Source organism: Ideonella alba, from assembly GCF_018069875.1.
Taxonomy (GTDB): Bacteria; Pseudomonadota; Gammaproteobacteria; order Burkholderiales; family Burkholderiaceae_C; genus Ideonella; species Ideonella alba.
On sequence record NZ_JAGQDF010000001.1, the window covers coordinates 279,626 to 390,881 of the forward strand.

112 protein-coding genes (2 of these 112 cut by a window edge) are annotated in these 111,256 nt (G+C 70.7%); 58 read left to right on the forward strand and 54 right to left on the reverse strand.

Annotation, left to right across the window (positions count from 1 at the left end; all coding sequences use genetic code 11):
* Both KAK07_RS01320 and KAK07_RS01325 read right to left on the reverse strand, forming a co-directional pair.
* Positions 1-935: the 5' portion of an O-linked N-acetylglucosamine transferase, SPINDLY family protein gene (locus KAK07_RS01320; RefSeq protein WP_210858566.1), read on the reverse strand. 976 nt of this gene lie to the left of the window's left edge; only the first 935 of its 1,911 coding nucleotides appear in the window; it begins with the start codon at positions 933-935; its stop codon lies beyond the left edge, outside the window.
* 67 nt (positions 936-1,002) lie between these two features.
* Positions 1,003-2,001, reverse strand: coding sequence for a glycosyltransferase (locus tag KAK07_RS01325; RefSeq protein ID WP_210858568.1), 999 nt, complete (start codon positions 1,999-2,001; stop codon positions 1,003-1,005).
* A gap of 240 nt (positions 2,002-2,241) precedes the next feature.
* Here KAK07_RS01325 and KAK07_RS01330 point away from each other — a divergent pair, with 240 nt between their 5' ends.
* The 7 genes from KAK07_RS01330 (at position 2,242) to KAK07_RS01360 (ending at position 8,761) form a co-directional block, all read left to right on the forward strand.
* Positions 2,242-3,087 (forward strand): flagellin N-terminal helical domain-containing protein, encoded by an 846-nt coding sequence (locus KAK07_RS01330; RefSeq protein WP_210851977.1) that lies wholly within the window; start codon positions 2,242-2,244, stop codon positions 3,085-3,087.
* Between the two features lie 328 nt (positions 3,088-3,415).
* Positions 3,416-4,258, forward strand: a complete 843-nt coding sequence (locus tag KAK07_RS01335; RefSeq protein WP_210851978.1) for a flagellin domain-containing protein — start codon at positions 3,416-3,418, stop codon at positions 4,256-4,258.
* A gap of 348 nt (positions 4,259-4,606) precedes the next feature.
* The gene (locus KAK07_RS01340) at positions 4,607-5,452 is read left to right on the forward strand and encodes a flagellin N-terminal helical domain-containing protein (RefSeq protein WP_210851979.1); all 846 of its coding nucleotides are present in this window, start codon (positions 4,607-4,609) and stop codon (positions 5,450-5,452) included.
* Positions 5,453-5,577: 125 nt separating this feature from the next.
* Positions 5,578-6,993: a flagellar filament capping protein FliD gene (gene fliD, locus KAK07_RS01345; protein ID WP_210858570.1), complete on the forward strand. Its 1,416-nt coding sequence runs from the start codon at positions 5,578-5,580 to the stop codon at positions 6,991-6,993.
* Positions 6,994-7,193: 200 nt separating this feature from the next.
* Entirely contained in the window at positions 7,194-7,613 is a 420-nt protein-coding gene (gene fliS / locus KAK07_RS01350; RefSeq protein WP_247664196.1) for a flagellar export chaperone FliS, read from the forward strand.
* A 68-nt stretch (positions 7,614-7,681) separates the two neighbouring features.
* Positions 7,682-7,981, forward strand: coding sequence for a flagellar protein FliT (locus KAK07_RS01355; RefSeq protein WP_210851982.1), 300 nt, complete (start codon positions 7,682-7,684; stop codon positions 7,979-7,981).
* An 18-nt stretch (positions 7,982-7,999) separates the two neighbouring features.
* Positions 8,000-8,761, forward strand: coding sequence for a flagellar brake protein (locus KAK07_RS01360; protein ID WP_210851983.1), 762 nt, complete (start codon positions 8,000-8,002; stop codon positions 8,759-8,761).
* A gap of 325 nt (positions 8,762-9,086) precedes the next feature.
* On the opposite strand, the gene fliE is transcribed toward KAK07_RS01360, so the two are convergent.
* The gene (gene fliE / locus KAK07_RS01365) at positions 9,087-9,446 is read right to left on the reverse strand and encodes a flagellar hook-basal body complex protein FliE (protein WP_210851984.1); all 360 of its coding nucleotides are present in this window, start codon (positions 9,444-9,446) and stop codon (positions 9,087-9,089) included.
* A gap of 180 nt (positions 9,447-9,626) precedes the next feature.
* Here fliE and fliF point away from each other — a divergent pair, with 180 nt between their 5' ends.
* The 13 genes from fliF (at position 9,627) to fliR (ending at position 20,656) form a co-directional block, all read left to right on the forward strand.
* Complete coding sequence (fliF, locus tag KAK07_RS01370) at positions 9,627-11,336, forward strand: flagellar basal-body MS-ring/collar protein FliF (protein WP_210858574.1); 1,710 nt, start codon at positions 9,627-9,629, stop codon at positions 11,334-11,336.
* A gap of 18 nt (positions 11,337-11,354) precedes the next feature.
* On the forward strand, positions 11,355-12,356 hold the full coding sequence (gene fliG / locus KAK07_RS01375; RefSeq protein ID WP_210851986.1) for a flagellar motor switch protein FliG: 1,002 nt from the start codon (positions 11,355-11,357) through the stop codon (positions 12,354-12,356).
* Positions 12,343-13,146 (forward strand): FliH/SctL family protein, encoded by an 804-nt coding sequence (locus tag KAK07_RS01380; protein ID WP_210851987.1) that lies wholly within the window; start codon positions 12,343-12,345, stop codon positions 13,144-13,146. Before fliG ends, KAK07_RS01380 begins: the two co-directional genes overlap by 14 nt.
* Positions 13,143-14,543, forward strand: coding sequence for a flagellar protein export ATPase FliI (fliI, locus tag KAK07_RS01385; RefSeq protein WP_210851988.1), 1,401 nt, complete (start codon positions 13,143-13,145; stop codon positions 14,541-14,543). The genes KAK07_RS01380 and fliI overlap by 4 nt, the downstream gene beginning before the upstream one ends.
* A gap of 34 nt (positions 14,544-14,577) precedes the next feature.
* Positions 14,578-15,027: a flagellar export protein FliJ gene (gene fliJ, locus KAK07_RS01390; protein WP_210858576.1), complete on the forward strand. Its 450-nt coding sequence runs from the start codon at positions 14,578-14,580 to the stop codon at positions 15,025-15,027.
* Between the two features lie 25 nt (positions 15,028-15,052).
* A complete protein-coding gene (locus KAK07_RS01395) occupies positions 15,053-16,147 on the forward strand; it encodes a flagellar hook-length control protein FliK (protein WP_210851990.1) in 1,095 nt (364 codons plus the stop codon).
* A gap of 146 nt (positions 16,148-16,293) precedes the next feature.
* Positions 16,294-16,923, forward strand: a complete 630-nt coding sequence (locus tag KAK07_RS01400; RefSeq protein ID WP_210851991.1) for a flagellar basal body-associated FliL family protein — start codon at positions 16,294-16,296, stop codon at positions 16,921-16,923.
* A gap of 107 nt (positions 16,924-17,030) precedes the next feature.
* Positions 17,031-18,035, forward strand: a complete 1,005-nt coding sequence (gene fliM, locus KAK07_RS01405; RefSeq protein ID WP_210851992.1) for a flagellar motor switch protein FliM — start codon at positions 17,031-17,033, stop codon at positions 18,033-18,035.
* Entirely contained in the window at positions 18,025-18,468 is a 444-nt protein-coding gene (gene fliN, locus KAK07_RS01410) for a flagellar motor switch protein FliN (RefSeq protein WP_210851993.1), read from the forward strand. Before fliM ends, fliN begins: the two co-directional genes overlap by 11 nt.
* Positions 18,469-18,482: 14 nt before the next feature.
* The gene (locus KAK07_RS01415; protein WP_210851994.1) at positions 18,483-18,839 is read left to right on the forward strand and encodes a FliO/MopB family protein; all 357 of its coding nucleotides are present in this window, start codon (positions 18,483-18,485) and stop codon (positions 18,837-18,839) included.
* A 2-nt stretch (positions 18,840-18,841) separates the two neighbouring features.
* Entirely contained in the window at positions 18,842-19,588 is a 747-nt protein-coding gene (gene fliP, locus KAK07_RS01420; RefSeq protein ID WP_375140967.1) for a flagellar type III secretion system pore protein FliP, read from the forward strand.
* A gap of 15 nt (positions 19,589-19,603) precedes the next feature.
* Complete coding sequence (gene fliQ, locus KAK07_RS01425; RefSeq protein ID WP_210851995.1) at positions 19,604-19,873, forward strand: flagellar biosynthesis protein FliQ; 270 nt, start codon at positions 19,604-19,606, stop codon at positions 19,871-19,873.
* 21 nt (positions 19,874-19,894) lie between these two features.
* Positions 19,895-20,656: a flagellar biosynthetic protein FliR gene (gene fliR / locus KAK07_RS01430; protein WP_210851996.1), complete on the forward strand. Its 762-nt coding sequence runs from the start codon at positions 19,895-19,897 to the stop codon at positions 20,654-20,656.
* On the opposite strand, the gene KAK07_RS01435 is transcribed toward fliR, so the two are convergent.
* The gene (locus tag KAK07_RS01435; protein ID WP_210851997.1) at positions 20,649-21,806 is read right to left on the reverse strand and encodes a GGDEF domain-containing protein; all 1,158 of its coding nucleotides are present in this window, start codon (positions 21,804-21,806) and stop codon (positions 20,649-20,651) included. The genes fliR and KAK07_RS01435 overlap by 8 nt on opposite strands.
* 149 nt (positions 21,807-21,955) lie before the next feature.
* Between KAK07_RS01435 and KAK07_RS01440 the strand changes: the two genes are divergently transcribed.
* The 9 genes from KAK07_RS01440 to KAK07_RS01480 all read left to right on the forward strand — a co-directional run bounded on the left by KAK07_RS01440 (position 21,956) and on the right by KAK07_RS01480 (position 31,685).
* Complete coding sequence (locus KAK07_RS01440; RefSeq protein ID WP_210851998.1) at positions 21,956-23,083, forward strand: EscU/YscU/HrcU family type III secretion system export apparatus switch protein; 1,128 nt, start codon at positions 21,956-21,958, stop codon at positions 23,081-23,083.
* A 173-nt stretch (positions 23,084-23,256) separates the two neighbouring features.
* Complete coding sequence (locus KAK07_RS01445) at positions 23,257-25,680, forward strand: transporter substrate-binding domain-containing protein (RefSeq protein ID WP_210858578.1); 2,424 nt, start codon at positions 23,257-23,259, stop codon at positions 25,678-25,680.
* Between the two features lie 124 nt (positions 25,681-25,804).
* Positions 25,805-27,112, forward strand: coding sequence for a deaminase domain-containing protein (locus KAK07_RS01450; RefSeq protein WP_247664207.1), 1,308 nt, complete (start codon positions 25,805-25,807; stop codon positions 27,110-27,112).
* 10 nt (positions 27,113-27,122) lie between these two features.
* Entirely contained in the window at positions 27,123-27,497 is a 375-nt protein-coding gene (locus tag KAK07_RS01455) for a hypothetical protein (protein ID WP_210858582.1), read from the forward strand.
* Positions 27,498-27,576: 79 nt separating this feature from the next.
* A complete protein-coding gene (locus tag KAK07_RS01460; RefSeq protein ID WP_210858584.1) occupies positions 27,577-28,839 on the forward strand; it encodes a hypothetical protein in 1,263 nt (420 codons plus the stop codon).
* Complete coding sequence (locus KAK07_RS01465) at positions 28,839-29,135, forward strand: hypothetical protein (RefSeq protein WP_210858587.1); 297 nt, start codon at positions 28,839-28,841, stop codon at positions 29,133-29,135. The genes KAK07_RS01460 and KAK07_RS01465 overlap by 1 nt, the downstream gene beginning before the upstream one ends.
* A 65-nt stretch (positions 29,136-29,200) precedes the next feature.
* The gene (locus tag KAK07_RS01470) at positions 29,201-29,407 is read left to right on the forward strand and encodes a hypothetical protein (protein ID WP_210858589.1); all 207 of its coding nucleotides are present in this window, start codon (positions 29,201-29,203) and stop codon (positions 29,405-29,407) included.
* Positions 29,408-29,754: 347 nt separating this feature from the next.
* The gene (locus KAK07_RS25675; protein ID WP_210858591.1) at positions 29,755-30,780 is read left to right on the forward strand and encodes a tyrosine-type recombinase/integrase; all 1,026 of its coding nucleotides are present in this window, start codon (positions 29,755-29,757) and stop codon (positions 30,778-30,780) included.
* Positions 30,781-30,923: 143 nt separating this feature from the next.
* Positions 30,924-31,685: a hypothetical protein gene (locus KAK07_RS01480; protein ID WP_210858593.1), complete on the forward strand. Its 762-nt coding sequence runs from the start codon at positions 30,924-30,926 to the stop codon at positions 31,683-31,685.
* Between the two features lie 100 nt (positions 31,686-31,785).
* On the opposite strand, the gene KAK07_RS01485 is transcribed toward KAK07_RS01480, so the two are convergent.
* The 4 genes from KAK07_RS01485 to KAK07_RS01500 form a co-directional block, all read right to left on the reverse strand.
* Positions 31,786-32,334 (reverse strand): hypothetical protein, encoded by a 549-nt coding sequence (locus tag KAK07_RS01485; protein ID WP_210858595.1) that lies wholly within the window; start codon positions 32,332-32,334, stop codon positions 31,786-31,788.
* Entirely contained in the window at positions 32,334-33,515 is a 1,182-nt protein-coding gene (locus KAK07_RS01490) for a hypothetical protein (RefSeq protein ID WP_210858596.1), read from the reverse strand. Before KAK07_RS01490 ends, KAK07_RS01485 begins: the two co-directional genes overlap by 1 nt.
* 239 nt (positions 33,516-33,754) lie before the next feature.
* Entirely contained in the window at positions 33,755-34,567 is an 813-nt protein-coding gene (locus tag KAK07_RS01495) for a hypothetical protein (protein WP_210858598.1), read from the reverse strand.
* 26 nt (positions 34,568-34,593) lie between these two features.
* Positions 34,594-34,932: a TA system antitoxin ParD family protein gene (locus KAK07_RS01500; RefSeq protein ID WP_210852010.1), complete on the reverse strand. Its 339-nt coding sequence runs from the start codon at positions 34,930-34,932 to the stop codon at positions 34,594-34,596.
* Between the two features lie 254 nt (positions 34,933-35,186).
* Between KAK07_RS01500 and flhA the strand changes: the two genes are divergently transcribed.
* The 6 genes from flhA to KAK07_RS01530 all read left to right on the forward strand — a co-directional run bounded on the left by flhA (position 35,187) and on the right by KAK07_RS01530 (position 41,600).
* Positions 35,187-37,277, forward strand: coding sequence for a flagellar biosynthesis protein FlhA (gene flhA, locus KAK07_RS01505; protein WP_210858600.1), 2,091 nt, complete (start codon positions 35,187-35,189; stop codon positions 37,275-37,277).
* An 82-nt stretch (positions 37,278-37,359) separates the two neighbouring features.
* Positions 37,360-38,856 carry a flagellar biosynthesis GTPase FlhF gene (gene flhF, locus KAK07_RS01510; RefSeq protein ID WP_210858602.1) on the forward strand — a complete coding sequence of 499 codons (1,497 nt, stop codon included), beginning with the start codon at positions 37,360-37,362 and terminating at the stop codon, positions 38,854-38,856.
* An 11-nt stretch (positions 38,857-38,867) separates the two neighbouring features.
* Entirely contained in the window at positions 38,868-39,671 is an 804-nt protein-coding gene (locus KAK07_RS01515) for a flagellar biosynthesis protein (protein WP_210858604.1), read from the forward strand.
* A gap of 21 nt (positions 39,672-39,692) precedes the next feature.
* The gene (locus KAK07_RS01520; protein ID WP_210852014.1) at positions 39,693-40,406 is read left to right on the forward strand and encodes an RNA polymerase sigma factor FliA; all 714 of its coding nucleotides are present in this window, start codon (positions 39,693-39,695) and stop codon (positions 40,404-40,406) included.
* A gap of 109 nt (positions 40,407-40,515) precedes the next feature.
* The gene (locus KAK07_RS01525) at positions 40,516-41,022 is read left to right on the forward strand and encodes a cupin domain-containing protein (RefSeq protein WP_210858606.1); all 507 of its coding nucleotides are present in this window, start codon (positions 40,516-40,518) and stop codon (positions 41,020-41,022) included.
* The gene (locus tag KAK07_RS01530; RefSeq protein WP_210858608.1) at positions 41,019-41,600 is read left to right on the forward strand and encodes a GNAT family N-acetyltransferase; all 582 of its coding nucleotides are present in this window, start codon (positions 41,019-41,021) and stop codon (positions 41,598-41,600) included. The genes KAK07_RS01525 and KAK07_RS01530 overlap by 4 nt, the downstream gene beginning before the upstream one ends.
* Here KAK07_RS01530 and KAK07_RS01535 read toward each other — a convergent pair.
* The 3 genes from KAK07_RS01535 to flgA form a co-directional block, all read right to left on the reverse strand.
* The gene (locus KAK07_RS01535; protein WP_210858610.1) at positions 41,585-41,989 is read right to left on the reverse strand and encodes a hypothetical protein; all 405 of its coding nucleotides are present in this window, start codon (positions 41,987-41,989) and stop codon (positions 41,585-41,587) included. The genes KAK07_RS01530 and KAK07_RS01535 overlap by 16 nt on opposite strands.
* 92 nt (positions 41,990-42,081) lie before the next feature.
* Complete coding sequence (gene flgM / locus KAK07_RS01540; RefSeq protein ID WP_210852018.1) at positions 42,082-42,381, reverse strand: flagellar biosynthesis anti-sigma factor FlgM; 300 nt, start codon at positions 42,379-42,381, stop codon at positions 42,082-42,084.
* Positions 42,382-42,496: 115 nt separating this feature from the next.
* Positions 42,497-43,222, reverse strand: coding sequence for a flagellar basal body P-ring formation chaperone FlgA (flgA, locus tag KAK07_RS01545; RefSeq protein WP_210852019.1), 726 nt, complete (start codon positions 43,220-43,222; stop codon positions 42,497-42,499).
* 182 nt (positions 43,223-43,404) lie between these two features.
* Between flgA and flgB the strand changes: the two genes are divergently transcribed.
* The 5 genes from flgB (at position 43,405) to flgF (ending at position 47,182) form a co-directional block, all read left to right on the forward strand.
* The gene (flgB, locus tag KAK07_RS01550; RefSeq protein ID WP_210852020.1) at positions 43,405-43,818 is read left to right on the forward strand and encodes a flagellar basal body rod protein FlgB; all 414 of its coding nucleotides are present in this window, start codon (positions 43,405-43,407) and stop codon (positions 43,816-43,818) included.
* A gap of 124 nt (positions 43,819-43,942) precedes the next feature.
* Positions 43,943-44,389: a flagellar basal body rod protein FlgC gene (flgC, locus tag KAK07_RS01555; protein ID WP_210852021.1), complete on the forward strand. Its 447-nt coding sequence runs from the start codon at positions 43,943-43,945 to the stop codon at positions 44,387-44,389.
* An 18-nt stretch (positions 44,390-44,407) separates the two neighbouring features.
* A complete protein-coding gene (locus KAK07_RS01560; protein ID WP_210852022.1) occupies positions 44,408-45,049 on the forward strand; it encodes a flagellar hook assembly protein FlgD in 642 nt (213 codons plus the stop codon).
* 28 nt (positions 45,050-45,077) lie between these two features.
* Positions 45,078-46,334 (forward strand): flagellar hook protein FlgE, encoded by a 1,257-nt coding sequence (gene flgE, locus KAK07_RS01565; protein WP_210852023.1) that lies wholly within the window; start codon positions 45,078-45,080, stop codon positions 46,332-46,334.
* A 116-nt stretch (positions 46,335-46,450) separates the two neighbouring features.
* Positions 46,451-47,182, forward strand: a complete 732-nt coding sequence (gene flgF, locus KAK07_RS01570) for a flagellar basal-body rod protein FlgF (protein ID WP_210852024.1) — start codon at positions 46,451-46,453, stop codon at positions 47,180-47,182.
* Positions 47,183-47,194: 12 nt separating this feature from the next.
* Here the strand turns inward: flgF and KAK07_RS01575 are convergent, their stop codons facing one another.
* A complete protein-coding gene (locus tag KAK07_RS01575; RefSeq protein WP_210858613.1) occupies positions 47,195-48,400 on the reverse strand; it encodes an acetylornithine transaminase in 1,206 nt (401 codons plus the stop codon).
* Between the two features lie 195 nt (positions 48,401-48,595).
* Positions 48,596-49,552, reverse strand: coding sequence for a helix-turn-helix domain-containing protein (locus tag KAK07_RS01580; protein ID WP_210858615.1), 957 nt, complete (start codon positions 49,550-49,552; stop codon positions 48,596-48,598).
* Between the two features lie 102 nt (positions 49,553-49,654).
* Between KAK07_RS01580 and KAK07_RS01585 the strand changes: the two genes are divergently transcribed.
* The 4 genes from KAK07_RS01585 (at position 49,655) to KAK07_RS01600 (ending at position 54,200) form a co-directional block, all read left to right on the forward strand.
* Positions 49,655-50,833, forward strand: coding sequence for a cytochrome P450 (locus tag KAK07_RS01585; protein WP_210858616.1), 1,179 nt, complete (start codon positions 49,655-49,657; stop codon positions 50,831-50,833).
* Positions 50,834-50,864: 31 nt separating this feature from the next.
* Positions 50,865-51,188, forward strand: coding sequence for a 2Fe-2S iron-sulfur cluster-binding protein (locus KAK07_RS01590; protein WP_210852028.1), 324 nt, complete (start codon positions 50,865-50,867; stop codon positions 51,186-51,188).
* Positions 51,185-52,426 (forward strand): NAD(P)/FAD-dependent oxidoreductase, encoded by a 1,242-nt coding sequence (locus KAK07_RS01595; RefSeq protein ID WP_210852029.1) that lies wholly within the window; start codon positions 51,185-51,187, stop codon positions 52,424-52,426. The genes KAK07_RS01590 and KAK07_RS01595 overlap by 4 nt, the downstream gene beginning before the upstream one ends.
* 223 nt (positions 52,427-52,649) lie before the next feature.
* Positions 52,650-54,200 (forward strand): ShlB/FhaC/HecB family hemolysin secretion/activation protein, encoded by a 1,551-nt coding sequence (locus tag KAK07_RS01600; RefSeq protein WP_210852030.1) that lies wholly within the window; start codon positions 52,650-52,652, stop codon positions 54,198-54,200.
* A gap of 31 nt (positions 54,201-54,231) precedes the next feature.
* Here the strand turns inward: KAK07_RS01600 and KAK07_RS01605 are convergent, their stop codons facing one another.
* From KAK07_RS01605 to KAK07_RS01745, 29 genes are all read right to left on the reverse strand, one after another.
* A complete protein-coding gene (locus tag KAK07_RS01605; RefSeq protein WP_210858617.1) occupies positions 54,232-60,711 on the reverse strand; it encodes an autotransporter-associated beta strand repeat-containing protein in 6,480 nt (2,159 codons plus the stop codon).
* Between the two features lie 103 nt (positions 60,712-60,814).
* On the reverse strand, positions 60,815-61,978 hold the full coding sequence (locus KAK07_RS01610; RefSeq protein WP_210858618.1) for an MFS transporter: 1,164 nt from the start codon (positions 61,976-61,978) through the stop codon (positions 60,815-60,817).
* Positions 61,979-61,990: 12 nt separating this feature from the next.
* Positions 61,991-62,713 carry an alpha/beta fold hydrolase gene (locus KAK07_RS01615; protein ID WP_210858619.1) on the reverse strand — a complete coding sequence of 241 codons (723 nt, stop codon included), beginning with the start codon at positions 62,711-62,713 and terminating at the stop codon, positions 61,991-61,993.
* Between the two features lie 55 nt (positions 62,714-62,768).
* Positions 62,769-64,319 carry a methyl-accepting chemotaxis protein gene (locus KAK07_RS01620; protein ID WP_210858620.1) on the reverse strand — a complete coding sequence of 517 codons (1,551 nt, stop codon included), beginning with the start codon at positions 64,317-64,319 and terminating at the stop codon, positions 62,769-62,771.
* 166 nt (positions 64,320-64,485) lie between these two features.
* A complete protein-coding gene (locus KAK07_RS01625; protein WP_210852035.1) occupies positions 64,486-64,845 on the reverse strand; it encodes a CZB domain-containing protein in 360 nt (119 codons plus the stop codon).
* A gap of 64 nt (positions 64,846-64,909) precedes the next feature.
* Positions 64,910-66,223 carry a sensor histidine kinase gene (locus KAK07_RS01630; protein WP_210858622.1) on the reverse strand — a complete coding sequence of 438 codons (1,314 nt, stop codon included), beginning with the start codon at positions 66,221-66,223 and terminating at the stop codon, positions 64,910-64,912.
* A complete protein-coding gene (locus tag KAK07_RS01635; RefSeq protein ID WP_210858623.1) occupies positions 66,220-66,900 on the reverse strand; it encodes a response regulator transcription factor in 681 nt (226 codons plus the stop codon). Before KAK07_RS01635 ends, KAK07_RS01630 begins: the two co-directional genes overlap by 4 nt.
* Positions 66,878-67,165: a hypothetical protein gene (locus tag KAK07_RS01640; RefSeq protein ID WP_310740685.1), complete on the reverse strand. Its 288-nt coding sequence runs from the start codon at positions 67,163-67,165 to the stop codon at positions 66,878-66,880. Before KAK07_RS01640 ends, KAK07_RS01635 begins: the two co-directional genes overlap by 23 nt.
* Positions 67,158-67,622, reverse strand: a complete 465-nt coding sequence (locus KAK07_RS01645; RefSeq protein ID WP_210858625.1) for a Spy/CpxP family protein refolding chaperone — start codon at positions 67,620-67,622, stop codon at positions 67,158-67,160. The genes KAK07_RS01640 and KAK07_RS01645 overlap by 8 nt, the downstream gene beginning before the upstream one ends.
* Before the next feature lie 114 nt (positions 67,623-67,736).
* The gene (locus KAK07_RS01650; protein ID WP_210858626.1) at positions 67,737-68,420 is read right to left on the reverse strand and encodes a hypothetical protein; all 684 of its coding nucleotides are present in this window, start codon (positions 68,418-68,420) and stop codon (positions 67,737-67,739) included.
* A 136-nt stretch (positions 68,421-68,556) separates the two neighbouring features.
* Positions 68,557-71,505, reverse strand: a complete 2,949-nt coding sequence (locus tag KAK07_RS01655) for a serine/threonine-protein kinase (RefSeq protein ID WP_210858627.1) — start codon at positions 71,503-71,505, stop codon at positions 68,557-68,559.
* 39 nt (positions 71,506-71,544) lie between these two features.
* Positions 71,545-72,507, reverse strand: a complete 963-nt coding sequence (locus KAK07_RS01660; protein ID WP_210858628.1) for a Bug family tripartite tricarboxylate transporter substrate binding protein — start codon at positions 72,505-72,507, stop codon at positions 71,545-71,547.
* A 2-nt stretch (positions 72,508-72,509) separates the two neighbouring features.
* On the reverse strand, positions 72,510-73,505 hold the full coding sequence (locus tag KAK07_RS01665) for an aldo/keto reductase (protein WP_210858629.1): 996 nt from the start codon (positions 73,503-73,505) through the stop codon (positions 72,510-72,512).
* Between the two features lie 60 nt (positions 73,506-73,565).
* Positions 73,566-74,519 carry a Gfo/Idh/MocA family oxidoreductase gene (locus tag KAK07_RS01670; RefSeq protein ID WP_210858630.1) on the reverse strand — a complete coding sequence of 318 codons (954 nt, stop codon included), beginning with the start codon at positions 74,517-74,519 and terminating at the stop codon, positions 73,566-73,568.
* A 19-nt stretch (positions 74,520-74,538) separates the two neighbouring features.
* Positions 74,539-75,408: a class III extradiol dioxygenase subunit beta gene (locus KAK07_RS01675; RefSeq protein WP_210858632.1), complete on the reverse strand. Its 870-nt coding sequence runs from the start codon at positions 75,406-75,408 to the stop codon at positions 74,539-74,541.
* A gap of 4 nt (positions 75,409-75,412) precedes the next feature.
* Entirely contained in the window at positions 75,413-75,802 is a 390-nt protein-coding gene (ligA, locus tag KAK07_RS01680) for a protocatechuate 4,5-dioxygenase subunit alpha (RefSeq protein ID WP_210858634.1), read from the reverse strand.
* A gap of 178 nt (positions 75,803-75,980) precedes the next feature.
* Positions 75,981-77,642 carry a tannase/feruloyl esterase family alpha/beta hydrolase gene (locus tag KAK07_RS01685; protein WP_210858637.1) on the reverse strand — a complete coding sequence of 554 codons (1,662 nt, stop codon included), beginning with the start codon at positions 77,640-77,642 and terminating at the stop codon, positions 75,981-75,983.
* Positions 77,643-77,678: 36 nt separating this feature from the next.
* On the reverse strand, positions 77,679-78,611 hold the full coding sequence (locus KAK07_RS01690; protein WP_310740686.1) for an amidohydrolase family protein: 933 nt from the start codon (positions 78,609-78,611) through the stop codon (positions 77,679-77,681).
* On the reverse strand, positions 78,608-79,540 hold the full coding sequence (locus KAK07_RS01695; RefSeq protein ID WP_210858639.1) for an NAD(P)-dependent oxidoreductase: 933 nt from the start codon (positions 79,538-79,540) through the stop codon (positions 78,608-78,610). Before KAK07_RS01695 ends, KAK07_RS01690 begins: the two co-directional genes overlap by 4 nt.
* Positions 79,541-79,549: 9 nt before the next feature.
* On the reverse strand, positions 79,550-80,233 hold the full coding sequence (ligK, locus tag KAK07_RS01700) for a 4-carboxy-4-hydroxy-2-oxoadipate aldolase/oxaloacetate decarboxylase (RefSeq protein ID WP_210858641.1): 684 nt from the start codon (positions 80,231-80,233) through the stop codon (positions 79,550-79,552).
* Between the two features lie 20 nt (positions 80,234-80,253).
* The gene (locus tag KAK07_RS01705; RefSeq protein WP_210859049.1) at positions 80,254-81,282 is read right to left on the reverse strand and encodes an amidohydrolase family protein; all 1,029 of its coding nucleotides are present in this window, start codon (positions 81,280-81,282) and stop codon (positions 80,254-80,256) included.
* Between the two features lie 46 nt (positions 81,283-81,328).
* Positions 81,329-81,988 carry a substrate-binding domain-containing protein gene (locus KAK07_RS01710; protein ID WP_210859050.1) on the reverse strand — a complete coding sequence of 220 codons (660 nt, stop codon included), beginning with the start codon at positions 81,986-81,988 and terminating at the stop codon, positions 81,329-81,331.
* A 98-nt stretch (positions 81,989-82,086) separates the two neighbouring features.
* Complete coding sequence (locus tag KAK07_RS01715; RefSeq protein ID WP_210858643.1) at positions 82,087-83,049, reverse strand: vWA domain-containing protein; 963 nt, start codon at positions 83,047-83,049, stop codon at positions 82,087-82,089.
* Positions 83,046-83,618, reverse strand: a complete 573-nt coding sequence (locus tag KAK07_RS01720; protein WP_210858645.1) for an MxaK protein — start codon at positions 83,616-83,618, stop codon at positions 83,046-83,048. The genes KAK07_RS01715 and KAK07_RS01720 overlap by 4 nt, the downstream gene beginning before the upstream one ends.
* Positions 83,609-84,664 carry a vWA domain-containing protein gene (locus tag KAK07_RS01725; RefSeq protein ID WP_210858647.1) on the reverse strand — a complete coding sequence of 352 codons (1,056 nt, stop codon included), beginning with the start codon at positions 84,662-84,664 and terminating at the stop codon, positions 83,609-83,611. Before KAK07_RS01725 ends, KAK07_RS01720 begins: the two co-directional genes overlap by 10 nt.
* Positions 84,661-85,536, reverse strand: a complete 876-nt coding sequence (locus KAK07_RS01730) for a hypothetical protein (RefSeq protein WP_210858649.1) — start codon at positions 85,534-85,536, stop codon at positions 84,661-84,663. Before KAK07_RS01730 ends, KAK07_RS01725 begins: the two co-directional genes overlap by 4 nt.
* A gap of 16 nt (positions 85,537-85,552) precedes the next feature.
* Positions 85,553-86,410 (reverse strand): DUF58 domain-containing protein, encoded by an 858-nt coding sequence (locus tag KAK07_RS01735; protein WP_210858650.1) that lies wholly within the window; start codon positions 86,408-86,410, stop codon positions 85,553-85,555.
* Positions 86,410-87,432: an AAA family ATPase gene (locus KAK07_RS01740; protein ID WP_210852253.1), complete on the reverse strand. Its 1,023-nt coding sequence runs from the start codon at positions 87,430-87,432 to the stop codon at positions 86,410-86,412. Before KAK07_RS01740 ends, KAK07_RS01735 begins: the two co-directional genes overlap by 1 nt.
* 235 nt (positions 87,433-87,667) lie before the next feature.
* On the reverse strand, positions 87,668-88,216 hold the full coding sequence (locus KAK07_RS01745) for a pyridoxamine 5'-phosphate oxidase family protein (protein WP_210858653.1): 549 nt from the start codon (positions 88,214-88,216) through the stop codon (positions 87,668-87,670).
* A 307-nt stretch (positions 88,217-88,523) separates the two neighbouring features.
* Here KAK07_RS01745 and plsY point away from each other — a divergent pair, with 307 nt between their 5' ends.
* The 3 genes from plsY (at position 88,524) to KAK07_RS25680 (ending at position 89,980) form a co-directional block, all read left to right on the forward strand.
* Complete coding sequence (plsY, locus tag KAK07_RS01750; RefSeq protein ID WP_210858655.1) at positions 88,524-89,216, forward strand: glycerol-3-phosphate 1-O-acyltransferase PlsY; 693 nt, start codon at positions 88,524-88,526, stop codon at positions 89,214-89,216.
* Between the two features lie 2 nt (positions 89,217-89,218).
* A complete protein-coding gene (locus KAK07_RS01755; RefSeq protein WP_210852065.1) occupies positions 89,219-89,563 on the forward strand; it encodes a RidA family protein in 345 nt (114 codons plus the stop codon).
* Between the two features lie 69 nt (positions 89,564-89,632).
* On the forward strand, positions 89,633-89,980 hold the full coding sequence (locus KAK07_RS25680; protein ID WP_210852066.1) for a glutaredoxin family protein: 348 nt from the start codon (positions 89,633-89,635) through the stop codon (positions 89,978-89,980).
* Here the strand turns inward: KAK07_RS25680 and KAK07_RS01765 are convergent, their stop codons facing one another.
* The 4 genes from KAK07_RS01765 to KAK07_RS01780 form a co-directional block, all read right to left on the reverse strand.
* Positions 89,981-90,646, reverse strand: coding sequence for a DUF3592 domain-containing protein (locus tag KAK07_RS01765; protein WP_210858657.1), 666 nt, complete (start codon positions 90,644-90,646; stop codon positions 89,981-89,983).
* A gap of 45 nt (positions 90,647-90,691) precedes the next feature.
* The gene (locus tag KAK07_RS01770) at positions 90,692-91,315 is read right to left on the reverse strand and encodes an L-threonylcarbamoyladenylate synthase (protein WP_210852068.1); all 624 of its coding nucleotides are present in this window, start codon (positions 91,313-91,315) and stop codon (positions 90,692-90,694) included.
* A gap of 33 nt (positions 91,316-91,348) precedes the next feature.
* Positions 91,349-91,504 (reverse strand): hypothetical protein, encoded by a 156-nt coding sequence (locus KAK07_RS01775; RefSeq protein WP_210852069.1) that lies wholly within the window; start codon positions 91,502-91,504, stop codon positions 91,349-91,351.
* Between the two features lie 102 nt (positions 91,505-91,606).
* Entirely contained in the window at positions 91,607-92,494 is an 888-nt protein-coding gene (locus KAK07_RS01780) for a PHP domain-containing protein (protein WP_210858659.1), read from the reverse strand.
* A gap of 104 nt (positions 92,495-92,598) precedes the next feature.
* Between KAK07_RS01780 and KAK07_RS01785 the strand changes: the two genes are divergently transcribed.
* Positions 92,599-93,963: a type I glutamate--ammonia ligase gene (locus KAK07_RS01785; protein WP_210858661.1), complete on the forward strand. Its 1,365-nt coding sequence runs from the start codon at positions 92,599-92,601 to the stop codon at positions 93,961-93,963.
* 530 nt (positions 93,964-94,493) lie between these two features.
* Here the strand turns inward: KAK07_RS01785 and KAK07_RS01790 are convergent.
* On the reverse strand, positions 94,494-95,615 hold the full coding sequence (locus KAK07_RS01790; RefSeq protein WP_210852072.1) for an aromatic ring-hydroxylating oxygenase subunit alpha: 1,122 nt from the start codon (positions 95,613-95,615) through the stop codon (positions 94,494-94,496).
* A gap of 231 nt (positions 95,616-95,846) precedes the next feature.
* Here KAK07_RS01790 and xseB point away from each other — a divergent pair, with 231 nt between their 5' ends.
* From xseB to KAK07_RS01820, 6 genes are all read left to right on the forward strand, one after another.
* Complete coding sequence (gene xseB, locus KAK07_RS01795; protein WP_210852073.1) at positions 95,847-96,089, forward strand: exodeoxyribonuclease VII small subunit; 243 nt, start codon at positions 95,847-95,849, stop codon at positions 96,087-96,089.
* Positions 96,086-96,973 (forward strand): polyprenyl synthetase family protein, encoded by an 888-nt coding sequence (locus KAK07_RS01800; RefSeq protein WP_210852074.1) that lies wholly within the window; start codon positions 96,086-96,088, stop codon positions 96,971-96,973. The genes xseB and KAK07_RS01800 overlap by 4 nt, the downstream gene beginning before the upstream one ends.
* An 8-nt stretch (positions 96,974-96,981) precedes the next feature.
* Positions 96,982-98,907, forward strand: coding sequence for a 1-deoxy-D-xylulose-5-phosphate synthase (gene dxs, locus KAK07_RS01805; RefSeq protein WP_210858663.1), 1,926 nt, complete (start codon positions 96,982-96,984; stop codon positions 98,905-98,907).
* Between the two features lie 90 nt (positions 98,908-98,997).
* The gene (gene folE2 / locus KAK07_RS01810; RefSeq protein WP_210858665.1) at positions 98,998-99,798 is read left to right on the forward strand and encodes a GTP cyclohydrolase FolE2; all 801 of its coding nucleotides are present in this window, start codon (positions 98,998-99,000) and stop codon (positions 99,796-99,798) included.
* A 93-nt stretch (positions 99,799-99,891) separates the two neighbouring features.
* Entirely contained in the window at positions 99,892-100,743 is an 852-nt protein-coding gene (locus tag KAK07_RS01815; protein ID WP_210858667.1) for an intradiol ring-cleavage dioxygenase, read from the forward strand.
* 27 nt (positions 100,744-100,770) lie between these two features.
* Positions 100,771-101,802 (forward strand): NAD(P)H-dependent flavin oxidoreductase, encoded by a 1,032-nt coding sequence (locus KAK07_RS01820; protein WP_210858669.1) that lies wholly within the window; start codon positions 100,771-100,773, stop codon positions 101,800-101,802.
* Here the strand turns inward: KAK07_RS01820 and KAK07_RS01825 are convergent, their stop codons facing one another.
* Positions 101,803-102,984, reverse strand: a complete 1,182-nt coding sequence (locus KAK07_RS01825) for a CaiB/BaiF CoA transferase family protein (RefSeq protein WP_210852079.1) — start codon at positions 102,982-102,984, stop codon at positions 101,803-101,805.
* A complete protein-coding gene (locus tag KAK07_RS01830; RefSeq protein WP_210858671.1) occupies positions 102,981-103,931 on the reverse strand; it encodes a hydroxymethylglutaryl-CoA lyase in 951 nt (316 codons plus the stop codon). Before KAK07_RS01830 ends, KAK07_RS01825 begins: the two co-directional genes overlap by 4 nt.
* Positions 103,932-103,972: 41 nt before the next feature.
* On the opposite strand from KAK07_RS01830, the gene KAK07_RS01835 reads away from it, so the two are divergent.
* Positions 103,973-104,680 (forward strand): IclR family transcriptional regulator, encoded by a 708-nt coding sequence (locus KAK07_RS01835; RefSeq protein WP_210858672.1) that lies wholly within the window; start codon positions 103,973-103,975, stop codon positions 104,678-104,680.
* Here the strand turns inward: KAK07_RS01835 and KAK07_RS01840 are convergent, their stop codons facing one another.
* A complete protein-coding gene (locus KAK07_RS01840) occupies positions 104,681-106,267 on the reverse strand; it encodes a DUF4139 domain-containing protein (protein ID WP_210858674.1) in 1,587 nt (528 codons plus the stop codon). It lies immediately after the preceding gene.
* Positions 106,268-106,343: 76 nt separating this feature from the next.
* On the opposite strand from KAK07_RS01840, the gene KAK07_RS01845 reads away from it, so the two are divergent.
* Complete coding sequence (locus KAK07_RS01845) at positions 106,344-106,916, forward strand: hypothetical protein (protein WP_210852083.1); 573 nt, start codon at positions 106,344-106,346, stop codon at positions 106,914-106,916.
* Positions 106,917-106,934: 18 nt separating this feature from the next.
* Here the strand turns inward: KAK07_RS01845 and KAK07_RS01850 are convergent, their stop codons facing one another.
* The 4 genes from KAK07_RS01850 to panB all read right to left on the reverse strand — a co-directional run bounded on the left by KAK07_RS01850 (position 106,935) and on the right by panB (position 109,704).
* Entirely contained in the window at positions 106,935-107,150 is a 216-nt protein-coding gene (locus KAK07_RS01850) for a (2Fe-2S)-binding protein (RefSeq protein ID WP_210852084.1), read from the reverse strand.
* A gap of 115 nt (positions 107,151-107,265) precedes the next feature.
* Positions 107,266-107,742 (reverse strand): bacterioferritin, encoded by a 477-nt coding sequence (bfr, locus tag KAK07_RS01855; RefSeq protein ID WP_210852085.1) that lies wholly within the window; start codon positions 107,740-107,742, stop codon positions 107,266-107,268.
* A 220-nt stretch (positions 107,743-107,962) separates the two neighbouring features.
* Positions 107,963-108,802: a pantoate--beta-alanine ligase gene (panC, locus tag KAK07_RS01860; protein ID WP_210852086.1), complete on the reverse strand. Its 840-nt coding sequence runs from the start codon at positions 108,800-108,802 to the stop codon at positions 107,963-107,965.
* Between the two features lie 5 nt (positions 108,803-108,807).
* Positions 108,808-109,704, reverse strand: coding sequence for a 3-methyl-2-oxobutanoate hydroxymethyltransferase (gene panB, locus KAK07_RS01865; RefSeq protein WP_375140968.1), 897 nt, complete (start codon positions 109,702-109,704; stop codon positions 108,808-108,810).
* 100 nt (positions 109,705-109,804) lie between these two features.
* Here panB and KAK07_RS01870 point away from each other — a divergent pair, with 100 nt between their 5' ends.
* Positions 109,805-111,169: a TrpB-like pyridoxal phosphate-dependent enzyme gene (locus KAK07_RS01870; RefSeq protein WP_210852088.1), complete on the forward strand. Its 1,365-nt coding sequence runs from the start codon at positions 109,805-109,807 to the stop codon at positions 111,167-111,169.
* Positions 111,170-111,232: 63 nt separating this feature from the next.
* On the forward strand, positions 111,233-111,256 hold the beginning of the coding sequence (locus tag KAK07_RS01875) for an isocitrate/isopropylmalate dehydrogenase family protein (protein WP_210858677.1). 1,017 nt of this gene lie beyond the right edge of the window; 24 of the gene's 1,041 nt are visible here — the first part of the coding sequence; the start codon lies at positions 111,233-111,235; the stop codon falls past the right edge of the window.

Genomic DNA, 111,256 nt, shown 5'->3' on the forward strand with positions numbered 1-111,256 from the left:
TGCTCCAGGGCGGTGCCGTCGCTCTGGCTGTGGGAATACAGCGTGACCTCGAAGCGCTCGCGGTCGCGGCGCTCCAGCACCTCGGCCATCAGCGCGGCGGTGGCGTGCTGGTGGAAGTCACTGGACAGGTAGCCCAGGCGCAGCGGGCCGGGCCGGCGCGGGCCGGGCGGCGGCAGCGGGCGGATGTGCTCGGTCAGGCCGCGGGCGCGCAGGGCCCCCATGCGGCGCTGCTGCGCCGGGGTGGCTTCCACCGCCAGCAGGGCGAAGGGCGAGAGCAGCTGGCCCAGCGCCAGGTCGGCGCCGTCCATGGCCTGCAGCAGGGCCGCGGTGTCGGTGTCCAGCGTGGCCCAGTCGCAGGTCTGGCGCTGTTCGTGCACCAGCAGTGACAGCGCCAGCGCGCGCACCGTGGGGTCGTCCAGCGCGATCGCGGTGCGGAAGCACTGCACGCCTTCGTGGCGCAGGCCCAGGTGCATGAAACTCAGTCCCAGGCGGTAATGCGCCAGCGGGGCGTCGATCTTCAGGGCCAGCGCCTGGAAGAAGGCCTGGACCGCGTCGGCATGGCGGCCGGCCAGCAGCAGCGCGTTGCCATGGGCGTTGTGCCAGTCGTGGTCGCGCGGGCTGTCGGGCGGCAGGGCATCGAAGACCTCGGCCGCCTCGGCTGGGCGGTGCGCCTGCACCAGGGCGTCGGCCAGCAGGCGGCGGGCCAGCGGCTGGGCGGGGTCGGCGGCCACGGCTTCCCGGCCGGCGGCGATTGCGGCGTCCAGCTGGCGCAGACCCAGGCGGGCGCGGGTCAGGTTCATCCACAGCAGCGCATCGGCCGGGGCCAGGCGGGTGCCGCGTTCGAACTCGGCGGCGGCCTGGGACCAGGCCTGGGCGCGCATGGCGGCCAGGCCGGCGCGACGGTGCGCCTCGGCGCGGTGGGCGGAATGCTTCATGCCACCGCACTGTAGGCAGCGCGGACCGGGGTGTGGCCCGGATGAGACGGCCAAAACGGCCGCGTTTTCAGCCCAGCAGCTCGTGCAGCAGGCGCAGGTTGCGCTCCGCCAGGTGGCTGCCGCGGCCGGCCACCGCGCCTTCCAGGTCGGGGCGCTCGCCGATCGCCAGGCAGCGCTGCCAGGCGGCCTCGATCAATGGCACCAGCTCGCCAGAGCGCGCCGGTTCCTGCGCGGCCCAGTCGAGCAGCAGGTCGCCCAGTGCGAAGAAGAAATCAGGCGAATCGGCCCAGCGCGCCAGTTCGGCCTCGGCCAGCTGCATGGCCTGGCCGTGCCGGCCGAGGCATTTCATCGCATGCAGGCGGCGCACCGCCAGGTCATGCCGCCAGGCCTGCTCACCGGGCTGGCGCGCGGCCTGGTCGAAGTCGGCCACCGCCTCGGCCCAGCGGCCGTAGACGTCATGGTCCTTGCCCCGCTGGTACCAGAGGTAGGCATCGTCGGGGTCGGCGGCCAGCGCCTGGTCCAGCAGCCGGGCGTTGCGGCCGGCCTTGCGGGCCAGGGCCTCGCCCTGGTAGCCGTCGTGGCCCAGCTGCAGTGCCAGCCGGCGCACCGGCAGCGCGTGTTGCGGCTGTTCATGCACCCGGCCGGCATAGCGCACCGGGCCGGGCAGCACCCGGCTGATCCAGCTGGGCACGCTGCCGGCGTCGCCGTCCTGCTGGCTGTCCACACGCACCTGGCCCACAAAGTCCGGCCGCTGCCGGCGCAGCGCGGCCAGCACCTCGGCGCCGCTGATCAGCCACTCGTCGGCATCGACCACCAGGTGCCAGTCCGCCGCGGCCAGGTCCAGCGCGGCGTTGCGGGCGGCCGAGAAGTCGTCCACCCAGGCGAAGTGCGCCACACGCGCACCGGCGGCGCGGGCGATGGCGGGGGTGGCGTCGTCGGAGCCGGTGTCCAGCACCAGGCAGTCGTCGACATGCGGGCGCAGGCTGTCGATCGCGCGGCGCAGGCAGCGGGCTTCGTTGCGCGCAATCATCACCAGCGCGATGCGCGCGTGCGTATCGGTCGTCATCCGGCGGACCTTAGGCCTCCAGTGGGGCGGCCGATGCGCCGAAAAGAAGGGCTCGGGGAGGGCAGATCGCCGCCTGGCAGAACTTGAGGCCCGGCGGTCGATTGAAAAAAGATGTGAATCGGCCTCAAGTCCGGCGATCGACCCTCCGAAATGCATCTCACGGCCCCAATCACTGTCCTGCGGGGGCGAATCCAAGGGTCCCAAGGGCCCGTATCTCGAACCCGTTGAAGGAGTCTCATCATGTCTGCAACGATCAACACCAACATCGCTTCGCTCAATGCCCAGCGCAATCTGAATGGCTCGCAAAGCTCGCTGGCCACCTCGATGCAGCGCCTGTCTTCCGGCCTGCGCATCAACTCGGCCAAGGACGACGCCGCCGGCCTGGCGATCGCCGAACGCATGAACGCCCAGGTGCGTGGCATGAACGTGGCCATCCGCAACGCCAACGACGGCATCTCGATGTCGCAGACGGCCGAAGGCGCGCTGTCCAAGGTCGGCGACGCACTGCAGCGCATGCGTGAACTGGCGGTGCAGGCCCGCAACGCCACCAACTCCAGCTCGGACAAGAACTCGCTGGACAAGGAGTTCAAGCAGCTGCAGTCGGAAATCACCCGCGTGCTGGGTGGCACCAGCTTCAACGGCACCAAGATGCTGGGCGCCAACGCCACCGCCATGACCTTCCAGGTCGGCGCCAACACCAGCACCGACGATTCGGTCACGATCACCACCACCGACCTGACGGGCGACACCTCGATCACCGCGGTCACCGGCGGCACGGCGACGATCGACTCGACCGCCACGGCCGGTGCCATCGCCACGGTGATCGACGACCTGGACGCCGCGATCGACACGATCAACGACCAGCGCGCCACCTTCGGTGCCTCGCAGAGCCGCTTCGAAGCGATCATCTCCAGCCTGCAGCAGGGCGTGGAGGCCCAGAGCGCCGCCCGCAGCCGCATCATGGATGCCGACTACGCCCAGGAAACGGCCAACATGAGCCGGGCCCAGATCCTGCAGCAGGCCGGTACCGCGATGGTCGCGCAGGCCAACCAGCTGCCCAGCACCGTCCTGTCGCTGCTTCGATGACGCTGGCCTGGCATCCCTGAACCGGGTGCCAGGCGGCGGGGCAAACGTCCCGGGTTAGCCCCGGCGACCGACGGCTCCCACCAGGAAGGCTCCCGCAAGGGGCCTTCCACAGCTTTTTGTAAAGACACCCTCAAGTTCCGAGAAGACGGCACCGATACCCAGTCCAACGGGATCTGATTCAACAGGTTCCGCGGTCCGGTGAGATGGCCAAGGGTCAGGCAAAGCCGCAAGGCAGCGCCCGATCGGAGGAGCACCTGGCGCTGGGCGTATCGACTGACGCGCCGGTGCTTTACCGGAGACTTCTGGAACCCCTTGTAGGAGTGTCATCATGGCTCAATCCATCAACACCAACGTCGCTTCGCTGAATGCTCAACGCAACCTGAACGGCTCGCAGAGCTCGTTGGCCACCTCGATGCAGCGCCTGTCTTCGGGCATGCGCATCAACTCGGCCAAGGACGACGCGGCCGGCCTGGCGATCGCCGAACGCATGAACGCCCAGGTGCGTGGCATGAACGTGGCCATCCGCAACGCCAACGACGGCATCTCGATGTCGCAGACGGCCGAAGGCGCGCTGTCCAAGGTCGGCGACGCACTGCAGCGCATGCGTGAACTGGCGGTGCAGGCCCGCAACGCCACCAACTCCAGCTCGGACAAGAACTCGCTGGACAAGGAGTTCAAGCAGCTGCAGTCGGAAATCACCCGCGTGCTGGGCGGCACCAGCTTCAACGGCTCGCACATGCTGGGCGGCAACGCCACGGCCATGACCTTCCAGATCGGTGCCAACACCAGCGCCGATGACGTCATCACCGTGACGACCACCGACATGACCGCCGACTCGACGATCTCGGCCGTGACGGGCACCGCCACGATCGACTCGAGCGCCACGGCCGGCGCCATCGCCACCGTGATCGACGACCTGGACGCCGCGATCGACACGATCAACGACCAGCGCGCCGACTTCGGTGCCACGCAGAGCCGCTTCGAGGCCATCATCTCGAACCTGCAGCAAGGCGTGGAATCGCAGAGCGCCGCCCGCAGCCGCATCATGGACGCCGACTACGCGACGGAAACCGCCAACATGAGCCGCGCGCAGATCCTGCAACAGGCCGGCACGGCGATGGTCGCCCAGGCCAACCAGATGCCGCAGCAGGTCCTGCGTCTGCTGCAGTGAACCCGGCCGGGCCTGGCGCCCGGTTCTGATCGTCCCCTCAGCGCCCCGACCGGCACCCGCCGGCCGGGGCGCCCGTGTTTCAGGGGACCGAAGTACCCGTCCAAGTGCCTGCATTTCGCGGCTTTGGCCGGGGGGCAGCCTGTTCAGAATCACTCCAACGCCTCATCCAGCCGGAAGGGGCGTGGTCCGACAAGCACTGCGACGACTGACGCAAGGCACCGAGGGGTGCCGCGGTGGTCCCAACGGTGACGTTGTGCCGGGCTCGTTGGTTCAGGCCATCTCCGGATGGCCGGGGCCGCAAGGCCGGCACTGAGCGCCGGGCGTGGTCGACTTTGAAGAGGTACTCACATGCCACAGACCATCAATACCAATCTCGCTTCGATGAATGCGCAGCGAAACCTGAACATGTCGCAGTCCTCGCTGCAGATCTCGATGCAGCGGCTGTCTTCCGGTCTGCGCGTGAACTCGGCCAAGGACGACGCGGCCGGCCTGGCCATCGCCGAGCGCATGAACGCGCAGGTGCGCGGCATGAACGTGGCGATCCGCAATGCCAACGACGGCATCTCGCTGGCGCAGACCGCCGAAGGCGCGCTGTCCAAGGTGGGCGATGCGCTGCAGCGCATGCGTGAGCTGGCGGTGCAGAGCCGCAACGCCACCAACTCCAGCTCGGACAAGGACTCGCTGAACAAGGAGTTCCTGGAGCTGCAGTCGGAAATCTCCCGCGTGCTGGGCGGCACCACCTTCAACGGCAAGCACATCCTGGGCGCCGATGCGACGATGCTGACCTTCCAGATCGGCGCCAACACGACGACCGACGACGTGATCACCGTGACCACGACCGACATGAAGTCGGCCTCGCAGATCACGCTGGTCACCGGCGCCAGCGCCGCCATCGATGCGGCGGCCACCGCGGGCGACATCGCCACGGTGATCGACAACATCGACGCCGCGCTGGACACGATCAACGACACCCGCGCCACCTTCGGTGCCACGCAGAGCCGCTTCGACGCCATCGTCTCGAACCTGCAGCAGTCGGTGGAGAACCAGGCCGCCGCCCGCAGCCGGATCATGGATGCCGACTATGCGGCGGAAACCGCCAGCATGAGCCGGGCGCAGATCCTGCAACAGGCCGGCACCGCGATGGTGGCGCAGGCGAATGCGCTGCCGCAGCAGGTGCTCAAGCTGCTGGGCTGAAGCCCCTCGCGCCGTGACATGCGCCGCGCAAACGGGCAGGGGCTCGTTGCGCGGCGTTGCACTTGGGGCTCCAGAACAGCCCGACCTCGGCCGATAACCCGACACGAACACCGACAGGATCGACCATGAGCACCATCTCCTCGCTGGGCGTGGGCAGCGGCCTGGATGCCGAGACCATCATCGCCAAGCTGATGTCGATCGAGCATCGCCAGGTCGATCTGCTGCAGACCAAGCAGACCGAGATGAAGTCGCAGCTGTCGACCGTGGGCACGCTCAAGAGCCTGCTGTCGACGATGCAGGACAAAGCCCAGGCGCTGACCTCCACCAGCCTGTGGGGCCAGACCACGGTCAGCAGCAGCGACGCCACGGTCGCCACCGGCACCACCGCCACCGGCACCGCCACCGGCAGCTACCAGGTCACGGTCCAGGCGCTGGCGGCGTCGCAGACGGTCACCTCGACCGCCCTGGCCAGCTCGTCGACCGAGCTCAACGAGGGCAGCCTGACGATCCAGCTGGGCAGCTGGAGCGGCAGCAGCTTCACCGCCAAGACGGGCAGCGCTCCGGTGTCGATCACCATCGGCGCGGGCGACACCAGTCTCAGCGCGATCCGCGACAAGATCAATGCGGCGGGTGCCGGCGTGACGGCGACCATCGTCAATGACTTGAACGGTGCGCGCTTGTCCTTGCGCTCCACCGACAGCGGTGCCGTCAACGGCTTCAAGATCACCGCCGCCGAGACCACTGATGACGGCGACGACGCCACCGGCCTGTCGATGCTGGGCTACGACCCCTCCGTCGGCACGCCACCGATGAGCCTGAACCAGGCCGGCAGCAATGCGCGGGCGCTGATCAACGGCATCCAGGTGGAATCGGCCAGCAACACGCTGAGCAACGTCTCGGACGGCCTGAGCCTGACGCTGAACAAGGTCAGCGCCACGCCGGTGCAGTTGACGGTGGCCACCGACACCTCGGCCATCAAGACCGCGGTCAATGACTTCATCACCGCTTTCAATGCGCTGGCCAGCAACCTGCAGACCAACCTGAAGTACGACAGCGGCACCAAGAAGGCCGGTGCGCTGCAGGGCGACCGCATGGCCGTGAACCTGCAATGGGGTCTGCGCGGCGTGATCAACCAGCCCAGCTCGGCCTCGTCGGTGTTCTCCACGCTGTCGTCGATCGGCATCACGATGCAGCAGGACGGCAAGCTCAAGCTCGCCAGCTCGGACTTCGATGACGCGCTGTCGAACCAGACCGAGCTGAAGAAGATGCTCACCGCCAACACCGGCGTGGCGGGCACCACCGGCTTCATGACCCGCTTCGATGACCTGGCCGCTGCGCTGCTGGACACCGAGGGCTCGGTCACGATGCGCGAGGACGGCCTGCAAAAGGCGATCGATCGCAACCAGAAGCAACAGGACGCGATGGAAGACCGCCTGACGCTCACCGAGAAGCGGCTGCGCGCCCAGTACGAGACGCTGGACACCAAGATGGCCACGCTGAGCACCCTGGCCAGCTACGTCACACGGCAGTTCTCGTCCTGACCCGGCACCGCGACCGGTCGACAGGGGCGCCTCAGGGCGCCCCTGCTGCTTTGGGGCGTCTGTCAAGGGAGCGAAAGCCCGGAAATGGGGCCCACGCGCCGACAGCGGCGGCTTAAGCGCCCCGGAGCCAGGGCCGATAACTGGACAACACCGCCATAGACCGCGCGCCCCGCGGACCCACCACGATGTACCCCGCTGCCATGACCTCTCCCTTCGGCCGCACTGGTGCCCTGGCCCAGGCCTACCGCCGCATCGGCGCCGAAACCAGTGTCGTCGATGCCGATCCGCATCGACTGATCGAGCTGCTGTTCGACGCCTACGTCGACAGCCTGGTGCAGGCGCGCGGCGCGATCCAGGCCGGTCAGACCGAGGCCAAGGGCAAGGCGATCAGCCGCGCCGCCCGCATCGTCGACGAAGGACTCAAGGCGGGCCTGAACCTGGACAAGGGCGGACGCCTGGCGGCCGACCTGCGTGACCTCTACGAATATGTGTCGCTGCGTCTGGTGCTGGCCAATGTGCGCAATGACCTGGCGATCCTGGACGAGTGCAGCCGACTGATCGAGCCGCTGCGCCAGGCCTGGAAGGACATCCGTCCGACCGCCGTCCGTGCCGTGAACTGATGCGCAATTCCTGGCCGGCCAGGGCCGGCGCAGTGGGTGGCCCAAGTGCCGTCCAAGGACCCGAGATCATGAATACCTCCCTGCTCACCTATTACGAGGCCATCGAGAAGGCCAGTGCCGACATGCTGGAGGCCGCCCGCCTGGGCGACTGGGACCAGGTGGTTCAGCTCGAGGGCGCCTGCGCCGTGTTGATCGCCCGCCTCAAGCAGGCCGCGCAGACCGAATCACTGCAGGCCGACGAGGCCCGCACCAAGTCGCGCATCATGCAGCGCATCCTGCTCAACGACGCCGAGATCCGCCACCTGGCCGAGCCCTGGATGGAGGACCTGGACCTGATGATGCGCGGCAAGTCCCGCACCCTGCACTGACGCGCCGGAGGCCAGGCCATGTACGAGGACACCCGACCCGCCGACCTGGGTGATGGCGGCCCCGACGATCCGATGGCGGAGTTCAGGGTCACCTCGCCGCCCGAGGTCCGCAGCCTGCTCAAGGCCCTGATGGACCGCGGCGTCATCGTCAACCTCAACGCCTCGGACGGCAGCGTCTACGGCAGCACGCTGTGGTCGGTCGACGCCGAGCAGCGCCGCATGGCCTTCACCGCCGATCTGGGCTCACCGATGGTGCAGCGCATGGTCGAGGCGGACGAGGTGGCCGCGGTGGCCTACCTGGACAAGGTGAAGCTGCAATTCGAGGTGTCCGGGCGCCTGCTGGTGCATGGCCGCCAGGCCTGTGTGCTGCAGGCCGACTGGCCCCGTGCACTCTACCGATTCCAGCGCCGCAACGCCTACCGCGTGCGCACGATCGAACGCATGGCGCCGCACGTGGAGTTCCGCCATCCGGCGCTGCCCGAGATGACGCTCAGCCTGCGCGTGCTGGACCTGAGTGTCAACGGCTGCGCGCTGTTCCTGCCCGACAACGTGCCGCCGCTGCAGCCCGGCGTGACGATCCATGCAGCGCAGCTGCAGCTCGAGCCTGGCGAGGGCCTGGCCCTGCGGCTGCATGTCCACCACGTGACCGCCATCCAGCCGGATGCCCGCGGCGTGCGCCTGGGCTGCGAATTCGTCGCCCTGCCGGGCGACGGCGACCGGGTGCTGCAGCGCTACATCGATGCCATCCAGAAGCGTCGCCGCATGATGTCGTTGGATTGAGTCCCCCCGGGCGGGCGCGACGCGCGCGACCTGCCCCTTGACGCGTGAGATCAAGCACCAGGGGCATGGCGGCACCCGCGCCGTCCAGCGCCGGGCCGGTCCACGGCCTCGCGGCGCTCGGCCGGTTCGGCAGGCGAGCCGGGGTCCTCAGGACCCCGTCACGTCCGGCCTCACCCAAGCGTCCGGCCGGCGCAGCCCCCTCGGGGGGGCGAGTCCGGACGTATCGTGTCCGGCGGACGCGATGCGCCTGACGAGCGGGTCGGCCGCAAGGCCGGCCGCGGCCTGCAAGGCACGGGCGGTACCCCGCCCGTGGGGGCCAACACCGTTACACCTGCATGTTCATGACGTCGGTGTAGGCCTGGACCATGCGGTTGCGCACCGACAGCACGGCCTGGAAGCCGAGCTGCGACTTTTGCATGGCCACCATGGTCTGCTCCAGGCTGACCGTGGGGTTGTCCAGCTGCAGTTCGCGCTGCAGGCGACCGGTCTCGTTCTGGGCGTCGCTGACCTGGCGCAGCGCCTGGGCCATCGCATTCTGGAAGCCGCCCTTGTCGACCGCGGTGGTGCTGCCCACGGCCGCCGGTGCGCTGACCGCACGGGCGCGGGCCAGCGGCTGGCCGTCCGGGCCCATGCCGGCCTTGGCCAGGGCCTGGTTGAAGTCGAAGGGTTTGAGTTTCAGGTCCATGCGAGCAGCCTCCTCGGCGAGGTGACATGGCTGGCATCGTAGGTCGGGCGGCCGGTCGGTGTAGGGGGGAACTGCCGGGCCTTAGGCGCGCTTCTCGCACCATGGCGGGGCCCTCGGCTGCCCAACAATCGCTGGCAACTGGTCACTAGCCCGCTTGGCGGGCCCGGATTGCCCGACACCATGGACGCCGTCGTCGAATCTCCCACCCCGCTGGTTCCCGCGCAGCCGCCCGGCCTGATGGCCCGGCTGGCCGGCCTGCCCCAGGCGACCAAGATCAAGCTCGGCGTGGGGCTCGCCGGCCTGCTGGCCACCGTGGTGGCCATGGCCCTGTGGGCCAGCCAGGGCGACTGGAAGGTGCTGTACGCCAACCTGCCCGACAAGGAAGCCGGCGCGATCATCGCCCAGCTCTCGCAGATGAAGGTGCCCTACCGGCACACCGAAGGCGGCGCGGCCATCATGGTGCCCGCCGATCGGGTCTACGACCTGAAGATGACGCTGGCCGCCGCCGGCCTGCCCAAGGCCTCGGTGCCCGGCAACGAGCTGCTCGACAACGCCCGCTTCGGACAGACCGACCGCCAGGAGCGCATGAACATGCAGCGCGCGCTGGAAGGCGAACTGGTGCGCACCATCACCCGCCTGGATGGCGTGCAGGAGGCCCGCGTGCACCTGGCCCTGCCCAACCAGAACGGCTTCTTCCGCGAGCAGCAGAAAGCCAGCGCCAGCGTCATGCTGACCCTGCACCCGGGCCGCAGCCTGGACCGGGCGCAGGCCGCAGCCATCGTCCACCTGGTGTCGTCCAGCGTGCCCGAGCTGAACCCCAAGGCGGTCAGCGTGCTCGACCAGACCGGCACACTGCTGTCCGGCCCCGATGAGGCGGCCCGCAACCTCAACGAGCAGGAACTGCAGTACCAGCGTCAGATCGAGACCACCTATCTGAAGCGCGTGCAGGAGATCCTGGAGCCGGTGCTCGGCCGCGACAACATGCGCGCCACCGTCACCGCCGAGATCGACTTCACCCAGACCGAGGCCACCCAGGAGCAGTACCGCCCCAACCAGGGCGACCAGCCGGCGGCGGTGCGCAGCCAGCAGACCCTGGAGTCCACCCAGCCCGGCACGCCGGTGCCCACCGGCGTCCCCGGTGCCGCGACCAACCAGCCGCCGACCCCCGCCACCGCACCGGTGAACGGCGCCTCGGCACCGCTGCAGGCCAACCAGAGTGGCCAGGCCGGTGGCGGCTCGCGCCGCGAGGCGGTCACCAACTACGAGGTCGACAAGACCACCCGCGTGACCCGCGCCCCGGTGGGCAGCGTCAAGCGCCTGAATGCCGCGGTGGTGGTGAACTACCGCCTGCCCACGCCCGACCCCAAGGCCAAGAGCAAGACCGAACCCAAGCCCGAGGCGCTGCCGCAGGAGGAGATCGACAAGATCACCGCCCTGGTGCAGGAAGCGGTGGGTTACAGCAAGGACCGCGGCGACTCGATCAAGGTGATCAGCGCCCCCTTCCGCGCCGACGACACGCCCAAGCCCGACGAGCTGCCGCTGTGGAAGCAGCCCTGGGTGCTGGACCTGCTGCGCGCCGGTGCCGTGCCCGCCGCGCTCGCCATCGTCGCGCTGGGCCTGATCTTCGGCGCGATCCGCCCGGCCATCCAGGCGGCCCGACCGCCGGTGCCCGACGAGGCCCAGGCCACCGAAGCCACCGCCGTGGCGCAGCTCGACGCGGTGGTCGACGACGGCCTGGCGCTGCCCGGCGCGGCCGAAGGGGCGCTGCCGGCGCTGGAGTCGCCGCAGGAAAACGCCAAGCTCGAGGCGGCACGCCGCCTGGCCCGCGAGAACCCGCAGGCCGTGGCCAACATCATGCGCGAGTGGGTCACCGGCGAGGCCGTGGCCTGAATCTGAGAGACCATCACCATGGCCAGCGAAGACGAAAGCATCGAGAACGCAGCGATCCTGCTGATGTCGCTCGGTGAGGAAGAGGCCGCCCAGGTCTTCAAGCACCTGGGCCCCAAGGAAGTGCAGAAGCTGGGCGAGACCATCGCCCGCATGAAGGTCATTCCGCGCGAGCGGGTCGAGCAGGTGCTGGACCGCTTCACCGACGAGGCCGAGAAGCAGCACATGCTGGTGCCCGACACCGACGAGTACGTCAAGAGCGTGCTGCGCAAGGCCCTGGGTGACGACAAGGCCAACCTGCTGATCGACCGCATCATCCAGGGCAGCGACATCACCGGCATCGAGAGCCTGAAGTGGATGGACGCCGCCTCGGTGGCCGAGCTGCTGCGCAACGAACACCCGCAGATCATCGCCGCCATCCTGGTGCACCTGGACCAGGACCAGTCCTCCACCGTGCTCAAGAGCCTGCCCGAGCGGCAGCGCAACGAGGTGCTGATCCGCATCGCCACGCTCGACGGCATCCAGCCCACCGCGCTGAAGGACCTCAACGAGGTGCTCTCCAAGGTGCTGGCCGGCGGCGATCGCCTGAGGAAGGCCTCGCTGGGCGGCGTCAAGGCGGCGGCCGAGATCATCAACCTGATGGGCTCGTCGGTCGAGACCTCGGCGCTGGACTACATCCGCGAGGCCGATGGCGACCTGGCCCAGAAGATCATGGACAACATGTTCACCTTCGAGGACCTGAACAAGCTCGACGACAAGGGCTTCCAGTCGGTGCTCAAGGAAGTGCAGGGCGAGTCCCTGGTCATTGCGCTCAAGGGCGCGACGCCGGAGTTGCGCGAAAAGGTGTTCAAGAACATGTCCAGCCGCGCTGCCGAGACGCTGCGCGAAGACCTGGAAAGCCGTGGCCCGGTGCGGGTCAGCGAGGTCGAGGCCGAGCAGAAGGAAATGCTGAAGATCGTCCGCCGACTCGTCGACGAGGGCCAGATCGTGCTGGCCTCGGGAGGCGCGGATGACTTCCTCTGACCGGCGCGGCCCGCGCCAGGTGCCGCCGCCCCAGGGCAGCACCACCCGGCCGGCTGGCCACTACACCCGCTTCATCCCGCGCGAGGAGCTGTCGGCCTTCTCGAACTGGACCCCGGATGCCTTCGTCGGCCTGGCCGACGAGACCGAGCCGGTGCCCGTCGGCCTGCGCCGGGCGCCCACTGTGCCGGTCGAACCGCCGCCCGCGCCCGAGCCGCCACCCCTGGCCGGCCCCAGCGAAGAAGACTGGCTGCAGCGTGTCCAGGAGGCGCGCCAGCAGGGCTACCAGGACGGCTACCGCGATGGCCTGCAGGCGCTGGACGCCGCCCGGCGCCAGCACCTGCAGCAGGTCACCGCGCAGTTCGCCGGCCTGGCCAGTGCCTTCGAGGACCAGATGATGGCGCTGGAGCAGCGCATGGCCGAGGCCGTCACCGCCACCGCGCTGGCGCTGGCGCGCCAGGTGGTGCGCAGCGAACTCAGCCAACGGCCCGAGCTGGTGCGTCAGGTGGCCCAGGAGGCGATCGGTGCCGTGGTGCTGTCGGCCCGCCACCTGCGCCTGCGGTTGCACCCCGAGGACCTGAGCCTGGTGGCTGCCGATGACGGCGAACTGCTGCGTTCGCGCGAGGTTCAGCTGCAGCCCGACCCGGGCCTGCAGCGTGGCGGCTGCGTGGTCGAGTCCGACCTGGGCCGCGTCGATGCCCGCATCGGTCAGCGCTGGGCGCAGGCCGTGGCGGTGTTCGGCGCCGACCTGCCGCTCGACGGTGACACCGCACCGGGTGGAGACGCGCCATGACCGCGTCCGACCGCGCCCTGCGCTGGGAGCGCTACCTGGCCGACCTGGGCCGCTATGCGGCACTGCGCCAGCCGCTGGAGATGGAAGGCTCGCTGGTGCGCGTCACCGGCCTGGTGCTGGAAGCCACCGGCGTGCGGGCCCCGGTGGGCGCCGTCTGCGCCGTGGGCATGCCGGGCGACACGCCGGTCACCGCCGAGGTCGTGGGCTTCGATGGCGACCGTGCCTACCTGATGCCCACCGGCGAACTGCACGGCCTGGCCAGCGGGGCCCGCGTGGCGCCGCTGCCGGTGCCCCAGCTGCCACCGCGCCTGGGCGCCGAGAACCACCCCTGGCGCCGCACCGAAGACCGCGGTCTGCACCTGCCGATCGGCGACGGCCTGCTGGGCCGCGTCATCGATGCCCATGGCCAGCCGATGGACCGCGCGGGCCCGCTGCAGGAGGTGCAGAACGAACCGATGCTGCGCCGCCCGATCAATGCGATGGACCGTGACCCGGTGCGCACCCCGCTGGACACCGGCGTGCGGGCGATCAATGCGCTGCTCACCGTGGGGCGCGGCCAGCGCCTGGGCCTGTTCGCCGGCACCGGCGTGGGCAAGTCGGTGCTGCTGGGCATGATGGCGCGCTACACCGAGGCCGATGTCATCGTTGTCGGCCTGATCGGCGAGCGCGGCCGCGAAGTCAAGGAGTTCATCGAGGACATCCTGGGCGAGGAGGGCCTGCGCCGCGCCGTGGTGGTGGCCGCGCCCGCCGATGCGCCGCCGCTGGTGCGCATGCAGGGCGCCAGCTACGCCACCGCGATCGCCGAGCACTTCCGCGACAAGGGCCAGCACGTGCTGCTGCTGATGGACTCGCTGACCCGCTACGCGATGGCCCAGCGCGAGATCGCCCTGGCCATCGGCGAGCCCCCCGCCACCAAGGGCTACCCGCCCAGCTGCTTCGCCAAGCTGCCGCAGCTGGTCGAGCGCAGCGGCAACGGCCTGGCCGGCGGCGGCTCGATCACCGCCTTCTACACCGTGCTGACCGAAGGCGACGACCCGCAGGACCCGATCGCCGATGCCGCCCGCGGCATCCTGGACGGCCACATCGTGCTCTCGCGCGAGCTGGCCGAGAGCGGCCACTTTCCGGCGATCGATGTGGAACGCTCGATCTCGCGCGTGATGAACGCGGTGGCCGGTCGGCCGCACCTGGAGGCGGCGCGCCGCGCCCGGCAGTGGCTGGCGAAGTTCAACAAGGCGCGCGACCTGATCCAGCTGGGCGCCTACACGCCGGGCGCCGATCCCGAGCTCGACGCCGCCGTTCGCGTGCATCCGCAGTTGATCGCGCTGCTGCAGCAGGACATGCATGAGCCGGCGCCGCTGGGCACCAGCAGTGCGCAGCTGCAGCAGCTCACCCCCTGACCCCTGACCGAAAGCCCCCCGAACCATGGACCGGATGCAGTTGCTGGCCACCCTGCTCGAGCGCGAGGAGCGCCGCCGCGACGAAGCCCTGGCGCACTGGCGCGGCTGCCAGCAGCGTGCCGAGGCCGCCCGCGGCCAGCACCAGGCGCTGCTGGGCTACCGCGACGAGTACCGCCAGCGCTGGGCCGGCCAGTTCCGCCAGGGCTGCGGCATCGACCTGCTGCGCTGCTACCAGGGCTTCGTCAGCCGCCTGGACCAGGCCATCGAGATGCAGAGCCAGCAGGCCGATCACAGCCAGAACGTGCTGGACGCGGCGCTGCGCGCGCTGCGCCAGCGCGAGACCCGGGTGGCGATGGTGCGCAAGCTGATCGAGCGCCGCCAGGCCGCCGCCCAGCTGGCGCAGTCGCGCCGGGATCAGAAGACCAGCGACGAAGCCGCCCAGCGCATGGGCCGCCGCGGCCCGCGCGCGCTGCAGGCGGCCTGAGCGTTTTTCTTCCAGAGTGCCCCCGATGAGCCAGAGCGTCCACAGCACCCCCAGCCACCCGCGCACGCCGAGCGCCCACGCCGCGCGCGGTCACGCCACGCCAGCGGGCCAGGCCGCCACCGGGACCGCCCCGGCCGGGCTGTTCGCGCTGCTGCTGCGCGGGCAGCAGGACGAGGCGCAGGAGGCCACGCCGACGACCCCGGCCCCCGAGACCGACACCGAGGACGCGTCCGCCGAGCCCCGCGCCGAGACGCCCGAGACTCCGACCGAGCGGCCCCCGCAGCCCCCCGAGGCGCCGACGCCGCCCGCCGCCTGGACGCCTACCGTGCGCGGCGCCCCCGTGGCCGAGCCCGCGCCGCCCGAGGGCAGCGCCACCGACCCGCTGCAGCGCCTGGGCGCGGCCAGCCGCGCCCGTGGCCCCCATGGCGCCGACGGCCTGGAGCGTCAGCGCCCCGTGGCCGACGACGCCGCCAGCACCGACAACCCGACACAGCGCGCCGTCCCGCACGAGGCCGCCGCCGCCCCTGACACCGCCAACGACCCGTCGCTGGCGCGCGCGGTCAGCGAGCCGGTGCCGGAGCCCGCAGCCGCGCCTGCCGCCCCCGGCACGCTGCCCAGCCTGGGCCACGTGGCCGAGACCGCCGCCCCTGCGCCCAGCCCAGCGCCCGCCGACGCCGCCACCACCGCCCGCGCCCACCTGCCGCAGCCGCCCACCAGCCCGGCTTTCGCGCCGGCGCTGGGTCTGCAACTGAGCACCTGGTTGCGCGAGGGGGTGCAGCACGCGGCGCTGGAGCTGAACCCGGCCGAACTGGGCCCGATCGACGTGCGCATCGCGCTGCGCGATGGCCAGGCCCAGGTGGCCCTGACCGCCGACGTGCCCTTCACCCGCCAGGCCCTGGCCGACGCGCTGCCGCAACTGGCCGAGGCGCTGGGCGAGGTGGGCGTGCAGCTGTCGGGCGGCGATGTTTCCGACCAGGCGGGCCGCCGCGCCCGTGAGCAGGCCGCGTCCGGCCCGCGCACGGCCGGCCTGCCCGGCAGCGGCGGCGCCGTTGGCGGCGAGACCGCCACCCCGGCGCCGGCCAGCGCCCGCCGCCGCGGCCTGCTCGACCTCTACGCCTGAGCGCGGCGGCATCGGGCAAGGCGGTTTCCCCCCGCTTTTCCGGCCTTCGCGCCGGCGCCGGCTCCGAATAATCGGTTGGTATCCAGGAAGGTGGCGCGGCCCGTCGGGCCCGGCCTTCCTGTCAGCACCGTCACCGAGGAGCCGCCATGTCTGCCGCCGCTGCCGCCCCAGATGCCGCCGAGGCCGCGCCCAAGAAGGGCAAGAAAAAGCTGATCATCATCATCGCCGCCGTGGCCGTGCTGCTGCTGGGCGGTGGTGGGGCCGCGTTCTACGTGATGAAGAAGAACGCCGCCGCGGCCGAAGAGGCGGCCGCCGAGGGCGAGGACGGCGAACACGGGTCGCACGCCGAGAAGAAGCCCAAGGAAAAGAAGGAGAAGAAGAAGGACGACAAGCACGCCTTGCCGGTCTTCGTGCCTCTGGATCCGTTCACGGTCAACCTGGCCGACCGCGACAGCGACCGCTTTGCCCAGATCGGCATCACGCTGCAGGTCGAGGACGCCCACGCCGGCGACGAGATCAAGGCCTACCTGCCGGCCATCCGCAACAACATCCTGCTGCTGCTGTCACGCAAGTCCGCCCAGGACCTGGCCGGCGCCGAAGGCAAGGAACTGCTGGCCGAGGAAATCCTGCATGTGGCGGTGCAGCCGATGGGCATCGAGCTGCCCCCGCCCGGCGAAGAGGAAGCGCCCGCCAAGGGCAAGAAGAAGAAGCGCTACGACTCGATCGAGGATTCACCGATCAAGCACGTGCAGTTCTCCTCCTTCATCATTCAGTGACATGGTGCCCCCTCGCCTTCGGCTCTGCCCCCCAGGGGGGCGCGGGCTTCGCCTTGGGAGCGGCCCGGCGGCTGCGCCCGTGAGCACCTTTATGAACTGAGCTGACCATGAATCAGCAAATCCTCTCCCAGGACGAAGTCGACGCACTGCTGCAGGGCATCACCGGCGAGAGCCAGAAGCTCGAGCAGGAGGAAGTCCAGACCGGCGGCATCCGCGACTACGACCTGGCCAGCCAGGAGCGCATCGTCCGCGGCCGCATGCCGACGATGGAGATCATCTGCGAGCGCTTCGCCCGCAACATCCGCGTCGGCCTGTTCAACCTGATCCGGCGCAGCCCCGAGGTGTCGATCGGTGGCATCAAGGTGCAGAAGTACAGCGCCTTCCTGCGCGAGATCGTCGTGCCCACCAACTTCAACATCATGCAGGTGCGTCCGCTGCGCGGCTCGGGCCTGGTGGTGTGTGACCCGAGCATCGTCTTCTCGGTGATCGACGCCTTGTTCGGCGGCGCCGGCAAGTTCCACACCCGCATCGAGGGGCGCGACTTCTCGGCCACCGAGCAGCGCGTGATCGAGCGCCTGGTCGAGGTGGTCACGGCCGAATACAAGCGCGCCTGGAAAGGCATCTATCCGCTCGAGCTGGAGTACCAGCGCAGCGAGATGCAGCCGCAGTTCGCCAACATCGCCACGCCCAGCGAGATCGTGGTCGCCACCAGCTTCACGCTGGAGATCGGCGAGACCTCGGGCCAGATCCATTTCTGCATTCCCTACTCGACGCTGGAGCCGATCCGCGACGTGCTGTATTCGTCGATGCAGGGCGACTCCGTCGAGCCGGACCACCGCTGGGTGAACCTGCTCAAGCAGCAGATCCAGAGCGCCGAGGTCGACCTGGTGGTCGAGCTGGGCACCGCACCGGCCACGGTGGAGCAGCTGCTGGCGCTCAAGCCCGGCGACTTCATCGAGCTGGACCTCGAGCCGCTGGCGCAGGCCAAGGTGGACGGCGTGCCGGTGTTCGACTGCCACTACGGCACCTCGGACGGCCACTACGCCGTGAAGATCGAACGTACGTTGACCGGCCCGCAGCAGGGCTGGTTGGGAGAACACCATGTCAGCTGAAGAAGCCAACACCCAGGACGACATGGCCGACGCGTGGGCGGCGGCACTCGCCGAGTCCGGCGCGGGCGGCGGCAACGCCGTGGCCAGCGAGGTGGCGGCCCCGGCCGAGCAGGTCGCGCCTGCGGCCTTCGCCAATTTCTCGCCCGCGGGCGCAGCGGCCGGCGCGCCCAACGACATCAACATGATCCTGGACATCCCGGTCCAGCTGACGGTTGAGCTGGGCCGTACCCGGATCCCGATCAAGAACATCCTGCAGCTGGCGCAGGGCTCGGTGGTCGAGCTCGACGCGCTGGCCGGTGAGCCGATGGACGTGCTGGTCAACGGCTTCCTGATCGCCCAGGGCGAGGTGGTCGTGGTGAACGACAAGTTCGGCATCCGCCTGACCGACATCGTCACCCCCAGCGAGCGCATGCGCCGCCTGAGCAAGCTGTGAACGGTGCTGCCACGATGAACGCCTCTTCCGCCCTGTGGCCGGTGCTGGCCTTCGTGCTGGTGCTGGTGGCGATCCCGCTGGCGCTGTGGCTGATGCGCCGCGCCGGTGTCGGCTCCGCCGGGCCGGGCAACCTGCTGCGCGCTGTGGCCGGCCTGCCGCTGTCGCCCACCCAGAAGGTGGTGGTGGTCGAACTGGGCACCGGCGGCCAGGCGCGCTGGCTGGTGCTGGGTGTGGGCCAGGACCATGTGACGCCGCTGCTGACGCTGGACGCCCCGCCCGGCAGCGCCGCGCTGCTGGGCAGCCCCCAGGGCCCGGCCGTGCAGCAGCTGCTTGACCGCTTCCGCCAGGGTGGCCAGGGGACCGCGCTGTGACCCTGACGCATCTGTCGCGGCGTGCGCTGCCGCTGGCGCTGCTGGCGCTGCCCGTGCTGGGCTGGGCGCAGAGCGGCCCGAACCTGCCCTTGCTGGTGGGGCAGGGCAGCGGTGGCACCAGCTACTCGGTGCCGATGCAGACGCTGCTGTTCTTCACCGCGCTGAGCTTCCTGCCGGCCGTGCTGCTGCTGATGACAGGCTTCACCCGCATCGTCATCGTGCTGTCGCTGCTGCGCCAGGCGCTGGGCACCCAGGCCGCGCCGCCCAACCAGGTGGTCATCGGCCTGAGCCTGTTCCTCACCTTCTTCGTGATGTCGCCGACGATCGACAAGGTCTATGCCGATGCCTGGCAGCCCTACCAGGCCAGCCAGATCGGCTTCGAGGAAGCGCTCAAGCGCGCCGAGGTGCCGATGCGCGGCTTCATGCTCAAGCAGACCCGCCAGTCCGACGTGCAGCTCTTCGCCCGCCTGGCCAAGCTCGACCCGGCGGTCAAAGGCGAGGACGTGCCCTTCAAGGTGCTGGTACCGGCCTTCGTCACCAGCGAACTCAAGAGCGCCTTCCAGATCGGCTTCCTGATCTTCATCCCCTTCCTGGTGATCGACATGGTGGTGGCCAGCGTGCTGATGTCGCTGGGCATGATGATGCTCTCGCCGGTGCTGGTGGCGCTGCCCTTCAAGCTGATGCTCTTCGTGCTGGCCGATGGCTGGAACCTGTTGCTGGGCTCACTCGCCGCCAGTTTTGCCACCTGACCCGCCCCGCTGTCCATGGATGCCTCTCATGTTTTCACGATCGGCCAGCAGGGCCTGATGATCCTGCTGATGGTGTCGGCACCGATGCTGGCGGCGGTGCTGCTGGTCGGGGTGCTGGTCAGCATCTTCCAGGCCGCCACCCAGATCAACGAGGCCACGCTGAGCTTCGTGCCCAAGCTGATCGCCGCGGTGGCGGTGATGGCCGTGGCCGGTCCGTGGATGATGACCACGCTGGTCGACTACCTGCGCTCGATGCTGATGTCGATCGCCACGGCGGCCACCTGATCGCGGCTGCAGTCGCCGGCGATGATCTCCTTCAGCGAAGCCCAGATCCTGGCCTGGATCACGCCGATCCTGTGGCCCTTCGTGCGGGTGCTGGCGCTGCTGCAGGTGCTGCCGGTGATCGGCCAGCGCCTGGTGCCGCTGCGGGTGCGCGTCGGCCTGGCGTTCCTGGTGGCGCTGGCCGCGCAGCCGATGCTGCCGCCGATCGAGCCGGTGCCGCTGGATTCGGCGCTGGCCGTGGGCCTGGTGGCGCAGCAGCTGATGGTGGGCCTGACGCTGGGCTTCGCGGTGCGACTGGTGGTGGCCGCGGTGGAGCTGGCCGGTGAGATCGCCGGTCTGCAGATGGGCCTGAACTTCGCCGGTTTCTTCGACCCGGTCTCGGCCACCCAGGCCACCGCGAGCAGCCGCTTCTTCGGCACGCTGGTGGCCTTCCTGTTCATCGTCATCAACGGTCACCTGGCGGTGATCGAGGCGGTGGTGCGCAGCCTGGAGGTGTTCCCGGTCGGGCCGCAGCCCTTCGCCTTCCTGGCCGCCACCCGGCCTCACGAGTGGGGCGCCGAGGTGTTCCGCATGGGCCTGTGGATGGCGATGCCGCTGATCGCGATGCTGATGCTGGTGAACCTGGTGCTGGGCGTGGTCTCGCGCGTGGCGCCGCAGGTGCACATCTTCTCGCTGGGCTTTCCGGTCACCGTGGCCGTGGGCCTGATCGGCCTGATGGCGATGCTGCCGATGCTCCAGACGCCCTTCGTGGCCACGCTGGAGCGGATGCTGGCGCCGTTCAGGTAGCCGGCTCGACGCGGTCGCGGCCGCCCGACTTCGCCCGGTACAGGCCGGTGTCGGCCTCGGCGATCGCCGCATCGATCGACTGCGGGGGCGACCAGATCGCCCAGCCGATCGACGCCGTTGGCCGCAGCCCCGGCGCCGACGGCAGCCGGGTCGCCGCCACGGCCGCGCGCATCCGTTGCGCCGCCTGCAGCGCGGTCGCGCGGTCGGCCCCGGGCAGCACGGCCAGGAACTCCTCGCCACCCCAGCGCGCCATCAGGTCTTCCTGGCGCAGCGCGGTCAGCATCTGCCGCGCGCACTGGCGCAGCACCTCGTCACCCACGGCGTGGCCGTGGGCGTCGTTGACCAGCTTGAAGTGGTCCAGATCCAGCAGCAGCACCGCGGCGGACTGCGCCTGGCGGGCCAGACGAGCGCCTTCGGCGTCAATGCGCTCCACCATCGCCCGCCGGTTCAGCAAGCCGGTCAGCGGGTCGCGGGTCGCCAGGTTCATCGCGTGCTGCAAGGCGGCCTCAAGCCGGGCATTGGCACGTTGCAGGTCCTCACTGAGACGGCGGCTGAGCAGCTCCGCCGCGACACCCTCGCAGCTCTGCCGGTGCAGCTGGCGACCGTAGATGGTGACCACCGCCAGCAGCACGGCGATGCCGGCGAACAGGGGCCAGGCGGTGGTCCAGGACTCCTGCGCCAGTCGCGCACCGATCGTCAGCCACATCGGCGCGATGAAGACCACCATCGACTGGCCCCAGTAGGCGGCCGTGATCAGCATCAGCACCGTCGCCACCAGGGGCAGCACGACCATCACCAGGTCCCGGCCGTCGAAGGGGAAGTCGGCGACCATCCAGACCGGCAGGCCCCAGCTGACGCCGGCAAAGGACACCCCTGCCAGCAGCCGCAGCGGCAAGCGGCCGGCCTGGTGCAGCGTCTGGACGCGCAGCAGGCGCCTGGCCAGCCAGTGGTTGTGCAGCAGCGAGGCGAAACGCAGCGCCACGAAGGCGGCCAGCAGGGCGGCGGGCGCGCGCGTCCACTGCAGCGCGACGATCAGGCCCACGCCCAGCACGCTGCTGTAGATGGCGGCCAGCTCCCGGTGGGCCGAGCGGCGCAGCAACTCCAGACGGAGCTCGTCCGGGTCCTGGGGTTGGCCGGGGAGGTACTGCATGGCTCGTCGGTGGGGCCGTGGCGGGCCCTGCGACCCATCGCCAGCGCCGACTCTACACCGCCGCATCCCGCAGTGACCGGGGAAGTGCCGGGCGAAAACCGGGCTCCAGTCGGCACCGCCGTCCCGCCGGGCGGGCAGCATCCGCATCCATGTCCGACTCCGCCCAGGACCGCAACCTCCCCGCGTCAGAACGCAAGAAGCGCCGTGCCCGTGAAGACGGCCAGGTGCCGCGTTCGCGCGACCTGGGCCATGTGGCCGCGCTGGGCGGCGGCGGTGCGGTGCTGATGGCGGTGGCGGGCCCGCTGGCCGCCTGGTTGCGCGACCTGCTGGCGGGTGCGCTGCGCTTTGGCGCCAACGACGTGCACAACCCTGCCGCGATGGGCGAACACCTGCAGCGCCTGGGAGGCCAGGCGCTGATGGTGGTGCTGCCACTGGGCGTGCTGGTGGCGCTGGCGGCGATGCTGGCGGCCAAGCTCTCGGGCGGCTGGAACGTCAGCTTCAAGGCGCTGCGCCCCGACTTCTCGCGCTTCAACCCGCTGGCGGGGCTGGGGCGCATGGTGTCGAAGGATCACCTGCTCAATGTCTTGATGTCGATCACGCTGGCGGTGGTGGTGGGGGTGGTGGGCACGCTCTACATCCGGCACCGCTTCTTCGAGCTGGCCGGCCTGCTGGCCGTGCCGCTGCCACAGGCGATCAGCGAGATCGGCGGCGTGCTGGCCGCCTGCCTGGGCCTGATGCTGCTGGCCCTGGCCGGCTGGGCGGCCATGGACGTGCCGCTGCAACGCCACCTGTGGCTGAACCGCCTGAAGATGACGCGCGAGGAAGCCAAGCAGGAAATGAAGGACGCCGAGGGCAACCTGGAGGTCAAGGGCCGGATCAAGGCGCGCATGCGCGAGATCAGCCGCAAGCGCATGCTGGCCGCGGTGCCCGAGGCCGACCTGGTGGTCATGAACCCGACCCACTACGCCGTGGCGCTGAAGTACGACGAGCAGCGCATGGGTGCGCCGCGGGTGGTGGCCAAGGGCGCCGATCTGCTGGCGCTGAAGATCCGCGACCTGGCGCGCGACGCCCAGGTGCCGGTGCTGCAGGCACCGCCTCTGGCGCGGGCGCTCTACGCGCACTGCGAGCTGGACCAGGAGGTGCCGGCCGCGCTGTTCGCCGCGGTGGCCCAGGTGCTGGCCTGGGTCTACCAGCTGCGCCGCAGTCCCGAACTGGCCACGGCGCCGCCGCAGGTGCAGGTGCCGCAGGGCCTGGACCCGCACGAGGCACGCGCCTGATGCCCCACAGGCCCCGGGCTGGTGCGCCGGCGTACCGCCTGCGCCACGGCCTGTCTGGACAAGCGGGCCGGTTGCGCTGATCATGCCGCGGGCGCCATCCGGCGCTGCCAGGTTGGGCCAGGGAGGTTCGGGTGGTACGGTGCGGAAGCCTGCGTGAGCGGTGGCGATGGCTGGTGCTGTGCCTGCTGTGGGTGGTTCAGCCGCTGCTGGCCGCCCCGGCCTCGGCGCCCGCCGCCGCGGTCCTGCCGGCGCCGGCCACCACGCTGGTGCTCAGCGCTGCGGAGCGGCAGTGGCTCGACAGCCACCCCACGCTGCATGTCGGCCTGACCCGCGATTTCCCGCCGTTCTATGTGCGCGAGCCCAACAGCGACCGCGCCCATGGCTTCGTGCTGGAACTGCTTGCCCGCTGGACGCAGCGCCTGGGCGTGTCGACCACACTGCACCATTACGACAGCTTCGACGAGCTGCGTGCCGCGCTGCAGCGCGGCGAGATCGACCTGACGCCCTTCGCCGCGCTGGACCGCGCCCGTGCCGCCGGGCTGCCGGTGGGGGCGCCGGTGATGTCGGTGCCGCTGGTGGTGGCGGCGCGGCGCGACGTGCCCGACATCTCGCCCACGGCCGACTTCGCCGGCCGCCGGGTGGCGATCGAGCTGGGCTCCAGCGTCGACCAGGCGCTGGCCACGCGCTTCCCGCAGCTGCGGCTGGAACGCCACGCCACCGCGCGCGAAGCGCTGCAGGCCGTAGCCACCGGCGGCGCCGACATCTTCATCGGCTTCCAGCAGGCGGCGGTCTACCACATCGAGCATGAACTGCTGGCCAACGTGCAGCTGCGCGCCAACCTGGGGCCGGTGCCGATGGGGCCGGTGCTGGCGCCGGGTCGCGGCGTGCTGGCGGCGCTGCTGGACAAGGCGGCCGCCGAGGGCGGCCAGGCCGAGCGTGATCGCCTGGCGCGGCGCTGGCTGCCCGCGGGCTCGACCCGTCTGCCGCTGCCCGCGGCCAGCGCCCAGCTCAGCGAGCCGGAACAGCGCTGGGTGGCCGACCATGGCCAGCTGCGCGTGGGCTACGACCCCAGCTTCGCCCCGGTCAGCCTGCGTGGCCCGCTGGGCGACTTCACCGGCTTCGGCCCCGACCTGATGCGCCTGCTGGCCGACAAGGCCGGCCTGGCGGTGGCGCAGGAGGTGGGGCTGCCGTTTGCCGAGCTGTACGAGCGTGGCCGCCAGGGCCAGATCGAGGTGCTGGTGGGCATGGCCCGCACCGTCGCCCGGCGCGACGACTACGACTTCGTCGGGCCCTTCCTGAGCACCCCCACCGTGCTGTTCACCCGATCGGGCGAGCAGAGCCAGGTGGTGGACACCGCCGACATCGGCGTGCGCCGGCTGGCCCTGCTGAAGGGCCACTTCCTGCTGCCCGAGCTGCGCCTGCGCCATCCGCGCCTGTCGGTGGTGGAGCTGGATCGGCAAGACCAGGTGTTGTCGGCTGTGGCCGAGGGCGCCGCCGAAGTCGGGCTGGGCAACCTCTATGTGGTCAACGAATTGCTGGAGCGCCGCTTTGCCGGCCGGGTGGCGCTGTCCGGCGTGGTCAGTGGCGGTGACAGCGAGCTCTACCTGGGCGTGCCGCGCGGCCGCCCCGAGCTGACCCGGGTGCTGGCGCGCGCCATGGAATCGGTCAACGACAGCGAGTGGGCCACCTTGCGCGCCCGCTGGCTGGCCCGCGAGGTGCCCACCGGGCCCGACTGGCGCGAGCTGCTGCAGGTGGCCGGTCCGCTGGTGGCGGTGCCGGTGCTGGTGGCGCTGCTGCTGTGGATCGGCCAGCGCCGGCTGCGCCGCGCCCACGAGGCCGAGCAGCTGGCGCGCCGCCAGGCCGAGGACAGCATCGCCGCCCGCGGCCGCTTCCTGGCCTACCTGGCGCACGAGCTGCGCGGGGCACTGGGCGCGGTCAGCTCCGGCGCCCAGCTGCTGCGCACCCAGGACGACCCGGTGCGCCGCGACCGCCTGCTGCAGGCCATTGGCAATTCGGCCAGCAGCCTGCTGCAGCTGCTGGAGACCACGCTGGGTTACGAGCAGTCGCTGCAAGGCCAGCTCAAGCTGCAGCCCACCGCGGTGGCCCTGGGCCCCTGGTGGCGCGAGACGCTGGACCCGGCACGCCTGGCCACGCAGGCCAAGGGCCTGGGCTTCGTCGAGGAGAGCCGCGGCCTGGACGAGGTGTCCGCACACCTGGACGGCGTGCGCCTGCGCCAGGTGGTGCAGAACCTGCTGAACAACGCGCTGAAGTTCACCGCCGAGGGCGAGGTGCGCGCCGGGGCCTGGGTGGTCGACGGCAGCGACCCGCCGCGCCTGCGCATCGAGGTGCAGGACAGCGGCCCCGGCCTGAGCGCCACCGACCGCGAGCAGCTGTTCCAGGCCTACGCCCAGGGCGAGCAAGGCCGCCGCGCCCACCAGGGCGCCGGCCTGGGCCTGGCCATCAGCGCCCAGATCGTGCGCGCCATGGGCGGCGAGATCGCCTGCCTGGCGTCCGAGCGCGGCGCGCATTTCGCGGTCGAGGTGCCGCTGGGCCACGGCGCCGGCTGGGCGGACGCAAGGGACGTTGGTCCCGCGTGATCGGCTGGGTTCGTGTGGGGCCCGTGCTCTGCGCTGTCCCGAGGGGCGCAGTGCGAGGGTGGCGGGTTGGTCCGGGTGGGCTGATGCATTTGGCAATGCACTCGGACAGGGGCTCGTGGACTCGATGTCGGCACCTGACCAGTCCGATGCCGAGACCGCACGGCTGAATCGCTACGAAAAGGCGGCGCTCGAGCAGGAGGCTGCGAACAACAGAACGAGCCTCAACGCGTTCAATCGCGAAAACGACCCGTACTACAGCACCAGCTACGAGAACTGGCCTGACCAGACCGAGGCAGAGACTGCCAGGCTAAATCGATACGAAGCCGCAGCGGTAGACCAAGAGCGGTCCAACAACCGCACTCTGCTCAATCAAGCAAATCGAAAAGCCGATCGGAGCTACTACCATCCGATGCCACAAAGGGCTGCAGCGGTACCCTCAAGGGCAGCGCTTCCCGCCTCAGACAGCGATCTGCTGCATGCATTGGGGGCAATCGCAAAGGCGGACTTCTTGCGGCCGGTAGACCAGCGCTTGCAGCAGGCATATGCCAACGCCACAAGCGGAAAGTCTGGCTTAACTGCTGGTCCAGTCGTGATGGGCAATGCCCAACTGGTCGGGTACACAAGAGCTCACCCCGGCGATGACAACGCGATTCAACGGTGGTGGAACTCTGACCAGACGCAACAGCTGCGACGCACGAACATGTCGGGTGCCCTGCTCTTCGCGGCGGTTGATCAAGTCGGCGACTCGCTTGGCGGACTGACGGGCTACAACCCGGTTAGCAACAGCTACTACCTTCCGAACGAGCAGCAAAGTGCTGCATGGCGAACAGTGGCAGCTGTAGCGTCGTTTGCGCTTCCGGAAGAAGGTGTACTGGCGAATCAGTTGGGAGGCGCTCGCACTATTGGCAATATCGGTAGCGTCGCGGAGGAGGCACCTGCGCTCACCTACTTGAGCAATTCGACAGCTCCCGAAATCCGTGCGCGCCTCGTGGCCGCGTCTGACCAACTTCGTGCAGACCTACCGTGGGGTGGCAACGTCGGTATCGCCGAGGTGAATGTGCCGGCCTATTCGTCGGAGACCACGGTGCTCAAGGCCTATAGCGGAATTGACTCCGAGGTTGGCGAAATGGTCGATTGGCTGGCAAAGCCGCCGGGCGATGCGTCAACCTGGACGTTGCAGCCACGAGTCGCGACTGCGAAGTACCTCGATACTCCGGAAGGCTACCTTCGGAACGCCGATACCGAGTTCAAGATTTTGGAGAACGTGTCCCAGCGGCTCCAGGGCGTTGACAGTCCGGCGGGTACCATCAACCTCTACTCCGAGAAGTTGGTTTGCCCGAGCTGCTCGGACGTGGTTAACCAGTTCCGAACGATGTACCCCAACGTTCAGCTGAACGTCTTCACGAAGCAAACTCTCTTCTACCCTGGCTAAGGAGTCGTCGATGAACGGCAGAGAACCGACATATCGTGAGCTCAGAGACGTGGCGTCCAGAGCATTCCGCGAAGCGACCGAGAAGCGACACCTTACCGACCTTCAGGCTTTCGCATTCGCCTACGAGCACCTTGCAATATTCATTGACGGGGACGATGCGTGGAGGCGCCTTCTGGCACTGACGGCAGCATTCAAGGCTGCTGCTGAGGTCGACCTGAAACTGTTGGATGACAGCCCATTCACCGAGGACGTTCTGATTGTTCTTCGCGGCAGCTATGAGCGAGAAGCGCCTTCGGAGCTGAGCAGACACCAAGGCACATCGGGGGGGGACGATTTGCAAGCCGACATGGAGCTCGTCACTACGAGGTTCCTGCGAAACTTTTGAGCGCCTTATCCGATGAAAGTCCGCCTCGAGCGGACTTTCTACTTTTGGCAATGCGCTCGGCCAGGGGCTCGTCGACAGCATGCATGGCGTCGACTGGAGCAGCGCGCCCGACCAGTCCGATGCTGAAACTGCGAGGCTCAATCGCTACGCAGCCGCCGGCAGTGGCAGTGGTGAGCCTTCGCGCGATTGGTTCGCGGGCTCCAGCTTGCGCCTGGGCGAGTCGGGCCGAGGTCCGCGCTTGGGCACGGGAAGCATCGAGCCGGACCCGACGCCTGACGAGTTGCAGGCTGCCTTCCGGCAGTCGGAGCGCGACTATCGCAGCCGCACAGAACGCAGCGTGGCCGGCAGTGGTTACGTGGCGCGAAACGGCGACAGCATCTCGCGCATCGTGGGCAGCAGCGACCCGCAGGCCATCGGCAACTTCATGCGCGCCAACGGTCTGAGCAGCAGCAATGTCGAGGCCGGCCGGAACTACTTCAGGCCGGATGAGGTGACCGCCTACGGCGACAGTGCTGCGCTGGGCCAAGCGGTTCTGAACAACGACAACGCCCGGTTGGCCGCACTGGCGCAAGAGCGGTTCGCATTCAGCGACGGCCGCGATGCGCGAGACATCCGAGAGAGCTTTGCGTATCAATCGCGGATGTCGCGAGAGCTGGGTGACTTGCAGGCGCAGGCGGCCTATCAGGCCAAGCTTGCCAACGGGCCTAGCGTGTCAGCGTGGGACGGAGTCAAACGGGATGCACCCGGTGCTGTCAGTCCTGCATACAAGGCGGTTACCTCGGCCCTCGGCATGGTTGCCGATGGCCTCGGGACTGTGCAAGGCGTAGCCATCACCCTTACGGGCGCCGCGCTGACTGCGGCCCCGGAACCGACCACGCTGACCAAGTGGGCAGGCGTTCCCTTGGCAGCGTATGGCGCAACCTTCACCGCAAAGAGTGTGGCTGGCTTCGGGCTGAATGCGACAAACCTGGTAACCGCCCTTCGTGGTTCGACATTGGAGGCCGATTACTTGCCGGGGAGTGCGCTGGAAATGGCGGTCAGCCTCAGGGGTGGTTCGCCTGAAGCCCAACGTTTGGCGGTTGCTGGGGATTTGGCCTGGGGACTTGCCACAGGCCGTGTTCTGAATGCTCAGCTCGCAACGGGGTCAAATCCGCGTGTTGCTTCCCTCTTCCAAGAGGTTCCTTACGCTTACACATCGGCAGAGCGCCAGGCAGCACTGCTAGCACCAAACACATGGAACATAGTGACACGCCTTGAGCGACCCGCTGGCTATCCGGACCTTGGCGTCAAGGTATGGGAGAACATCGTGTTGCCATCCATGCCGCCGGAGGAGAAAAAGTGATGCGCGTCGCAGAAAACCTACCATCACATTTAAAGGTCATTGCAGCGCTTCTAACGCTGCTGGGGCTTGCTCTCAATCTAATGCTTGCAATCTCACCGCTCTGGGGGTGGCATCCGTTCCTAGGTTGGTGCGCGTCTATCGTTCTGCTGGCCTTCGTGTGGGAGGAGCGGCGCTCTATTCGCGCTGCACTGAGTGGGCTGGGACGAACGGCGGACCGGGTGTCAGCCTACTGTTTGCTCACCGCGGCCATAGTCGCGATTCTGGTCAACACGGTGATTGCGCTTGCTGCGGCGTAGATGGGCGCCGTGTTCCGGGAAGCTGCTCTGACCTGGTCGCTACAAGAGGCATGCACCCATGCCCGTTGCCTGCTTGGTACCTCTACACCACCGATGCCTCGTCGTTACGCCTGCTGACTGACGACGGCACGCCATCGCCTGAGCTGAGCACCGAGCCTGCGCGCACGCTGGCCGATCTGACCGCGGCCATCCATGCCGCGGCGTGCTGCCTGGGCGAGCACGAGCTGCGGCACCTCGAACAGGCCATCGCGCTGCAGCGCTGGCGCCGCTGAGCCTGCGGCGTGCAGCCGGGTCAAGGCTGGCCGTGAGGCCCACCCTCGAGGGCTTGGCCTTGAAGCTGCATTACGCCGCCCGACGCTCGCCGTGTGCGGCGCCTGGCCGTTGAAGGCCTTGCACCGCTGACGGCAGAGGGCGACGCGCCCCCTTCCCTGTGACGAGCGGGGGATGGGTTGGAGCCGCTGCCGCGAAGTTGCGCCCGCCTGAGCGGGCAGACACGGTCCCGGGGAATCAGTGGCACATTCCCCCGCGCCCTCGCCACGGTGCCCGGCGCGGCGTCGGCGGCGCCGCCTCACCTTGCCGATGCGACAGCCCGATCGCCGGGCATTCCCCGGAGACCACCATGCACGCAAACGACCGCCGTCTGCCCGAAGACGCCCTGCTCGACAGCATCCCTCGCCCCTCGCCCGAGCGATCGGACACCTCTCCCGGCAGCCTGCCCAACACCCTGCAGCGCTACCTGGCCTACCGCGGCATGCGCGGCAGCACCGCCCAGGGCCTGCTGGCCGTGCGCCGCTACGGCGAGGACTTCATCGCCTGGTGCGTCACGCAGCGCGTCCACCAGGTCCGACAGGTCGATGCCCGATTGCTGCAGGCCTACCAGCAGGCCCTGCATGCCTACCGCCAGCGCAATGGCCAGCCCTTGTCGGTCAACGCCCGCCTGGCCAAGCTGGTGCCGGTGCGCGGCTGGCTGCTGTGGCTGCTGCGCGAGGGCGAACTGCCCAGCGATCCGGTGGCGGCGATGGAGCTGCCGCGCGCAGACCGCGTGCTGCCACGCCACTTGCTGGGCCCCAGCGAGATGCAGCGCCTGCTGGCCGAACCCGACACCGGCCGTCCGATCGGCCTGCGTGACCGCGCGATGCTGGAGTTGCTGTACTCCAGCGGCCTGCGCCGCATGGAACTGGCCGGCCTGCAACTGAAGGACCTGGACCTGCCCCGCCGGCTGCTGTGGGTGCGCCTGGGCAAGGGCCGAAAGGACCGTGTGCTGCCAATCACCGCCGTCGCGGTGCATTGGCTGCAGCGCTACCTGCAGGAGGTCCGACCCCGCTTGGTGCGGCCTTCGATCGACCCTGGCCAGGTGTTCCTGGGCGCCTATGGTCGGCCCTTGAGCCTGGCCTGGCTGTCGCAGATCGTCTCGCAGCATCTGCGCCATGCGCTGCCCGGACACGTCGGCAGCTGCCACCTGCTGCGCCACGCCATGGCCACCCAGATGCTGGAGGGCGGCGCCGACATCCGCTACATCCAGGCCATGCTGGGCCATGCACAGCTGGGCAGCACGCAGATCTACACCCATGTGGCGATCGGCCGGCTGCAGGAGGTGCATGCCAGGACGCATCCACGGGCCAGCGCCGAGGACACGCAGAGCTGAGGCGTTGCCAGCCCGGACAAGCGGACTCTGTCCGGCGACTGTCGCCAGCGCGCCGCAGACCACTTGAGCTTGGCCGGTGCGGGGTGGCCACTGCGGCACCGCGCGCCGACAATGCCAACTCCACAACCCACAACATCAGGGACATGTTGAACTCGACCATCCGTCGCGCCATCGGGCGCAGCTTCGCTCTTCTGTCGTTCTCGCTGCTGGCCGCCTGTGGCGGCGGTGGCGGTGGTGGCGGCGACCCCAGCTACGCCGTGGACCTGTCGCCCAAGCCGCTGACGGCCCGCTGGACCGATGCCATGGTGGTGCTCGAGCCGGTCAGCGGGACCGCCGTCTTCGACAAGGCGCCCACCGGCACGGTGTACCCGGTGGTGGTGATGGATGCGCCCAATTTCGTGTCAGAGACCGTGGCCGTGCGGCAGATCTCGGGCACCACCTACGAGGTGGACCTGACGCCCAAGTCCTCGCTGTCGGTGGGCGTGCACACCGGCACCCTCACCCTCAAGCTGTGCAAGGACCCGCAGTGCAATGCGGTGTACGCCCTGACCGGCGGCAGTCTGCCCTATGAGCTGACGGTGTCGGCGGCGATGGCCGTGTCGCTGACGATCAACGGCGTGCCTGTGCCCGATGGACGCGGCGGCCAGTTGACTGCCCGTGAAGACGATGTGCTGACCGTGGACATCAGCAGCGGCGACACGATCGAGCTCAGCTCGCATGCCGAGGTCGACTGGGTGGCCAGCACGAACAACCAGGTCAACAACTCGATCACGGTGCTGTCCTCCACGCCCACCAGTTGGCGCGCCGTGATCTCGGGGCCGCCCAATGCCAAGGACCTGTCGGTGCTGGCGATCCCCAAGGACACCAATCAGCGGTCGGCGCAGTACTCGTTCTTTATTCAGTGAGGGGAACGGCGCTGTAGGCCTCGCCCCTTACTACTTCTGAGTGGTACGGCTGGCGGGGTGCAGGTCACACGGCCTTGGGTGGGTGTGTTCTTAGGAGAGCTTATCTCGCAACATTGCCTGCGATGGTCTTGGCGCTCTCTACCGCGCAGTGAGCAAATTTCCAGTATAGAACTCCCCCGACCGCCCCGTATGACTTGGCTATTGCGCACTCGCGGCTGGTGGCATCTACGTTCGAGCAGCTGTTGCGAGACAGTGATGCTCCCGCCCCATATCTCGCATCAATGACCTTGGCAAGCCGCACCTCCCAATCCGGAATCTCAAAGGCGTCAGCGTACTGCGAGAGCAAAGTCTCAAACGTTTGGATGTCCGCCTGATCGTAGTCCTTTGTGTAGCTGCGGAAGCAACTAACGGCTTGTTGGGAAGCCTTTTCGATTTGAGCGCGAACCTCTCCGCGGTCGGCTGACAGCGGGCCCGACTTTTCATCAGATGACAGATTTCGCTGCCATCTTTCAGTCAAGGTGGCGCGGACAACAGCTGTTAGCTTGGCGTCCTGCGGGGCCTCGTCAGCCAAGCCAACCGAACTAGATAACGCGAGTGTGATCGCGAGGACTTGAGCTCTGGCTTGCACGGTCAAGAGATGGCGATGCATTAACGGCTCCACCCATTTCGCATCTTGGTGATTGTGCCGTTGAACAAGTCTTGAATAGCCAAGCCTGGAATGCCTGCAAGCATTGACGTAAGCCTTGGCAGGCCCTGCGCTGCGTCAACACTGCAGCCAATCGATGCTCCCTGTCCGGCCACATTCAGGCTCTTGCCGATCTCAAGGCGTCCGTCTATCACGTCAACAAACGGCGGGCCGTACTTCTTCGCAGCCTTCTCGAGAACCTTGGCGGCGTCCTTGTTTTCCATCCCATCAAGGACATCGCCCAATGTCTTAGTCTTCGTGTCCGGGAATGCCTCTTTGATCTCGACAGGATTGGCGTAGGTAAGCAAACCGTCACCACTGAATACAGTAGTGAGCACAGCGCTTGAGGCATTACCCAGCGTCATGAGATCAAGGCTCTTTTGTGTCGTGACGGACGTTGCGATGAGCTGGTAAGCATCATCGCCAAGTGGCTTGCGTGACAGCATCCATGCATCATCCGTTTTGAACACCGCGCTGTCGCCCTTGATCTTCACGCCACCGCCTTGGACAAGGTCGGCCTTGAGCTCTAGGTCACCGAAGCCCGGCGTCTTCAGCTTGCCATCAGCGAGGCATTGCAGATCCGCCACTTTGCCCAATGCGGCCACGCTAGACAGCGCTTCTGCACCGGCTTCTCCAAAGAATGGGGCGAGCGGATTCCCTTTCGGCGACGGCGGAATGGGCATCGCATCCGGTCCACCCTGTGGCCTCACCCACGGCTCGTCATAGGTGCCGTCCGGGTTTTTGATTCGAACACCGTCTGGTGTTCTCTCGATGACCCTGCCGTCAGAGCCATACAGCTTTCCATCAGCGCCGCGCCGCAGCGGCTCTTCCTTCGTCCCAACCTCGAGCGCCAAACCGCTAAGCCCCTTGGCGCGCTGAGCCTTGTCTTGGTACGCAAACCACTCTTCATCGCTCGGCGAATCCGAAATCACCGTGGCCTGATCAAGGTTGCGGACGTTTTCTTGGTTGATCGCAGCCCAAACATCGGCCTCATTCGGAGCCTTTGTATCCCACCGAATAGCCGCGTCTTTGCGTGAACTTTCATCGAGGGCATCAACGCGGCCGGTCGCCTGCATCTCATCGACGATGGAGATGCCCAACGCATTGCCAAATGCATCAGCACCATGACGATCGCCGATGCACACGGCATCGGCGTCCGCCCCCTTGACGCCTCCGGCGTGCCATCCAACGAGCCTTGCCGGATCGCCTGGGTGGCGTCACACCCACTGCTGGCGCGCCCAAGCAGTGGGGCGATGCGGTGTCGTAGGCAGCATCGCACGCCGTGAAGCGCATGCTGTCCGTGGCCGTGCGTGCGCGGGCACACCTGCGGCGGCCTGGAGCCTCATCGGCGCCTGTTCGAGGAAGCGGCTGGTCCTTTCCCGGACTACGTCGTGGCGGCGCTACGAGCGGCGATGGCTTTCTCAATGGCGCGCAGCTGCGGCTCGTGCACGGGTGCCGCAGCCCGGATCTCGTCGGTGGGTACGGCGTCAAGGACTTCAATGCCATGCTGACTGAGGATCTGCCGGCCGCCACGACTGAGCGCCAGCCTGTGCACCTGGTGGATCATGGACCCCAGTCGCTCGTTCTCGCTGGGTTGGCGCAGCACGCGGCGGATCGCTTCCCGAGCAACGTCCACCGCCCAGATCGCCTGGGTGACGACGTGCGGGCCTTTGGATTCCAGCAGACCCACAGCGTTCTGCACTCGGGAGTCCAGAACATGCAGAGGGTGCATGACCCGGATGCGATGGCCTGGCGTCCACTCGATCTCGACGCTGTCGCGCCAGACGGCCTGGGTGAACTCGCGAGACTGTCGCAGGCCGCTGACCGTGAACAGCAGGTGCAAGACGTCGATGTTGCGCACCTTGCCCGCCGATCCGGTGCGAATGCGGATTTGTGCCACCAGCGACGTGAGGGCGTCGCTGTCCGGGGTTAGCAGCGATGCTCGCAGGCTGGTGGCAATGTGCTGGGCGCGCTCCAGACTGCCCAGCGCATCGCCGTCGTTGGAGATGGCTGCCGCATTGGGCGCCACGCCATAGCGGTCCATCCAGAAGGCCAGGGCTTGACCGCCGACAAGCACCATGTCGGTGCCCATGTCCTGAAGAAAGGCATTGAGCGTGGCCGCGTCCAGCGGCACTTCGTCATCCGCGAGTATGGGCTCGGTGTCCCGTGCCTGTGGACGCGGCGGCTGCGTGCCCATGGCTGTGCCTGCCCGGGTCCCGCAGGCTAGAGCGCCGAGTTGATCGCCTTGGCTTGCCGTGCGCGGCCGCCCGAGAACCAGCTCATCGACTCCTGTCCGGCCCGGCCCGATTCGATGGCCGCGATGTCGCGCGCCTGCTGGGCACGTTTGGCCGCCCACAGCGTGCTCTCGGGCAAGCTGCCGCTTGACCGTTCGCCCCGCAGCAACTCGACCAGTTCGCCCACCGACAGGCCGCTTTGCTCCAGCGCCGCACCCAGCCGAGCCCAGTGCTCAATCTGCTGCGCAGCCGAGCGCGACAGGATCTCGCCCCGGCGATACGCCTGTTCAAACAGCTCGGAGGAGATGCGGACTGAGTTGCTGCTCATGATGTTGTGGCAGATTACCACAGTCGCGCTGTCGGCGGACCATCATCGTTTCGGCCTGCGGCGGGACTCGCGCCGGCTGGGCAACGCGCAGGCCTGTGTCGATGTCGCCGCTGTCCCTGCAGCGGCAATTTGCCGCATTCGCCGCCAGTCGGCGGGATGACAGCCGGTTTCCTGCCCTTTTTCAGGCTCAAGTCCCGGGTCGGCCTTGGGCACCATGGGGTCCAGCGGGTGAAGTTGTGCCCGAACCGACCGCCATGAACGCCTTCCTGCCCCGACTCCAAGCCCTGCTGGGCGACAACGCCAACCTCATCAAGGCGCTGATGGCGCCGATCTTCATCGTCATGGTTCTGGCGATGATGGTGCTGCCGCTGCCGCCCTTTGCGCTGGATCTGTTCTTCACCTTCAACATCGCGATGTCGCTGATGGTGATGCTGGTGGCGGCGCAGATGATCAAGCCGCTGGACTTTGCGGCCTTCCCCACGGTGCTGCTGGTCACCACGCTGCTGCGCCTGTCGCTGAACGTGGCCTCCAGCCGCGTGGTGCTGATGGAAGGCCACACCGGCACCGGCGCCGCCGGCAAGGTGATCGAGGCCTTCGGCCATTTCCTGATCGGCGGCAACTTCGCCGTCGGCCTGATCGTCTTCGCGATCCTGGTGGTGATCAACTTCATCGTCGTCACCAAGGGCGCCGAGCGCATCGCCGAGGTCGGCGCACGCTTCACCCTGGACGCGATGCCCGGCAAGCAGATGGCGATCGACGCCGACCTGAACGCCGGCCTGATCGACGAGGACACCGCCAAGAAGCGCCGCGCCGAGGTGGGCGAGGAAGCCGACTTCTTCGGCTCCATGGACGGTGCCAGCAAGTTCGTGCGCGGTGACGCGGTGGCCGGCATGCTGATCCTGGCGATCAACATCATCGGTGGCTTCATCATCGGCGTCGCGCAGCACGGCCTGGGTGTGGGCGAGGCGGCCTCGAGCTACATCCTGCTGGCAGTGGGCGACGCGCTGGTGGCGCAGATCCCGGCGCTGCTGATCTCGGTGGCGGCGGCGATGGTGGTCTCGCGCGTGGGCTCGGAACACGACGTGGGCAGCCAGATCCGCGACCAGATGTTCAGCTCGCCGCGCGCGCTGGGCATCACTGCGGCCATCATCGGCCTGCTGGGCCTGATCCCGGGCATGCCCAACCTGGTCTTCCTGCTGATGTCGGGCACGATCGGCTACTACGCCTGGTGGCTGGCCAAGCGCGCCCGTCTGGCGGCCGAGCAACCGGTGGCCAGCAAGGACGACCCCGCGCCACAGGCCAATGCCGAGGCCAGCTGGGACGACCTGCAGCCGGTGGACACGCTGGGCCTGGAGGTGGGCTACCGCCTGATCACGCTGGTCGACAAGGCCCGCGGTGGCGACCTGCTGGCGCGCATCAAGGGCGTGCGCAAGAAGTTCGCGCAGGAGGTGGGCTTCCTGCCGCCGTCGGTGCACATCCGCGACAACCTGGAGCTCAAGCCCAGCGTCTACCGCGTCTCGCTGCGCGGCGCGGTGATCGGCGAGGGTGAGGCCTTCCCCGGCATGCTGCTGGCCATCAACCCCGGCGGCAGCGTGCCCCAGCTGCCCGGCACCAAGACCACCGACCCGGCCTTCGGGCTGCCCGCGGTGTGGGTGGAAGAGCGGCTGCGCGAGCAGGCCCAAATGAGTGGCTATACGGTGGTTGATTGCTCGACCGTCGTGGCCACCCACCTCTCACACTTGATGCAGGTGAATGCCGCCAGGCTGCTGGGTCGCCAGGAGACCCAGGCCCTGGTGGATCACGTGACCAAGCTGGCCCCCAAACTGATCGAAGACGTGGTACCCAAGATGGTTGGCATCGCGACCCTGCAGAAGGTTCTGCAGCTGCTGCTGGACGAAGGTGTGCATGTGCGCGACTACCGCTCGATCATCGAGTGCCTGGCCGAGCATGCCGCCGGCGTGGCCGACCCGTCGGAGCTGGCCCGCCGCATCCGCATCCAGCTGGCGCCGGCCATCGTGCAGCAGATCTATGGCCCGGCCAAGGAGCTGGACGTGATCGCGCTGGACCCCGAACTCGAGCGCCTGGTTGGCCAGGCGCTGAATTCCCCGCACGGCCCCGCGCTCGACCCGGGCGTGGCCGACACCCTGACCCGCCAGGCCGCCGACACCGCGCGCCACCAGGAGGACCTGGGCCACCCGGCCTGCCTGCTGGTGCCCGATGTGCTGCGCGCCCCCCTGGCCCGCCTGCTCAAGCGCGCCGCGCCCCGCCTGAAGGTGCTGGCGCACAGCGAGATCCCCGAGACCCACTCGATCCGCATCGGCTCGATCATCGGAGCAGGCGCATGACCCCTTGTGATTTCACCTGTCCGCGCCGCGCGCGGACCCCCGCCGGAGCAATGGGCTCCCAGCGCAGCCGGCAGGAGGCCGTATGAACGTCAAGCGATTCACCGCCCGCACCTCGCGTGAGGCCTTTGTCCTGGTTCGCCAGGCCTTTGGCGAAGACGCCGTCGTGCTGTCGACCAAGCCCTGCAGCGAGGGTGTCGAGGTCCTGGCCATGGCCCCCGATGCGGTCGACCAGATCGAGCGCGTCAGCGGCGCCGCCGCCCGCAAGCCCGCACCGGCCCGCGATGGCCTGGCCGCCCGCGCCGAACGCCAGACCGCCCAGCGCGGCCTGCCGGGCCAGCGCCTGGTCGAGCGCCAGCCGGGCGCGGCGATCACCCAGAACGAGGTGGACCAGGACGTCGAGCAGCTGCAGATGAGCACGCTGTCGTTCCAGGACTATGTGCGCGAGCGCATGCTGCGCCGCCGCCAGGCCGCGATCGACGGCACCCCGACCGACGAGGCGATGGAGCCGATGCCGGCGCCCGCGCCCGCCCAGCGCGCGCCTAGCGCCTCGATCGCCGCCCGCGCCAGCAGCCCCACCCGCCATGAGACCACCGCACCGATCGTCGTGCCGCAGCTGTCCGAAGCCCTGCCCGAGCGCCGCGACCAGGTGGACATGGTGCATGAGCTGCGCGCGATGAAGGGCCTGATCGAGGAGCGCTTTGGCGCCCTGGCCTTCATGGAGAAGCTGCAGCGTCATCCGCAACAGGCCACGCTGGCCCAAACCCTGCTGGATTGCGGCTGGTCCCCGGGCCTGATCCGCAAGCTGGTCGAGGCGCTGCCGGCGCAGACCGGCGACGCCACCGACTGGGCGGCCCGTGTGCTGGAGCGCAACCTGGCCACCAGCGAGGCCGAGCCGGCGCTGGAGGAGCAGGGCGGCATCTACGCGCTGATCGGCTCCACCGGCGTGGGCAAGACCACCTCGACCGCCAAGCTGGCAGCGGCCTTCGCCACCCGCTACGGCGCGTCCAACCTGGGCCTGATCACGCTGGACGCCTACCGCGTCGGCGCCCAGGAACAGCTGCGCACCTACGGCCGCATCCTCGGCGTGCCGGTGCACACCGCCCATGACCGCGCCTCGCTGGAAGACCTGCTGGAGCTGCTGGCCGGCAAGCGCATGGTGCTGATCGACACCGCTGGCATCGCCCAGCGCGACAGCCGCACCAAGGAACTGCTGGAGATGCTGTCGCACCCCAGCATCCAGCGCCTGCTGGTGGTCGACGCCTCGTCGCAGGGCGAGACCATCGACGAGGTCATCACCGCCTGGCGCGCCGCGCGCTGCAAGGGCGTGGTGCTGTCCAAGATCGACGAGGCCGTCAAGCTGGCGCCGGCGCTGGACGCCGTGATCCGCCACCGCCTGAAGGTGCTGGCCGTGGCCAATGGCCAGCGCGTGCCGGAGGACTGGCACCGCCTGTCCTCGAACGCCCTGGTGCAGCGCGCCATGAAGGCCACCGGCGCCGCCAGCTGGCGCCTGGAGCTGCCCGAGGTGCAACTGGTCTTCGCCACCGCACCGCGCGTGGCACCGACCCCGAGCCCGCTGTGAGGAACCCGGCCATGGGACGCAGCTTGAACGCCGGACGCCTGCACCGCCACGACCAGGCCGCCGGTCTGCGGGCGCTGTTCGGCCCCAGCGAGGCCCGCCTGGTGCCGCTGGTGGCCAACCCGCACCTGCGCAGCCACCCGATCCTGCTCGAGCGCCTGTGCTCGGCACTGTCCGAACACGGCGCGCGCCTGCTGGTGATCGACGCCGCCGACACCTCGCCCGAGCCGCACGAGCTGTGCGAGGTCGACCTGGGCGCCTGCATCGAACGCCTGGGTCCGCGCGTGCATTACCTGGCCGCGCGCGGCCTGCCGCGCCGCCATGTCGACACCCGGGGCTCGGCCCAGGGCTGGCTGGCTGCGGTGGAAGCCGCCGCGGCGCCGGTGGACCTGGTGCTGCTGCACGCCACGGCGCGCGACATGACCCGGCTGATCGGCGCCCGCGACGCCCGGCCGGTGCTGATGTGCGGCGTCGACCACGCCAGCCTGACCGACGCCTATGCCTCGATCAAGCTGCTCGCGCAGCGCCTGGCGCTGCGCAGCTTCGACCTGCTGGTCAGCGAGGACGGCCGCCCGCAGCGCGCTGCCGCCGCCGCGGCCCGCCTGGCCGACACCGCCGATGTCTTCCTCGGCGCGGTGCAGCGTTCCTACGCCGCCGTCGATTGCCGCCAGCCCGCCCAGGCCGCCTTGCCGCAGGCCCTGCGCCAGCTGGCCCACGACCAACGCACGCGTGCCCCGCACGCGACCGACCCGGCCCCGGGGCCGCTGGTCCAGGCCGCCCTGTCGGGCGCCGACCAGCCCCCCCGGATCCCTTTCTGACAAGCGCCCACGGAGAGCGTCATGTACACCGCCAACGGCCGACTCGATACCAACACCCTGCTCAAGCAGCACAGCGGCCTGGTGCGCCGCCTGGCCCACCAGATGATCGCCAAGCTGCCCGCCAACGTCGAGATCGACGACCTGATCCAGGTCGGCATGATCGGTCTGCACGACGCGCTGGGCCGCTTCGACGCCGGCCAGGGCGTGCAGTTCGAGACCTTCGCCACCCAGCGCATCCGCGGCGCCATGCTCGACGAGCTGCGCGGCAGCGACTGGATGAGCCGCGGCAACCGCAAGCAGCAGCGCGACATCGAGGCCGCCGTCCACCGCCTGGAGCAGAAGCTGGGCCGGGCGCCGCAGGAAAGCGAGATCGCCGCCGAGATGGGCATCACGCTGGGCCAGTACCAGGACATCCTGACCAAGGTGCGCGGCACGCAGCTGGTCTATCTCGAGGACATGAGCGGCGACGAGGGCGGCGACGAGTTCCTGGACCGCCACGTGGCCAACGAGGACGCCAACCCGCTGGCCATGCTGCAGGACCACCGCATGCGCGAGGCCCTGGTCGAGGCGATCAAGCACCTGCCCGAGCGCGAGCAGTACGTGATGAGCATGTACTACGAGCACGACATGAACCTCAAGGAAATCGCCGCCGTGCTGGGCGTGACCGAGTCGCGCGTGTGCCAGCTCCACAGCCAGTCGATCGCGCGCCTGCGGGTGAAGCTGCGCGAGTGGTGAACGCTGGCCGGCCAGGCCGACCACCGCAGGCGATGAACAGGGGCGCCCACCGGCGCCCCTCTTGCTTTTTGGTGGCACCATCGCCGCGTTGCCACCGCGGAGACTTCGCATGCACCCCCTGGCCAATCTGGACGAGGTCGAGTTCGACGACATCGAGGACAACGGCCTGTACACCTCGCGCCGCGCCTGCTTCAGCGCCTCCATCGGCGCGCGCCAGCTCGGCTACAACCTGACCCTGCTGCCGCCGGGCAAGGCGCAGTGTCCCTTCCACAACCACCATGGCGAGGAAGAGATGTTCCTGATCCTGGAGGGCACCGGCGAGCTGCGCTTTGGCCAGCAGCGCCTGCCGCTGCGGCCCATGGACGTGGTGGCCTGTCCCACCGGCGGACCGGAGGTGGCGCACCAGATCATCAACACCGGCTCGGTGCCGATGCGCTACCTGGCCGTGTCCAACCGGGTGCCGCTGGAGCTGTGCGAGTACCCCGACTCGGGCAAGCTGCTGGTGGCCTCGGACGGACCGCAGGGCGAGCGCCGGCTGCGCAAGGTGATGCGTGCCGAGCTGACGGTGGACTACTACGACCGCAAGCGCACCGACGCGCCCGGCGGCACCCCGTGAGCGACCCGGACTTCCCGACCCTGCACACCGAGCGCCTGGTGCTGCGCGAGATCCTGCTGGCCGACGCGCCGGCCCTGCTGGCGGTGCATGGCGATGCGCAGGCGATGCGCTGGTTCGGCAGCGAGCCGCTGGCCGACCTGGCCGCGGCCGAGGGCCTGGTGGCGCTGTTCGCCGGCTGGCGCCGCCAGCCCAACCCCGGCACCCGCTGGGGACTGGCGCGGCGCAGTGAGCCCCATCGCCTGCTGGGCAGCTGCGGGCTGTTCGGCTGGAATCGCCAGTGGCGCAAGTGCACGCTGGGCTACGAACTGCACCCCTCGGCGCGCGGCCAGGGGCTGATGGACGAGGCGCTGCGCGCGGTGCTGGACTGGGGATTTGCGCAGATGCAGCTCAACCGCATCGAGGCCCAGGTGCACCCGGACAATGCCGCCTCACGCCGATCGCTGCAGCGCCTGGGTTTCCAGGCCGAGGGCCTGATGCGCGAAGCCGGCCACTGGCATGGTGCCTACCACGACCTGATCGGCGTGGGATTGCTGGCGCGCGACTGGCGCGCCGCAGGGGCGGCTCAGGCCTCGGCGTAGCCGCTGGAGCCGCGGCGGGCGGCCTGGCCGCTGGCGCCGTACAGGTCGATCGGCTGCGGCGGGGTGGGCAGCAGCACGTCAATCGCCCGGTCCAGGGCCGAGCTGGCCCGGTGAACGGCCTCGCGCTGGGCGGCGACACGGCCGCCGGCCATCGCCAGGCGGCGGCGCAGCGGCAGCGGCACGCCCTGCGGGCTGGCCTGGTGGCCAAAACGCTCCACCGCGCGTTGCAGGGCGCGGTGCAGGGCATTGGCGGCGGTCTCGGTGGCGGCGGGGTCGTGCGCCTGCAGCGCCTGGCCCAGGGCGGCCAGTTCCAGTTCCACCGCGCCCAGCGCGGTCTCGAGTTCGCCCAGGTTGCGAACGGCGTCGTGTTCCGAAGGGGTGCTCAGCATGGCGTGATCCAGCCTCCGCCGGCCCGGGCCGACGGATCAATGAAACCTGGGAAGTCAGGGCGCCGCGAGGTCGCCCGGATCGCAGCGACCGCTCAGTGGTCGCTGTAGCGCTTGAGCAGGTCCTGCGCGTTGGCGATCAGCTTGTCGGCGATCTTCTCGGGGTTGACCTGGAACTTGCCGTCGCGGATGGCCTGCGCGATGCGCTCGACCTTGGCGGCGTCGAAGCTCGGGTCCGCGCCGGCCTGGGCGATGGCGCTGCCGGTGGCCGACAGGCTCACCTGCGCGCTGTCGGTGGCCTCGGTGGCGTCCGACTTGTCGCTCTTGGCGCCCCGGGTGCGCGTGTCCGCCAGCGGGTTGGTGGCGCTCTTGGGGTCAAAGGATCCGATCTTCATGGTGTGCTCCAGTGGGTTCCTGGCCTGGCCGAAAACCCGAATGTCTTGCATCGGTTGTCGGAGCCCGCTGCCGGAACTTTAGGACTTTTGGCAGCGGCGGGGAATCGAGAAAAGCTCACAGCATCACCTCCAGTTCCCGATCGGCGACCGGCCGGCCCTGGACCAGGCGGCCGCTGTCGGTGCGCACGCGGGCGGTCTGGCCCTCGATGCCGGGGGTGATGGCCTGGCCTTCGCTGGCGATGCGCCAGCCGGGACCGACGGCGACGATGCGCACGTTGTCGCCGGCGGCGAACCACTGGCGGGCCTTCAGGTCGCTGGCACGCACTGGGCTGCCGGCGGCCAGCGGCCGGGCCAGCACGCGGCCCACCAGCGCCTCCGGGCGCAGCAGCGGCATGCTGCTGCCGCTGGCCAGGTCGACCTCGGCCTCGGTCAGCTGGGGCGCCGCCAGCGTCTGGCCGGCCGAACCGGCCGAGGACAGCACCAGGGCGCGGATGAAGACATGCACCGTCACGGGCAGGGTGACATTCCAGCGCTTTTCGCCTTCGACGCAGCGCATGCCCACGCGGGTGCGGCCCCAGGCCGGCAGGCCGGGGGGCAGGTAGGACTCGATGCGGCGGCAGGGCGCCAGCTTCAGACGCGGGTCGAGCGTGCCGACTTCCACCTCCACCCGGGCCGTGGGCGAGGTCGCCTGGCGGGCGGAATCGCGCGCCAGCTGGTCAATGCGTTGCAGCAGGTCGCCGGCTTCTGAGGTGGCCTGGGCCCAGGCCGGCGCCGCCGCGCACAGCGCGGCGACCAACCCACCGGCAAGGCGGGATCGGGCGGTCGGGGCGGGCTGGGGCATGGCGGGGGCAGGGTCGGTGGATGGAACGTGATCTTGAGACTTGTTGTCGGCGCCCACCGGCCTGAAATGAAGGGCGCCGGGCGGGCTGTTTGCGCCTTTGCCGTGCTTCAGTGCTGCCCACAATCGGCCGACGGGCTGTCCTGCCGCCATCGCGACGGGGCCCGCCCCCGAAGGACACGCCGATGCTCAACCGCCTGACCAACACGCTGGACTTCCAGAGCCAGGCGCTCACGCTGCGCGCCGAGCGCCAGCGCCTGATCTCCAGCAACATCGCCAACGCCGACACGCCGGGCTATGTGGCCCGCGACATGGATTTCGCCAGCGCGCTGCGCCAGGCCACCGGGCAGACGGCCGTGCCGGGACAGATGACCGCCACCCGGGCCGGCCACATCCAGCCCGCGGCGGGTGCGTTGGCGCCGTCGGGCCTGCGCTATGCCACCGCGGCGCAGACCAACCTGGACCGCAACAGCGTCGACATGGACCGCGAGCGCGCCAGCTTCGCCGAGAACTCGGTCAAGTACGAGGCCACGCTGCGCTTTCTGAATGGCCAGATCCGCTCGCTCGGCGACGCGATGAAGAGCCCTTCCCAGGGTTGATGAGGGGCTGACATGACAACGCCTGTTGAGCAACGCACCAGCGGCCCGAGCGCCGGGCCGCTCCCAAGCCGGGCCGCATCCCCTTGGGGGATCGGCTGGCGTACCCGCCAGACGAGGGGCTGACATGAGCATGTTCAAGGTCTTCGATATTTCGGGCTCGGCGGTCAGTGCGCAGAGCCAGCGGCTCAACGTGGTGGCCTCCAACCTGGCCAACGTCGACACCGTGGCTGGCCCCGACGGCTCGGCCTACAAGGCGCGCCAGGTGGTCTTCCAGACCGTGATGATGGACGCCCAGGGCCGCGCCGCCAGCGGCGAGATGGGCGACCCCACCGGTGCCAGCGCCGGTGTCAAGGTCTCCACCGTGTCCGAGGACAACACCCCCGGCCGCAAGGTGCGCGACCCCAGCCACCCGGCGGCCGACGCCGACGGCTATGTCACCTACAGCAACGTCAACGCGGTGGAGGAGATGGTCAACATGATCTCGGCCTCGCGTTCGTACCAGAACAACATCGAGGTCATGAACACCGCCAAGAGCCTGCTGCTGAAGACGCTGCAGATGGGCCAGGGCTGAACCGCAGGGACTTGACGCATGAGCACCACCGTCTCCTCCACGACCCAGGCCTCGAGCACGCTGAGCAGCCAGGTCACCAGTGCCACCGAGCAATCCGACCGCTTCCTCAAGCTGCTGGTGGCGCAGATGAAGAACCAGGATCCGCTGAACCCGCTGGACAACGCCCAGCTGACCACCCAGATGGCGCAGATCAGCACCGTCTCGGGCCTGGAGAAGCTCAACACCACCACCGCCTCGCTGGGCGGCCTGTTCACGCAGATGCAGGCCATGCAGGGCGCGTCGCTGGTGGGCCACGACGTGGCGGTCGAGGGCAACGCGCTGCGCGTGCAGGGCGAGCAGGCCGATGGCGGCTTCGAGCTGGCCGCGGCCGCCGACACCGTCAAGGTCGAGATCCAGGGCGCCGGTGGCCTGACCATCGACACCATCGAGCTCAAGGGCCAGGCCGCTGGCCGCCACACCTTCGACTGGACCGTGCCCGAGAGCGCCAAGGGCCAGGCACTGACCTTCAAGGTCACCGCCACCTCGGGTGACAACAAGGTCAGCTCGATGACGCTGCAGCACGAGCGCATCAGCGCCGTGTCCACCTTCAACAACACGCTGGCCCTCGAGTTGGCCAACGGCGACCGGGTGGCGTACGACGCCGTCTGGGCCTTCCTCTGACCTCCCTCTTCCGCACCAGGAGCATCCCATGAGCTTCCAGCAAGGCCTGTCCGGTCTGAATGTCTCGTCGAAGAACCTCGACGTCATCGGCAACAACATCGCCAACGCCAACACCTACGGCTCCAAGGGCTCGCGCGCCGAGTTCGCCGATGTCTACGCGGCGGCGCTGGGTGGCACCGGCATCTCGCAGGTGGGCATCGGTGTGCGCCTGGCCACGGTGGCGCAGCAGTTCACCCAGGGCAACATCACCACCACCGACAACTCGATGGACCTGGCGATCAACGGCGGCGGCTTCTTCCAGCTGACCGACGGCCGCAACCCGGTCACCTATTCGCGCAACGGCCAGTTCAAGGTGGACTCCGAAGGCTTCATCGTCAACAACGGCGGTCTGAAGCTGCTGGGCTATGCGGCCGATGCCGGCGGCACGATCCAGCCCGGCCAGGCCGTGCCGCTGCAGCTGCCCACTGGCGGCATCGAGCCGCATGCCTCGACCGAGATCTCGATGGAGTTCAACCTCGACTCGCGCCTGGCCACCACCGACACCGGCAGCACGCCGCGCGTCGACTTCTCGAACGCCAAGACCTACAACAACGCCACCTCGGTGACGGTCTACGACGCCAAGGGCCAGCCGGTCGCGCTGACCTACTACTTCCAGAAGGCCGCCGACGACCAGTGGAACGTCTACATCACCGCCAATGGCGCCTCGATCGGCGGCACCGCCGATGATCCGCAGCCGGTGCAGACCATGACCTTCACCGCCGATGGCGCCACGCCGACGCCCGACTCGATCACGCTGGACGTGCCGGCCTCGACCAACTCGCAGGGCGCGATCACGCTGCCGATCCCGGGCATCGCGATCGACATCTCGGGCGCCACCCAGTACGGCTCCTCGTTCTCGGTGACCAACCTGGCGCAGGACGGCTACTCGGCCGGATCGCTCTCCAGCATCGCCTTCGACGCCAGCGGCGTGATCACCGCGCGCTACTCCAACGGCCAGTCCAAGTCGGCTGGCCAGCTGGAGCTGGCCACCTTCCGCAACAACCAGGGCCTGCAGCCGGTGGGCGGCAACGGCTGGCAGCGCACCTACGCCTCGGGCGATCCGGTGGTGGGCACGCCGGCCCAGGGCAACATGGGCGCGATCCAGGCCGGTGCGCTGGAAGAGTCGAACGTGGACCTGACCGGCGAGCTGGTCAACATGATCACCGCCCAGCGCAACTACCAGGCCAATGCGCAGACCATCAAGACCATGGACCAGGTGATGCAGACCCTGGTCAACCTCCGCTGATGTCGGCCCCCAAGACGTCTGCGACGTCGCCCCCCCAAGGGGGAGCGTCCGGCTTGGGGCGGCCCGGCGCCGGACGGCCTTCGGCCCGCCGCTTCAGGCCGCACTAGGAGTACCCGATGGACCGCATGATCTACCTGTCGATGGCCGGCGCCAAGGCGGCGATGAACCGCCAGGAGGTGCTGTCGCACAACCTGGCCAACGTCAACACCACCGGCTTTCGCGAGGAAATGGCGGCGATGCGTGCCGTGCCGGTGCGCGGCGACGGCGCCTCCACCCGCGTCTACTCGTTGGAGACCACGGTGGGCTACAAGCCCGACGCCGGCCCGGTCACGCAAACCAACCGCAACCTGGACGTGGCGATGAAGGGCAACGCCTGGATGGCGGTGCAGTCGCTCGAAGGCACCGAGGCCTACACCCGCGCCGGTGCGCTGGAGGTCAACGCCGAGGGCCTGCTGGTCACGGTGGGCGGCCTGCAGGTCAATGGCGATGCCGGACCGATCAACATCCCGGCCAATGCCAGCGTGACGATCGCGCCGGATGGCACGGTCAGCGCGCTGGCCCCGGGCCAGCCGCCGCAGGCGGTGGGCCGCATCAAGATGGTCACGCCCGAGCAGGCGCTGACGCGTGGCAACGACGGCCTGTTCCGCACCCGGGACAACAACGACCTGGACGCCGACCCCAACGCCCGCCTGCAGGACGGGGCGCTGGAGGGCTCGAACGTCAGCCCTGTGGAGACGATGGTGGCGATGATCACCGCCGCCCGGCAGTTCGAGCAGCAGATGAAGATGATCACCACCTCCGAGCGCCAGGAACAGACGGCCTCGAAGCTGCTGTCGCCCAACGGCTGAGCGCGGCGGCGCTCAGTGCAGCGCCACCGCGTCCGCCGCCAGCACCTGGCCGAGGATCGCCAGGCCCTGGTCGATCTCCTGCGCCGTGCTGTTCAGCCGCGGCATGAAGCGCAGGCAGTGCGGCCGTGCCGCGTTCACCAGCAGGCCCGCCTCGCGCGCGGCCTGCACCAGCGCCGGCGCCCGGTCCTGGCCCAGCTCCAGCGCCCACAGCAGTCCGGCGCCACGCACCTCGCCCAGACCGCTGCGCGCCGACAGCGCCTGCAGACCCTGCTGCAGCTGCGCGCCGCGCTCGCGCACGTTGGCCAGGAAAGCGGGCTGCGCAATCACCTCCAGCACCGCCAGGCTGGCGGCCGCCATCAGCGGGTTGCCGCTGTAGGTGCCGCCCTGGTCGCCCGGCTCGAAGACCGCGGCGTGCTCGGCCGCCAGCACCGCCGAGATCGGCACGCCGCCGCCCAGGCCCTTGCCCAGCGTGACGATGTCCGGGCGCACACCCACCTGCTGGAAGGCGAACAGCTCGCCCAGCCGGCCGCAGCCGGTCTGCACCTCGTCGAAGATCAGCAGCAGGTCGCGCTCGTCGCACAGCGCCCGCAGCTGCTGCAGGAAGGCGGGCGTGGCCGGGCGCACGCCGGCCTCGCCCTGCACCGGCTCGAGCATCACGGCCACCGTGTCGGCGTCGACCAGTGCCTCCACCGAGGCCAGGTCGTTGAGCCGCGCCTTGGCGAAGCCCGGCATCTGCGGCGGGAACAGCTGGTCCCAGCCGGGCTTGCCGCTGGCCGCCATGGTCGCCAGATTGCGGCCATGGAAGCCGTTCTCGAAGCTGATGATCTTCCAGGCCCCGGCCCGTCGGGCTCGTGATGCGCGCCGTCCCCACTTGCGCGCCAGCTTGATCGCCCCCTCGTTGGCCTCCGCCCCGGTGCTGCCGAACCAGGCCTGGTGCAGGCCGCTGAGCGCACACAGGCGCTGCGCCAGCTGCAGCGAAGGCAGGTTGTGCAGCGCCGGGCTGGGCGTCAGCAGCGTGGTGGCCTGGGCCTGCAGCGCCGCCGACAGCACCGGCGGGCAGTGCCCCAGCGCATTGACCGCCCAGCCCTGCAGCCAGTCCAGGTAGCGCCGGCCGGCGGCGTCCCACAGCCAGGCGCCCTCGCCGCGCACGAAGATGTCGGCGGGGCGCTCGGTGATGGGCATCAGGTGGCAGGGCGAGGGGTGGACCTGGGGGTGCATGGGCGGTTCCTTTCAGCGAAGGGCAGGGACAAAGAAAAAGGCCACGGGGGGAACCGTGGCCTTTGGGGGGGAAAGCGGGGTGGGGGTGTCAGGTCCTCATCACGCGTTTCTCACCGGCAGGGCACGGCGCGAGCGATCGGGCTCGTGCAGCTCGTGCAGCGGTGAGGGCGCGGAAGGCGAAGGACATGCGGACCATCATACGGCATGCGCATCGGCGGCGCGCTGCTGCTCGGCGCGGGCGCGGTAGTCGCGCGGCGACAGGCCGGTCTGGCGCTTGAAGAAGCGGCAGAAATAGGCCGGGTCCTCGAAGCCCAGTTCGAAGGCCAGCCGGGACACCGGCGCCGCCACATGCACCAGGCGGCGCGTGGCCTCGCGCGCCAGGCGCTGGTGCAGCAGGGCCTGGGCGTTCAGCCCGGTCTCGGCACGCACCAGGCGGTTCAGGCGTTCGGTGGACAGGCCCAGGCGCTCGGCGTAGCGGGTGACCGGCCAGTGGTCCTTGAAATGGGCCTCCATCAGCACCACCCAGCGGGTGTAAAGCTCGGGCTGGGCGGCCGCGCCACGGCGTTGGGCCTGGGCCACCTCGCGCCGCGCCAGCTCGGCCGCGCGCCACAGCAGCGCGCGCGCCAGCCAGATCGGCACCTGGCCGGCGGTGGCGCCGGCATCGTCGGCGCGCAGCTCGGCATGCAGGGTGGCGAACAGCGCCTGCAGGCGCGCCACCTCGGGCGCATCGGCATCCAGCGCCAGGCCACGGGGCGCGGCGAACAGCGTGGTCAGCGCCTCGCCCACGGCAGCGTCGCCCTCGGCCAGCAGGGCGGCGTTGACGGTCAGCACATGGCCCTGGGTGCCCGGCATGAAGCGGAACGCATGGGCCACGCCCGGCGGGATGGCCAGGAGCAGCGGCGCAGCGGCATGGACGCGAGATTCGTCCAACATCGCCTCCACCCGGCCCTGCGCCACCCACAGCACCTGGTGCAAACCCTGATGGGTGTGGGCGTCGATCTCCCAGTCGTACAGGCGGCTGCGCGAGTCGATCGATTCAATGTGCAGCAGCGGCGCTGCGGGGCCGCCGGCCTCGCCGTACAGGGCAAAGGCGGGCAGCGCCGCGCGGGCGCGGGTGGCACCGCGGCGGGCGGGGGCAGGGCGGCCGGGCATGTCAGCCAGGATACGTCAAAAGTGCAAGTCTTGTCGGGCCTTTGTCCATCCAGTGCGGGGCGGGTCTTGCCCAGAATCACGCTCCAGAAGGAGACACCTGCGATGAGCTTCCACTTCGATCCCTACAGCCCCGCGGTCGACGCCGATCCGTTCCCCGACTACAAGACCCTGCGCGACGAGCACCCCTGCTTCTGGAGCGAGGAGGCGCAGATGTGGATCCTCTCGCGCTACGCCGACATCGTCAGCGCCGGCCAGGACTGGCAGACGTATTCGTCGGCGAGCGGCAACCTGATGACCGAGCTGCCGGGCCGCGCCGGTGCCACGCTGGGCAGCTCGGATCCCCCCAAGCACGACCGCCTGCGCGGCCTGATCCAGCACGCCTTCATGAAGCGCAACCTGCTGGCGCTGGAGGAGCCGATCCGCGCGGTGGCGCAGGAGGTCTTCGGCCAGTTGAAGGGCGTGGGCCGCTTCGACTTCAAGGACGTGTCCTCGCAGTTCACCGTCAAGGTGCTGATGGCCGCGCTGGGTCTGCCGATGGGCGACGAGGCCCTGGTGCCCGAGCAGGAGGTGCGCGAGAACGCGGTGCTGATGGTGCAGAGCGACGCCCGCACCCGCGCCAAGGGCCCCGAGCACATCGCCGCCTACAACTGGATGCAGGACTACGCCGGCAAGGTCATCGCGATGCGCCGCGCCGAACCGCGCAACGACCTGATCAGCCACTTCGCGCTGGCCGAGGTCGACGGCGACCGCCTGGACGACCGCGAGGTGCTGCTGACCACCACCACGCTGATCATGGCCGGCGTGGAAAGCCTGGGCGGCTTCATGATGATGTTCGCCTACAACCTGGCCACCTTCGACGCCGCTCGCCGCGCGGTGGTGGCCGACCCGGCCCTGCTGCCCGACGCGATCGAGGAGAGCCTGCGCTTCAACACCTCGGCCCAGCGCTTCCGCCGCCGGCTGATGAAGGATGTGACCCTGCATGGTCAGACCATGCGCGAGGGCGACTTCGTCTGCCTGGCCTACGGCAGCGGCAACCGCGACGAACGCCAATACCCCAACCCGGATGTCTACGACATCACCCGCAAGCCGCGCGGCCACCTGGGCTTCGGCGGCGGCGTGCACGCCTGCCTGGGCACGGCCATCGCGCGGCTGGCGGTGAAGATCGCCTTCGAGGAATTCCACCGGGTGGTGCCCGACTACCGCCGCGTGGCCGACCAGCTGCCCTGGATGCCTTCCTCGACCTTCCGCAGCCCGCTGGTCCTGATGCTGCAGGCCCAGTAAGCTTGCTGGTGTCGCCTTTCACGATCCTCCCATGCCCCAGATCACCTACCTCGAAGCCAACGGCACCGCCACCACCGTCGATGTCCCCGAAGGCTGGAGCCTGATGCAGGCCGCCACCGCCAACGGCATCGACGGCATCCTGGGCGAATGCGGCGGCTCCTGCGCCTGCGCCACCTGCCACTGCTATGTGGACGATCTGCTGGCCAGCGTGCTGCCCGCGCCCAGCGCGGGCGAGCTCGACATGCTGGCCAATGTGGCCGCCGAGCGCCGGCCCAACAGTCGCCTGTCCTGCCAGATCAAGGCCAGCGCCGCGATGAACGGCGGCACGCTGACGCTGCCCGAGTGCCAGGAATGATCGAGTCCGACGGCGCGGTGCTGATCGTCGGCGCCGGCCAGGCCGGCACGATGACCGCCGAGGCGCTGCGAAGCAGCGGCTTCGCCGGCCCGATCACGCTGCTGGGCGACGAGCCGCATGGCCCCTACCACCGCCCGCCGCTGTCCAAGGCCTGGCTGGCCGGCGAGGTGGGCGATGCGCAGCTGATGCTGCGTGCACCCGAGATGCTGGCGCGCAAGACCATCACGCTGCGCACCGGCGTGCGCGTGGCCGCGATCGACCGCGAGGCGCGGCAGCTGCAGCTGGTAGATGGCGAGCGGCTGCCCTATGCCGGCCTGGTGCTGGCCACCGGCGCCACGCCGCGCCGGCTGCCGCTGGCGGGCGGCGACGCGTCCAACGTGCTGCCGCTGCGCAGCAAGGACGATGCCTCGGCGATCGCCGCGCTGCTGGCCCGCTGCGCCGGGCAGGACCTGCCGCTGGTGGTGATCGGCGGTGGCTTCATCGGCCTGGAAGTGGCGGCCACCGCGCGCAAGAAGGGCCTGGCGGTCACCGTGCTGGAAGCCGCGCCGCGGCTGCTGGGGCGGGTGCTGTCGCCCGAGCTGTCGGCCTGGTATGCGGCGCTGCACCGCAGCCACGGCGTGCAACTGGTGCTGGACGCCCGCATCGAGCGACTGGACACCGCCGACGGTCTGGCCTGCGCGGTGGTGATGGCCGATGGCACGCGCCACGCGTGTGGCGGCGTGGTGCTGGGCGTGGGCGTGTCGGCCAACGACGGCCTGGCCGCGGCGGCCGGCCTGGCCTGCGATCGCGGCATTGTGGTGGACGCCTGCGGCCGCACGGCCGATCCCCGCATCGTGGCGGCCGGCGACTGCACCGCGCGCCGGCTGGACGACGGCAGCCTGCTGCGCCTGGAATCGGTGCAGAACGCCACCGAGCAGGCCAAGTCGGCCGCGGCCGCCTTGCTGGGGCAGGACCGGCCGTTCACGGCCACTCCCTGGTTCTGGTCCGACCAGTACGACCGCAAGCTGCAGATGGCCGGTCTGTCGGCCGGCGCCGATGCCTGGGCGGTGCGTGGCGACATGGCCGGCGGCGGCAGCTTTTCGGTCTACCACTACCGCGCCGGGCGGCTGATCGCGGTGGACTCGGTCAATGCCGCCAAGGACCATCTGCAGGCGCGCAAGCTGCTGGACGCGGGCGTGACGCCCACGCCTGCGCAGGCGGCGGACACGGCGTTCGACCTGGGCAGCCTGCTGGCCTGAGCCCCGCGGCAACGCCGGGTGTCCCTGGGCACCCCAAGGCGTCCGCCGCGTCGTATGCTTGCGGCCGATGCGCACCGCACGTCCCACGCGATCCGCCGCCACGGCTTTGCTGGCCTGCTTGCCGGCACTGACCCTGGCCCAGTCCCTGCCTTCCCAGTTGCCGCCCGTGGCGCCGCGCCAGGGGCCTGAACCCCCGAGTGGGCCACTGCAACTTCCCGCCCCGGTGCCTCAGGCGCTGCCGGCGCAGGCCGACCAGCTGAGTTTTCGCCCCGGCCCGCTGCGGGTGGAGGGCGAGCTGGCCCAGCTGGTGCCCGAGCGCGAGGCCCTGGCCGCCCGCTGGCTGACGCCGGTCACCCGCGTGTCGGCGCTGTTTGCGCTGGCGCAGTCGCTGGAAGAGGCCTACAGCCGCGCCGGCTATGTGCTGGCCCGGGTCAGCGTGCCCGCCCAGTCGCTGCGTGACGGCGAGCCGGTGCGCCTGGTCGTGACCGACGGCCGCATCGAGGCGGTCGATGTCGACGAGGTGCCGCAGGGCCTGCGCCAGCCGGTGCAGGCCCTGCTGCAGCCGCTGGTCAACCAGCCCTGGCTGACCCTGTCGCGGATCGAGCAGGCGCTGGCGCTGGCCGACGAGCTGCCCGGGCTGCGCCTGCGCAGCGCGCTGGCGGCCGGATCAGCGCCCGGCACCACCCGGCTGTTGCTCAGCGGCGTGCACGCCCGCACCGAACTGCTGACCAGTGTGGACAACCGCCTGTCGGAGTCGCTGGGCCGCTGGCAGTGGAGCGCCCGGCTGGGCCTGAACAGCTGGGCGGGCCTGGGCGAGCAGGCCTGGGCCGCGCTGCGCCTGGGGCGCACCCGGGCCGGACAGTCGCACCCTGACCTGCAGGCCGCCAGCCTGGGCCTGAACGGGCCGCCGACGGCCGACGGCCAGCGCTGGCGCCTGGAATGGACCGACTCGCGGCTGCAGGGGCAGGTCTCGCCGGGGGCGCTGGAGAGCGTGGGCCGGATGCGCCGCTGGAGTCTGGGCGGCGATGTGGCGCGCTCTGCGCCGGGTGACTTGCCATGGCGGCTGGGCCTGAGCCTGGACAGCGTGACCCAGCGCAGCACGGCGCGCCTGTTTGGCGTGGACCTGAGCCTGGACGAGTACACGGCCGCGCGCTGGGACCTGGACGCCTGGGGTGCGCTGCCATTCGGGGCGCGCTGGCAGGTGCATGGCCAGCCGTCGCTGGGCCTGGGCGGCCGTGATCGCGGCGATGCGCGCCGCAGCGGTGTGCCCTTGTCGCGTCAGGGGGCGGGCCCCGACTTCATCAAGCTGCAGGCCCAGGTCGATCTGGGCGGGCCGCTGGGCAGCGAGCGCTGGCGCTGGCGGCTGATGGGCGCCGCCCAGTCCTCGCTCGGCCAGCCGCTGCTGCAGCCCGAGCAGCTGTCGCTGGACGGCGAGCAGGGGGTGGCCGGTCTGCCGCCGGGCAGCCTGGCGGTGGACCAGGGGGGCGTGTTGCGCGCCGAACTGGGCTGGCAGGGCGGCGTCTCCTGGGCGGACCTGGTGTGGCGCCTGCAGCCCTACCTGCATGCGGCGCGCGGCCAGGGGCGGTACATGCAGCCCACGGCCCTGGAAGCCGCACGACGGCACGGCAGTTCGGCCGGCCTGGGCGTGCAGCTCGATGGTCTGGGCGGCGCGCCGCTGGCGCTGCAGGCCGAGTGGACGCCCTGGGCGCGTGCCACCGCGGTCACCGATGACCAGCGCCAGCGCTGGTCGGTCCGGCTGTCCGGTCGGTTCTGAGCGCGCCAGGGCCGGGCCCGGTGGAGACGGCTCAGTGGGCCGCGCCGCCGCCCAGGGTGCAGCCGCCGGCGCGGCGCTCGCCCGCGCGTGACCAGGCGTCGCAGCCGCCGCCCGCCAGCGCCGGGCTGATCGTGGTCGACGCCGGGTCGGCCTGGACCTCCAGCACCGTGGCCGGTGTCACCAGCCGGTAGTCCTGCAGCGGGATCCCCGACACGCCCACGGCACTGAGCGCATAGCGGCCCGCCGCGCTGGCCGGACCAGCGCCGGGCGACTGCCAGTCGATCGAGGCGATCTGGTCGAAGCTGGCCAGGCCGCTGACCACCGGCTGGATCTGCGCCGGGTCCAGGGCGGTGCCGCGCGGCTTCAGCACCGGGGCGGCGCTGATCGTCAGCGTGCGCGGCGTCACTTGCAGCGCACTGCCCTCGAACTGCAGCGAGTAGTTTGCCGAGGCGGTGAGGCTGCCCTGTTCGATCGCATAGGTGCCGACATGGCTGCGCAGATCGGCGGTCGTCGTCAGGCTGCCGGTGAGCGCGTCGCCACCGACCAGACCCAGCCCGCCAATGCTGTAGCCCAGGGTCGGGTTGGCCTCACCGTAGGTGCGGCTCTGCGCCGCGGCGCTGACGATGATCGTGCGCGGCGTCACCGCCAGCTGGCTGCCGCTGAAGCTCAGCGCGTAGTTGGGCGAGGCCGCCAGCGAGCCCTGGGTGATCGCATAGCTGCCCACGTCCGAGCCGCTGGTGGCCGCGGTGGCCAAGGCGCCGGTGAGGCCATCGCCGTTGACCAGGCCCAGGCCACCGACGGTGTAGCCCAGCGCCGGGTTGGCGTTGCCGTAGATGCGGCTCGCCGACTGGGCGCTGATGGTGATCGGACGCGGGGTGACGGCCAGCGTGCCCGGCACGTAGACGAAGCCATAGCCCTGGGCACTGGCCAGCGAGCCGGCGCTGGCGGTGATCGTGTAGTCGCCCACGCCGGACAGGGCGCTGGCCGAGGTGCCCAGCGCGGCACTGCCGCTGTAGGCCGCGGCCGCGCTGTCGCCATTGACCAGCCCGGTGAGGCTGGCCGACAGCAGGGGATTGGCGTCGCCATAGACCCGCGAGGCGTCCTGGGCGGTGACGGTCAGGATCGGCTGGCGGCTGTAGACAAGCTGAGAGCCGCTCTGGGTGATGGTGCCCGGCCCGTGGCTGGCATAGCTGCGGTGGTACAGATGCCCGGCGCTGAGGCCGCCCACGGTGTCGGCCTCCCAGTCGTTGGAGTAGACCAGGAAGCGCCCGCCCGCGCCGGTGGTGATGGCGCTGGCGCCGGCCTGGTTGATGAAGCGGCCGCCCGCCGACAGCACCACCGCGTCGCCGCTGGCATCCGAATGCAGGGCCTGGGTCAGCGTCAGGTCGGCATGGCCGCCGGAGGTGCTCACGGTGATCGGGCCGGTGCTGGTGATCGCGCCCACCGCCAGGCTGGCCGCGTTGTTCAGGCTGAGCGTGCCCACCGTGCCGCTGGTGCCCAGTTGGTGGATGGCATTGCTGCCGCTGAGGTGGACGCTGCCCGCGCCGCTGACTTGCAGCGTGCTGGCGCTCAGCGTGCCCGCACCGCTGAGCGTGGCGCCCGCGGCCACCGCCACCGTGGCCGTGGCGCCGCTGCGGTCCCAGCTGCCGCTGAGCGCCAGCGTGCCGCCATCCACCGTGGTGGCGCCGCTGTAGCTGTGGGCGCCGCTGAGCGTGAGCGTGCCGCTGCCGGTCTTGGTCAGCGCCACGCTGCCGGCCCCGTCCTGGATCACGCCGGAGAAGGTGGTGGACGCGCCACCGTCGCCTGCCGTCAGTGTGGCGGCGCTGGCGCCGCTGTTGGTGACCGTGCCGCTTCCGGCGAGCGAGGCGATGCTCGGCGCCTGGCCGTTCAGGTCCAGCGTGCCGTCCACCGTCACCGCGCTGCTCGAGGCCAGTGCGCCGGCATGACCCAGCTTCAGCGTGCCGGCACTCACTGTCGTCGCGCCGGTGAAGCTGTTGGCGCTCTGCAGCAGCAGCGTGCCGCCGCCCAGCAGCCGCAGCGATGCGCCACCGCCGTTGGTCACGTGATCGATCGAGCCGCTGACCGTCAGCGTGGCCCCGGGCGACACCACCACATCCACGCCAGAGCCGCTGTTCAGCGCCATATTGACCGCCGACGCAGTCGAGCTGGCGGTCACGGTCACCGCCTTGTCGAAGGTGTAGCTGCCGTAGGTGGTGAAGGTGCTGTTGGTCGGCCCGCTGGCCAGCGTGCCGCCGTTGAAGGTGATGCCGTTGGTCAGGTGGATCGTGGTGCCCGGGTTGTAGAGCGTGCCGCCCGGGTTCAGCGTGACCACGGTGGTGGCCGTGCTGTCGCCCAGGTAACCCAGGAAGCTGTTGTCGCCGCCGGCCAGCGTCACGTAGCCGCCGATGTTCACCGCCGAGGCATAGCCCAGGCCGGCCTTGGCCAGGTTGGCGGCGCCGCTGATCACGGTCGGCCCGTTCAGGTTGTAGATCCCCGTGAAGCTGGGTGTGCCCGACAAGGTCAGCGTGCCGGCGCCGCTGTGGGTCAGCGTGCCGGCGCCGCTGATCGACGACAGCGTCTGCGCTGCGCTGGAGGCGTACTCGAAGAGAGCGCCGCTGGCCACCGACAGGCTGCTGTAGCTGCCAGCGCCCAACTGGCCTGAGCCGGTGAGCCGCAGGGTGCCCTGCGTGACGGTGGTGGCGCCGGTGAAGCTGTTGGCGCTTTGCAGCAGCAGCGTGCCGCCGCCCAGCAGCCGCAGTGATGCGCCACCGCCGTAGGTGACGTGGTCGATCGAGCCGCTGACCGTCAGCGTGACCCCAGGCGACACCACCACATCCACCGTGGAGCCGGCGTTCAAGGCCATGTTGACCGCCGACGCGGTCGAGTTGGCGGTCACGGTCACCGCCTTGTCGAAGGTGTAGCTGCCGTAGGTGGTGAAGGTGCTGTTGGTCGGCCCGCTGGCCAGCGTGCCGCCGTTGAAGGTGATGCCGTTGGTCAGGTGGATGGTGGCACCCGGGTTGTAGAGCGTGCCGCCGGCATTCAGCGTGACCACCGTGGTGGCCGAGGCGTCGCTCTGGTAGCCCAGGAAGCTGTTGTTGCCGCCTGCCAGTGTGACGTAGCCACCGATGTTGACCGCCGACGCATAGCCCAGGCCGGCCTTGGCCAGGTTCGAAGCGCCGCTGATCACGGTCGGCCCGTTCAGGTTGTAGACGCCGGTGAAGCTGGGCGTGCCCGACAAAGTCAGCGTGCCGGCGCCGCTGTGGGTCAGCGTGCCGGCGCCGCTGATCGACGACAGCGTCTGCGCTGCGCTGGAGGCGAACTCGAAGAGGCTGCCGCTGGCCACCGACAGGCCGCTGTAACTGCCGGAGCCCAAACGGCCCGAGCCAGTGAGCCGCAGCGTGCCCTGCGTGACGGTGGTAGCCCCGCTGTAGCTGCTGGCGCCCGACAGCGACAACGTGCCGCTGCCGGCCTGAGTCAGCGTGCCGCTGCCACTGATCGCGCCCGCCACACTCAGCGCGTCCGAGCGGTTGAAGACCAGCGCACCGCTGTTGGCCACCGCGCCGCTGCCCAGCGTGCCCGCGGTGCCGCCCTGGCCCACCTGCAGCGTGCCGGCGTTGATCGTGGTGGTGCCGGCATAGGTGTTGGTGCCGGTCAGCGTGAGTGTGCCGGCGCCCGACTTGCTCAGGGTGCCACTGCCACCGATGTCGGCCCCCACCGTCAGCGCGTCGGAGCGGTTGAACACCAGCGCCGCGTCATTGCTGACGCTGCCCGTGCCCAGCGTGCCGGTCGTGCCCCCTGAACCGACCTGCAGCGTGCCGGCATTGAGGGTGGTGGTACCCGTGTAGCTGTTGCTGCCGGTCAGCGTGATGGTGTTGCTGTTGTTCTTGACGAGGCTGCCGGTGCCGCTGATCGCGTTGGACACGGTCAATGAGACCGTGCGGTTGAAGGCCAGCACGCTGTTGTTGAGCACATTGCCGCTGCCCAGCTTGCCGAAGGAGCCGCCGTCGCCGAACTGCAGGGTGCCGGCACTGATCGTGGTCAGACCGGTGAAGGTGTTGGTGCCCGACAGCGCCAGCGTGCCGCTGCCGGTCTTGGCCAGCGCGAAGGCGGCGCTGCCATCCTGCATCACGCCGGAGAAGGTGGTGCTGCCGTTGTTGCCGCCCATCGTCAGCGTGGCTGCCGCCGCGCCATTGTTGGTGAGCGTGCCCGAGCCGCTCAGCGAGCCCATGCTGTTGTCGTAGCCCGCCAGATCCACCACCACGCCGGACGAGGTGGTGAACGCCGAGGCGGCGCTGAAGGCGCCGGTCGAGCCGGCCGTCACGGTGCCCGAGGTCACCGCGGTGGCGCCCTGGTAGCTGTTGCTGCCGCTCAGGCGGACCTGGCCATTGGTCGAGGTGCCGTAGCCGTCCACCGTCAGGCCATTGCCCTGGATGGTCAGCGCACCGGCGCCGGACAGGTTGCCGGACAGGGTCAGCGTCTTGCCGGCCCAGCCCGCCGTGCCCACCTTCAGCGTGGCGCCCGAGGCGATGCTGACCGCCCCTGACAGCACGGTCAGACCGTCGTCGCTGGCGATCGTGCCGTTGGCGGTGACCTGGATCGGGTTGGCGTAGGTGAATGTGGACCCGGTCGACCCGGGGTTGAACGCCAGGTGGCCGCCGGCCAGGGTGATCGTGCCCGAGCCCAGCGTGCCCGTCCCGCTGCCCAGCACGAGCGTGCCGGCGCTGAGCGTGCTGCTGCCGCTGTAGGTGTTGGCGCCGGTGAGCTTCAGCAGACCTGAACCGGCCTTGGTCAGGCTGCCGGTGCCCGAGATCACGCCGGAATAGGTGCTGCTGGCCGCGGCGTTGTTCTGGTTGAAGCTCAGCGTTCCGCTGTTGGCCAGCGCGCCCGTGCCCGTGATGCCCGCGCTGCCGGCGGCCTGCAGGGTCAGGCCACTGCCCGCCCCCGTGTTGGTGATGGCGGCGTTGACCGCCACGCCGGCGGCGGCGTCCAGCGTCAGCGTGGTGTTGGCGCTCCAGTTCAGCGCGCTGGCCACGGTGATCTGGCCGCTTTGCGTGCCGCCGCTGCCGGTGCTGACGGTGACGTTGGCGGTGGCCAGCGCGTTCTGCAGCGTGGTGGTGTTGATGACCGTGTCATTGGCCGAGGCGCTGAAGCCCGCGCCGCTGTCGGCGGCCGAGGAAATGGTGACGTCGTAGGGGTCCAGCAGCAGCGTGCCGGTGCGGCCACTGCGGGCATCGTCGGCGGCGCGCAGGTCGGTCTGGCCGACGTAGCGCAGTTGCGTGCGGCCGGAGACCTCGGCGTCGCCGCCGTGGCCGGTGGCACCTGCGCCGCGCGCGCTGATGCGGCCGGCGAAGTCGGTGCGGCCGTCCGCCCAGACCACCACCTCGCCGCCGTTGCCCTGGGTGCGCGCATCGGCGTTCAGGGTGGTGGCGGTATCCACCGTGGTGTTCTGCGCCCGTGGCAGCGTGCCCCCGCCCTGGCGCTCGCCGCCCACCCGGATGCGGCCGCCGCCGTGGGCGCCCGACGCGTCGAGCGTGGCGCCCTGCAGCGCGATCTCGCGCCCGGTGACGGTGATCTGGCCACCCTGCTGGCTGGGGCCGCTGGCATCCAGGCGACCGCCCACCCAGACCGTGCCGTCGCCGCCGCCCAGCTCGATCGCGCCGGCGCGGCCCGAGACCGTGCGCGCCTCGACCACGCCGCTGAGGTTCACCGCCTGTCGTGCGGCCTCGCGCGCCGCGGCCGCCTGCATCTGGACCAGGCCGCCGTCGGCGCTGATCTGTCCGCTGTGCTCGATCAGCGCGGCGCCCAGCGCCGAGCGGCTGGGCACCGCCACCTGCAGGAAGCCATTGCCGCCCAGGTCCAGCGTGAGGTGCTCGCCCGCGCCCAGGCCGACGCGGCCCATCGGCACCTGGATCTGGCCGCTGTTGCTGACACGCCCGCCCAGCAAGGCCGCGAAGCCGCCGGGGGCGACCTGGATCTGGCCCGCCTGGGTCACCGTGGCCGAGTCGCCCAGGCCGCGGAAGACCAGCCGGTTGGCCAGGAAATCGGTGTCGCTGATGTCCAGTGTCGACAGCACCAGGCCAGTGGCCTGCAGCCGGCCGCCCGGGCCGACACTGATCCCGTTGGGGTTGACCAGGAAGACCTGGCCATCGGCCTGCAGCCGGCCCGCCAGCGTGCTGGGGGTGTCGCCGGTGACCCGGTTGAGCAGCGCGGCGCCCGCGCCGGGCTGGACGATGCGCAGTTGCTGATCGGCGCCGATGTCGAACTGCAACCAGTTGACGATCGCGCGGTCGCTGGTCTGCTGAAGGGTCAGCGTGCCGGCCTGTGCCGTGCCCACCTGCACCTGGCCCGCCACGACCCGGGCCCCGGTGGGCAGCGGCGCCGCCTGCGCGGGCTGCAGCGCGCCGGCCAGCAGCCAGGCGGCGGCCCAGGCCGTCGGCCGCAGTCGCGGGGTGGTGCCTGCCGAGCCGTGGCTGGCTCGGGCAGCAGGAGCAGGGCGGTGGTGGTGGCGCATGGCGTCATCCGTCGGGGCAGGGACCCTCGGGTCTTCGGCATGTGCGCAGGCGGCTTGAGGGCAGCCGGTGCGCGCGCCGGCCGCATCCTCCGCAAAGGGTGGCTTACGGGCTCACCCCGCGCCCCGGGTGGGTGCGCGCAATCAGCAGCGCCGCCAGCGCCCACAGACCGGCGGGCAGCCAGGGCAGCCAGGCCTGTACCGTGGGTTGCTGCGGCCATTGCGCGGCGACCGCGGCGATGCGCAGCAAGGCGGCCAACGCCAGCAGGGCCGACAGGGCGGCGCTGCTGAGCCCCTCCCGCCCGCTGCGGCCGACCTGCACGGCCGCCGTCCAGGCGCTGACCAGCACCGCGCCCCAGGCCGCACCACTGAGGGCCTGACCGATGGCCAGCAGCGGCAAGCCGGTGGCCAGCGCCGCCAGCGCCGACCCCAGCGCGGCCAGCGCGGCGCCGGCGGCCAGCACAGGCACCGCCCCGACGCGCCGCGTGGCCTCGCCAGCCGGCCACAGCGCCAGCCCCACGGCCACCCAGAACAAGGACAGCCAGGCCGGCAGCTCGGCCGCTGCGGCGAAGCGCAGGTACTGGGGTGCGGCGTTGAGCTGTGCGTGGCCCTGGAAGCCCAGGCCCAGCGCCACCGCCGCCAGCAGGAACCACGCCAGCGGCCGGCTCCACCGGGCCGCTTCAGCGGGGTGGGTGGGGACCGGCGGCGGCCACTGGCGCTCCACCCGCAGCAGCGCCGCGGTGGCCGCCAGCAGCGCCAGGCTGGCGAGCACGAAGGGCAGACGCGCATCGCTGCCGCGCAGCTGCACCGTCAGCCATGGGCCCAGCGCCCCGGCCAGCGCCAGCCCCAGCGTCCACCAGGCCACCCAGCGCGGCAGCGTGGGCCTGGCCGCACGCCGGCCCAGCAGCGCCGCCACCGGGGCACGCAGCGCCGCCGAGCTGATCGCCCACACCACGGTGGCGGCCAGCATCCACGGCGCCGCGCCCGCGCCGGCCAGGACAGGCAGGGCCAGGAAGGCCACGGTCGACACCGCCGTGGCCGCCAGCAGCGCCGGCCCCAGACGACGCAGCGCGGCGGCGCTGCGGTCGGCCGCCACCCCGGCCGCCAGATCGGCCAGCACGAACACCGCCTGGTCGGCCATCAGCAGCCAGGGCAGCCAGCTCGGCGCCAGCCCGGCCTGGGTGAGCAAGGCCGGCAGAAAGACGACGTAGACGGTCCAGCTCAGCGCGAGGCTGAACTGCAGCGCGGCCAGGGTGAGACCGGTGGACATCCGCCGCCCGGATCAGAGCCTGGCCAGCCAGTCGGCCAGCGCCGCATTCACCGTCTCGGGCGCCTCCATCGGCGCCATGTGACCGCAGTGCGGCACATCGATGCGGGTGACCGGGCCGGCCACCATCGTGGCCATCTCGTCGTGGCGGGCAGGGGGACTCCAGCCGTCCTGTTCGCCGGTCAGCAGCAGTGTGGGCACGGTGACGCTGCGCAGCGTGGCGCTGGCATCGGGACGGTTCAGCAGGGCCTGGATCTGGGCGGCCTGGTGGGCGGGCGTGCGGCGCGCCAGCATGGCCACCACGGCCTCGGCCAGCGGGGTGCCCAGGCGGTCGGGGTGGACCATGCCCTGCACCCAGTCGCGGGCCATCGCGGTCATGCCCTGGCTGCGGGCGATCTCCAGCAGGCGCAGGCGGCCGGCGCGCTCGGCGGCACCGGCCTCGCCGGTCGGCAGCGGGTGCCAGGCGGTGTCCATCAGGGCCAGGCCGCGCACGCGTTGGGGGGCCTGGCGCCACAGCTGCATCGCCACGCGGCCGCCCATCGAATGGCCGACCACGGCCAGCGGCCCCAGCCCGGCGGCGTCGGCCTGCTGCAGCGCCAGCGTGGCCATGGCGTCGAGGTCATCGCTCAGGCCGTACTCGACCACGAGGTGGGCGTGCGGCCCGGCGGCGGTCTGGGCGGCCCAGACCTCGGCGTCACACAGCAGGCCGGGCAGGAAGAGCAGGGCAGGAGGCGGCATCGCAGGGTTTAGCAGGCGCGGCGCGGCGCCGCGGGCCCACTGTAGCCCCAACGTATCAGGCCGGCGCGTCGGACAGGCGGAAGACCTGGATCGCCTCGACCAGCTGGACCGCCTGCTGGCGCAGGCTGTCGGCGGCGGCGGCGCTCTGCTCGACCAGGGCGGCGTTCTGCTGGGTGGCGTCGTCCAGGCGCTGCACCGAATCGCCGACCTGGGTCACCCCGTGGGCCTGTTCGGCGCTGGCGCTGCTGATCTCGGCAACCACCTGCCCGACCCGCTGGATCGAGGCCACCACCGCCTGCATCGCGGCCGCGGCCTGCGAGGCTTGGGCGGTGCCGGTGGCCACCTGCTCCACCGAGGCGCCGATCAGGCCCTTGATCTCGCGCGCCGCCTCGGCGCTGCGCTGCGCCAGGCTGCGCACCTCGCCCGCGACGACGGCAAAGCCGCGGCCCTGCTCGCCGGCGCGAGCGGCTTCCACGGCCGCGTTGAGGGCCAGGATGTTGGTCTGGAAGGCGATGCCGTCGATGGTGCCGATGATGTCGGCGATGCGCCGGCTGCCGCCGTCGATGTCGCGCATCGTGCTGACCAGCTGGTGCACGCTGGCACCGCCCTGGTCGGCCACCTCGGTGGCTTCGCGTGCCAGTTGGTGGGCCAGGCGGGCGTTGTCGGCGTTCTGGCGGACGGTGCCGCCCAGCTGGGCCATGGTCGATGCCGTCTGCTGCAGGGCTCCGGCCTGTTGCTCGGTGCGGCTGGACAGGTCCTGGTTGCCCTGGGCGATCTCGGTGCTGGCGCTGGCCACCTGACCGGCGCCGGCGCGCACCCGCATCACCGTGGTCTGCAGCATCGCCACCATCCGGCCCAGCGCCTGGGCCAGGCTGCCGTCGCGGCTGTCGCGGGCCAGGGCCAGGCCGTTGAGTTCGCCCGCGGCGATGCGCTGCGCGATGGCGGCGGCCACGCGCGGCTCCATGCCCAGCTCGGCCACGATGCTGCGGCCCACCGCCCAGGCCAGCGTGCCCACCAGCAGCATGCCCACGGCGGCCACGCCCAGCAGGATCAGGCGCAGGTCCCGGGCCCGGCTGTCGAAGGCCTGGTCGTCCTGGGCCGCTGCCTCCAGCATGCTGGTGGCGGCCTGGTTCAGCGCCTCGTCAAAACGCGTCACCTGCTCATCGACCCGTCCGTCGATCTCGGCGATCTCTTCGGGTGCCGCATGGCGGCGGATGGCAGGCAGGTAGTCGCGCTCAAAGATCGTGCGGATGGCCTGCGCGGCGTCGCTGCCGGTGGCCACCGCGCGGCGTTCCTCGTCGGTGTGGACAACCTGGGCGGCCTGCCTGAGGTCGGCGGCGGTGCGCTCGTTGAGCTGCTTCCACTCGTCGGCGTGCTGATCGAATTCGCGGTTGATGTAGGCATCGGCCACGATCCGGTAGAGGTCGGCACCGCGGCCGCTGAGCTCTTGCAGCAGCGCCGCATCGCGCGAGCGGGTGTAGCCGCCGTCCTGCATCTGGTGCAGCGAGTGCAGCGACAGCCAGGTGATCCCGGCCAGCGCCGCCATGGCCAGCGCGGCGACGCCGGCCAGCAACTGCAGGCGCCTTGAGACAGTCCAGTGCGTCATCGTCGTCCTCATCGCGAAACGGCGCCCGTGCGTCTGGCCGGGTGGCCGAGGCGCATGCGTGCCCAGTGGTCATCCTGCGCGCAGCGACTGGCTTGCGAAGACGCAAACAAGGGGTCGATCTCCCGGCATCTGCCGGGTCATGGCCGACGCGGTGCCGGCCCGGGGCTCAGACCGTGGAGCCCACTTCCTTCTTCAGACCCAGGATGGCCGAGCCGACCGCGCTGGTGGCGTTGGCATAGGGCGTGCCGGCACCCAGCATGCCTTCGGCCTTGCTGTACAGGCCCTGGTTGATCGCGGCGGCGACGGCGCCGGCCTCGCGGTGGAAGCTGGCATGCTTGGTGACGACATCGCGGTAGGCCGGCAGCTGGCTCCAGCGGGTCTTGGCCTCGCCATGCAGCCACTGGCCCAGCGGGCAGCAGTTGTCGGCGCTGACGGTGCGCACGTCCAGCTGATCCTTCTTCGCGATGGCCATGCGCAGCTTGACTTTCCACTCGGCATGCGCCTGGGCGGCCTGGTTCAGATCCATGGGTGTCCTCGTTGTGATTCAGCGGCGCTCATCGTCCGCCGGGACGCCCTGTTGAGCCGCGGCCTCAGCCGAGTGTGAACTCTGCCTCGGCCCGCAGGCCCGGGTGGGCCTGGGACAGGCGCAGCTGGCCGCCGTGGGCCTCGGCCACCAGCCGGCACAGCGTCAGGCCCAGGCCGACGCCGCCGGCGGCGCGGGTGCGGGCGCTGTCGGGCCGGTAGAAGGGCTCGGACAGGCGCTGCAGGTGGGCGTCGTCCACCCCCGGCCCGTGGTCGCGCACCGTGATCCGCAGCCTGTCGCCCTGTCGCCACAGGTGCAGCTCGGGGGGCTGCGCCGCGTCGCTGGCGTGGCGCAGCGCGTTGTCCAGCAGGTTGCGCAACAGCAGCCGCAGGCGCGCGGGGTCGACCGCTGCTGCTGAGAGGTCGCCCTGGGCGTCGATCCTCACCTGCGCTGCCGCCGCGTGCCGCGACGACAGCTCCTGCAGCACGCCCTGGGCGAGCGCCGTCAGGTCGGTGGGCTCGCGCTGCAGTGCGGCGTGGCGGCTGGCCAGGCGCTCGCTCTCCAGCAGGTCGGTGATCAGGCCGGCCATCTCCTGCAGGTCGCGCAGCAGCGCGGCGCGCTGGGCGCCGGCCTCGCCGTCCTCGGGCAGCAACTCGGCGTTCAGGCGCGCGCGGGTCAGCGGGCTGCGCAACTCGTGGCTGATCGCCAGCAGCAGGGCGCGCTTGGCCTCGAGCATGCGGTGGATGTCCTGGCCCATGGTGTTGATCGTCTGCGCCAGCGTGACCAGCTCGTCGGGCGCATGGGCGTGGCGCACCGGGATCGGCTGGCTGAAGTCACCGCTGCCGAAGCGGCGCGCACCGGCGCCGATGTCGTCCAGCGGCCGCAGCAGCCGGCGCAGCACCCACCAGGCCAGCAGCACCGCGCCCAGCAGCGCCAGCAGCAGGCCACCGAAGAAGCGCGGCCGGCGCTCGATGCTGCCGGTGTCCAGGCCGAAGCGCAGCACATGGCCATCGGCGGTGGTGGCGCTGAGCGCCGGGCTGCCGCCTTCGCGCACCGCCGGGGCACCGGGGTGGGAGCTCCAGTGCAGGCGGGGGCCGTCGATGCGCAGCGTCAGCGGCAGCCGGGCCACCAGGGCCTGGGCGCGCGCCAGGTCGGGCGTGTCGGTGCCGCCGGTGACGTCGCGCGCCAGGTGCTCGACATAGTCGTTGAGCAGCGGCCGCGCCGCCTCGCGCCAGCCCACCGCGAAGGCGCGCTGGGCACCAAAGGCGAACATGCCGGCCACCGCGGTGCCCAGCAGCAGGAAGACCACCACGATGCGCCACTTCAGCGAGTGCGCCAGGTGGCGCTGCGCGCGCCGGTGCCAGTGCGAGCCGGTCGTCATGCGGCCACCCTGGGCAGGGCCAGTGCGTAGCCGGCGTTGCGCAGCGTCTTGATCGCGTCCAGCGGCTCGAGCTTGCGGCGCAGCCGGCTGATGACGATGTCCACCGCGCGGGTGTAGAGGTCGGCCTCATGGCCGCGCAGCGCGTTGAGGATGTCGTCGCGGCTGAACACCCGGCCGGGCTCGCGGGCCAGCAGCAGCAGCAACTCGTACTCGCTGCCGGTCAGCTCGACCAGCTCGCCCTGGCGCTGCACGGCGCGGCGGGCGGTGTCGATCACCAGGCCGTCGAAGCGCAGCGTCGGCTCGGCAGCCGGTCTGGCTACGCGCCGGCGCAGCACGGTCTGCACCCGGGCCACCAGCTCGCGCGGCTCGAAGGGCTTGGGCAGGTAGTCGTCGGCGCCCAGCTCCAGGCCGACCACCCGGTCCATCACGTCGCCACGGGCGGTGAGCATGATGATCGGCAGGTCCGAGTCCTGGCGGATCGTGCGGCACAGCGCGAAGCCGTCCATTTCGGGCAGCATCACATCCAGGATGGCGGCGTCGAAGCCGCCGGCCCGCAGCCGCGCCAGGCCGGCGCTGGGGCGAACGGCCTGCTCCAGATCCAGCTCGTAGCGGCGGAAGTAGGCGGCCAGCGGCGGGCCCAGCTGCTCGTCGTCGTCAATCAGCAGGATGCGGGGCATGGGCCATTCTATGAACGCGGTGGCGCACGATCAGCCGGCGCAGCCGCTGCCGCGCCGGCGCGGCCAGCGCATCGAAGCGCTCGCCGGCCGACAGCAGCGCGGCAGCGTCCAGCCCCGGCCGCGTGGCGGCCAGGTCCAGCGCCGCCGCGCGGTCGAAGCGCGGGCCCCACAGCAGGTCCAGCCAGTCGACGTGCGGGTCGGCGCTGCCAGCCAGCAGCGCCAGCGCCGGTTCGGCCTTCAGCCGAGGGGCCAGACGCTCAGCCACGGCCCCACCAGCCACCGTGGCGGCGCTCGCTCATGAACTGGCGCACCTGGGCCTGCTGCGCGGGGGTCAGGCTGTCGTAGAAGTCGCCCAGCGCGGCGATCACCTTGGGGCTGCCGGCCTGCACGGCCTGGGTCTTCTGCTCGAGCAGCGCCTGCGCCTTCGCGCGATCGAACTGGGGGCCGGCGATCAGCGACTGCAGCTCGGCCTTGGGCTCGGCACTGCCGCGCATCGCCTGGCGCTGGGCGATCAGTTCATCGGCCAGCACGCCCAGCTTGGCCTTCTGGGCCTCGGTCAGGTCGAGCTTGCCGGCGATGCGCTCGACCGCCTTGCCGCGCATCGCGGTGATCTGCTCGTCGCTCATCGGGCCGTGCGGGCGGTGGCCGCAGGCGGCCAATCCACCCAGCGTGACCACGCCAATGAAGGCGCCGATGACGGTGCGCTTGATCCAGGGTTTCATCTCAGGGCTCCAATCGAAGGGGTTGTCGATGGAGCCCATGGTGCCGACGCCCACCCCGCGGCGGGTGTCGCCGCGGTCGCGGTGTTTGTCGGTTTGTTTCAGGCCGCGTGCCGGTCAGGGCACGTAGGGGTTGTAGACCTTGATCGCCGGCGACAGCTCGCCATCCTGGTCTTCCAGGTAGACCTTGCCGTCCTTCAGGATCTGGTTGGCCGCGAAGACCAGCGTCACCGGCTTGCTGAGCTGCCCCGGCACCACGCAGTTCTCCAGCGCGAAGCGGATGGTGCGGCCCTTGCCGGCGGCGCGTGCGACGGTGGTGCTCTTCACCTGGCCCTTGGGGCTGCCATCGGTGCGGTACGCCCCATACAGCGGCGCCGTCTTGGGGTAGATGAAGTTGCTGACGACGATCGCGCAGACGGCGGTGCCGTTGGCGGAGGGTGCCAGCACCTCGACCTGGTAGGTGCAGCTGCAGACCTCTGCCGACGTGGCGCTGTCGAACACCCGGTGGCGCAGGCGCGCCGCGATGGTGCCCGAGGTGGTGGACCAGGCCACCGTCTTGTTGACGCCGACACCGGCCATGCCGTCGAGGTCGGTGTTGGTCGCGGCGCTGGTGGCCGGCGTGAGCTGGGTGGTGCCCGGGGCCAGCTGGGTGAAGCTCAGCACCTGCATCGGCGAGCCGCCAAGGGTGGCGCTGTCCGGGCAGTTGGTGCCGGGGCCGCGGGCCAGGCTGGCGGCGGGCATGCCACCCACCGTGGCGATGGCCAGCACCGCCAGCAAGCGAAGGGATGTGTGGGCAAACATGGTGATACCTCCTGGGGGGCTGGCGCGGTGGCAGCAGTGGGGTCGCGCCTGTGTACCTGTGGAAACGGCTTGCGACGGCGAAACCGGACATCGATGCCGATGTTGGCCCGCGGCGAGGGTGCGGGCAACTGACGGCCTAGGGGTTCGCCAAGCCCTGGCGGCGCGCCTCGTCCAGCGCGCGCCGCAGGTGCCCGGCCAGTCCGGGGTTGGCGGCCCAGGTGGCTTCGGCGATCTGCAGCTGGCGGCGCGCCTCGGGGCCCGGGCCCAGGCACTGGGCCAGGCGGGCACGGGCATCGATCAGGGCGGGGTGCTCTGGCGTGTCGGTGGCCAGCAGCGCGATCGCCTGCTCGAACAGCGGCCGACCCTCGTCAGTGCGGGTCTGGGCGCAGCGCAGTCGGGCCTTCAGCAGCGTCAGCTCGTACAGACGCAGCCGGTACTGCTCCGCCCGCGGGGTGGCGGCGGCGATGGCATGCTGCGACTCGATCACCGTGGCGGCCTCGTCGGCGCGGCCGGTCTCCAGCAGCAGCGCCGCCCAGGCCAGCTGGGCCCGGTGCTTGGGCGATCCGAAGACGGCTTCCCGGCTGTCCTGGCTGGCCAGGGCGCGCTGGACGCGTTCCTGCGCCTGGGTCAGCCGACCCTGGGCCAGGTCGATGTTGCCCAGGCGCAGCAGCCGGTCGGCCACGGCGGGGTGCCGCTCGCCCAAGCGTTGGACCGTGCGCTTGAGGTTGGTTTCCAGCACCGTGCGGGCCTGCTCATACTGGCCCTGGTCGGACAGCAGCGCGGCCCAGGACTGGTCGAGCGTGGCGTCGTTGGCGGTGCGCTCCTCGCCCAGCTGTTGGCGCAATCGGAGCGCGGCCGACAGCTCCTGCTCGGCCTGTGCGTGATGGCCGTCGATCAGCAGCACGTTGCCCAAGGCCACGCGGGCGTCGAACTGGTCGATCAAGGGCAGCTCGGCGTCCTTGGCCAGCATCCGGCGCACGGCGTCCTCAAGCAGTCCCAGGCCATCCCCGTTCAGACCGATGTAGGCGCTCAGCCGGCCCAGGTCGCGCTGGATGCGCAGGCTCATCAGGTGGTCCTGACCCAGGGTCTGGCGGCTGGTGGCCAGGGCGGCCCGGAATTCCTGCTCGGCCTCGACATGGTGCCGCATGACCCACAGGTTGCGCCCCAGCCGGTAGCGCAGTGCGGCCAGCCGCACCGAGCGCTCACCCAGCAGCTGGCGCCGGATGTCCATGCTCTCCCGCATCAAGGCCAGTGCCGGGTCCGGCCGGTTGCGCGCCAGCTCGATGTTGCCCAGCAGCTCCAGGGCCTGGGCCAGCTCGGCGCTGGCCGGGGCCACCTGCCGCAGCTGCGCGACCACGGGTTCGGCCAGCGCCATCGCCTGGTCCAGGTGGCGCGCATCGAAGTCCATCTGGCCCAGGTCGGATTGCACGCCCAGGCACACCGGGGTGCGTGGTGTGGCCTGGCACAGCTGGGCAGCCTGGGCCAGCGTGGCACGTGCGGACGGGGCGTCGTCGCTCCAGTACTGGCTTTGCGCCAGGCCGCGCAGCGCTTCGGCCATCACCTGCGGGGGGGCTCGCCCGTCGCGCAGCGCCTGCACCCGCTCGCTGCGCACCCGCAGTGCGCTGTCGGTGAGCTCCAGGTCGTTGAGCAACTGCCCCACCAGCTTCTGCAGCTCGTCGCGCACCTCGGGGTGATCAGCCAGGCCACTGCCCAGCGTGCGGGCGCTGTGCTCCAGCAGGTCCTGCACGCTCTGGCCGCGCTTGCGCAGCGCGTCGGCCTGGTCGACGTCATTCGTCTCGAACAGCGACACCAGGTAGTCCTTGATGCCGTTGGCCTTGGCGGCCTCCAGCCGGGCCTGTTCGCGCTGCCACAGGGCCACGCCCAGGGCCACCGCCAGTGCGGCCACGGCGGCCGTGCCCAGGCCCACGCCCAGGCGGTTGCGCAGCACGAACTTGCGCACGCGGTAGGCCAGGCGGTCGGGCTGGGCGCTGACCGGGCGCTGGCGCAGCCAGCGCTGCAGGTCATCGGCGAACTGGTCGACCGTTCGGTAGCGCTCGTCGGGGTCGGTCTTCAGCGCCTTGAGCAGCACGGTGTCGAGGTCGCCGCGCAGCTGGGTCGCCCAGGGCGTGGTGGCCGCGGCGCTGGGCCGCTGCAGCCGGCCCTCGACGATGGCCTGCTCCAGCGCCAGGCGGGTCTCGCGCTGCAGCGCATAGGGCCGCTGACCGGTGAGCAGCTCGAAGGCCACCACGCCCAGCGCATAGACATCGCTGGCGGTGCCGATCGGCTGGCCCTGCACCTGCTCGGGCGAGGCGTACCAGGGCGTCATCACACGGCCCAGCTGCTGGGTCAGCGCCAGGCCCTCGGCGGCTTCGTCGTCGAGCAGCTTGCCGATGCCGAAATCCAGCAGCCGCACCTCGCCCTCGGGCGTGACCAGGATGTTGCCGGGCTTGAGGTCACGGTGCACCACCAGGCGCGCATGCGCATGCGCCACCGCGCCCGCCACCTGCAGCAGCAGGCCGATGCGCTCACGCAAGCCCAGGCTGCGGGCGGTCACGTACTCATCGATCGGCTGGCCTTCGACAAAGGCCAGCGCCAGCCAGGGCTGACCTTCGGGGGTGACGCCGGCATCCAGGATGGGGGCGATGTGCGGATGGTCCAGCCGCGCCAGGATGTCGCGCTCGCGCGCCATGCGCTCGGCCAGACCCGCCTGGCGCCAGGCGCCGCGCGGCAGCTTCAGCGCAGCGGGGCGCTTGAGCAGACCATCAACGCGCTCGGCCAGCCAGACCGTGCCCATGCCGCCTTCACCCAGCAGACGCGAGGGACGCCAGGGGCCGATGTCGCCGGGCAGCTCCGGGGCGGCCGCGGTGTCCGTGGCGGCGATGGGCGGCAGGGTCTGGAAGGACGTGCCGCTGTCGGCGTCGGCCTCGGCCAGCAGGCGCTCCAGGCGCTCACGCAGCGGCTGCTGGGCGGCGGGCAACGCCGCCAGCCAGGCGGCGCGCTCGGCGCCTGGCAGGTCCAGCCCCTCGTCGAGCAGGCGGCGCAACTCGGCAAAGGCGGCGGGGTCGAGGTCGGACAGTCCGCTCATACAGCCCGGCGATGGTAAGCCGCCGGGCCGCGCGGTGGCTCACTCCGCCTCGATCTTCGCGGCGCGTACGACGCCGCCCCAGTGGCGGATTTCGGCGGCGAGCAAGGCCTGCAATTCGGCCGGTGTGCCGCCGCGCGGCGTCACGCCCTGGGCCAGCAGCGTGCGCTGCACCGCGGGCTGGGCCAGCGCGGCCAGCGCCGCCTGGCGCAGGCGCTCGATGGTGGCGGCCGGTGTGCCCCGGGCCACGGCCAGCGCGTTCCAGCTGTCCACCTCGTACTCGGCGACGCCTTGCTCGCGCACCGTGGGCACCTCGGGCAACGCGGCAAAGCGCCGCGCGCCGGTGACGGCCAGCAGGCGCAGGCTGCCGGCCTGCACCTGGGGCAGCAGGGGGCTGAGCACCTCGACACCCAGGTCGATCTCGCCGGCGCGCAGGGCCTGCAGTACCGCAGGCGAGCCCTTGTAGGGCACGACCACCGCGTCCAGGCCGCTGCGCGACTTGAACAGCTCGGCCGCCAGGTGCTGGGTGCTGCCCACGGCGATCGTGCCGATCGTCAGCTTGCCGGGGTTCGCTCGGCCGAAGGCGAGCAGCTCCTGCAAGGACCTGAAGCGCGATTCGGCCGCCACCGCCAGCCCCAGCTCGAAAAAGCCCAGCGTGGTCACCGGCGCCAGGTCCTGCTGCACATCGAAGGGCAGCTTCTTCACCAGGTGCACGCTGACCGCGGTGGCGTTGCTCATCAGCAGCAGCGTCTGGCCGTCGGCCGGACGCTGCAGCACGGCCTGGGTGGCGACGATGCCGCCAGCGCCGGGCCGGTTGTCCACCACCACCGGCTGACCCAGCGTGGCGGCCATTGCCTGGCCCACGGTGCGGGCGGTGAGGTCGGCCACGCCGCCAGGGGCGAAGGGCACGATGACGGTGATGGGCTTGCCGGGGACCCCTTCGGCGCACGCGTCGCCAGCCAGAGGCAGTGCCGTGGCCGCCAGCAGCCAGTCACGTCGGCGCATGGTCAGAACTCTTCCGTGTCGATCTCGGCCTGGGTGGCGCTGTTGTAGCGGGTGCCCTGCACCGTGCGCTGGTTGATCGCGCCGTCGAGCAGCGCCATCTCGTCGGCCGACAGCGCCAGATCGGCCGCTGCGAGGTTGTCCTCCAGGTGCGCCACCGAGGTGGTGCCGGGGATCGGGATGATGTGCTCGCCGCGGTGCAGCAGCCAGGCCAGCGCCAGTTGCGCCACCGTTACGCCGCGCCCATCGGCCAGGGCTTGCACCGGGGTCAGCAGTGCCCGATTGGCAGCGTAGTTGCCCGGCGTGAAGCGCGGCATCGAGCGCCGGATGTCCTTGGCATCGAAGCCGCTGACATCGCTGAGCGTGCCCAGGAAACCACGCGCCACCGGGCTGAAGGCGACGAAGGCCACGCCCAGCTCGCGGCAGGTGTCCAGCACCGCGATCTCGGGGTTGCGGGTCCACAGCGAATACTCGGTCTGCAGCGCGGTGATCGGGTGCACCGCATGGGCGCGGCGCAGCGTGGCGGCGGACACTTCGGACAGGCCCAGCGTGCGGACCTTGCCTTCGGCCACCAGGCGGCTCATCTCGCCCATCGACTCTTCGATCGGCACCTGCTTGTCCCAGCGGTGCAGGTAGTACAGGTCGATCACGTCGGTGCCCAGGCGGCGCAGGCTGTCCTCGCAGTTGCGGCGGATGGCCTCGGGGCGGCCATCGATCACGCGCTTGACGCCGTCCGGGAACTGCACGCCGGCCATGCCGCCCTTGGAGCACAGCGTGATCTTCGAGCGATGGGGTTTGAGGACCGGCCCGACCAGTTCCTCGTTCGCGCCAAAGCCATACAGCGCGGCGGTGTCGAACAGCGTGCAGCCCAGGTCCAGCGCGCGCGCCAGCAGTTCGCGGCCGGCTTCGGCCGAGGGTGGCTGGCCATAGGCATGGCTGAGGTTCATGCAGCCCAGGCCGATGGCCGAGACGGTGAAGGGGCCGAGGGGACGTTGTTGCATGGTGTGGAGCAGCGAAAGACAAACGGCGCCCGGGTGGGCGCCGCACAGCTTAGCGGGAGATCAGCTCAGTTGCTGTTCGAGCTGGTGCAGCACCTGGTAGCAGGCCAGCACGCCGGCCACGCTGCTGTTGGGCTGGCGGCCTTCGCGGATCGCGGCGAAGAACTCGCGGTCTTGCAGCTCGATGCCGTTCATCGACACGTCCACCTGGGAGACATCGATCTTCTCGTCCTTGCCGTTGAACAGGTCGTCGTAGCGGGCGATGTAGGTGGCGGTGTCGCCGATGTAGCGGAAGAAGGTGCCCAGCGGGCCGTCGTTGTTGAAGGACAGGCTCAGCGTGCAGATGGCGCCGTTGGCGGCCTTGAGCTGGATGCTCATGTCCATCGCGATGCCCAGCGTGGGATGGATCGGGCCCTGGATGGCGTTGGCCTTCACGATGGGGCTGCCGCACTGGTAGGCGAACAGGTCCACGGTGTGGGCGGCGTGGTGCCACAGCAGGTGGTCGGTCCAGCTGCGCGGCTGGCCCAGCGCGTTCATGTTGGTGCGGCGGAAGAAATAGGTCTGCACATCCATCTGCTGGATGTTGAATTCGCCGGCAGCGATCTTCCGGTGCACGTACTGGTGGCTGGGGTTGAAGCGGCGGGTGTGGCCGCACATGGCGACCAGGCCGCTGGCCTCGGCCACGCGCACCACCTCTTCGCCCTCGGCCAGCACGTCACACAGCGGGATCTCGACCTGCACGTGCTTGCCGGCCTTCAGGCAGGCCAGGGTCTGGCTGGCGTGCATCTGCGTGGGCGTGCACAGGATGACGGCGTCCAGCTCGGGCAGGGCCAGGCTCTCGTCCAGCTCGGTGGTGACGTGGGCAATGCCGTACTTCTGCGCCACCTCGCGGGTCTTGTCCAGGTCGCGGCTGATCAGCGAGACCACCTCGACGCCGTCGATGTTCCTGATGCCGTCCAGGTGCTTGATGCCGAAGGCACCGGCGCCGGCCAGCGCCACCTTGATCGTCTTGCTCATGTTGTCCGTCCTTCGAGAGTCAGCGGTTGTTCTGCAGGATCAGGTGCCCGACCGCGGTGTTGCTGGCGGGCACATGGTAGAAGCGGTGCTTTACGGTGGGGGCGGGGCCGCCGGCCAGGTCGGCCATCGCGCCGCGGGCGATCAGCCACATGACCAGCTCGATGCCTTCGCTGCCGGCCTCGCGCACGTAGTCGATGTGTGGGGTCTCGGAGCAGGCCTTGGGGTCCTGGATCAATTGGTCCAGCCAGGCGTTGTCCCAGACCCGGTTGATCAGGCCGGCACGCGGGCCCTGCAACTGGTGGCTCATGCCACCGGTGCCCCAAATCTGCACCTTCAGCGGCTCGTCATAGCTTTCGATCGCCCTTCGGATGGCCTGGCCCAGCTGGAAGCAGCGCCGGCCCGAGGGCACCGGGTACTGCACCACGTTCACCGCGAAGGGGATGACCGGGCAGGGCCAGGCGCCATGCACCGGGTCGCGCTGGCCGAACATCAGGCTCAGCGGCACGGTCAGGCCATGGTCGACGTCCATCTTGTTGACGATGGTGAGGTCGAAGTCGTCCTGGATCACGCTTTGCGCGATGTGCGCGGCGAGTTCCGGATGGCCCTTGACCACCGGCACCGGGCGCGGGCCCCAGCCCTCGTCGGCGGGCTTGAACTCGGCGGCACAGCCGATCGCGAAGGTGGGGATCAGCTCCAGGCTGAAGGCGGTGGCGTGGTCGTTGTAGACCAGGAAGATGACGTCGGGCTTGTCGGCTTCCATCCATTGCTTCGAGTACTCGTAGCCCTTGAACACGGGCTGCCAGTAGGGCTCGGCACTCTTGCCCAGATCCAGGGCGGCGCCGATGGCCGGCACGTGCGAGGTGTAGACGCTGGCGGAGAGGTGGGCCATGGTGTTACTTCTTCTCGTGGGTGTAGCGGTTGCCATCGGGGCTGCGGCCGCCGGCCAGCATCATCGCGGCGTACTCTTCCTGGGTCATGCCGGTCATGCTGGCGGCCATGTACTGGAAGCTCTTGCCGTCGGTGGCGCCGATCTTGGCCAGGAAATAGATGTTGCCGCCGGCAGCGATGCAGCGGTTCAGGTCGCGCGTCAACACGCCTTGCTTCTGCTCCTCGGTCATCGGCCACTGGTCCAGGTAGGCGCGCTCGTCGGCCTTGAAGCGCTCGCGGTTCTCGGCCTTCATCAGGCTCATGCAGAACTGGTTGAGCCAGTAGCCCTTGCGCGACTGGTCGGCGTCGAAAATGGTCGTGCCGGGCACGTCATGGTAGGGTTTGTCGAGGGCCATCGGGGACTCCTTCGGGTCAGAGGCTGAGCGTTTTTCGATCGTGCCCGACAGGCGCCTACAAACGCCGCCGATTGAGGCGCAAAGCACAGCCATAGCTCGGGCTATGGCGAGCATTTGCAACGACGAGCGGGGGCGTTTTCAGGTGCAGGGCGGGCATGAGTGAAAGACTCTCAGCCTCTCAGGGCGCCACGCAGCGGAAGCTGCTGGCAGATTCAGCCGGGCCGCCGCTGTAGCGGGCGACCTGCGGGTGCGGGCACAGCAGCCGGCTGCGGTCCTGGGACCAGTCGGCCGGCAGCTCCTTGTTGGCCGGGTTGACGCGCGCCAGCAGCGCCTGCGGCGCGCGGCCCTGCTCGACCCAGTCGACCAGCGCGCCCAGGGCGTCGAACTGGTCGGTGGCCGGGCCGCCGCTGCAGTGGGCCATGCCGGGCACGCCGTAGAAGCGCACCGTGTCGCCGCCGCCATTGGCCACCAGCTTGTCCACCCAGCGCCGGGTGTCGTTGACCGAGAAGACCGCGTCGCTGTTCCCGTGGTAGACCAGCAGCTTGCCGCCATGGGCACGGAAGCTGCTCAGCTGCGGGTTGTCGACATCGGGCGGCGTCATGAAGGCCATCGCCGATTCATGGAAGGCGCCGCTGGTGGCGCGGATCTTCGGCGCGTCGCGGTCGAAGTCGAAGCGCGTCAGGAAGGCCAGCAGCTCGGCCGGCGTGCCGGCGGTGGCGGTGGGGGGCGTGGTGAAGATGTAGCTCAGCGAGCCGGCGCCCATGGTGGCGATCAGCGGCAGCTTGTCCCAGGGCGGGATCTGGCTTTCCAGCTTCCAGAAGCGCCAGTTGCCGGCGCCCAGGCCGGCGTCCCAGGACCAGTCGCTGTAGAGCATCTCGCCGGCACTGCTGCGCGGCCCGGCCAGCGAGCGCTTCAGGGCGCGCACCTGCGGCTCGCTGAGGCAGTCGGCGGTCTTGGCACCCGGGCACTGCAGCGCGGCGATGTCCACCTTCGGCTGGCAGGCGGCGAGGTCGCCGACGATGCCGTCGGCCAGGCCATCGAGCGCATCGCAGCGGGCCAGCACATGGCGGGCCACGAGCTGCATGTCGGCCGGGCTGAAGGCCTGGCGGATGTCGGCGTTGGCCAGCTGCCAGCTCTGCACGTCCCAGGCGTGCTGCACGGCCGCCTTGGGCAGGTTGAAGCCCGGCGCGCCGGCCAGGATGCCGTCGTAGCGCTCGCCGTAGCGGCTGGCGGCCACCAGGCCGTGGCGGCCGCCGTTGGAGCAGCCGATCATGTAGTTGCGTTCAGGAGCACGGCCATAGCGCTGGCGCATCAGCGCCTGCGCCACGGTGAACATGGTGTCATTGGCGCTGTAGCCGTAGTCGCGCCGCGCCTGCGGGTCCTGCCCGAAGACATTGCCCTTGGCCAGGCCGGCGGCGGCATTGGCCGGGGCGTCCTCGCTGTGGCCCGAGTCGGAACTGATGACCGCAAAGCCGCGCTGCAGCGCGTTCGTGGGCAGCACCGGCAGCGCGCCCAGCGCCGGCACGATCTTGCCGTCGTTGCCGCCATTGACCTGGTGCACGAAGCGCCGGTTCCAGTCCACCGGCAGGCGCATCTCGAAGCCGATCGCGTAGGGCCGGCCGTCCAGGCCGGTGCGCTCGTTGGCCAGGCCCTGCACCTGGCAGTGCGCCGGCGTGCCCTTGTCGTCGGCCGGCACCTCCTTGGCGCTGGTCAGCCGCACGGTCTTCAGGGCACTGAGCGCCGCGGGCAGGTCGGCGCAGGCCACTGGCATGGGCGCGACGGTGGCGCAGCTCGACAGCGCGGCGGCGCTGGCCAGCAGGGCAGGGGTCAGCAGGCGCATGGGCGGTCTCCAATGTGGTTCTTCGGCAGCGGTTGGTCAGGCTTCTTCAGGCCAGTACAGCCGCATCGGGTTGTCCACCAGCAGCTTGCGTTGCAGCTCGGGCGTGGGCGCGATGTGCGGGATGAAGTCGACCAGCAGGCCGTCATCGGGCATGTGGTCCTTCAGGTTGGGGTGGGGCCAGTCGGTGCCCCACAGCACGCGGTCGGGGAACTCCTCGACCACCCGGCGGGCGAAGGGCACCACGTCCCGGTAGGCGGCCTGCTCGCCATCCAGCGCCTTCGGGCCGGTGACCGACAGGCGCTCCGGGCAGCTGACCTTGCTCCACACGTTGGGGTGTTCGCGCATGAACTTCAGGAAGAGCGCGAACTCCGGGCCGTCGATGGGCTTGCTCACATCGGGGCGGCCCATGTGGTCGACCACCACGGTGGTGGGCAGCGCGGTGAAGAAGTCCCACAGCTCGGGCAGGTCCACCGCCTCGAAGTAGATCACCACGTGCCAGCCCAGCTTCGCAATGCGGCCGGCAATCTCCATCAGCTCATCCTTGGGCGTGAAGTCCACCAGGCGCTTGACGAAGTTGAAGCGCACGCCCCGCACGCCGGCCTCATGCAGGGCCTGCAGCTCGGCATCGCTGATGCTGCGCCGCACGGTGGCCACGCCGCGCGCCTTGCCGTCGCTGGAGAGGCAGGCGTCGACCATCGCGCGGTTGTCGGCGCCGTGGCAGGTGGCCTGCACCACCACGTTGCGGGCGAAGCCCAGGTGGTCGCGCAGCGCGTAGAGCTGCTGCTTGCTGGCGTCGCAAGGCGTGTACTTGCGCTCGGGGGCGTAGGGGAATTCGGCGCCGGGGCCGAAGACGTGGCAATGCGCGTCGACCGCGCCGGCCGGCAACTGGAAGCGGGGCTTGGACGGGCCGGTGTACCAGTCCATCCAGCCGGCGGTCTTGGTGAAGTCACCGCTCGTGGGTTTGCTCATGTCTTGTCCTTGTGAAGGTGGTGCAGCAGGCGGTCGGACTCGGTGCGCCAATCCGCGCTGCGGACGAACTCCGGGGTGGCGCGCGGGCCGAACAGGCCGGTGTCGGCCAGGTCGGCCATCCAGGCCTGGCGCTCGGCGGTGCCGGCGGCACTGAAGGGCTCCAGGCCGGCCTCGCGCACGGTGGCCGCTACCTCGCGCACTTCCTCGGCGCGGCGGCGGCCATGCTCGATCACACGCTGGAAGAAGTAGGCGGCCTGCTTCTCCCAGTCGATGCCGGGGAAGGTCTCGTGCAGGCTGGCGATCACCGCGTCCTCCACACCAAAGTGGCGGGCGGTGGTGAAGCTCTCGATCACCATGGCCTCGAGGCCCTTGATCATCACGCTGCGGCACATCTTGGTGGCGCTGGCCACGCCCAGCCGGTCGCTGTGGGCGCGCGCGCCGTCGAAGCCGAGTGCCTGCAGCAGCGGTGCCAGCAGGGCGGCGTAGGCACCGCCCAGCAGCAGGGGCACGCGGCTGCGGTAGGGCGGCACGCTGGTCATCACCGCGCCCTCGACATAGCGGCCGCCGGCGGCGTCGACCCGGTCGGCCGCGCGCTGCTTGGCGCCGGGCGAGGCCGAGTTCAGGTCCAGCACGAAGGCACCCGGCCGCAGCGCCGGTGCGCAGGCGGCCGCCACCGGCACGGCCTGGCTGGCGGTGACGGCGCTGATCACCAGATCGGCATCGCGCGCCAGGTCGGCGTGGTCGTCGGCCAGGGCCACGCCGTGGTCCAGCGCGTGGGCACGCAGCGCGGGCGCGGTGTCGGCCCGCAGCAGTTTCAGGTCGAAGCTGCTGACGGTGATGCCGCGCGCACGCAGGTCTTCCGCCAGGATGCGGCCGACCTCGCCGTAGCCGACGATGCCGACATGCCAGTGCGCGGGATCAGCGTGCATCGCAGCCGCTCAATCGATGTACTTCAGGCCGGCCTTGGCCAGCGGCTCGCGCATCTGGTACATGTCCAGGCCCAGCACGCCCGAGGCCAGCTTGTCGCGCTTCTCGCCCTCGAAGCTCTCGCGCTTGGCGGCGGCAGCCAGCGTGTCCAGCGCACGGGCGGCGGGCACGCAGACCACGCCGTCGTCATCCGCCACGATCACGTCACCCGGGGTGACCCAGGCGCCGGCGCAGACGATGGGGATGTTGACCGAGCCCAGCGTGGCCTTGATCGTGCCCTTGGACGAGACATAGCGGCTCCACACCGGAAAGCCCATCTCGCGCAGCACCTTGGTGTCGCGCACGCCGGCCTCGATGATCAGCGCGCGCGCACCGCGGGCCATGAAGCTGGTGGCCAGCAGGTCGCCGAAGTAGCCATCGCTGCACTCGGCGGTGACGGTGGCCACGACGATGTCGCCCGGCTGGATCTGCTCCGCCGCGACATGCATCATCCAGTTGTCGCCGGGCTGCAGCAGCACGGTGATGGCCGTGCCCGAGACCTGCACGTCCTGCTGGATCGGGCGCATGTAGGGCTTCATCAGACCGACGCGGCCCATGGCTTCGTGCACGGTGGCCGAGCCCAGCGCGGCCAGGCCGTCGGCGGCTTCGCGCGGGGCGCGGGTGATGGTGCGGTGGCAGACGCCGAGTTGGTACATGGTGGGGTGCTCCTGGGAGGTCAGAGGCCGCGGGCCTTCAGGCGGGTGTCGAGGCGGCTGAACACGCGGCGGGCGTTGCCCTCGAAGACCTGGTAGCGCTGCTCGTCCGTCAGGTTGGCGGTGGCGTTGACGTAGCGCTTGGTGTCGTCGTAGTAGTGGCCGGTGCGCGGGTCGATGCCGCGCACGGCGCCGATCATTTCGCTGGCGAACAGGATGTTCTTGACCGGGATCACCTCGGTCAGCAGGTTGATGCCGGGCTGGTGGTAGACACAGGTGTCGAAGAAGATGTTGTTCAGCAGGTGCTCTTCCAGGATCGGCTTCTTCAGCTCCTGGGCCAGGCCGCGGAAGCGCCCCCAGTGGTAGGGCACCGCGCCGCCGCCGTGCGGGATCAGGAACTTCAGCGTCGGGAAGTCCTTGAACAGGTCGCTGGTCAGGCACTGCATGAAGGCCGTGGTGTCGGCGTTCAGGTAGTGCGAGCCGGTGGTGTGGAAGCAGGCGTTGCAGCTGGTGCTGACGTGGATCATCGCCGGGATGTCGTACTCGACCATCTTTTCGTAGATGGGGTACCAGTGGCGGTCGGACAGCGGCGGGCTGGTCCAGTGGCCACCCGACGGATCAGGGTTCAGGTTGATGCCCACATTGCCGTACTGCTCCACGCACTTGACCAGTTCGGGAATGCAGGTGGCCGGGTCCACGCCCGGGCTCTGCGGCAGCATCGCGGCGGGCACGAAGTGCTCGGGGAACAGCTGGCTGACGCGGTAGCACAGCTCGTTGCAGATCGCGGCCCAGGTGCTGGAGGTCTCGAAGTCGCCGATGTGGTGCGCCATGAAGCTGGCGCGCGGGCTGAAGATGGTGAGGTCGGAGCCACGCTCCTTCATCAGCTTGAGCTGGTTGGTCTCGATGGTCTCGCGGATCTGGTCGTCGCTGATCCGCAGGTCGGCGGCCGAGGGCTTCTGCGACGGGTCCTTCAGCGCGGCGATCTGCAGGTCGCGCCAGGCGCCCAGCGCGGCCGGGGCGGTGGTGTAGTGGCCGTGGACGTCGATGATCAGCGGCTGGGCAAGGCTCATGGGTGGGTTCCTGTGGATCGCAAGAGGGTCAGGCGGGCGTCATGCCCTGGCGCTGCTTGGCATCGGCGGCCACCGGCGAGGCCATGAAGGCCAGCAGGTTGCGCACCGTGGCGGGCTGGGTGCAGGTGGCGCAGACGGCGCCGGAGAACACGGTGTCAATCTGGATGGCGTCGGGCAGCGGGCCGGCGATGGTGATGCCGGGGACATGAATCAGTTCGGACAACTGCTGAAAGCCCAGCGCCACCTGGCCCGAGGCCACCAGCGTGCCCACCGGCACGCCGGGCGGCGGGGTCACGATGCGGGCACGGATCTCGTCCATCACGCCCCAGCGCTCGAACAGCGCGGCCAGGGCCACGCCGCTGGGGCCGGTGGAATAGCTCAGCGAGGGTGCGGCCAGCACGGCGGCGCGCACCGCAGCCTCGCTGGACAGGTCCGGCAGCGGCGCGCCGCTGCGCACCGCGACGGCCACGCCCGAATGCACCAGGTCGACCCGGCTGCCGGCCAGCGCGTGGCCGCTGGCGATCAGGCGATCGATCGCGTCGGCGGCCAGCACCACCAGGTCGAAGGCCTCGCCGGCAGCCACCCGGCGGGCGGCGTCCACGCCGCCGACCGATTCGATCTGCACCGGCGCACCGCCGCGCGCTTGCCAGGCCTGCAGCAGCTCGGCCAGCAGCAGCCGGGTGGCCATCGATGAGATGCCTTGGATCACGGTGGCAGACTCCGCCGAGGTTGTGAAGTGGGCGGATTCTGGTCAGGCCCAGTCATGCCGGCTAGGCAACGCCGGCTCTATCTGATATTTCTGAACGGCATGGCGAGTCGAAGGGGTCGGCGCCAGGCCGGCACCAGCAGAACCAGCCACAGCCCGGCGGCCAGCAGGGTGGCCGGGCCGCGCAGCGACACCGGACCGGGCACGGCGTGCGCCAGCGCCGGGTCGAGCAGGGCCTCGCGCAGGCCCCGGGCGTCGCGCAGGCGCAGGTAGGACAGCCCGGTCTGCCGGGCCAGGGCCTGCAGGTGGTGCTCGCGCAGGCTGCTCAGATGTTCACGGCCCGGTGTGGCGTCGGGCATCGCCGGGACCACCTCGTTGGCGGCAGCGGGGTCGTTCGGGTTGTGCACGCGGCCGGCGGTCTGCAGCACATCGGCGGCGCCCCAGGTGCCGATCGGCCGGCCCTGCGGGTCATGGCGCGGGATCGGCACCGGACTGTCGCCACCCACGCCCACCACCACGCCGGCCACCGCGCCGCTGGCGCCGTTCCAGGGCGGCGGTGCACGCGGGTCCAGGGGTGGCGATTCGTGGCCGTCGGTGATGAAGACCAGCGCCGGCGGGCGGGGCAGCGCGGCCAGGGTCTGCAGCGCGCCGTACAGGCCCTTGGCCAGTTCGCTGTTGCCGCTCCAGGCCATGGCCGAGTCGATCGAGGCCAGCGTGCCGCGCAGCTCGGTGAAGTGCTCGCAGACCTCGACCGGCGCCAGCAGCACCAGGCTGCGGTACTCGGTGAACACGCCCAGGCCCACGCGGCTGCCGCAGGGCAGTTGCTGCAGCGTCTCCAGCAGCAGCGCGCGGCTGCGCGCCAGGCGGCTGTGGGGCTGCGGGTCGTCGCCCACCGGCATGTCCTCGGCGTCCATGCTCTGGGTGATGTCCAGCACCACCAGCGCGTCCAGCTGCGCCTGCTCGCCAGGCCAGGTCGGGTTCCACCAGGCCAGGGCCAGCAGCAGCGCGATCGCGCCCAGCAGGGCCACGCGGCGGCGGATCATGGCAGGCCCTGGCTGATCGCGCGCATCGTGGTGGCGGCGCGCTCGCCGCGGGCCGGGCCGGCGGTCGACAGGTCGGGCGCGTCCTCCTCGGGGTTCAGGCGCAGGGCCCGCTCCAGGTTGTAGCGGGCAGCGTCATCGCCCGGATCGCGGCGCAGCAGTTCGCGGTAGCCCTCCTTGGCCAGCTCGACCATCGGGTAGGCGGCATCGGCCTGCCCACCGTCGCGCAGCGCCACGGCCTGGCGCATCAGCGCGTTGGCGCCGTTGAAACGGGCGGCCGGACCCAGCAGCGGGTCGTCCTGCAGCGCGCGGTACAGGCCCAGCGCCGGGTCCAGCTGGCCATCGGCCGCCAGGCGTTGCGCGCGGGCGAAGCGCTGCGCCGGCGCGGCGCCGGCGGGCACGGCCGAGGCGGCCGAGGCGACCACTGGCGCGGCCAGCTCGGCCTGCACGACCTGGCGCAGCGCCTGCCGCTGGCGGGCCTGCCAGGCGGCCTGGGCCAGCAGCGCCGCGGCCAGCAGCAGCAGCGCCCAGGGGGCGAGACGCCGGGTGCGCGTACGAGGGGTCAGGCCCATGCCGGCAGCTCCTTGCGCGCCGCCCAGCCCAGCGCCAGCGCGCAGGCCAGGGCCAGCCCCAGGCAGGCGCCGGTCAGGTCGCGGCGGGGCACGGTGTCGGTGGTGGTGATCGGCAGGTTCTCCAGGCGCTCGACGTCGGCGATCGCCTGCTGCAGCGCCTCGGGCGAGCCCGCCTCGTAGGCCTTGTAGGGCGTTTTCAGCGAGCGGAAGAAGCGGTGCAGGAAGACCTCGGGCACGGTGTTGGCCGCCTCGGCGTCGCTGCCGGGCTCGACCTCCAGACCGGGACTTTGCGGTGCCCGCAGGTAGATCCAGACCAGGCGCACGCGGTGACGCGCCAGCGCCTGGGCGATGGCGTCGCGGGTCTCGACCTCCAGGTGGTCCCCACCGTCCGACACCAGCATCAGCACCCGCGAGCCGGTGTAGGCGCGCTGCTCGAACAGCGACAGCCCGCCCAGCACGGCCGCGCCGATGTCGGTGTTGCCGATGCCGCGGCCGATCGCACCGGCCTCGATCGCCGCCTGGATCGCCGCCGGTTTCTCGGTGAATCCCAGGACCTTCAGCGGCCGGCTGCTGAAGACCATCATCGCGAAGCGGTCCTGCGGGCGCCGGGCCGCGAAGGCCGACAGTTCGCGCCGCGCCAACTGGGCCTTGGTCAGCCGCTCCTCGGCCGAGTGGCGCGCAGTGACCCCGTAGGTGGGGGTGTAGCCGGCCATCGGCCCGGTGCTGCCCATCGGTGACTGGTCCATGCTGCGGCTGCGGTCGAGCAGCAGCACGATCTCGGCGCCGCGGCCCTCGCGCTGCACCTCGTAGGCCGGGCGGTAGGGCTGGGCCAGGGCCAGCAGCATCGCGGCCAGTCCCAGGCTGGATGCGGCGCGCAGCGCCAGCGCCAATGCGCGCGAGGCGGCATCGGCCGGCCACAGCGCCAGGTGGGCAAAGCGCAGCGGGCGCAGCACCGCGGCGCCGGGCACGCCCCAGGGCAGCAGCGCCAGCGGCAGCGCCCACAGCCAGCCGGGGTGGACGAAGCCCAGCCAGTCGAGTGCGCTCATGCCCTGGCCTCCGCCTGCGCCAGCTGGCGCAGCAGGGTGCGCAGGCGCGCGGCCAGGGCCGTGTCGTCGGCGGCGGCGGCCGGTGCGAAGAAGTGCGCGGCTGAGGCCTCCAGCAGCGCGTGCAACTCGGCCGCCAGTGGCGCGAAGGCCGGACGGCTGGCCAGCCAGGCGGCCAGGTCCTCGGTCTGCACGGCGTGGCCGGCGTCCTCGTCGATCGCGCGGTGCAGGTGGCGCAGCTGGGCGTCCAGGCTGCCGTGGCTGCTGCGCAGCGCGCGCCAGGCGCGGGCAAAGGGCCGCTGGCGGCGCCACCACAGCGGACGGCCCAGGTGACGCCAGCCCAGCCAGGACAGCGCCAGCAACGCCAGCAGAGCGCCAAGCTGGGCCTGCTGGCGGATCGGGGCGATGGGTGGGGCGGGCAGTGGTCGGTCCGGCTGCAGCGGGCCCAGGCCGGTGCGCTCGGGGGGCTGCGGCGGCGTCAGCGGGCTCACCACCAGCGGCCAGGCCTCGGCGCGCAGCACTGTCTCGCGGCGCGTGCCACCGGCGGGCAGCGTGACGCGCAGCGTGAGCGTCGGCAACTCGATCACCGCCGGCTGCTCGGGCGAACGCATCACCTGGTAGCGCAGGCGCAGGGTCTGCTCGGGCGCGTCGGCCGCGCCGCTGTGCTGCAACTCGCGCAGCTCCAGCGCGCCCTGGGTGCCGGGCACCGGCAGGCTGGACGCTTCCAGCCGCGCGCCCGGCGGCAGGCGCAGGTGCAGCTGGCGCTCGACCACATCGCCCAGCCGATGACCGTAGGCGACGGGTTCGGTGGTGACCAGCGTGGGCGCCTCGACCGCCGCCCAGGCCGCGGCGCCGTGCAGAGCCAGGCCCAGCAACAGGGCGACCTGCCGCTCAGGCCTGGAAATGCACCGCGAACGCATCGGGGTCGAAGCCATCGATCTGGAACACCGGCTGGCGCTGCCAGTGGCGCAGCCGCTCGGTCAGCGCCTGGCGGGCCTGGGCCAGGCGGTCGGCGTGGCGCTGGCGCAGCGCCGGCCGCACCCACACCAGGTGGGCGCCGTGGCCTTCGGCATCCTGGAGCCAGGCCAGGCCGTCGCGCGCCGGCAGCTCGAAGTCGCGGCGCTGCCACAGCACCACCGGCACCACGTCATGGGGTGCGAGCGCGTCCATCACCGCGTGCAAGGCATCGGGTGGCCAGTGGAAGTCGGAGGCCAGGAAGACCAGGCAGCGCTGGCGCGGCAGCTCGGCCACCGCGGCCAGCAGGCCGTCGATGCCAGCGGCGCGCGGGCCGCTGCGCTGGTGGGATTGCAGCGCCTGTGCCAGCACCGGGCCGCTGCCGCGCTGGCGCGTGGGCGGCCAGGGCCCCAGGCGGTGCAGCACGCGGTCGGCGCCCAGGCAACCGAAGGCATCGCCCAGGCGCTGGGCCGACCAGGCCAGGCTGTCGGCCAGCGCGGCCAGCGCCTGCACCCGTGGCGGCGGCGTGTCGTCGTCCATCGAGGCCGACAGGTCGGCCAGCAGCACCACCGTGACGGCGCGCCGCTCGGCCAGCGTGCGCACCCACCACTGGCCCAGCGGGTCGCGCAGGCTGGCGTGGATGTCCAGGCGGCGCGGATCGCCGCCATCGACCAGGCGGCGGTGGCCGCGAAAGGCCAGGCCGGCATCGCCCTGGCGGCTGCGGTGGGCGCCGGGGCGGTGACCGCCGGCGTCCCAGCGCAGGCGGTAGGGGATCTCGCGCGGCCCGTCCGTCATCAGGGGGCCCCGACGCGCGCCAGCAGCTGCTCGATCAGGGGCGGCAGCAGCGCCTCGCGGCGCAACTCGTAGGCTGGCTGCAGGCACAGGCGGTGGGCGATGCAGGGGCCGAAGACCGCGCGCACGTCGACCGGGCGCAGGTGGTCGCGGCCGTCGAGCCAGGCGTTGACGCGCGCGGCGCGCAGTAGCAGGCTCATGCCGCGCGGGCTGGCGCCGGCCAGCACCAGGGCCGCGCTGTCCACGCCGGGCAGCTCCACCCCCACGCGCTGGGGGGCGGCGGTGGCCTCCCACAGCCGCAGCGCGTAGTCCTGCAGCGCCTCGGAGGCGTGCACGGCGCGCTGGATCGCCTGAGACAGCACTGGCAGCGCGGCGATCGGCGCGATGCCTTCGGGCACCTCGGCAACCAGGCTGTCGGTGTCGTGAAAGCGCGGGTCGAAGGCCAGGGCGCGCCGCAGCGCCAGGTCGGTGGGCGCGTCTACCGCGATCTCCATCATGAAGCGGTCGCGCGCGGCGCTGGCGATCTCGAAGGTCTCCTCGCGCTCCAACCGGTTGCGGTCGGCGAAGACCTGCAGCAGCGGCAGCTGCACCTCGCGGTTGAAGGCCTGCACGCTGCGCTCGGCCATGGCGCGCAGCAGCAGCGCATGCACCTGCGGGCGGGCGCGGTTGATCTCGTTGAAGAAGAAGATCGCCAGCGAGGTGCCCTCGCGGGTCAGCGGGCCGGGCTCGATGGCCGGCCGGCCGGATTCGTCGACATAGGCGTGGTACAGCAGGTCATTGGGCATCAGGTCGACGCTGCCCTCGATGCGCGCGAAGCCGCCGCCCAGGCCGCGCGCCACCGCGCGCAGCAAGGTGGTCTTGCCCACGCCCACATCGCCCTGCAGCAGCACATGGCCGCGGGCGAAGACCGCGGTCACCAGCTGGCGCACTGCGGTGGCCTGGCCCACCACGACCGCGTTGACCTGGTCTTCCAGTTGGCGGGCGCGAGCCCGGCCGTCGGCAAGTGCGCCGTCCTCGTTGGCCATGGGGTCCTTCGTCTGCTGGCGATGGCGCAGGGGTTGCAAGTCATGCGCCATGCCGGTGCGCTGCGGAAACGGCCGCCCGCCGGCACAGTGTGTCACCGCGACGGGGCAACCCGGCGCCGAGGCCGGCTCAGGGTTTGCCTGGGGCCCCTCTCAAGGCAACGCCGGGCCGCCCCAAGTGTCCTGGTTTCCCGCGGGGGCGGGCTGGGCGCAGCCCGGCCCTGGGGGGCTCAGCGGGTCAAGGCGCCAGCCAGCTGGCCGTGCCGGGCCCGGGGCCGAAGCGCGCGCGGCGCTGGCCGTTGGTGTTCAGGTCGAGCCAGTCGATCGTCTGCACGCGGGCGCAGATGACCCCGAAGTGCTCGCGGTCGCCGCGCTCAGCGGACGGGCGCTCCAGCGGGCTGCCCGGCGGCACCGGGCTGAGGTAGTCGAACACGGCGGGCGTCATCTTCAACCGGGTCCAGTGCGACAGCACGGCCAGGCCGCTGTCAAGCACCTCCAGGTGCACACCCAGGCGCAGCTGCCAGCCCAGCTCGGCCGACCACATCACCGGCACGCCCTGGGGCTGGCGGGCGATCTGCGCCACCTTGGGAGAACGGGTGTCGGTGAAGAAGCACAGCTCGCGCTCGGCCGGATCGACCTGGCGCAGCACCACGCTGCGCGCATCGGGCAGGCCCTCCGGCGTGACCGTGGCCAGGGTGCACAGGCGCCAGGGGTGGCCGCGCTGCGGTGCGCGGACCAGCTCCTGCCACAGGCGCTCCTCGATCGAGTGCAGCGTGTCGTCTCCCATCCCGCGATCTTGCCTGCAGCCGGGTGGCCAGCCCAGCGGGCATCCCCGCAGCCGTCTTGACCGCGATCAGACTGTCAACGTTTGCAGGCGCCCAGATGTGTCAATGTGTGTGGTCATGCGGCTGGAGCGCCTGCTCCGAGGCGGGCCGGTGGCAGGTGCGACCGGCCCGGATGGACCCGCTGCGGGCGTCCAGCGCCAGTCACCACCACCCGGCCGGGCGGGCACGTCGGGTCAAGCCACGGGCAGGGTGCCTGGTCGGGGGGCTTACACTCCACGCCCGGTTCATCCGGCCCCGCGCCCCCTGCCCATGTCCTTGTTGTCCACCCTGGCGGCCACGCTCGTGGCCTACCTGATCGGCTCGCTGTCGTTCGCGGTCATCGTCAGCCGCACGATGGGCCTGGCTGACCCGCGCAGCTACGGCTCGGGCAATCCCGGCGCCACCAATGTGCTGCGTTCGGGCAGCAAAAAGGCGGCGATCCTGACGCTGCTGCTGGATGCGCTCAAGGGGGTGGTGCCGGTGCTGCTGGCGCAGTGGCTGGCGCCGCGCTTCGGCTGGGGCGAGGGCACGCTGGGCCTGGTCGGCCTGGCCGCCTTCCTGGGCCACCTGTGGCCGGTGTTCTTCCGCTTCCAGGGCGGCAAGGGCGTGGCCACCGCGGTGGGGGTGCTGCTGGCTCTGGTGCCGGTGACCGGCCTGGCCTGCATGGGGCTGTGGCTGGCGGTGGCCTACTTCACGCGCTATTCCTCGCTGGCCTCCATCCTGGCTGCCGTGGCCGCGCCGGTGATCCAGCTGCTGGCCTTCGGCGTGTCGCCGATGGTCGGGGCGATTGCCGTGATGAGCGCGCTGCTGGTGTGGCGCCACGCCGCCAACATCCGCAAGCTGCTGGCGGGCACCGAATCGAAGATCGGCCAGAAGGCCGCTGCCGCCGCTGCGCCGGCGCACGAACCCCATCCCTCCCATCACACGCGCCACACGCGCAAGACTTCCCAAGGAAAGCACTGATCATGATCCAGCGATTCGACGTCGGCCCCCGCATGTCCGAGATGGCCGTCCACAACGGCACCGTGTACCTCGCCGGCCAGGTGGCCGCCGATGGCAGCCAGGACATCCAGGGCCAGACGCGCCAGGTGCTGGACGCGATCGACGCCCTGCTGGCCCGTGCCGGCAGCGACAAGACCAAGATCCTGCGCGCGCAGATCTTCCTGGCCGACCTGGCCGATTTCGCGGCGATGAACAGCGTCTGGGAAGCCTGGGTCGTGGCCGGCCACACGCCGCCGCGCGCCACCGTGCAGGCGGCGCTGGCCAAGCCCGAGTGGAAGATCGAGATCGTCGTCACCGCCGCGGTCTGACGTGCCTGCGGGCTTGCCACGCCGGTCCTGGCTCGAGGCGCGCGCGCTCCCGGGCAGCGCGTCGTGGCGGTGAGCCGTCGAGACCAGCTCGCCCTGGGCCTGATCGCCGGGCTGGCCCTGGTCGGCTGGCCGGCCTTCCAGGCCTGGCGTGACGGCCAGGTGGGTGAGGAGATCGCCCGGCTGGCGAAGCCGGGCGACATCCTGATGGTCTCCAGCGAGACCTGCCTTTTCTGCACCGCCGCGCGGCGCTGGATGACGGCGCAACAGGTGCCCTTCGACGAGTGCCTGGTCGAGCGTGACGGCGCCTGCATGGCCCGCTTCCAGGCCCAGGGCGCGCCGGGCACCCCGCTGCTGTTCGTACGTGGCCAGCCGCAGCTGGGTTTCAGCCCCGAGCGGGTGCGCGACGCGCTGCGCTGATCAGCCGGCGTGCACCCGGCCGTGCCGGCTGCCCAGGATCAGCACGAAGGCGCCGCCCCAGAACACCAGGGCGAAAGCCAGCCCCGGCAGGCCCGGCTCCTGCAGGAACCAGAAGCCGGCCATCGGCGCCGTGATGCCGATCCACAGGCCGGCGAAGCCCCAGACGCCGCGCTGGCGTGTCCAGTCGTCACCGCGCCAGGCTGGTCCCAATGCCCGGTAGGCCATCCCGGCCAGCGACAGCAGCACCAGGGCGATCACGCCGCGCCAGAGCAGCGGCTTGATCCGGAGCTGGCGGTCCAGCACCGCGCGGTGAGGCGCCCGCGGATCGGCCCAGCCCGGCAGCGTGAAACCGTCCTGTTGCGCGCGCTGCAGGCGTTGCGTCCAGTCGGCATGCCAGTGGTCAAAGCCATCGTAGGCCAGTGGTGCCACGCCGATGCGATCGGCCACGTAGGAGCGCCCATCGACGCTGTAGCGGTAGGTGGCCAGCGGCAGTGGCGGGTCGTCCGGGTCCGGCATCGCCTGCTCGATCACCGTGACCTCCACCGGGATCCAGTGGCGGGTCTGCCAGGCCGTCCACAGCGTGCTCACCACGGGCCTCAGGCCCAAGGCCACGCCGACCACGCACATCGCCAGGGCCCAGGCAGCGAACAGGGCCGCGGTGAACACGCGACGCTCCGGGGTGTCCGGCGCCAGGGGCTGCATCCCGCCCGTCTACAGCCCCAGCAGCGCCGGGTCACCCCGCCCGCGGCGCAGCAGCTCGGGCTCGTCGCCGGTCAGGTCGACGATGGTGGTGGACTCGAAGGGGCAGGCGCCTGCATCCACCACCGCCTGCAACTGCTTCTCGAAGCGGTCGCGGATCTCGTGCGGATCGTTCAGCGCTTCGGTCTCGCCGGGTGGAATCAGCGTGGTGGCCAGCAGCGGCTGGCCCAGCTCCTCCAGCAGCGCCTGCAGCACGCGGTGCTCGGGCACGCGCAGGCCGATGGTGCGGCGCGAGGGGTGCGACAGCCGCCGCGGCACCTCCTTGGTGGCTTCCAGGATGAAGGTGAACGGCCCCGGCGTGCCCAGCTTGAGCAGGCGGAACTGGCGGTTGTCGACGCGCGCGTAACTGGCCAGCTCCGACAGGTCGCGGCACAGCAGCGTCAGGTGGTGCTTGTCGTCGACCTGGCGGATCTTGCGCAGGCGCTCGGCAGCGGTCTTGTCGTCCAGGTGGCAGACCAGCGCGTAGCTGGAGTCGGTGGGCACCGCGGCCACGCCGCCGGCATGCAGGATCTGCGCCGCCTGCTTGAGCAGGCGGACCTGGGGGTTGTCGGGATGAACCTCGAAATACTGGGCCATGGTGGCCCGATTGTCGCGCCTGCCGCGGGTGGGTCAGGTCATGTGCTGGGCGTGCAGCGCCGGGGGCTCGCCGGGATGTCGCTCGAGCGCCACCGGCAGGCTGATGAAGGCGGTGAAAACCACCGGCACCAGGGCCAGGGCGACAGTTCCCAGCCAGCGCTGGATGAAGAGGCGAAGTTCGGGGTGCATGGTCAGGCTCCTTGCGGGCACCGTGCCCGTGAACGCCATGGTGCGGCGCCGGCATGAAGGCTGGCTGAGCAGCGGCTGAAGACCGGCTGAAGGCGCCAGGGGTCAGGCCAGTTCGGCGGCCGGGCGCAGGTGCTGCAGCCGGTCGGCCCAGCGGGTCCAGACCGCGGTGCAGCGGGCAGGCAGGTCGGGCAGCTCGCCCGGCGCCACCCGGCTTTCGCCCGGGGCATGGAAGTCCGACCCGCGCGAGGCCAGCAGGCCGAATTCCTCCGCGGTGGCGGCGTAGCGGGTGGCCTCGTCGGGAAAGTGCGCGCCGCAGGTGACTTCGACACCCACGCCGCCGTGGCCGACGAACTCATGGAACAGCGCCCACTCCTCGGTGGGCGAGAAGCGGTAGCGCGCCGGATGCGCCAGCACCGGCAGGCCGCCGGCATCGCGGATCCATTGCATCGCTTCGCCCAGCGCCGCCCAGTGGTGCGGCACGAAGCCGGGCAGGCCTTCCTTCAGGTATCGCTGGAAAACCTCGTGGACGCTGGCGCAGTGGCCGTGCTCCACCAGGAAGCGGGCGAAATGGGTGCGCGAGACCAGATCCGGGTTGCCGGCATAGCGCCGGGCGCCCTCGTAGGCGCCGTGAATGCCCACGCGGGCCAGGCTCTCGCCCATCTCGCGGGCCCGCTGTTCGCGGCCGGCGCGCAGCCGCGCCAGGCCCGCATTCAGCCCCGGGTGGTCGGGGTCCACGTCCAGGCCCAGCACATGGACGGTTTCGCCCAGGAAGCTGATCGAGACCTCGACACCGCAGACATAGGCCAGGCCCAGCGCCTCGGCGGCCGCCCGGGCGGCATGCTGGCCGGCCAGCTCGTCGTGGTCGGTGAGCGACCACAGCTGCACGCCACCGGCATGGGCCAGGCGGGCCAGTTCATCGGGGGGCAGGCTGCCGTCGGAATGCACCGAGTGGCAGTGCAGATCGGCGTTCAGCAGGTGCACAGCCGCCATTCTAGGAACCCGGCCGTGCCGACAAGCGGCCGGGGACATCGGCCTTCCCGGCGCTGTTCCGGCGACCGCCTATCATCCGGGCCCCCGCCACCCCGGCCCGACCGATGTCTCCGATCCTGCCCCTGCCACTGCCCGACGCCGACACCCTGCGCGATGCGCTGGATGTCTACCCCGACACCCGACGCGTGGAATGCGCCACCGGCGACTTCAGCTCGGTGGCGCGCGGCAAGCATGTGGCGCGCGCTGATTTCGAGGGCCAGGTGGGCTGCAAGCTGCCTTCGGTGGTGCTGGGCCTGACGCTCACCGGCGGCGAGCCAGCCGACGTCATCGGCCCGGTGCTGCCGGCCAGCTATGCCGATGTGCACCTGGTGCCTGACCTGTCGACGCTGGCGCCGCGCCCCGGCCGGCCGGGCGAGCTGTGCGTGGTGTGCGAGCCCAGCGGCGCGCTGCGCCCGGACCTGGATGCCTCGGCGCTGTCACCACGCGCAGCGCTGCGTGCGGCGCTGGTGCGGCTGAAGGCGGCGGGCCTGCGCGCCACCGTGGCGCCCGAGCTGGAGTTCTTCCTGCTGGAGCGCGGCGCCGCGGGTGAGCTGCTGGCCGCCCGCGCCCATCCCGATGCGCCGGCCCGCGAGCGCGCCTGCGAGGCCTATTCGCTGGAACGCGCCGGCCACTTCGATGGCTTCTTCGACGCGCTCTACGAGGCCTGCGCCACGCAGCGCATCCCGGTCAGCGGCCATGCGCACGAGTCGGCGCTGTCGCAGTACGAGGTCAATTTCCTGCCCGGCGAGCCGCTGGCCCAGGCCGATGCGGTGTGGCGATTCAAGCGCCTGGCGCGCGAGCTGGCCGCGCGGCGCGGCTTCCTGGCCAGCTTCGCGGCCAAGCCCTTCCTGGACCAGCCAGGCACCGGCATGCACTGGCACCTGAGCCTGCAGCACACCGACGGCCGCGCCTGGCCGCACGCCTTCAGCCCGCCGGGCGGCGAGCCGGTGCTGCCGCACTTCATCGCCGGCCTGCAGGCCGGGGCTGCAGCCGCCATGGCCTTCTGCGCCCCCTTCGACATGTCCTATGACCGCATCCGCCTGAGCGACGCGGCCCCCTCGCACGCCAGCTGGGGCGAGGACAGCCGCTCACTGGCCTTCCGCATCCCGGCCTCCAGCCCGGCGGCCCGCCGCGTCGAGAACCGCCTGCCCGGCGGCGATGCCAACCCCTACCTGATCCTGGCCTCGATGATCGGCCTGGGCCTGGACGGCCTGCAGGCCGCTCGCCTGCCGGGCGAGGGCCAGGCGCTGCCGACATCGCTGTCCGCGGCACTGGACGCGCTGCAATCCAGCAGCCCGCTGCGGGCGCAGCTGGGCGCGCCGCTGGTGGACGCGTATGTCGGCATCAAGCGCCACGAAAGTGCCGAACGCCAGCGCCACGCGGATCCTCGGCAGCAATGGGACCTATGGCATCTGGTGGAATTGGCTTAACGACAGAAATCGTCCGTTGCAGTCCATCCAAGTGGTGGCCTGCAGCGGTGGTGACGCAGCCAAGGCCCGAGCGGCCAGGGTCTGTCGTCGCAGACGGTGGCGGTCGGCTGCGCCGACTTCCCTGTGGTGCTCGGACTGCAGGGCGGCCCACAAACTCGCTCCACTCGCCTGCGGCTCGTTTGGCTCAAACAGTGTGGGCCAGTCAGGGGGCATGCCCTGCAGTCCTGCGCTCCTCGGCGCCCCCGACAGCGCCGCCAGCCCCTGGCTGCTCGTTCCTTGTCTGGGGCAGCCGTTGCGGGACCGCTCACTTGGGCAGTCTCAAGACGACGACCAGCGAGGTGGGGGAAAGGGGTCGAACGAAGTCAAGGAGGAGGCCGAAGGCCGGGGGACATGAGAGAGACCCCTTTCTCCCACCTTGCCGCCGTAACCTTGGCGGGCAGTGACTTCCCAGGTCAGCTCGCTGCCGTTTTCGACCGAGCGAAGCTGCGGCAGATCGTCCGCAGCTTCGTGGCGCCAGGACTGTGTAGGCCTTACCAGGACGAACGGCCCATGCCCATGACCCTGCGGTACCACTCGTGGAAGTGCTTCATGCCGGTTTCCATCGGGGCCTGGTAGGGGCCGACCTCGTCGTCGCCGCGCTCGAACAGGGCCTTGCGGCCGGCGTCCATGCGCTCGCCGATCTCGTCGTCCTCCAGGCAGGTCTCCATGTAGGCGGCGCGCTGCGCCTGGCAGAACTCGGGCTCGAAGGCGGCGATTTCCTCGGGGTAGTAGAACTCCACCACGTTGAGGGTGCGGTCCACACTGACCGGGTACAGCGTGGAGACCGTCAGCACCTTCGGGTACCACTCGATCATGATGTTCGGGTAGTAGGTCAGCCAGATCGCGCCCTGGTCGGGCAACTGGCCCTCGTGCACGCGCAGCACCTCGTCGCGCCAGCGGGTGTAGGCCGGCGAGCCGGCCTGGCGCAGGCGGTCGTGCAGGCCGACGGTCTGCACCGAGTGGTGGCTGCCGAACTCCCAGCGCAGGTCGCTGCAGGTGACGAACTGACCCAGACCGGGGTGGAAGGGGCCGACGTGGTAGTCCTCGAGGTAGACCTCGATGAAGGTCTTCCAGTTGTAACGGCACTCGTGCATCTCGACGTGGTCGAGCACGTAACCCGAGAAATCCAGCGCGGCACGCGGGCCCAGGCCGGCCAGGTCAGCGGCGATGTCGCGGCCGTTGTCCTCGAAGACCATGCCGTTCCAGGTGCGCACCTTGTAGTTGTTCAGGTGCAGGCAGGGGTCGTGGTCGAAGTGCGGCGCGCCGATCAGCTGGCCGTGCAGGTCGTAGGTCCAGCGGTGCAGCGGGCATACCACGCTGTTGCGGGTGTTGCCGCGTCCCTTGAGCATGATGGCCTGGCGGTGGCGGCAGACGTTGGACACCAGCTCCACGCCCTTGGGCGTGCGCACCAGCATCCGGCCTTCGCCTTCCTGCGGCAGGGCGTAGTAGTCGCCCACATTCGGCACCGCCAGCTCATGGCTGAGGTACCGAGGACCGTGCTGAAAGATCAGCGCTTGTTCGCGGCGGAACAGGTCCTCATCAAAATAGGTGAAAACAGAGAGTTGAGAGCGCGTGCGCTCCAGAGCTTCCAGCGTGATGCTCAGGTCCGACATGATCCCCAGGATCTCCAAAAAACATGTCTGCGAACCCCCCGCCCGGTGGCCCCGCGGGCGGGATTGTCGAAGGTGATTGAAAGGGTGAAAGCCGCCGGCACTGCCCGCGGGGGCGCCGATTCTACCCGCGGGGTGTGAACCGGTCTGCAGGGTCTGTTGCGCTGCAGCGCCGTGTCAGCGCCGTGTGGCGTCCGCCCAACTACAATCGCGGTTTGCACTGCTCTTGACTCCATGCCGCGTTCCAGCCCCAAGGCCGACCCGGGACAGCCCGCCAGCTACGAGGAAGCCCTGGCCGAACTCGACGGACTGATCGCGGCCATGGAAGGTGGACAGCTGCCACTGGACCGGCTGCTGGGCAGCTACCAGCGTGCCGCGGTGCTGCTGGAGTTCTGCCGCGGCCGCCTGGACGCTGTGGAACAGCAGGTCAAGGTCCTGGAGGACGGGCAGCTCAAGCCCTGGACGAACAACACATGAAGATCGACGACTGCGAGGCCTGGGCTCGCCACCAGCTGGCGGAGGTCGAGGCTGCCCTGGAGGGCCTGGTGCCGGCCACGGCGCCGGCCGGCCTGGGCCTGGCCATGCGCTACGCCGTGCTGGATGGCGGCAAGCGCCTGCGCCCGCTGCTGGTGCTGGCGGCGGCCGAGGCTGTCCAGGGCGAGGCCCTGGCCGCGATGCGCTCGGCGGTGGCGGTGGAGCTGATCCACGCCTACTCGCTGGTCCACGACGACATGCCCTGCATGGACGACGACGCCCTGCGTCGCGGCAAGCCCACCACGCACGTGGCCTACGGCGAGGCCCAGGCCATGCTGGCGGGCGATGCGATGCAGGCGCTGGCCTTCGAAGTCCTCACGCCGGACGAGGGCATCGAGCCCGCGCTGCAGGCCCGCCTGGTGCGGCTGCTGGCGCGCGCGTCGGGCTCGGCCGGCATGGCCGGCGGTCAGGCGATCGACCTGGCCAGCGTCGGCAAGCCGCTGGACGAATCGCAGCTGCGCGACATGCACCGCCGCAAGACCGGCGCCCTGCTGCAGGCCAGCGTGCTGATGGGTGCCGCCTGCGGCCAGACCAGCGCCGACGCCTGGGAGGCGCTGGCCGAGTACGGCGACGCGATCGGCCTGGCCTTCCAGGTGGTCGACGACATCCTCGACTGCACCCAGGACTCCGAGGTGCTGGGCAAGACCGCTGGCAAGGACCAGGACGCCAACAAGCCGACCTATGTGTCAACGCTGGGCCTGGAGCAGGCCCAGGCCTACGCCATCGCCCTGCGTGACCAGGCCCAGGCCGCGCTGCGCCGCGCCGGGCTGCCGGCACCGGCCCGCCTGGCCTGGCTGGCCGACCGCCTGGTCGAGCGCAACAACTGAACCGCACCATGCCCCAACCGCCTGTTCCCGCCGCGCTGCTGGCCAGCATCGACAGTCCGGCCGACCTGCGCCGGCTTGGCCGTTCGCAGCTGGGCACGCTGGCCGACGAACTCCGCCAGTTCGTGCTCGACAGCGTCAGCCGCACCGGCGGCCACCTGTCGTCCAACCTGGGCACGGTGGAGCTGTCGATCGCGCTGCACTACGTCTACAGCACGCCGCACGACCGCATCGTCTGGGACGTGGGGCACCAGAGCTACCCGCACAAGATCCTCACCGGCCGCCGTGAGGCCATGGCCACGCTCAAGCAGCTGGGCGGCATCAGCGGCTTCCCGCGCCGGGTGGAGAGCGAGTACGACACCTTCGGCACCGGCCACTCGTCGACCAGCATCTCGGCCGCGCTGGGCATGGCCCATGCGGCCCGGCTGAAGGGCGAGCAGCGCCGCTGCGTGGCGGTGATCGGCGACGGCGCGCTGACTGGCGGCATGGCCTTCGAGGCCCTGAACCACGGCGGTTTCGCCGGTGGCGCCGGCCTGCCCGACGTGCTGGTCATCCTGAACGACAACGACATGTCGATCTCGCCGCCGGTGGGGGCGCTCAACCGCTACCTGGCGCGCCTGATGAGCGGCAAGTTCTACGCCGCTGCCCGTGAGGGCGCCAAGAGCGTGCTCAAGCACACGCCGCTGTACGAATTCGCCAAGCGCTTCGAGGAGCACACCAAGGGCATGGTCGTGCCGGGCACGATCTTCGAGGAGTTCGGCTTCAACTACGTGGGGCCGATCGACGGCCACGACCTCGATTCGCTGATCCCCACGCTCGAGAACCTGCGCGACGCCAAGGGCCCGCAGTTCCTGCACATCGTCACCAAGAAGGGCTGCGGCTACGAGCTGGCCGAGGCCGACCCGATCAACTACCACGGCCCGGGCAAGTTCGACCCCAAGATCGGCCTGCAAAAGCCCGCCACGCCGCCCAAGCCCACCTTCACCCAGGTCTTCGGCCAGTGGCTGTGCGACATGGCGGCGGCCGACACGCGCCTGGTGGGCATCACCCCGGCGATGCGCGAGGGCTCGGGCATGGTCGAGTTCGAGCGGCGCTTCCCCACCCGCTACCACGATGTGGGCATCGCCGAGCAGCACGCGGTCACCTTTGCCGCCGGCCTGGCCTGCGAGGGCCTGAAGCCGGTGGTGGCGATCTACTCCACCTTCCTGCAGCGCGGCTATGACCAGCTGATCCACGACGTGGCGCTGCAGAAGCTGCCGGTGGTCTTCGCGCTGGACCGCGCCGGCCTGGTGGGGGCCGACGGCGCCACCCACGCCGGGGCCTATGACATCGCCTACCTGCGCTGCGTGCCGAACATGAGCGTGCTGACGCCGGCCGACGAACGCGAATGCCGCCGCGCGCTGACCACCGCCTTCCACCAGGACCACCCGGTGGCGGTGCGCTACCCGCGCGGCAGCGGCGCCGGCGTGGCGATCGAGCCGCAACTCGATCAGCTGCCCTGGGGCCGGGGCGAGTTGCGCCGCGAAGGGCGCCGCATCGCCATCCTGGCGTTTGGCACGCTGCTCTACCCGGCGCTGGAAGCGGCCGACAAGCTGGACGCCAGCGTGGCCAACATGCGCTTCGTCAAGCCGCTGGACCGCGAACTGGTGCTGCAGCTGGCGCGCAGCCACGATGCCCTCGTCACGGTCGAGGAAGGCTGTGTGGCTGGCGGCGCCGGTGCAGCGTTGCTGGAAGCGCTGGCCGCCGAGGGCCTGGCCGTGCCGGTGCTGAACCTGGGCCTGCCCGACGAATTCATCGAACACGGCGATCCGGCCAAGCTGCTGTCGCTGTGCGGCCTGGATGCTGCCGGCATCGAGCGGGCCATCGTGCAGCGCTTTGGCGCCACTCCGCTGGCGCTGGTCAAGCCGGCTGAAACCGAGCGCACGGCCGCGGCCTGACGCATTTTTTTCGAACGCGGCGATCAACCCTTTCAACCGCAACGGGGCCGCTGAAGTGGCATGCTGCATGCCTGCCGACCCCGACTGTCCATGAATCAGCTGACCGACGCCCTGCACATCCCCGACACCCAGAGTGAGCGCGACGAGCGCCATCTGGCGATCCAGCGCGTGGGCGTGAAGGATGTGCGCTACCCGCTGAGCCTGCGCGTGGCGGGCCAGGTGCAGCAGACCGCGGCGCTGTGGAACCTCGATGTGGCCCTGCCTGCCGAGCAGAAGGGCACGCACATGTCGCGCTTCGTGGCCTGGCTGGAGGAACAGCAGGCGCCGCTGGACGCTGCCACGCTGAAGCTGCAGCTCGATGCCATGCTCGACAAGCTGCACGCGCAGGAAGGCCGGGTCGAAGCGCGCTTCTCCTTCTTCCTGCGCAAGCGTGCGCCGGTGTCCGGTGTGCAGAGCCTGCTGGATTACGCCGGCGCCTGGGTGGCCGAGCGCCGCGGCGGCCACACGGCGATCTGGGCCGAGGTGGGCGTGCCGGTCAAGAGCCTGTGCCCGTGCTCCAAGGAGATCTCCGACTACGGCGCGCACAACCAGCGCTCGCTGGTCACGATCCGGGTCGAACTGCTGGACCCGCAGGCTCGGCCCATCGAGTGGCATCAGCTGGTGCGCTTCGCCGAGGAGTCGGCGTCGTCCGAGATCTGGCCGATGCTCAAGCGCGCCGACGAGAAGTGGATCACCGAGCGGGCCTACGAGAACCCGAAGTTCGTCGAGGACCTGGTGCGCGACGTGGCCTTGCGACTGAATGCCGACGACCGCATCGGCCGCTACCGGGTGGACGTCGAGAACTTCGAGTCCATCCACAACCACTCGGCCTGGGCGCGCATCGAGCGCTGAGCCGCGGCTTTGCAGGGCGGAAGCCCTGCGCAACAGGCGCGAAACCTGGCGCGCGCAGCATGAGGTCACCCACACCTCATCCCCTGCCGCACCATGCCCACACCGTTTGACCACCTCCTGTCCAGCCAGGCTGCGCGCCGCCGCGCGCTGGGCCTCATCGCCTCGGCCGGCGTGATGCCTCTGTCGCTGCTGGGGTGCGGCGGCGGGGACAGCAGCAGCAGCAGCGTCGCTGAAGACACCAGCACGAGCGGGAGCACGAGTGGCAGCACCGACACCGGTTCGACCACCGGCACCTGCAGCACGATTCCCAGCGAGACCGCCGGCCCCTACCCGGGCGATGGCACCAACAGCAACAGCAGCGGCGTGGCCAACGCGCTGCTGCTCAGCGGCATCGTGCGCAGCGACATCCGCACCAGCGTGGACACCGCCAGCGGCACCGCCGAGGGTGTGCCGCTGACGGTCACGCTGACGCTGGTCGACAGCGGCAACAGCTGCGCCGTGCTGGCCGGCTACGCGGTCTACCTGTGGCACGCCACGCGCGATGGTGAGTATTCGATGTACTCCAGCGCGGTGGTGGGCGAGAACTACCTGCGCGGTGTGCAGGTCAGCGATGCCAACGGCCAGGTCAGCTTCACCACCATCTTCCCCGGCTGCTACAGCGGGCGCTGGCCGCACATCCACTTCGAGGTCTACCCCAGCCTGGCCTCGGCCACCAGCGGCGCCAACGATGTGAAGACCTCGCAGCTGGCGCTGCCGGCCTCGGCCTGCGCCCAGGTCTATGCCAATGCCAGCGGCTATGCCAGCAGCGCCACCAACTTCGGCAACATCTCGCTGGCCAGCGACAACGTGTTCGGCAACGACAGCGGCGTGTTGCAACTGGCCACGGTGACCGGCAGCGTCAGCGCCGGCTTCGCGGCCACGCTGCAGGTGGGCGTCGCCGTCTGAGTGCGGGGGCATGGCAGGATGCGGGGCATGACGCCGCTGCATCCGCTCGCCCGACTGCCCCTGATCCAGGCCCCGATGGCGGGCTCGCAAGGCCTGCGCCTGGCCCGTGCCGTGGCCGCCACCGGGGCCGTGGGCAGCCTGCCGGCCGGCATGCTCGATGCCGCCGCCCTGGCGCGCGCGCTGGGCGAGTGGGCCGCTGATGGCACGGGGGTGCTCAACGTCAACTTCTTCTGCCACCGGCCGCCGCCGGACGATCCACCGCGCATCGCGCGCTGGCATGCCCGGCTGGCGCCCTACACGGCCGAGGCCGGCCTGCCGGCGCCCCAGGGGGTGCCGCGGCCGACGCGCCACCCTTTCGACACCGCGATGGCCGAGGCCCTGGCCGCCGCGCCGCCGCCGATCGTCAGCTTCCACTTCGGCCTGCCCGAGGCGGCCCTGCTGGCGCGCGTGCGCGCGCTGGGCTGCCGGGTCTGGAGCAGCGCCACCACCGTGGACGAGGCGCGTTGGCTGCTGGACCAGGGGGTCGATGCGCTGATCCTGCAGGGCCTGGAGGCCGGCGGCCACCGCGGCCACTTCCTGCGCGAGGACCTGGACCTGAGCGCCCAGGCGGGTTGGCGTGATCTGCTCGCTGCGGTGCGGCCGCTCGCCGGTGCGACGCCATTGATCGCTGCCGGCGGCATCGCCGACGCGGCCACGGTGCGCGAGGCGCTGAGCGCCGGTGCCGCCGCCGTGCAGGTGGGCACGGCCTTTCTGCGCTGCCCCGAGGCGGACACCGGCGCGGTCCACCGCGCCGCGCTGGCGGCCGGTGGCGAGACGGCGCTGACCAACCTCTTCTCCGGCCGCCCGGCGCGCGGGCTGGTGAACCGCCTGATGCGCGAGGCCGGCCCGATCAGCGCCGACGCGCCGGCCTTTCCGCTGGCCAGTGCCGACCTGGCGCCGCTGCGGGCCTGGGCCGAGGGCCAGGGCCGAGGCGACTTCTCGCCCTTGTGGGCCGGCACCGCGCACGCGCTGGCGCGAGAAGAGCCGGCGGCCGCCGTGGTGGCGCGCCTGCTGGCCTGATCAGCCCAGCACGCCGGCGGCGCGCAGATCGGCGATTTCGCCGTCGCGGTAACCCAGCTGGCGCAGCAGTGTGTCACCGTGTTCGCCGATGCCCGGCGGGTTCGAACGCAGCGGCGGGCGCTGGCCGTCCAGCGTGATCGGCAGCAGCGGTGTCAGGGTCTGGCGGCCATCGGGCAGCGTCACCGGCACCAGGCCGCCGCTGGCCAGCAGGTGCGGGTCCTGCATCAGCTGCTCGGGCCGGCTGATCGGCGCAAAGGGCAGGCCCTCGCGCTCGAAGACCGCCGCCAGCGCCGACGCCCGCCAGCCCGCCAGCGCCTCGCGCAGCGCCGGCATCAGCCAGTCGCGTGACTGCACGCGGCCGTTGTTGGTGGCCAGTCGCGGGTCGTCGGCCCAGTCGGCAAAGCCGAAGGCGGTGCAGAAGCTGCGCCACTGGCCGTCGCTGACCACGGCCAGGAAGATCTGCTCGCCGTCCTTGACGGTGAACACGTCGTAGATGCCCCAGGCGCTGATGCGCTGCGGCATCGGCCGCGGTGCCTGGCCGGTCACCGCGTACTGCATCATGTGCTGGGCCACCAGCAGGATGTTGTTCTCGAACAGCGCGCTTTGCACCTGCTGGCCGCGGCCGGTGGTCTCGCGCGCCTTGAGTGCGGCCATCGCGCCCAGCGCGCCGAACAGGCCACCCATGATGTCGTTGACGCTGCTGCCGGCGCGCAGCGGCTGGCCCTCGGGGCCGGTCATGTAGGCCAGGCCGCCCATCATCTGCACCACCTCGTCCAGCGCGGTGCGGTGCTCGTAGGGGCCGGGCAGGAAGCCCTTATGGGTCACATAGACCAGGCGCGGGTTCAGCGCCGACAGCGCCGCCCAGCCCAGGCCCAGCTTGTCCATGGTGCCGCTGCGGAAGTTCTCGCTGAAGACATCGGCGGTGGCCACCAGTTTCAGCACCACCTCCAGACCGCGCGGGTCCTTCACATCCAGCGCCAGGCTCTTCTTGTTGCGGTTGAAGACCGGGAAGAAGCCGGCACCCGAGCCCAGGAGGCGGCGCGTGGCATCGCCCTCCAGCGGCTCGACCTTGATGACCTCGGCACCCAGGTCGGCCAGCACCAGGCCGCAGGTCGGGCCCATGACCATGTGGGTGAACTCGACGACGCGGGTGTCGGCGTAGGGCAGGGTGGGGGCGCTCATGCGGGGATCCGGGTGGCTGGGACGAAGCCCCGCGGCACGCCGGCCTCGGCCAGCATGCCGTACAGCGGCTCACCGGGCAGGCCGGCGGCCAGGGGCGCCCGGGCGGCAATCAGGCGGTCCAGGTCGATGCCGGTGGCCACGCCCATGGCCTCGAACAGGAAGACCAGGTCCTCGGTCACCACATTGCCGCTGGCGCCGGGGGCATACGGGCAGCCGCCCAGGCCGGCCAGCGAGGCATCGAAGGTTCGCACGCCCACGTCCCAGGCCGCCAGCGCATTGGCCAGGCCCAGGCCGCGGGTGTTGTGCAGGTGGGCGGCGCCGGCCTTGTCGCCGATCGCCGCGCGCAGCCGGGTGAAGAGGCGCCGCACCTGGGCCGGGTGGGCCATGCCGGTGGTGTCGGACAGGCCGACCTCGTCCACGCCCGCTTCGGCCAGGGCCTCGGCCAGCGCGATCACCTCGTCCTCGGGCACGGCGCCCTGCAGCGTGCAGCCGAAGGCGGTGGACAGGCCCACCTCCACCGCCAACTGCGGCGCCTGCTCGGCCCGCCAGGCCAGCACCGCGCGCACCTCGTCCAGCATCTGCTGCGGCGTGCGGCGCACATTGGCCAGCGAGTGGGCTGCGCTGGCCGAAACCGGCAGCGTGATCTTGTGCACCCCGGCGGCGGCCGCCGCCTGTGCACCCTGCAGGTTGGGCACCAACGCCATCACCGTCAGGCCCGGGTGGCGCAGCGCATGGCGCACCACCGCGGCAGTGTCGGCCAGCTGCGGCAGCAGCTTGGGCGAGACGAAGGAGCCGACCTCGATCTCGCGCAGGCCGGCGGCGGCCAGCGCGTCGATCCAGGCGCACTTGGCGGCCAGCGGCATGGTGGCGCGCACGCTTTGCAGGCCGTCGCGCGGGCCGACCTCACTGATCAGCACCGTGGGCGCTGCGCTTGACGAAGCCTTCATGGATTCTGTCTAATAGAACAACGTTCTAACAATTATCGCGCATGCCCCGCTCCGCTGCCCAGCCCTCCATCACCGACCTGGATCCCGCCCCCGGCGGCGTGGCCGCGGTCGACCGCGCACTGGGCCTGCTGCGCACCTTCGAGGACGGCTCGCCCCGGCTGGGCCTGGCCGAGCTGTCGCGTCGCAGCGGCCTGTACAAAAGCACGGTGCTGCGCCTGCTGGCCTCGCTGCTGCACGCCGGCTTCCTGGTGCGCGAGGGGGAGGCCTACGCCCCCGGTCCCACGCTGATGCGCCTGGGTGCCCAGGCCCAGCCCGAGGACGCGCTGGCCGCTGCCGTGCCACCGGCGCTGCGCGCGCTGGTGGCGGCCACGCGCGAGAGCGCGGCCTTCCATGTGCGCCGCGGCGAACACCGGCTGTGCCTGTACCGCGAGGACTCGCCGCAACTGCTGCGCGACCACATCCGCGCCGGCGACCTGCTGCCGCTGGACCGCGGTGCCGGCGGCCGGGTCCTGATGGCCTTCGCGGGCGCGCGCGGCCGGGTCTATGACGCGATCCGCCGCGACGGCGTGGTGGTGATGTCGGGCGACCGCGTGCCCGACCTGACCGGCGTCTCGGCGCCGGTGTTCGGCGCCGGCGGGCGGCTGCTGGGCGCGCTCACGCTGACGCTGCCCACCACCCGCCACCAGCCCGGCTTCGTGGGCGCGGTGAAGGACGCGGCGCAGGCGCTCAGCGCCCGCCTGGGCGGCTGATCAGCGGCGCTCGGCCAGCGCCTGCTCCTTGGGCCAGCTGATCTGGTAGTCGGCCTGCAGGGTCCAGCGCTCGCCGGCGGCCAGGCGGCGCTGCCAGGCGACGACGCCGGCCTCGTCCAGCCAGGCCTGGGTGGCGGGTGCGGGATCGAAGCGCTTGTCCACCTGCACCCGCTCGTCGGTGCTGACGGGGCTGGACTCCAGCACGCGCAGCTCGATCGGCGTGGCGTGGCGGTTCTCCAGTTCGTAGCGGCGCGTCACGCGGCGCTCGCTGCGCTGGCCGATGAAGCCGCTGCTGGCCTGCTGGTTGGGCGGCTGCAGCACCTGCACGCGCAGCTTGTCATCGCGGCCAAAGGGCAGCGACAGCGTGGCCCGCTGACCCAGGCGCAGCGTGCTGCTGCCTACCGCCTGGCCGTCGCGCAGCAGCTGCAACGGGCCGTCGGGCCAGGCGCCGGCCGGTCGGGGCAGCTCGGCCAGCAGCCAGGCGCTGGCGTCCTGAGCCGGCACGGCCTGCACCAGCAGCGTGGCGGTGAAGCGCTGGCGGCCCAGGCTCAGCGCTACCCGTTCGGCGCCGCTGCCGATGTCTACCTTGCCCGGCAGATTGAATGCCGTGGCGAACTCGCCTTCCTGCATCTGCACCGCGAAGTCGAGACCGTCCGGCGGGGGCGCTGCCGGTGCAGCGTCCATGGCCATCGGGGCCGCCTTCAGGCTGGCCCCCTGCGGACCGTTCCGGGGCGGCAAGGGCTCGCGCAGCGCCAGCGTCCAGGGGCGCGGCTGCGGGCCGGCGGTCGCGCCGCGCGGCGAGCCGGTGGACAGCGTCAGTGCCACGCCGCGCCAGTCCTCACCGCTGCGCTGCAGCACCTGAGCCAGGCGCTCGATCTCGAGCTGGCCCGCGGTGGTGTCGAGCTGGGCGCGGTAAGCCGGTGCCCAGGTCGGTCCGGCCACCTGGTAGCGCAGGCGCAGCGTGGCCTCGGCGCTGGCCGCCACGGCGATGCGCAGCTGGCGCACCTCGCCGCCCTGCTGCAGCAGGCGGTCGCGTTCGGCCTTCAGCGGCGAGAGCTCACGGCGCAGTGCTTCGCGCTCGCGCTCGATCCGGTGCTGCTCGTTCAGTGCAGTCTGGCCTGCCTTCTGCATCGCGGCCAGCTGGGCGGCGAGGTTGCCCGCGGGCGCCGGCACGCGCGGGGCGCTGGCGGCATCGGCAGGCGCCAGCGCGCGCAGGTAGCCCAGGGCCAGCGCGTGGCCCTCGTGTTCGGCATCCAGCGCGGCGAGCTTGTCTTCCAGCGCTCGCACGCGGGCATCCAGCGGCGTGGCCTGGCATTCGGGCGCCTGCTCGCGCGGCCGGTTCAGCGCGGTGACTGCGCCGGTGCGCAGCGCGGCATCGGGCTCCAGCCGCAGCGAGCCCATGTCGAACTGCGCGCTCAGGCAGTCCAGCACCAGCTCACGGCTGCCGGGCGCCACACGCGCCACGCGCTCGACCTCGGCCAGGCCGGGGTAGACAGTGACGCGCTCGATCGGAGCGGTCTGTGCGCCCGCTTGTGGGGCCCACAGCGTCAAGACGGTCGCGGCCCAGCGGCCCCATGGCAGATGCATGCTCTGTCTCCCTGATCTCGGCCTGCGCCGGAGTCGTCACATGGTAGCCTGAGCGCTTGCACTGCTTCGACATCCCATGAACCTGTTCCGTCGACCGTCGCTTCCCCTGTTGGCCTTGTTCTGGTCGAGCGTGCTGGGCAGCGCCGCCGTGCATGCCTATGAGCCGCCTGCGGGCGCGCCGACCGCCCAGATACGCCTGACCGCGGCCCGGGCGTTCAACACCAACATGATCATCGGCCACGCCCCGGAGTGCCGGCCCACCAAGGTCTATCGCTTCGCACTCCTGGGTGTCGCCAACTTGTTCGGCGGCCACCCGACCCTGGACATGCCGCTGAAGCCGGCGGTGCCGCCGGCGCAGATCTACGAGGCGACGGTCGAGGCGGATCGCACGCTGGTTGTGCTGGCCACGGCCAGCAGCTCACTGCTGCCCGTGGCCGGGCTGCTGGACAAATGCAAGGTCGAGACGCATTTCCATGCCCGGGCCGGCGGCCGCTACGAAGCGAACTACACCATCGAGAACAACGACCGGTGCACGCTTCAGATCAGCGAACTGCTGCCCGATTCTGAGGGCGGCTGGCGTCGCGCGGAGGTGGCCACCCTGCCCAAGCCGCCGGCGGCCTGCGACGCTGCCCCTGAGCCGCCGCGCTGAGGGCTGTCGTCGCAGTCGTCAGGCAGCAGCCGACGGCATCGCGGCCTGGCGAAGCCCCTGCATCGGCCCGGCCACGGCCTCCTCGAACACTTCACGTGCGCAGTCGTGGCAGCAGCCGCAGCAGGAGGCGGCGCGCGTCAGGTCCTTGAGCTGTTCAAAGTCGCGCACGCCCTGCACCTGCACCGCGTGGCGGATGTCGCGGTCGCTGACGCGGTGGCACAGGCAGACGATCATGGCGGGCTCGGGCAGGCAGGTGGTGGACAGGACTGAAGCATATACAAAATGCGAATCAGTCGCAATAGCATTAGCCCAACCAGGGGTGATCACCCCGGCGCCGCCCGATCCCGCGTCAGGACGACTCGCCCATCTGGGACTGCAGCCAGTTGGGCTCGCCCACCTGGGCGACCAGGCCGATCTGGGTTTCGAGGTCGTCGATGTGCTCCTCGGTGTCGTCGAGGATCTCCAGCAGGATGTCGCGTGAGACATAGTCGCGCACCGATTCGCAGTGGGCGATCGCCTCCTTCAGCAGCGGGTGCGAGGCCTGTTCCAGCCGCAGGTCGCAGTGCAGCACCTCGATGGCGTTCTCGCCGATGTAGAGCTTGCCCAGGTCCTGCAGGTTGGGCAGGCCCTCCAGCATCAGCACGCGCTCGACCAGCTTGTCGGCGTGCTTCATCTCCTCGATCGACTCTTCGTACTCGTGCTTGGCTCGCTTGCTCAGCCCCCAGTTCTTCAGCATCCGGGCGTGCAGGAAGTACTGGTTGATCGCGGTGAGTTCACACTTCAGCTGGGCATTGAGGTACTCGATGACCTTGGCGTCGCCTTTCATTGCGGGCTCCTGAAGAGGGTGGGGACTGACCGATTGTGGGGTGGCCCGAGCGCGGCCGACATCGCCCCGCGAGAAAAGACCCGCACTGAGGCTGGTAGCGCGAATCGCTCGCGTTGAGCCCAGCCAGCGCCGGTGTTCGATCACCCGGCGCGGGACGAGGCGGCGCCTCGCGCACCGCCACACCGTGCTGCGCGGGAGCGCCTGCCTGCCAGGGCGGCGCTCAGCACTCCAGGTTGTCGATCAGCCGGGTGCTGCCCAGGCGCGCCGCGCCCAGCGCCACCATCGGGATGCGGTTCAGGCGCTCCTCGTCGGTGGGCGGCAGCAGGTCGGCGCGGCGGCGCAGCGTGAGGTAGTCGGGCGCCCAGCCGCGGCCGCGCAGGGCGGCGGCGGCGTCGGCTTCGAGCGCCGCCAGCGCGCGCCTGGGGTCATGGGCTCCGGCGGCCAACTGCTGCAGCACATGCGACAGCTCCACCGCCTCATGGCGTTCGGTCGTGCCCAGGTAGCCATTGCGCGACGACAGCGCCAGGCCGTCGTCGGCGCGCACCGTGGGTGCGCCGATGATCTCGATCGGCATCGCGAACTGGCGCACCATGCCGCGGATCACCATCAGCTGCTGGTAGTCCTTCTGGCCGAACACCGCCAGCGCCGGCTGCACGCACTGGAAGAGCTTCATCACCACCGTGCACACGCCGGTGAAGAAGCCAGGGCGGAACTCGCCTTCCAGGATGTCGGCCAGCGCCGGCGGCGGCGCCACCTTGTAGGCCTGGGGCTCGGGGTAGAGCTCGCGCTCGGAGGGCGCGAAGACGATGTCGCAGCCTTCGGGCGCGAGCAGTTCGCAGTCGCGCTCCAGCGTGCGGGGGTACTGGTCGAAGTCCTCGTGCGGCAGGAACTGCAGCCGGTTGACGAAGATGCTGGCCACCACCGGGCCGCCATGACGCCGGGCCTCGCGCACCAGCGACAGGTGACCCGCGTGCAGGTTGCCCATCGTGGGCACGAAGGCGGTGCGCCGCTGCCCCGCCAGGGTCTCACGCAGTTCGGCCAGGGTGTGGATGACGCGCATGGGGATCAGAAGCCGTGGATCGATTCGTCGGGGAAGCGCAGCGCCTTGACGTCGTCGACGTAGGTGCGTACCGCGTCGCGGATGCCCAGGCCCACCTCGCTGCCGGGCACATGGGTGAAGTCGCGCACGAAGCGCGGCCGCTTGCCAGGCGTGATGCCCAGCAGGTCGTGCAGCACCAGCACCTGGCCGCTGGTGCTGGCGCCGGCGCCGATGCCGATCGTCAGCAGGCCCGGGTTGTCCTCGGTGATCTGGCGGCCCACGCTGGAGGGCACCAGCTCCAGCACCAGCATCGCGGCGCCAGCCTCGGCCATGGCCTTGGCGTCGGCGCGCAGCACGGCGGCGCCGGCGTCGTCGCGGCCCTGCACCCGGAAGCCGCCCAGCGCATGCACGCGCTGCGGCGTCAGGCCCAGGTGGGCGCAGACCGGGATGCCGCGCTCGGTGAGGAAGCGCACGGTGTCGACCAGCACGCCGCCGCCCTCGAGCTTGACCATCTGCGCGCCGGCGCGCATCAGCTTCACCGCCGAATCGAAGGCCTGCTCGGGCGAGCGTTCATAGGCGCCAAAGGGCAGGTCGGCCACCAGCCAGGCGCTGCGCTTGCCGCGCGCCACGCAGCGGGTGTGGTACTCCATGTCGACCAGGGCCACCGGCACGGTGCTGGTGTCGCCCTGGATCACGTTGCCCAGTGAATCGCCGACCAGCAGCACCTCGACGCCGGCGTCTTCCAGCACGCGCGCGAAGGTGGCGTCGTAGCAGGTCAGCATCGTGATCTTCTCGCCACGCGCGGCCATGTCGCGCAGCCGCGGCAGGCTCATCGCTTGACGCGCCGCAGGGGCGCTGGATTCGGCAGGGTGAACACTCATCGTCAGTTCCCTCGGGTCAGGGCAGGATGTTCGGGCAGGCAGCGCGTGCTGCGCCGCAGCACGGCGCGCATTCTGCCCTTAATGACGACCGGACCCAACCGGAGCACCCAATCCCTGCACAACGAACGAGGAGCATGCAGCTGTGAGTGACACCATCAAGTACCTGCTGAGCGAAGAGCAGATGCCCAAGGACTGGTACAACCTGGCGGCCGATCTGCCGGTACCGCTGCCCGCGGTGCTGCACCCCGGCACGCTGCAGCCGGTGGGCCCGGATGACCTGGCGCCACTGTTCCCGATGGCGCTGATCGGCCAGGAGGTGTCCACCGAGCGCTACATCGAGATCCCCGAGCCGGTGCGCCAGGTCTTCCGCCAGTGGCGGCCCAGCCCGCTGCACCGCGCGCGCCGACTGGAAGAGGCGCTGGGCACGCCGGCGAAGATCTACTACAAGTACGAGGGCGTCAGCCCGGCCGGCTCGCACAAGCCCAACACCGCGATTCCGCAGGCCTGGTACAACCAGCAGGCCGGCATCCGCAAGCTGACCACCGAAACCGGGGCCGGCCAGTGGGGCACCTCGCTGTCCTTCGCCGGCGCGCTGTTCGGCATCGAGGTGCAGGTCTTCCAGGTGCGCGTGTCGTACAACCAGAAGCCCTACCGCCGTGCGGTGATGGAGACCTACGGCGCCACCTGCGTGGCCTCGCCGTCCGAGCTCACGCAGTCGGGTCGCGCCATCCTGGCCCAGCGCCCCGACCACCCGGGCAGCCTGGGCATCGCCATCTCCGAGGCGGTGGAGCTGGCCGCGCAGCGTGACGACACCAAGTACGCGCTGGGCTCGGTGCTCAACCACGTGCTGCTGCACCAGACCATCATCGGCCAGGAGGCGATCGCCCAGCTGGCCATGGCCGGCGACGACCCCGACGTGGTGGTGGGCTGCACCGGCGGCGGCAGCAACTTCGCCGGCATCGCCTTCCCCTTCATCGGCCTGCAGCTGCGCGGCGGTCGCCGGCGCCGCATCGTCGCGGTCGAGCCCGCCGCCTGCCCCAGCCTGACGCGCGGCAAGTACGCCTACGACTTCGGCGACACCGCTCACCTGACGCCGCTGACCAAGATGCACACGCTGGGCAGCACCTTTACGCCGCCGGGCTTCCACGCGGGCGGGTTGCGCTACCACGGCATGGCGCCGATGGTCTCGCACTGCAAGGAGCTGGGCCTGATCGAGGCGGTGGCCTACCACCAGAAGGCCTGCTTCGAGGCTGGCGTGACCTTCGCCCGTGCCGAGGGCATCGTGCCGGCGCCCGAGGCCAACCACGCGGTCAAGGGCGCCATCGAGGAGGCGCTGCGCTGCAAGCGCGAGGGCAAGTCCGAGGTGATCCTGTTCAACCTGTGCGGCCACGGCCACTTCGACATGGCGGCCTACTCCGACTACTTCAGCGGCAAGCTGGTCGACCAGGACTACGACGAGGCCGAACTGGCCATGGCGCTGTCCGGCCTGCCCAGCGTGCCGGCCTGACAGCCAGGTGACAACGCGGGGGGTTATCCTCGGCGCATTCCCTGCACTGAGAGGCCCCCTGCGATGTCCGATCCCACCGCCCGCATC

Coding starts and splice junctions, on each gene's coding strand:
- KAK07_RS01590 (WP_210852028.1), top strand. CDS start 50,865: ATGCCCCAGATCACCTACCTCGAAGCCAACGGCACCGCCACCACCGTC.
- KAK07_RS01625 (WP_210852035.1), bottom strand. CDS start 64,845: ATGGATCTGAACCAGGCCGCCCAGGCGCATGCCGAGTGGAAAGTCAAG.
- KAK07_RS01485 (WP_210858595.1), bottom strand. CDS start 32,334: ATGCATCGCCATCTCTTGACCGTGCAAGCCAGAGCTCAAGTCCTCGCG.
- flgE (WP_210852023.1), top strand. CDS start 45,078: ATGAGCTTCCAGCAAGGCCTGTCCGGTCTGAATGTCTCGTCGAAGAAC.
- KAK07_RS01620 (WP_210858620.1), bottom strand. CDS start 64,319: ATGACGCACTGGACTGTCTCAAGGCGCCTGCAGTTGCTGGCCGGCGTC.
- KAK07_RS01520 (WP_210852014.1), top strand. CDS start 39,693: ATGTACACCGCCAACGGCCGACTCGATACCAACACCCTGCTCAAGCAG.
- KAK07_RS01845 (WP_210852083.1), top strand. CDS start 106,344: ATGAACCTGTTCCGTCGACCGTCGCTTCCCCTGTTGGCCTTGTTCTGG.
- KAK07_RS01745 (WP_210858653.1), bottom strand. CDS start 88,216: ATGGGAGACGACACGCTGCACTCGATCGAGGAGCGCCTGTGGCAGGAG.
- bfr (WP_210852085.1), bottom strand. CDS start 107,742: ATGAAAGGCGACGCCAAGGTCATCGAGTACCTCAATGCCCAGCTGAAG.
- KAK07_RS01500 (WP_210852010.1), bottom strand. CDS start 34,932: ATGAGCAGCAACTCAGTCCGCATCTCCTCCGAGCTGTTTGAACAGGCG.
- flgF (WP_210852024.1), top strand. CDS start 46,451: ATGGACCGCATGATCTACCTGTCGATGGCCGGCGCCAAGGCGGCGATG.
- KAK07_RS01720 (WP_210858645.1), bottom strand. CDS start 83,618: ATGGGCCTGACCCCTCGTACGCGCACCCGGCGTCTCGCCCCCTGGGCG.
- KAK07_RS01525 (WP_210858606.1), top strand. CDS start 40,516: ATGCACCCCCTGGCCAATCTGGACGAGGTCGAGTTCGACGACATCGAG.
- KAK07_RS01785 (WP_210858661.1), top strand. CDS start 92,599: ATGTCTCCGATCCTGCCCCTGCCACTGCCCGACGCCGACACCCTGCGC.
- KAK07_RS01395 (WP_210851990.1), top strand. CDS start 15,053: ATGAGCCAGAGCGTCCACAGCACCCCCAGCCACCCGCGCACGCCGAGC.
- KAK07_RS01615 (WP_210858619.1), bottom strand. CDS start 62,713: ATGCCGCCTCCTGCCCTGCTCTTCCTGCCCGGCCTGCTGTGTGACGCC.
- KAK07_RS01415 (WP_210851994.1), top strand. CDS start 18,483: ATGAACGCCTCTTCCGCCCTGTGGCCGGTGCTGGCCTTCGTGCTGGTG.
- KAK07_RS01650 (WP_210858626.1), bottom strand. CDS start 68,420: ATGTTTGCCCACACATCCCTTCGCTTGCTGGCGGTGCTGGCCATCGCC.
- KAK07_RS01840 (WP_210858674.1), bottom strand. CDS start 106,267: ATGCATCTGCCATGGGGCCGCTGGGCCGCGACCGTCTTGACGCTGTGG.
- KAK07_RS01665 (WP_210858629.1), bottom strand. CDS start 73,505: ATGCAACAACGTCCCCTCGGCCCCTTCACCGTCTCGGCCATCGGCCTG.
- KAK07_RS01790 (WP_210852072.1), bottom strand. CDS start 95,615: ATGTCGGACCTGAGCATCACGCTGGAAGCTCTGGAGCGCACGCGCTCT.
- fliE (WP_210851984.1), bottom strand. CDS start 9,446: ATGGACCTGAAACTCAAACCCTTCGACTTCAACCAGGCCCTGGCCAAG.
- KAK07_RS01635 (WP_210858623.1), bottom strand. CDS start 66,900: ATGCCCCGCATCCTGCTGATTGACGACGACGAGCAGCTGGGCCCGCCG.
- fliF (WP_210858574.1), top strand. CDS start 9,627: ATGGACGCCGTCGTCGAATCTCCCACCCCGCTGGTTCCCGCGCAGCCG.
- flgA (WP_210852019.1), bottom strand. CDS start 43,222: ATGCCCCAGCCCGCCCCGACCGCCCGATCCCGCCTTGCCGGTGGGTTG.
- ligK (WP_210858641.1), bottom strand. CDS start 80,233: ATGTACCAACTCGGCGTCTGCCACCGCACCATCACCCGCGCCCCGCGC.
- KAK07_RS01515 (WP_210858604.1), top strand. CDS start 38,868: ATGGGACGCAGCTTGAACGCCGGACGCCTGCACCGCCACGACCAGGCC.
- KAK07_RS01330 (WP_210851977.1), top strand. CDS start 2,242: ATGTCTGCAACGATCAACACCAACATCGCTTCGCTCAATGCCCAGCGC.
- fliR (WP_210851996.1), top strand. CDS start 19,895: ATGATCTCCTTCAGCGAAGCCCAGATCCTGGCCTGGATCACGCCGATC.
- KAK07_RS01455 (WP_210858582.1), top strand. CDS start 27,123: ATGAACGGCAGAGAACCGACATATCGTGAGCTCAGAGACGTGGCGTCC.
- KAK07_RS01690 (WP_310740686.1), bottom strand. CDS start 78,611: ATGAGCAAACCCACGAGCGGTGACTTCACCAAGACCGCCGGCTGGATG.
- fliI (WP_210851988.1), top strand. CDS start 13,143: ATGACCGCGTCCGACCGCGCCCTGCGCTGGGAGCGCTACCTGGCCGAC.
- KAK07_RS01725 (WP_210858647.1), bottom strand. CDS start 84,664: ATGAGCGCACTCGACTGGCTGGGCTTCGTCCACCCCGGCTGGCTGTGG.
- KAK07_RS01440 (WP_210851998.1), top strand. CDS start 21,956: ATGTCCGACTCCGCCCAGGACCGCAACCTCCCCGCGTCAGAACGCAAG.
- KAK07_RS01735 (WP_210858650.1), bottom strand. CDS start 86,410: ATGACGGACGGGCCGCGCGAGATCCCCTACCGCCTGCGCTGGGACGCC.
- ligA (WP_210858634.1), bottom strand. CDS start 75,802: ATGGCCCTCGACAAACCCTACCATGACGTGCCCGGCACGACCATTTTC.
- KAK07_RS01670 (WP_210858630.1), bottom strand. CDS start 74,519: ATGAGCAAGACGATCAAGGTGGCGCTGGCCGGCGCCGGTGCCTTCGGC.
- KAK07_RS01755 (WP_210852065.1), top strand. CDS start 89,219: ATGATCCAGCGATTCGACGTCGGCCCCCGCATGTCCGAGATGGCCGTC.
- KAK07_RS01775 (WP_210852069.1), bottom strand. CDS start 91,504: ATGCACCCCGAACTTCGCCTCTTCATCCAGCGCTGGCTGGGAACTGTC.
- KAK07_RS01710 (WP_210859050.1), bottom strand. CDS start 81,988: ATGGCCACCCGGCTGCTGCTGGCCGAGCTGCTGCAGGCCTGGCAAGCG.
- fliM (WP_210851992.1), top strand. CDS start 17,031: ATGAATCAGCAAATCCTCTCCCAGGACGAAGTCGACGCACTGCTGCAG.
- KAK07_RS01465 (WP_210858587.1), top strand. CDS start 28,839: ATGCGCGTCGCAGAAAACCTACCATCACATTTAAAGGTCATTGCAGCG.
- xseB (WP_210852073.1), top strand. CDS start 95,847: ATGCCGCGTTCCAGCCCCAAGGCCGACCCGGGACAGCCCGCCAGCTAC.
- KAK07_RS01610 (WP_210858618.1), bottom strand. CDS start 61,978: ATGTCCACCGGTCTCACCCTGGCCGCGCTGCAGTTCAGCCTCGCGCTG.
- KAK07_RS01380 (WP_210851987.1), top strand. CDS start 12,343: ATGACTTCCTCTGACCGGCGCGGCCCGCGCCAGGTGCCGCCGCCCCAG.
- fliS (WP_247664196.1), top strand. CDS start 7,194: ATGACCTCTCCCTTCGGCCGCACTGGTGCCCTGGCCCAGGCCTACCGC.
- KAK07_RS01660 (WP_210858628.1), bottom strand. CDS start 72,507: ATGCGCCGACGTGACTGGCTGCTGGCGGCCACGGCACTGCCTCTGGCT.
- fliJ (WP_210858576.1), top strand. CDS start 14,578: ATGCAGTTGCTGGCCACCCTGCTCGAGCGCGAGGAGCGCCGCCGCGAC.
- KAK07_RS01835 (WP_210858672.1), top strand. CDS start 103,973: ATGCCCCGCTCCGCTGCCCAGCCCTCCATCACCGACCTGGATCCCGCC.
- KAK07_RS01435 (WP_210851997.1), bottom strand. CDS start 21,806: ATGCAGTACCTCCCCGGCCAACCCCAGGACCCGGACGAGCTCCGTCTG.
- fliN (WP_210851993.1), top strand. CDS start 18,025: ATGTCAGCTGAAGAAGCCAACACCCAGGACGACATGGCCGACGCGTGG.
- KAK07_RS01645 (WP_210858625.1), bottom strand. CDS start 67,622: ATGAAACCCTGGATCAAGCGCACCGTCATCGGCGCCTTCATTGGCGTG.
- KAK07_RS01740 (WP_210852253.1), bottom strand. CDS start 87,432: ATGGCCAACGAGGACGGCGCACTTGCCGACGGCCGGGCTCGCGCCCGC.
- flhA (WP_210858600.1), top strand. CDS start 35,187: ATGAACGCCTTCCTGCCCCGACTCCAAGCCCTGCTGGGCGACAACGCC.
- fliD (WP_210858570.1), top strand. CDS start 5,578: ATGAGCACCATCTCCTCGCTGGGCGTGGGCAGCGGCCTGGATGCCGAG.
- KAK07_RS01575 (WP_210858613.1), bottom strand. CDS start 48,400: ATGCACCCCCAGGTCCACCCCTCGCCCTGCCACCTGATGCCCATCACC.
- KAK07_RS01450 (WP_247664207.1), top strand. CDS start 25,805: ATGTCGGCACCTGACCAGTCCGATGCCGAGACCGCACGGCTGAATCGC.
- KAK07_RS01830 (WP_210858671.1), bottom strand. CDS start 103,931: ATGAAGGCTTCGTCAAGCGCAGCGCCCACGGTGCTGATCAGTGAGGTC.
- KAK07_RS01655 (WP_210858627.1), bottom strand. CDS start 71,505: ATGAGCGGACTGTCCGACCTCGACCCCGCCGCCTTTGCCGAGTTGCGC.
- KAK07_RS01825 (WP_210852079.1), bottom strand. CDS start 102,984: ATGAGCGCCCCCACCCTGCCCTACGCCGACACCCGCGTCGTCGAGTTC.
- flhF (WP_210858602.1), top strand. CDS start 37,360: ATGAACGTCAAGCGATTCACCGCCCGCACCTCGCGTGAGGCCTTTGTC.
- KAK07_RS01495 (WP_210858598.1), bottom strand. CDS start 34,567: ATGGGCACGCAGCCGCCGCGTCCACAGGCACGGGACACCGAGCCCATA.
- KAK07_RS01360 (WP_210851983.1), top strand. CDS start 8,000: ATGTACGAGGACACCCGACCCGCCGACCTGGGTGATGGCGGCCCCGAC.
- KAK07_RS01335 (WP_210851978.1), top strand. CDS start 3,416: ATGGCTCAATCCATCAACACCAACGTCGCTTCGCTGAATGCTCAACGC.
- KAK07_RS01815 (WP_210858667.1), top strand. CDS start 99,892: ATGCCCACACCGTTTGACCACCTCCTGTCCAGCCAGGCTGCGCGCCGC.
- KAK07_RS01460 (WP_210858584.1), top strand. CDS start 27,577: ATGCATGGCGTCGACTGGAGCAGCGCGCCCGACCAGTCCGATGCTGAA.
- flgC (WP_210852021.1), top strand. CDS start 43,943: ATGAGCATGTTCAAGGTCTTCGATATTTCGGGCTCGGCGGTCAGTGCG.
- KAK07_RS25675 (WP_210858591.1), top strand. CDS start 29,755: ATGCACGCAAACGACCGCCGTCTGCCCGAAGACGCCCTGCTCGACAGC.
- KAK07_RS01715 (WP_210858643.1), bottom strand. CDS start 83,049: ATGATCCGCCGCCGCGTGGCCCTGCTGGGCGCGATCGCGCTGCTGCTG.
- flgM (WP_210852018.1), bottom strand. CDS start 42,381: ATGAAGATCGGATCCTTTGACCCCAAGAGCGCCACCAACCCGCTGGCG.
- KAK07_RS01800 (WP_210852074.1), top strand. CDS start 96,086: ATGAAGATCGACGACTGCGAGGCCTGGGCTCGCCACCAGCTGGCGGAG.
- fliQ (WP_210851995.1), top strand. CDS start 19,604: ATGGATGCCTCTCATGTTTTCACGATCGGCCAGCAGGGCCTGATGATC.
- KAK07_RS01355 (WP_210851982.1), top strand. CDS start 7,682: ATGAATACCTCCCTGCTCACCTATTACGAGGCCATCGAGAAGGCCAGT.
- KAK07_RS01585 (WP_210858616.1), top strand. CDS start 49,655: ATGAGCTTCCACTTCGATCCCTACAGCCCCGCGGTCGACGCCGATCCG.
- KAK07_RS01560 (WP_210852022.1), top strand. CDS start 44,408: ATGAGCACCACCGTCTCCTCCACGACCCAGGCCTCGAGCACGCTGAGC.
- panC (WP_210852086.1), bottom strand. CDS start 108,802: ATGCGCGTCATCCACACCCTGGCCGAACTGCGTGAGACCCTGGCGGGG.
- KAK07_RS01695 (WP_210858639.1), bottom strand. CDS start 79,540: ATGCACGCTGATCCCGCGCACTGGCATGTCGGCATCGTCGGCTACGGC.
- KAK07_RS01340 (WP_210851979.1), top strand. CDS start 4,607: ATGCCACAGACCATCAATACCAATCTCGCTTCGATGAATGCGCAGCGA.
- KAK07_RS01605 (WP_210858617.1), bottom strand. CDS start 60,711: ATGCGCCACCACCACCGCCCTGCTCCTGCTGCCCGAGCCAGCCACGGC.
- KAK07_RS01400 (WP_210851991.1), top strand. CDS start 16,294: ATGTCTGCCGCCGCTGCCGCCCCAGATGCCGCCGAGGCCGCGCCCAAG.
- KAK07_RS01685 (WP_210858637.1), bottom strand. CDS start 77,642: ATGCGCCTGCTGACCCCTGCCCTGCTGGCCAGCGCCGCCGCGCTGTCG.
- KAK07_RS01770 (WP_210852068.1), bottom strand. CDS start 91,315: ATGGCCCAGTATTTCGAGGTTCATCCCGACAACCCCCAGGTCCGCCTG.
- fliG (WP_210851986.1), top strand. CDS start 11,355: ATGGCCAGCGAAGACGAAAGCATCGAGAACGCAGCGATCCTGCTGATG.
- KAK07_RS01325 (WP_210858568.1), bottom strand. CDS start 2,001: ATGACGACCGATACGCACGCGCGCATCGCGCTGGTGATGATTGCGCGC.
- KAK07_RS01580 (WP_210858615.1), bottom strand. CDS start 49,552: ATGCCCGGCCGCCCTGCCCCCGCCCGCCGCGGTGCCACCCGCGCCCGC.
- KAK07_RS01480 (WP_210858593.1), top strand. CDS start 30,924: ATGTTGAACTCGACCATCCGTCGCGCCATCGGGCGCAGCTTCGCTCTT.
- KAK07_RS01780 (WP_210858659.1), bottom strand. CDS start 92,494: ATGGCGGCTGTGCACCTGCTGAACGCCGATCTGCACTGCCACTCGGTG.
- KAK07_RS01820 (WP_210858669.1), top strand. CDS start 100,771: ATGACGCCGCTGCATCCGCTCGCCCGACTGCCCCTGATCCAGGCCCCG.
- KAK07_RS01630 (WP_210858622.1), bottom strand. CDS start 66,223: ATGACGACCGGCTCGCACTGGCACCGGCGCGCGCAGCGCCACCTGGCG.
- KAK07_RS01595 (WP_210852029.1), top strand. CDS start 51,185: ATGATCGAGTCCGACGGCGCGGTGCTGATCGTCGGCGCCGGCCAGGCC.
- dxs (WP_210858663.1), top strand. CDS start 96,982: ATGCCCCAACCGCCTGTTCCCGCCGCGCTGCTGGCCAGCATCGACAGT.
- KAK07_RS01675 (WP_210858632.1), bottom strand. CDS start 75,408: ATGGCCCACCTCTCCGCCAGCGTCTACACCTCGCACGTGCCGGCCATC.
- KAK07_RS01535 (WP_210858610.1), bottom strand. CDS start 41,989: ATGCTGAGCACCCCTTCGGAACACGACGCCGTTCGCAACCTGGGCGAA.
- flgB (WP_210852020.1), top strand. CDS start 43,405: ATGCTCAACCGCCTGACCAACACGCTGGACTTCCAGAGCCAGGCGCTC.
- folE2 (WP_210858665.1), top strand. CDS start 98,998: ATGAATCAGCTGACCGACGCCCTGCACATCCCCGACACCCAGAGTGAG.
- KAK07_RS01850 (WP_210852084.1), bottom strand. CDS start 107,150: ATGATCGTCTGCCTGTGCCACCGCGTCAGCGACCGCGACATCCGCCAC.
- plsY (WP_210858655.1), top strand. CDS start 88,524: ATGTCCTTGTTGTCCACCCTGGCGGCCACGCTCGTGGCCTACCTGATC.